Annotated in this window: 96 protein-coding genes, 3 tRNA genes and 1 pseudogene (1 of these 100 running past the window's edge); 86 read left to right on the plus strand and 14 right to left on the minus strand. The window is 61.4% G+C overall.

Annotated elements, in window-relative coordinates; translation table 11 throughout:
- Nucleotides 1–231: 231 nt before the first annotated feature.
- The gene (locus JFN93_RS00005; RefSeq protein ID WP_199381932.1) at nt 232–1,194 is read left to right on the plus strand and encodes an acetyl-CoA carboxylase carboxyltransferase subunit alpha; all 963 of its coding nucleotides are present in this window, start codon (nt 232–234) and stop codon (nt 1,192–1,194) included.
- 176 nt (nt 1,195–1,370) lie between these two features.
- Here JFN93_RS00005 and JFN93_RS00010 read toward each other — a convergent pair whose 3' ends face one another.
- Entirely contained in the window at nt 1,371–2,006 is a 636-nt protein-coding gene (locus JFN93_RS00010; RefSeq protein ID WP_199381933.1) for a PEP-CTERM sorting domain-containing protein, read from the minus strand.
- Between the two features lie 486 nt (nt 2,007–2,492).
- Between JFN93_RS00010 and JFN93_RS00015 the strand changes: the two genes are divergently transcribed.
- Together JFN93_RS00015 and JFN93_RS26170 are read left to right on the plus strand one after the other, a co-directional pair.
- Nucleotides 2,493–2,996, plus strand: a complete 504-nt coding sequence (locus tag JFN93_RS00015) for a hypothetical protein (RefSeq protein WP_199381934.1) — start codon at nt 2,493–2,495, stop codon at nt 2,994–2,996.
- A gap of 369 nt (nt 2,997–3,365) precedes the next feature.
- Nucleotides 3,366–4,541 (plus strand): pseudouridine synthase, encoded by a 1,176-nt coding sequence (locus tag JFN93_RS26170; protein ID WP_456237424.1) that lies wholly within the window; start codon nt 3,366–3,368, stop codon nt 4,539–4,541.
- A gap of 33 nt (nt 4,542–4,574) precedes the next feature.
- On the opposite strand, the gene JFN93_RS00025 is transcribed toward JFN93_RS26170, so the two are convergent.
- Nucleotides 4,575–5,060, minus strand: coding sequence for a MucR family transcriptional regulator (locus JFN93_RS00025; RefSeq protein WP_199381935.1), 486 nt, complete (start codon nt 5,058–5,060; stop codon nt 4,575–4,577).
- 478 nt (nt 5,061–5,538) lie between these two features.
- Here JFN93_RS00025 and JFN93_RS00030 point away from each other — a divergent pair.
- The 6 genes from JFN93_RS00030 (at nt 5,539) to JFN93_RS00055 (ending at nt 12,479) form a co-directional block, all read left to right on the plus strand.
- Nucleotides 5,539–5,613, plus strand: a tRNA-Gln gene (locus JFN93_RS00030).
- Nucleotides 5,614–5,672: 59 nt separating this feature from the next.
- Nucleotides 5,673–5,747, plus strand: a tRNA-Glu gene (locus JFN93_RS00035).
- 328 nt (nt 5,748–6,075) lie between these two features.
- On the plus strand, nt 6,076–6,870 hold the full coding sequence (locus JFN93_RS00040) for a phosphatase PAP2 family protein (RefSeq protein WP_328753121.1): 795 nt from the start codon (nt 6,076–6,078) through the stop codon (nt 6,868–6,870).
- A 146-nt stretch (nt 6,871–7,016) separates the two neighbouring features.
- On the plus strand, nt 7,017–7,694 hold the full coding sequence (locus tag JFN93_RS00045) for an HAD family hydrolase (RefSeq protein ID WP_199381936.1): 678 nt from the start codon (nt 7,017–7,019) through the stop codon (nt 7,692–7,694).
- Nucleotides 7,688–10,174 (plus strand): ATP-dependent helicase HrpB, encoded by a 2,487-nt coding sequence (gene hrpB / locus JFN93_RS00050; protein ID WP_236021457.1) that lies wholly within the window; start codon nt 7,688–7,690, stop codon nt 10,172–10,174. The genes JFN93_RS00045 and hrpB overlap by 7 nt, the downstream gene beginning before the upstream one ends.
- Nucleotides 10,175–10,397: 223 nt before the next feature.
- Nucleotides 10,398–12,479 carry a glutamine synthetase III family protein gene (locus tag JFN93_RS00055; protein WP_215907645.1) on the plus strand — a complete coding sequence of 694 codons (2,082 nt, stop codon included), beginning with the start codon at nt 10,398–10,400 and terminating at the stop codon, nt 12,477–12,479.
- A 119-nt stretch (nt 12,480–12,598) separates the two neighbouring features.
- On the opposite strand, the gene JFN93_RS00060 is transcribed toward JFN93_RS00055, so the two are convergent.
- The gene (locus JFN93_RS00060) at nt 12,599–13,288 is read right to left on the minus strand and encodes a M23 family metallopeptidase (RefSeq protein WP_199381938.1); all 690 of its coding nucleotides are present in this window, start codon (nt 13,286–13,288) and stop codon (nt 12,599–12,601) included.
- A 629-nt stretch (nt 13,289–13,917) separates the two neighbouring features.
- Here JFN93_RS00060 and JFN93_RS00065 point away from each other — a divergent pair.
- The 5 genes from JFN93_RS00065 (at nt 13,918) to gluQRS (ending at nt 17,858) form a co-directional block, all read left to right on the plus strand.
- Nucleotides 13,918–14,256: a P-II family nitrogen regulator gene (locus tag JFN93_RS00065; protein ID WP_129126904.1), complete on the plus strand. Its 339-nt coding sequence runs from the start codon at nt 13,918–13,920 to the stop codon at nt 14,254–14,256.
- A gap of 38 nt (nt 14,257–14,294) precedes the next feature.
- Nucleotides 14,295–15,707 (plus strand): type I glutamate--ammonia ligase, encoded by a 1,413-nt coding sequence (gene glnA / locus JFN93_RS00070; RefSeq protein WP_199381939.1) that lies wholly within the window; start codon nt 14,295–14,297, stop codon nt 15,705–15,707.
- 307 nt (nt 15,708–16,014) lie between these two features.
- On the plus strand, nt 16,015–16,362 hold the full coding sequence (locus tag JFN93_RS00075) for a hypothetical protein (RefSeq protein ID WP_199381940.1): 348 nt from the start codon (nt 16,015–16,017) through the stop codon (nt 16,360–16,362).
- Between the two features lie 98 nt (nt 16,363–16,460).
- Nucleotides 16,461–16,772, plus strand: a complete 312-nt coding sequence (gene ppnP / locus JFN93_RS00080) for a pyrimidine/purine nucleoside phosphorylase (RefSeq protein ID WP_199381941.1) — start codon at nt 16,461–16,463, stop codon at nt 16,770–16,772.
- Between the two features lie 138 nt (nt 16,773–16,910).
- Nucleotides 16,911–17,858, plus strand: coding sequence for a tRNA glutamyl-Q(34) synthetase GluQRS (gene gluQRS, locus JFN93_RS00085; RefSeq protein ID WP_199381942.1), 948 nt, complete (start codon nt 16,911–16,913; stop codon nt 17,856–17,858).
- Nucleotides 17,859–17,876: 18 nt separating this feature from the next.
- Here the strand turns inward: gluQRS and JFN93_RS00090 are convergent, their stop codons facing one another.
- Together JFN93_RS00090 and JFN93_RS00095 are read right to left on the minus strand one after the other, a co-directional pair.
- Complete coding sequence (locus JFN93_RS00090; RefSeq protein WP_199381943.1) at nt 17,877–18,089, minus strand: hypothetical protein; 213 nt, start codon at nt 18,087–18,089, stop codon at nt 17,877–17,879.
- Nucleotides 18,086–18,517 carry an acyl-CoA thioesterase gene (locus tag JFN93_RS00095; RefSeq protein ID WP_199381944.1) on the minus strand — a complete coding sequence of 144 codons (432 nt, stop codon included), beginning with the start codon at nt 18,515–18,517 and terminating at the stop codon, nt 18,086–18,088. The genes JFN93_RS00090 and JFN93_RS00095 overlap by 4 nt, the downstream gene beginning before the upstream one ends.
- 677 nt (nt 18,518–19,194) lie before the next feature.
- On the opposite strand from JFN93_RS00095, the gene JFN93_RS00100 reads away from it, so the two are divergent.
- Both JFN93_RS00100 and JFN93_RS00105 read left to right on the plus strand, forming a co-directional pair.
- Nucleotides 19,195–19,269 (plus strand) — tRNA-Gly (locus JFN93_RS00100).
- Nucleotides 19,270–19,514: 245 nt separating this feature from the next.
- The gene (locus tag JFN93_RS00105; protein WP_199381945.1) at nt 19,515–21,143 is read left to right on the plus strand and encodes an NAD(P)/FAD-dependent oxidoreductase; all 1,629 of its coding nucleotides are present in this window, start codon (nt 19,515–19,517) and stop codon (nt 21,141–21,143) included.
- A 54-nt stretch (nt 21,144–21,197) separates the two neighbouring features.
- Here JFN93_RS00105 and JFN93_RS00110 read toward each other — a convergent pair whose 3' ends face one another.
- Nucleotides 21,198–22,205, minus strand: coding sequence for a GlxA family transcriptional regulator (locus JFN93_RS00110; protein WP_199381946.1), 1,008 nt, complete (start codon nt 22,203–22,205; stop codon nt 21,198–21,200).
- A 127-nt stretch (nt 22,206–22,332) separates the two neighbouring features.
- On the opposite strand from JFN93_RS00110, the gene JFN93_RS00115 reads away from it, so the two are divergent.
- Together JFN93_RS00115 and JFN93_RS00120 are read left to right on the plus strand one after the other, a co-directional pair.
- Nucleotides 22,333–22,809 (plus strand): GNAT family N-acetyltransferase, encoded by a 477-nt coding sequence (locus JFN93_RS00115; protein WP_199381947.1) that lies wholly within the window; start codon nt 22,333–22,335, stop codon nt 22,807–22,809.
- 152 nt (nt 22,810–22,961) lie between these two features.
- Nucleotides 22,962–23,582 carry a cysteine hydrolase family protein gene (locus tag JFN93_RS00120; protein ID WP_199381948.1) on the plus strand — a complete coding sequence of 207 codons (621 nt, stop codon included), beginning with the start codon at nt 22,962–22,964 and terminating at the stop codon, nt 23,580–23,582.
- A 114-nt stretch (nt 23,583–23,696) separates the two neighbouring features.
- Here JFN93_RS00120 and ric read toward each other — a convergent pair whose 3' ends face one another.
- Both ric and JFN93_RS00130 read right to left on the minus strand, forming a co-directional pair.
- The gene (gene ric, locus JFN93_RS00125; protein WP_236021458.1) at nt 23,697–24,422 is read right to left on the minus strand and encodes an iron-sulfur cluster repair di-iron protein; all 726 of its coding nucleotides are present in this window, start codon (nt 24,420–24,422) and stop codon (nt 23,697–23,699) included.
- On the minus strand, nt 24,397–25,596 hold the full coding sequence (locus JFN93_RS00130) for a sensor histidine kinase (RefSeq protein ID WP_199381949.1): 1,200 nt from the start codon (nt 25,594–25,596) through the stop codon (nt 24,397–24,399). Before JFN93_RS00130 ends, ric begins: the two co-directional genes overlap by 26 nt.
- Before the next feature lie 617 nt (nt 25,597–26,213).
- On the opposite strand from JFN93_RS00130, the gene JFN93_RS00135 reads away from it, so the two are divergent.
- On the plus strand, nt 26,214–27,830 hold the full coding sequence (locus JFN93_RS00135) for a methyl-accepting chemotaxis protein (protein WP_328753136.1): 1,617 nt from the start codon (nt 26,214–26,216) through the stop codon (nt 27,828–27,830).
- Between the two features lie 863 nt (nt 27,831–28,693).
- Nucleotides 28,694–29,935: a sensor histidine kinase gene (locus JFN93_RS00140; RefSeq protein ID WP_199381950.1), complete on the plus strand. Its 1,242-nt coding sequence runs from the start codon at nt 28,694–28,696 to the stop codon at nt 29,933–29,935.
- Between the two features lie 73 nt (nt 29,936–30,008).
- On the opposite strand, the gene JFN93_RS00145 is transcribed toward JFN93_RS00140, so the two are convergent.
- Nucleotides 30,009–31,040 carry a coiled-coil domain-containing protein gene (locus tag JFN93_RS00145; RefSeq protein ID WP_199381951.1) on the minus strand — a complete coding sequence of 344 codons (1,032 nt, stop codon included), beginning with the start codon at nt 31,038–31,040 and terminating at the stop codon, nt 30,009–30,011.
- A 201-nt stretch (nt 31,041–31,241) separates the two neighbouring features.
- Between JFN93_RS00145 and JFN93_RS00150 the strand changes: the two genes are divergently transcribed.
- The 18 genes from JFN93_RS00150 (at nt 31,242) to JFN93_RS00230 (ending at nt 62,577) form a co-directional block, all read left to right on the plus strand.
- Entirely contained in the window at nt 31,242–32,075 is an 834-nt protein-coding gene (locus JFN93_RS00150) for a formate/nitrite transporter family protein (RefSeq protein WP_199381952.1), read from the plus strand.
- A 216-nt stretch (nt 32,076–32,291) separates the two neighbouring features.
- Entirely contained in the window at nt 32,292–33,365 is a 1,074-nt protein-coding gene (locus JFN93_RS00155; protein ID WP_199381953.1) for an NADH-quinone oxidoreductase subunit B family protein, read from the plus strand.
- Nucleotides 33,352–35,142, plus strand: coding sequence for a nickel-dependent hydrogenase large subunit (locus JFN93_RS00160; protein ID WP_199381954.1), 1,791 nt, complete (start codon nt 33,352–33,354; stop codon nt 35,140–35,142). Before JFN93_RS00155 ends, JFN93_RS00160 begins: the two co-directional genes overlap by 14 nt.
- Nucleotides 35,143–35,301: 159 nt before the next feature.
- Nucleotides 35,302–35,532 carry a hypothetical protein gene (locus tag JFN93_RS00165; protein ID WP_199381955.1) on the plus strand — a complete coding sequence of 77 codons (231 nt, stop codon included), beginning with the start codon at nt 35,302–35,304 and terminating at the stop codon, nt 35,530–35,532.
- Between the two features lie 11 nt (nt 35,533–35,543).
- A complete protein-coding gene (locus JFN93_RS00170) occupies nt 35,544–36,350 on the plus strand; it encodes a hydrogenase maturation protease (protein ID WP_199381956.1) in 807 nt (268 codons plus the stop codon).
- Nucleotides 36,351–36,374: 24 nt separating this feature from the next.
- Nucleotides 36,375–36,500: a hypothetical protein gene (locus JFN93_RS25715; protein WP_268898767.1), complete on the plus strand. Its 126-nt coding sequence runs from the start codon at nt 36,375–36,377 to the stop codon at nt 36,498–36,500.
- A 138-nt stretch (nt 36,501–36,638) separates the two neighbouring features.
- Entirely contained in the window at nt 36,639–36,962 is a 324-nt protein-coding gene (locus tag JFN93_RS00175; protein ID WP_199381957.1) for a hypothetical protein, read from the plus strand.
- A gap of 141 nt (nt 36,963–37,103) precedes the next feature.
- Nucleotides 37,104–37,304: a cold-shock protein gene (locus JFN93_RS00180; protein ID WP_199381958.1), complete on the plus strand. Its 201-nt coding sequence runs from the start codon at nt 37,104–37,106 to the stop codon at nt 37,302–37,304.
- Nucleotides 37,305–38,395: 1,091 nt separating this feature from the next.
- Entirely contained in the window at nt 38,396–41,854 is a 3,459-nt protein-coding gene (locus JFN93_RS00185) for a CxxxxCH/CxxCH domain c-type cytochrome (protein WP_199381959.1), read from the plus strand.
- 59 nt (nt 41,855–41,913) lie between these two features.
- The gene (locus tag JFN93_RS00190) at nt 41,914–47,382 is read left to right on the plus strand and encodes a CxxxxCH/CxxCH domain c-type cytochrome (protein WP_199381960.1); all 5,469 of its coding nucleotides are present in this window, start codon (nt 41,914–41,916) and stop codon (nt 47,380–47,382) included.
- An 82-nt stretch (nt 47,383–47,464) separates the two neighbouring features.
- Entirely contained in the window at nt 47,465–51,883 is a 4,419-nt protein-coding gene (locus tag JFN93_RS00195; RefSeq protein WP_199381961.1) for a CxxxxCH/CxxCH domain c-type cytochrome, read from the plus strand.
- Nucleotides 51,884–51,959: 76 nt separating this feature from the next.
- Nucleotides 51,960–55,748 carry a cytochrome c3 family protein gene (locus tag JFN93_RS00200; protein ID WP_199381962.1) on the plus strand — a complete coding sequence of 1,263 codons (3,789 nt, stop codon included), beginning with the start codon at nt 51,960–51,962 and terminating at the stop codon, nt 55,746–55,748.
- A 170-nt stretch (nt 55,749–55,918) separates the two neighbouring features.
- Nucleotides 55,919–57,271, plus strand: coding sequence for a cytochrome c biogenesis protein ResB (locus JFN93_RS00205; RefSeq protein WP_199381963.1), 1,353 nt, complete (start codon nt 55,919–55,921; stop codon nt 57,269–57,271).
- A gap of 125 nt (nt 57,272–57,396) precedes the next feature.
- Nucleotides 57,397–58,209: a cytochrome c biogenesis protein CcsA gene (gene ccsA / locus JFN93_RS00210; protein WP_199381964.1), complete on the plus strand. Its 813-nt coding sequence runs from the start codon at nt 57,397–57,399 to the stop codon at nt 58,207–58,209.
- A gap of 56 nt (nt 58,210–58,265) precedes the next feature.
- Entirely contained in the window at nt 58,266–58,718 is a 453-nt protein-coding gene (locus JFN93_RS00215) for a hypothetical protein (protein ID WP_199381965.1), read from the plus strand.
- Entirely contained in the window at nt 58,715–59,128 is a 414-nt protein-coding gene (locus tag JFN93_RS00220) for a tetratricopeptide repeat protein (RefSeq protein ID WP_199381966.1), read from the plus strand. The genes JFN93_RS00215 and JFN93_RS00220 overlap by 4 nt, the downstream gene beginning before the upstream one ends.
- 102 nt (nt 59,129–59,230) lie before the next feature.
- On the plus strand, nt 59,231–60,010 hold the full coding sequence (locus JFN93_RS00225) for a DNA-formamidopyrimidine glycosylase family protein (RefSeq protein WP_199381967.1): 780 nt from the start codon (nt 59,231–59,233) through the stop codon (nt 60,008–60,010).
- A 242-nt stretch (nt 60,011–60,252) separates the two neighbouring features.
- Complete coding sequence (locus JFN93_RS00230) at nt 60,253–62,577, plus strand: cache domain-containing protein (RefSeq protein WP_199381968.1); 2,325 nt, start codon at nt 60,253–60,255, stop codon at nt 62,575–62,577.
- 97 nt (nt 62,578–62,674) lie between these two features.
- Here JFN93_RS00230 and JFN93_RS00235 read toward each other — a convergent pair whose 3' ends face one another.
- Entirely contained in the window at nt 62,675–63,037 is a 363-nt protein-coding gene (locus JFN93_RS00235; RefSeq protein WP_199381969.1) for a hypothetical protein, read from the minus strand.
- Nucleotides 63,038–63,252: 215 nt separating this feature from the next.
- On the opposite strand from JFN93_RS00235, the gene JFN93_RS00240 reads away from it, so the two are divergent.
- Nucleotides 63,253–63,942 carry a CDP-diacylglycerol diphosphatase gene (locus JFN93_RS00240; protein ID WP_199381970.1) on the plus strand — a complete coding sequence of 230 codons (690 nt, stop codon included), beginning with the start codon at nt 63,253–63,255 and terminating at the stop codon, nt 63,940–63,942.
- Here the strand turns inward: JFN93_RS00240 and JFN93_RS00245 are convergent, their stop codons facing one another.
- The 4 genes from JFN93_RS00245 to JFN93_RS00260 all read right to left on the minus strand — a co-directional run bounded on the left by JFN93_RS00245 (nt 63,943) and on the right by JFN93_RS00260 (nt 66,389).
- Nucleotides 63,943–64,905, minus strand: coding sequence for a hypothetical protein (locus tag JFN93_RS00245; RefSeq protein ID WP_199381971.1), 963 nt, complete (start codon nt 64,903–64,905; stop codon nt 63,943–63,945).
- Nucleotides 64,906–65,019: 114 nt separating this feature from the next.
- Nucleotides 65,020–65,208, minus strand: a complete 189-nt coding sequence (locus tag JFN93_RS00250) for a hypothetical protein (RefSeq protein ID WP_199381972.1) — start codon at nt 65,206–65,208, stop codon at nt 65,020–65,022.
- Nucleotides 65,209–65,521: 313 nt separating this feature from the next.
- Nucleotides 65,522–65,914 carry an Hsp20/alpha crystallin family protein gene (locus JFN93_RS00255; RefSeq protein ID WP_199381973.1) on the minus strand — a complete coding sequence of 131 codons (393 nt, stop codon included), beginning with the start codon at nt 65,912–65,914 and terminating at the stop codon, nt 65,522–65,524.
- Nucleotides 65,915–65,945: 31 nt separating this feature from the next.
- Nucleotides 65,946–66,389, minus strand: a complete 444-nt coding sequence (locus JFN93_RS00260; RefSeq protein WP_199381974.1) for an Hsp20/alpha crystallin family protein — start codon at nt 66,387–66,389, stop codon at nt 65,946–65,948.
- 349 nt (nt 66,390–66,738) lie between these two features.
- Here JFN93_RS00260 and JFN93_RS00265 point away from each other — a divergent pair, with 349 nt between their 5' ends.
- From JFN93_RS00265 to JFN93_RS00490, 47 genes and pseudogenes are all read left to right on the plus strand, one after another.
- Nucleotides 66,739–67,026, plus strand: coding sequence for a hypothetical protein (locus JFN93_RS00265; RefSeq protein ID WP_199381975.1), 288 nt, complete (start codon nt 66,739–66,741; stop codon nt 67,024–67,026).
- Complete coding sequence (locus JFN93_RS00270) at nt 67,004–67,507, plus strand: DUF3106 domain-containing protein (RefSeq protein WP_199381976.1); 504 nt, start codon at nt 67,004–67,006, stop codon at nt 67,505–67,507. Before JFN93_RS00265 ends, JFN93_RS00270 begins: the two co-directional genes overlap by 23 nt.
- A 95-nt stretch (nt 67,508–67,602) precedes the next feature.
- The gene (locus JFN93_RS00275) at nt 67,603–68,442 is read left to right on the plus strand and encodes a transporter (RefSeq protein WP_199381977.1); all 840 of its coding nucleotides are present in this window, start codon (nt 67,603–67,605) and stop codon (nt 68,440–68,442) included.
- Nucleotides 68,443–68,502: 60 nt separating this feature from the next.
- Nucleotides 68,503–69,024, plus strand: coding sequence for an RNA polymerase sigma factor (locus tag JFN93_RS00280; RefSeq protein ID WP_268898768.1), 522 nt, complete (start codon nt 68,503–68,505; stop codon nt 69,022–69,024).
- Nucleotides 69,024–69,416 (plus strand): DUF3619 family protein, encoded by a 393-nt coding sequence (locus JFN93_RS00285; RefSeq protein ID WP_199381978.1) that lies wholly within the window; start codon nt 69,024–69,026, stop codon nt 69,414–69,416. Before JFN93_RS00280 ends, JFN93_RS00285 begins: the two co-directional genes overlap by 1 nt.
- A gap of 370 nt (nt 69,417–69,786) precedes the next feature.
- Nucleotides 69,787–71,463 carry a DUF4382 domain-containing protein gene (locus JFN93_RS00290; RefSeq protein ID WP_199381979.1) on the plus strand — a complete coding sequence of 559 codons (1,677 nt, stop codon included), beginning with the start codon at nt 69,787–69,789 and terminating at the stop codon, nt 71,461–71,463.
- A gap of 232 nt (nt 71,464–71,695) precedes the next feature.
- Nucleotides 71,696–72,418, plus strand: coding sequence for a peptidoglycan recognition protein family protein (locus JFN93_RS00295; RefSeq protein ID WP_199381980.1), 723 nt, complete (start codon nt 71,696–71,698; stop codon nt 72,416–72,418).
- A 76-nt stretch (nt 72,419–72,494) separates the two neighbouring features.
- Entirely contained in the window at nt 72,495–72,926 is a 432-nt protein-coding gene (locus JFN93_RS00300; RefSeq protein WP_199381981.1) for a Fur family transcriptional regulator, read from the plus strand.
- A 74-nt stretch (nt 72,927–73,000) separates the two neighbouring features.
- Nucleotides 73,001–74,995, plus strand: a complete 1,995-nt coding sequence (feoB, locus tag JFN93_RS00305) for a ferrous iron transport protein B (protein WP_199381982.1) — start codon at nt 73,001–73,003, stop codon at nt 74,993–74,995.
- A 64-nt stretch (nt 74,996–75,059) separates the two neighbouring features.
- Nucleotides 75,060–75,239, plus strand: a complete 180-nt coding sequence (locus JFN93_RS00310) for a hypothetical protein (protein ID WP_199381983.1) — start codon at nt 75,060–75,062, stop codon at nt 75,237–75,239.
- Between the two features lie 53 nt (nt 75,240–75,292).
- Nucleotides 75,293–75,937, plus strand: a complete 645-nt coding sequence (locus JFN93_RS00315; protein ID WP_199381984.1) for a metal-dependent transcriptional regulator — start codon at nt 75,293–75,295, stop codon at nt 75,935–75,937.
- A gap of 304 nt (nt 75,938–76,241) precedes the next feature.
- Nucleotides 76,242–78,023 carry a methyl-accepting chemotaxis protein gene (locus JFN93_RS00320; RefSeq protein WP_199381985.1) on the plus strand — a complete coding sequence of 594 codons (1,782 nt, stop codon included), beginning with the start codon at nt 76,242–76,244 and terminating at the stop codon, nt 78,021–78,023.
- A gap of 13 nt (nt 78,024–78,036) precedes the next feature.
- Nucleotides 78,037–78,396, plus strand: a complete 360-nt coding sequence (locus JFN93_RS00325) for an STAS domain-containing protein (RefSeq protein WP_199381986.1) — start codon at nt 78,037–78,039, stop codon at nt 78,394–78,396.
- Nucleotides 78,396–78,761 carry a response regulator gene (locus tag JFN93_RS00330; RefSeq protein ID WP_199381987.1) on the plus strand — a complete coding sequence of 122 codons (366 nt, stop codon included), beginning with the start codon at nt 78,396–78,398 and terminating at the stop codon, nt 78,759–78,761. Before JFN93_RS00325 ends, JFN93_RS00330 begins: the two co-directional genes overlap by 1 nt.
- Nucleotides 78,758–80,842 (plus strand): chemotaxis protein CheA, encoded by a 2,085-nt coding sequence (locus JFN93_RS00335; RefSeq protein ID WP_199381988.1) that lies wholly within the window; start codon nt 78,758–78,760, stop codon nt 80,840–80,842. Before JFN93_RS00330 ends, JFN93_RS00335 begins: the two co-directional genes overlap by 4 nt.
- Nucleotides 80,843–80,952: 110 nt before the next feature.
- Nucleotides 80,953–81,804, plus strand: a complete 852-nt coding sequence (locus JFN93_RS00340; protein ID WP_199381989.1) for a CheR family methyltransferase — start codon at nt 80,953–80,955, stop codon at nt 81,802–81,804.
- The gene (locus tag JFN93_RS00345) at nt 81,801–82,289 is read left to right on the plus strand and encodes a chemotaxis protein CheD (RefSeq protein WP_199381990.1); all 489 of its coding nucleotides are present in this window, start codon (nt 81,801–81,803) and stop codon (nt 82,287–82,289) included. Before JFN93_RS00340 ends, JFN93_RS00345 begins: the two co-directional genes overlap by 4 nt.
- Before the next feature lie 9 nt (nt 82,290–82,298).
- Nucleotides 82,299–83,366, plus strand: a complete 1,068-nt coding sequence (locus JFN93_RS00350) for a protein-glutamate methylesterase/protein-glutamine glutaminase (protein WP_199381991.1) — start codon at nt 82,299–82,301, stop codon at nt 83,364–83,366.
- Nucleotides 83,367–83,543: 177 nt separating this feature from the next.
- Nucleotides 83,544–84,776, plus strand: coding sequence for an EAL and HDOD domain-containing protein (locus JFN93_RS00355; protein WP_199381992.1), 1,233 nt, complete (start codon nt 83,544–83,546; stop codon nt 84,774–84,776).
- A 212-nt stretch (nt 84,777–84,988) separates the two neighbouring features.
- Complete coding sequence (gene kdsB / locus JFN93_RS00360) at nt 84,989–85,744, plus strand: 3-deoxy-manno-octulosonate cytidylyltransferase (RefSeq protein ID WP_199381993.1); 756 nt, start codon at nt 84,989–84,991, stop codon at nt 85,742–85,744.
- Between the two features lie 195 nt (nt 85,745–85,939).
- A complete protein-coding gene (locus JFN93_RS00365) occupies nt 85,940–87,541 on the plus strand; it encodes a CTP synthase (RefSeq protein ID WP_199381994.1) in 1,602 nt (533 codons plus the stop codon).
- Between the two features lie 54 nt (nt 87,542–87,595).
- Nucleotides 87,596–87,961, plus strand: coding sequence for a four helix bundle protein (locus tag JFN93_RS00370; RefSeq protein WP_199381995.1), 366 nt, complete (start codon nt 87,596–87,598; stop codon nt 87,959–87,961).
- Between the two features lie 82 nt (nt 87,962–88,043).
- The gene (kdsA, locus tag JFN93_RS00375) at nt 88,044–88,862 is read left to right on the plus strand and encodes a 3-deoxy-8-phosphooctulonate synthase (protein WP_199381996.1); all 819 of its coding nucleotides are present in this window, start codon (nt 88,044–88,046) and stop codon (nt 88,860–88,862) included.
- An 81-nt stretch (nt 88,863–88,943) separates the two neighbouring features.
- A complete protein-coding gene (locus JFN93_RS00380) occupies nt 88,944–89,909 on the plus strand; it encodes a KpsF/GutQ family sugar-phosphate isomerase (protein WP_199381997.1) in 966 nt (321 codons plus the stop codon).
- Between the two features lie 100 nt (nt 89,910–90,009).
- Entirely contained in the window at nt 90,010–90,525 is a 516-nt protein-coding gene (locus JFN93_RS00385) for a KdsC family phosphatase (RefSeq protein WP_199381998.1), read from the plus strand.
- A 1,248-nt stretch (nt 90,526–91,773) separates the two neighbouring features.
- Nucleotides 91,774–92,319, plus strand: coding sequence for a dTDP-4-dehydrorhamnose 3,5-epimerase (gene rfbC / locus JFN93_RS00390; protein ID WP_199381999.1), 546 nt, complete (start codon nt 91,774–91,776; stop codon nt 92,317–92,319).
- 826 nt (nt 92,320–93,145) lie between these two features.
- Nucleotides 93,146–93,265, plus strand: a pseudogene (locus JFN93_RS25400) (hypothetical protein); the annotation flags it as partial.
- A 6-nt stretch (nt 93,266–93,271) separates the two neighbouring features.
- Complete coding sequence (locus JFN93_RS00395) at nt 93,272–95,203, plus strand: polysaccharide biosynthesis/export family protein (protein WP_236021486.1); 1,932 nt, start codon at nt 93,272–93,274, stop codon at nt 95,201–95,203.
- A 130-nt stretch (nt 95,204–95,333) separates the two neighbouring features.
- Nucleotides 95,334–96,521, plus strand: coding sequence for a GumC family protein (locus JFN93_RS00400; protein WP_199382001.1), 1,188 nt, complete (start codon nt 95,334–95,336; stop codon nt 96,519–96,521).
- 59 nt (nt 96,522–96,580) lie between these two features.
- Nucleotides 96,581–97,591, plus strand: coding sequence for an NAD-dependent 4,6-dehydratase LegB (locus tag JFN93_RS00405; protein WP_199382002.1), 1,011 nt, complete (start codon nt 96,581–96,583; stop codon nt 97,589–97,591).
- Nucleotides 97,592–97,662: 71 nt separating this feature from the next.
- Complete coding sequence (locus JFN93_RS00410) at nt 97,663–98,760, plus strand: LegC family aminotransferase (RefSeq protein ID WP_236021461.1); 1,098 nt, start codon at nt 97,663–97,665, stop codon at nt 98,758–98,760.
- A gap of 156 nt (nt 98,761–98,916) precedes the next feature.
- Nucleotides 98,917–99,840, plus strand: a complete 924-nt coding sequence (locus tag JFN93_RS00415) for a methionyl-tRNA formyltransferase (protein WP_199382004.1) — start codon at nt 98,917–98,919, stop codon at nt 99,838–99,840.
- Nucleotides 99,841–99,890: 50 nt separating this feature from the next.
- The gene (gene neuC, locus JFN93_RS00420) at nt 99,891–101,045 is read left to right on the plus strand and encodes a UDP-N-acetylglucosamine 2-epimerase (protein ID WP_199382005.1); all 1,155 of its coding nucleotides are present in this window, start codon (nt 99,891–99,893) and stop codon (nt 101,043–101,045) included.
- The gene (gene neuB / locus JFN93_RS00425; RefSeq protein ID WP_328753172.1) at nt 101,042–102,130 is read left to right on the plus strand and encodes an N-acetylneuraminate synthase; all 1,089 of its coding nucleotides are present in this window, start codon (nt 101,042–101,044) and stop codon (nt 102,128–102,130) included. Before neuC ends, neuB begins: the two co-directional genes overlap by 4 nt.
- Before the next feature lies 1 nt (nt 102,131).
- Nucleotides 102,132–103,130, plus strand: a complete 999-nt coding sequence (locus JFN93_RS00430) for a GNAT family N-acetyltransferase (RefSeq protein ID WP_199382006.1) — start codon at nt 102,132–102,134, stop codon at nt 103,128–103,130.
- A gap of 12 nt (nt 103,131–103,142) precedes the next feature.
- Nucleotides 103,143–103,808, plus strand: a complete 666-nt coding sequence (locus JFN93_RS00435) for a class I SAM-dependent methyltransferase (protein WP_199382007.1) — start codon at nt 103,143–103,145, stop codon at nt 103,806–103,808.
- Nucleotides 103,809–103,928: 120 nt separating this feature from the next.
- Nucleotides 103,929–104,978, plus strand: a complete 1,050-nt coding sequence (locus JFN93_RS00440; RefSeq protein ID WP_199382008.1) for a nucleotidyltransferase family protein — start codon at nt 103,929–103,931, stop codon at nt 104,976–104,978.
- Between the two features lie 14 nt (nt 104,979–104,992).
- On the plus strand, nt 104,993–105,673 hold the full coding sequence (locus JFN93_RS00445) for an acylneuraminate cytidylyltransferase family protein (protein WP_328753176.1): 681 nt from the start codon (nt 104,993–104,995) through the stop codon (nt 105,671–105,673).
- A 39-nt stretch (nt 105,674–105,712) separates the two neighbouring features.
- A complete protein-coding gene (locus JFN93_RS00450; RefSeq protein ID WP_199382010.1) occupies nt 105,713–107,026 on the plus strand; it encodes a lipopolysaccharide biosynthesis protein in 1,314 nt (437 codons plus the stop codon).
- A 39-nt stretch (nt 107,027–107,065) separates the two neighbouring features.
- Entirely contained in the window at nt 107,066–108,388 is a 1,323-nt protein-coding gene (locus tag JFN93_RS00455; protein WP_199382011.1) for an oligosaccharide repeat unit polymerase, read from the plus strand.
- Complete coding sequence (locus tag JFN93_RS00460; RefSeq protein WP_199382012.1) at nt 108,375–109,034, plus strand: class I SAM-dependent methyltransferase; 660 nt, start codon at nt 108,375–108,377, stop codon at nt 109,032–109,034. The genes JFN93_RS00455 and JFN93_RS00460 overlap by 14 nt, the downstream gene beginning before the upstream one ends.
- A gap of 6 nt (nt 109,035–109,040) precedes the next feature.
- Nucleotides 109,041–109,838, plus strand: a complete 798-nt coding sequence (locus JFN93_RS00465) for an FkbM family methyltransferase (protein ID WP_199382013.1) — start codon at nt 109,041–109,043, stop codon at nt 109,836–109,838.
- Between the two features lie 138 nt (nt 109,839–109,976).
- Nucleotides 109,977–111,416 (plus strand): MBOAT family O-acyltransferase, encoded by a 1,440-nt coding sequence (locus tag JFN93_RS00470; RefSeq protein ID WP_199382014.1) that lies wholly within the window; start codon nt 109,977–109,979, stop codon nt 111,414–111,416.
- On the plus strand, nt 111,417–112,412 hold the full coding sequence (locus JFN93_RS00475; RefSeq protein WP_199382015.1) for an SGNH/GDSL hydrolase family protein: 996 nt from the start codon (nt 111,417–111,419) through the stop codon (nt 112,410–112,412).
- Nucleotides 112,413–112,416: 4 nt separating this feature from the next.
- Nucleotides 112,417–113,952 (plus strand): capsular polysaccharide export protein, LipB/KpsS family, encoded by a 1,536-nt coding sequence (locus JFN93_RS00480; protein ID WP_199382016.1) that lies wholly within the window; start codon nt 112,417–112,419, stop codon nt 113,950–113,952.
- A 28-nt stretch (nt 113,953–113,980) separates the two neighbouring features.
- Nucleotides 113,981–115,123, plus strand: a complete 1,143-nt coding sequence (locus JFN93_RS00485) for a glycosyltransferase family 4 protein (RefSeq protein WP_199382017.1) — start codon at nt 113,981–113,983, stop codon at nt 115,121–115,123.
- Between the two features lie 55 nt (nt 115,124–115,178).
- Nucleotides 115,179–115,343: the start of a glycosyltransferase gene (locus JFN93_RS00490; protein ID WP_199382018.1), read on the plus strand. 1,014 nt of this gene lie beyond the right edge of the window; the window shows 165 of its 1,179 coding nt (coding positions 1–165); it begins with the start codon at nt 115,179–115,181; the stop codon falls past the right edge of the window.

The raw sequence follows: 115,343 nt of genomic DNA on the forward strand, positions 1-115,343 counted from the left end.
CTTCTACGCAGACGTCAAGAAAAAAATGACTGTACTGAACAACTTTTTTAAAGCAAAAAGCTAACCGGACAACACTGGGATTTAGGGGGATTTGCCTCTCCCCACCAGCCCCCCTTTGGGGGAAGATAAGTCTTTGTGACGAATCCATTCTTCCGTGTGATCCACGGACGAATTTTTTTATCCCGTCGCGATCCCGACGGTCATCACCTGCAATATAAGGAGTGAAGATATATGGCGCAAAACAACCAGAGTTACCTGGAGTTTGAGAAGCCGATTGCCGAGCTGGAGAAAAAGATCCAGGAACTCCTCTCGTTCTCGACCGACGGGGTCGACCTGAAAAACGAGGTGAGCAAGCTTGAGAAGAAAGCGGAGCAGATGCGCGCCGAGCTCTTTTCCAACCTGAATCGCTGGCAGACCGCCCAGGTCGCGCGCCACATCAACCGTCCCTTCACCCTCGACTACATTCAGCACATCTTCACCGATTTCGTCGAGCTGCACGGCGACCGAAACTTCGGCGACGACCACGCGATCGTCGGCGGCCTCGCCCGCATGGACGGCGAGCCGGTGATGGTGATCGGCCACCAGAAGGGGCGCGACACCAAGGAGAAGGTATTCCGCAACTTCGGCATGCCCAACCCGGAAGGGTATCGCAAGGCGCTGCGCCTCATGGAGATGGCCGAGCGCTTCAAGCTCCCGATCATCACCTTCGTCGACACTCCGGGCGCGTTCCCGGGAATCGGCGCCGAGGAGCGGGGCCAGGCCGAGGCGATCGCCCGCAACTTGCGCGAGATGGCGCGGCTGACCGTGCCCATCATCGTGGTCATCACCGGTGAAGGCGGCTCCGGCGGGGCGCTCGCCATCGCCGTCGGCGACCGCGTCCTGATGCTCGAGCACTCCGTCTACGCCGTCATCTCTCCGGAAGGGTGCGCCGCGATCCTCTGGTCCGACGGGACCAAGGGAGCCCAGGCCGCCGAGGCGCTGAAGTTGACCGCAACCGACATCAAGGAGCTCGAAGTCATCGACGAGATCGTGCCCGAGCCGGTCGGCGGCGCCCACCGGGACCACAAGGCGATGGCCGACAACCTGCACGAGGCCCTGGCGAGGAACCTGAAAGAGCTGAAGAAGCTCAGCGAGCCGGACCTCATCGAGGCCCGCTACCAGAAATTCCGGAAGATGTCGCGGTTCATCGAGTAGTCGTGGTTTCCATAACAGGAAAAAAAGAAGGCCATGGAGCAGCCAACTCCATGGCCTTCTTCCTTAGTATCTTCTCGTTCCCAACGGTCCACTTTGAGAACAGCTCCGCCTCCGAAGCTCCAGTTTCGTCAAATCCTGCGGAGGTGTCGAGAATTAGTACACTGCCGCCCCTTGAATCACTTTACCCGATGCCGGCGACTCATGAGCAACCCGACCAGGCCCGCCCCGACCAGAAGAAAGCTCCCCGGCTCCGGAACCGGCACGACCGGTATGGCGCCGGTTCCGTTGGGGGAGGTTCCCTGCTTGGTAAAGGTGAAGTCGTCCATGACGAACTGATGCCGGGGGAGGTTTCCGCTGTCGAAGCTGAGGGTGTCGATGCCCAGAAACTCAAGATCGAAGTGGGCGGGACTTTCGGTGGTCAGGGTGATGGTCCGGTCGTACAGAATTTGTCCCGCCTTCAGACCTTTGATGTCTAAGGTCAGCCCATCGATTCTCGCCGCGGTAAAAGATGCTCCCATGAAGTCAAAAAGGCCGCCTGCCATGGACGCCGACATGCCAAACCCGTTGTACACAGCATTGGTCCCGCTGACCACGCCACGTTCGTAACCGGTATCTGCATAGGATTTGGAGTCCTTGGTGAAGACATAGAGGTTGTCCCAGTTGAATCCACCATATCCCACCGCTAATGGTGCGTAGCTTGAGGCGGGCGGTGGGGCGTCCGGATTCAGGTAAATATCGTCGAAGTTCAACGTGGTGGCGTTTGCTGTTCCGATAGATGTCATCAGTAGAATTATTGCCAGAAGCTTCTTCATATAAACCTCATCATTTGGAGTATAAACTTTGAGCTTTTGTGGCAAATACAGTGCCACTTGGTAAGTTCGCGGTTTTTAAGTTGTTGACATCATTGTAACAATCCAGTTTGTAATGTTTCTCGACAGGCGGTATAAGCCTGACGGCTGGTCGGCGAGGCCGCAATATGTTGATTCGGTCTTTTCCAGTCCTCTTGCCATCGTCCAGAGGCTGGAAAAGGTCGAGGTCGACCAGGTGGCACCGTCTCCTGGTTGGAGCTTGAACAGAAGAATGATGGATGCACCAAAGGAGGGAAATGCCTGTCGGTTTTCCTTACAGGTCGACCATCGTGGCAAAGTAGTGGTAGGTCACGTTGAAAAAAGCCGCGAGGATCCCGTGACCTCCGGAACCGTTCCGCCTATCGGGGAAGCCGTTCAACGTAACGTACCATGTTGTACCCAAACTACTCATGGAGATACTGGCAGCCTGTCCCGCGCGAGGAAGCGTGCATGAACAAGAAAATCATCGTAAACGACATGATGCAGCAGGGCTACGTGTACTCCCTGAGCGAGCCGGCGGGCCAGAACTTCGATCCGGAGTTCAAGCCGGAGCTGACGCCGAAAGAGATGCTGAAGCTCGGGATCTTTGGCGGGAAGTACCTGACCGACTGCCGGGACGAATTTCCTGAGGACTGGTTCACCGAGGCGAAGCTCTGTCACGAGCGTCACGTCCCGGAGCTGAATTTTTTCGGGGTGAACGCATCGAAGCCGCTTTCTTATTGGATAGCGAAGGGCTGGATCTACCACGAGGACCCGCGCGGTTGGTTCCAATGGTACTGCCGCTATTACCTGGGAAGACGGTGCGCCGACGACCAGCGCCAGATCAAGAGATGGAAGGCGATGCGCCGTCACATCGCGCAGCTGAAAAAGAATTGCCCTAAAGGCGACCTCTCCTGCCGCCGGAAACAAAGACAGGCCCTGCTCCACTGGGCCTACGACAGCAGGAAGATATAGATCGTACCGCTGAGAGCGCCTTTTTCTGTGGGAGCGCATTTCCTGGCGCGATTCGCCGCAGGCGGTGACCGCGGTTGCGGTTATTGGCGCCGGGAAAGGCGCTCCCACAGGGGATGCAGCCTACCTTGCCTTAAGAGACCCGATCGCGACAGGAATGTCGCTCCTACTGTGTTAGCCCTCCTCATTCGCGTGTTCTTGCCCCTGTGAAACGGCGCCGGCCCGAGGCTCAGGCAGTCATTTGTTGCGGCTTGACTGATCGCTGTGTTATGACTGAGTGTTGCCGGCAGATCCTGCTGGCGTCACCAAGCCAATCAACCTTTAACAAAAAACGCCGAACGTCCTACGACGGACGGTTTCTAGGAGTCTCTCGTGCAGGAACGTTTGCAGAAAATACTCTCCCAGGCGGGGATCTCGTCGCGCCGCGAAGCGGAAGGGATCATCTTGGACGGCCGGGTGGCGGTCAACGGTATGGTGGTGACCGAACTGGGCACCAAGGCTGACCCCGATAACGACATGATCACCGTCGACGGCAAGGCGGTCACCATCGCCGAGCACCGGGTCTACATCCTTCTTTACAAGCCGGTCGGCTACATGACGACGCTGAAGGACCCGGAGGGGCGCCCCATCGTGACCGACCTGCTCAAGAACAAGGTCCGGGAGCGAATCTATCCGGTGGGACGGCTGGACTACAACACGGAAGGGCTGCTGCTGCTCACCAACGACGGCGATTTTGCCAACGCCATGATGCATCCGAGCCATGAGGTCGACAAGGGATACCTGGTGCGGGTGAGCGGCAAGGTATCCGACCAGCAGATACAACAGCTTACCGACGGGGTCGAGCTCGACGACGGCAAGACCGCCCCGGCGAAGGTCTTCCCGGTGAAGGAGAGCGAGAACAATTCGTGGATCTCCATCACCATCCACGAGGGACGCTACCGCCAGGTGCGTCGGATGTGCGAGGCGGTGGGGCTGAGCGTGGTCCGGCTCAAGCGCTCCCGCTACGATTTCCTGGAGATCGGGGAGCTGAAGCCGGGTGAGTTTCGCTACCTCTCCCCCGCCGAGGTGTTGCGGCTCAAACGGCAGACGCCGCCTCCGGCCCCGGTTCAGAAGAGACCGTTCGCGGACCGCGAAGGTGCAAAGGCAAAGCCCTCCCGCCCCTCCGTTGCCAAAGGGGGAACTCGACCGGATTCACGGGGGGAACGCACCTCCAAAGCCAAGACTTTCGGTAAGGGAGAGGCTCCGGTCCGGCAGGGCGGCCACCCTCGCCAGGCCGAGAGATTCGAGCCGAGTGAGCCGAGCGAGCAACGTGCCGCCGAGGCGCCGCGGAGTGGGAAGCGGTACCTGGTGGGAGAGCGGGACAAGGCCCCGGCGAGCGGTCGTCAGGAGCGCCGGACGGAAGGAAAGGCTCCGTTTGCTGCCGGGCCTGCGGCTCGCCCCCAGCGCCCCGCCACGGGTCATGACCAAGGACCTGGCAGCGGACCGCGTGGCACCGGCGCCCCCGGTTCCGGTTACGGACAAAAAAAGAAGCCGCCCCGCTCGAAGTAGGACGGCTTCATCACCCGTTGTCGCCGCTGAGCACTACATGTGTACGGTGCGTGCCCCCTTGACCCGTTTCTCCCCGCCGCCGCGGGCGAGCAGTTTCTCCGCCCGTACTGCCCGTGCTTTGGCAAGATTGTCGGCGAGACCTTTCTCCTGGGCCATCCGGCGGCGCGCCTCGGAGAAGTTCTTGGCGGTGAGGGCCTGGTTGCTGGGGATCCCGAATTGTTTCCGGTACGCCCCCGGCTTCATGCCGTGCACCTGGGCCAGGTGGCGGGCAAGGGTTTTCATGCCGCTTTTGCCGCAGATCATGCACATGACCTGGTCCGGCTGGAAAGCCTTCTTGAGAGGGATGGCCGGCCGGCTTCCGCCTTCTGTCACCTCGACACCCTCACCCAATTCCCCTTCCAGTTTCTGTAATGCCAAGTGTACTTTCTGCAGTTCCTGGAGCAGATCCTCGCCGGACATCGCCGAGACCGATGCATGCGAGGAGACAATGTTGGCGGTGAGCTCAATAAGAGATGCCATGGTCACTCCTCCTTTTAGGCGTTGGTTGTTAAGCGAATTCTAATTTGTAGTATTTAACGTGAAGTGTCCACAAAAGCAAGCGATAAATGTGCGACTAGCTCGAAAAAAATTATGAGGGAAGCGGGCGCTTTTGAGTGACAAACCAATGAACGGCTAAGACAGGGAGCCGGATTTGTGACGGCAGGTAGGGTGATACAGCCGCATCCGGTGAGCATCCCGGCGGTCGCGGTAGCAGTCAGAGGCATGGAGATTGTGTGGTGCAGAGCTGCAGGAGGAGCGGCACTCCTGCCGCGATCAACGCCGCAGCTCGCCCGTTGGAAAGAATTGCTGGGGCGCCGATACTTAGTCGTTGCCTTTCTGCTTCGAGGTAGATACATCTTCCCCGACCGTCAGCTCCGTCTCCAGTTTTTTTCACCGGATTAAAAAAGAAGCTTGACTTGGCGTTCCGGCTTCTGCTATAAGGTGGATCTACCCTTGATGGGGTGTCGCCAAGCGGTAAGGCTACGGACTCTGACTCCGTCATCCCGAGGTTCGAATCCTCGCACCCCAGCCATTTACCTCTTAGTCATGGCAGGATGAGCCGCTCACCCATCCAGTCATGCAACCAGTTTCGGTCCCATCGTCTAGTGGTTAGGACACCGGCCTTTCACGTCGGTAACAGGGGTTCAAGTCCCCTTGGGATCACCAAACGGCAGTGCCTCGCATGAGGTGCTGCCTTTTTTTATTTCCGCAGTTTCCCGGCCTCTAATTTCGGTTGCCGAAATCCACTCATTAGCATTATCATGTGGGGCTTCCGCCTTCGCTAAAGCTACGGCGGACGAGTCCACACCTTCATCGAAAATACGGCGGACGAGTCTACGCCTTCAACGAAAGCTACGGCGGGATTCGAAGTCCCCCTTAAACAAAGGGGAGATTTGTCTTTGAGTTTCCGGCCGGCTAACACCTCAAAAGCAAATCCCCCCCAGCCCCCCGTTGTTATAGGGGGGAGTTGGCGATCTTAAAGGAGTCGGCGTTGGTGCGTTCCGCAGCAGTTACTCTTCTCATTCTCAGTTGGTTCTGTTGTTCCGCTGCCTTTGCAGCCGAAACCATCTTCAACAGCACCACCGCCTGGTCCACCGAATTCTCCCGCCTGGGCGGGGAAGCAAAGACGATGGCGGCCTCCCCGGTGCAGACCTACCCGGTGGAAAGCCTCCTGGTCCTCGGGGCCGCCGGACTCACGTTTGCCTTTGACCGGGATATCCGTTCCGACCTCGTCTCGACCCGCGGGCACACCCTGGACCGGGCCACCGACGTCGGGAGCTTCGTCGGAAACCCGTACCTTCACCTCGGGGTAACCGCGGTCGCCTACGGGGCCGGTGCGCTTACCGATTCGCCGCGGGTCCTTGATCTTTCCACCAAGGTGGGGGAGGCGCTGGTCCTTACCGACGGCTCCGCCTTCATCCTGAAGGAGGCCGTGGGGCGCGGGCGCCCCGGCACCGGGAGCACCAACGACCGGTTCCGCCCCTTTTCCTTCAAGACCGACTATGATTCGCTGCCGTCCTTGCACACGGCGAGCTCCTTCGCCATCGCCCACGTCCTGTCCCGGGAAACCGACAATCTTCCCGCGCAAATCGGGTACTATACTGCGGCCACCTTCGTCGGATTTTCCCGGCTGTACCAGGACAAGCACTGGGCGAGCGACGTGATCCTCGGGGCGGCCCTGGGCGAGCTGGCCGGCTGCGCGGTGACGAGCTTCCACGGCAAGAAGGTCGCCGTAGCGCCGACCGTCTCCGGCGGGGCGCCCGGGGTGGCGGTGATCGGGCAATTCTAGGGCAGGGTGAGCGCACTATGCTGTGGGAGCACCATCGCAGGCGGGATTGAACCTGCCGTTACTAAGACCTTACCGGCAAATCCCCCCTGGCCCCCCTTTGTCAAAGGGGGGATGAGCGGGGCTATCGTGATACAGAAGGAGCCTACATGCTAACCGCAGTCATCTTCGATTTCGACGGCATCATCGTGGACACCGAACCCCTCCATTACAAAGCGTTCCAGGAAATCCTGGTCCCGCTCGGGCTGGGGTATTCCTGGGAAGAGTACCTGGAGACCTACATGGGCTTCGATGACCGCGATGCGTTCAAGGAGGCCTTCCGGGCCGGCGGCCAGTCGCTCTCTCCCGAGCGGTTGCAGGAGGTGATGGCGGCCAAGGCCGGGGCGTTTTTGAACATCGTGTCGAGCGGGGTGGAGCCGTATCCCGGTGTGGTGGAGCTGATCCGCAGCATCTCGGGCAACCTTCCGCTCGCCCTTTGCAGCGGCGCACTTTTGAGCGACATCGAGCCGATCCTGAAGCAGTTCGGCCTTACCGATGCCTTCGACACGCTGGTGACCGCGGACCAGGTGAGCGTGAGCAAGCCCGATCCGGAAAGCTACCGCGTGGCGCTCTCCCGGCTGCAGTCGATCTACCCCGGGCGCGTCGTCCCCGCCCAGTCCCTTGCCATCGAGGACACCCCGGCCGGCATCGCCTCCGCCACCGGCGCGGGAATGCAGGTCCTGGCCGTCACCAACAGTTATCCCGCGGAACGGCTGACAGGCGCCCTCCGCGTGGTGGAATCCCTCGTCGGCCTCGACCTGGAGGGGCTTCGCCTGCTGGTTTGCTGAAGTTTCCCACCCCCACTCCCATCGACGCGATCCTTCCGGAACTCCTGGAGGCGCTGAAGGCTCACCCCTCGGCGGTGCTCCAGGCGCCTCCCGGCGCGGGTAAAACGACCCGCGTCCCGCTCGCTCTCCTTGATCTCCCGTGCCTTTCCGGCCAGCGTATCGTCATGCTGGAGCCGCGCCGGCTCGCCGCCGTCAATGCCGCCCGGTTCATGGCCAGGATGCTGGGGGAGGAGGTCGGCGGCACCGTCGGCTACAGCATCCGTTTCGAACGGAAGGTCTCCCGCGCCACCCGGATCGAGGTGGTGACCGAGGGGATCCTGGCGCGTCGCCTGCAGAGCGATCCGCTCCTGGAGGGGGTGGGCGCAGTCATCTTCGACGAGTTCCACGAACGGAACCTGGCGAGCGACCTTTCCCTGGCCTTGGTCCGCGACGTCCAGGGCGGGCTGCGCGACGACCTGCGCATCCTGGTGATGTCGGCAACCCTCGATGCCGAGCCGGTAGCCCGGCTTCTGGGCGACGCACCGATGCTGACCAGCGAGGGACGGCGTTTCCCGGTCGAAATCCGTTACCAGAAGCACGAGCCGGCCGGGCGGCTCCCGGAGCTCGCCACCCGCGCGGTGAAAACCGCCCTTGCCGAATCCTCCGGCGATATCCTGGTGTTTCTCCCCGGCGCCGGGGAGATCCGCCGCTGCGAGCGCCAGCTCAAGGACGACCTCGGCGATTCCCTCATCATCGCGCCCCTTTACGGCGACCTCCCTTTTGCCGCCCAGGAACTGGCCATCATGCCGGGCCCCAAACGCAAGGTGGTCCTGGCGACCAACATCGCCGAGACGAGCCTCACCATCGAAGGGGTGCGGGTGGTGGTGGACACCGGCTACTCGCGCCAGCTCCGCTACGACCCGGGGACCGGTTTGAACCGGCTCGAGGTGATGCGCATTTCGGCCGCCTCGGCGGAGCAGCGTGCCGGACGCGCCGGACGGGTCGCTCCCGGCACCTGCTACCGGCTCTGGACCGAGCACACCCAGCGTACCCTGCTCCCCTATACTCCGCCCGAGATCCTGGTTTCCGATTTGGCGCCGCTCGCGCTCGATCTCGCCCTTTGGGGGGTGAACGATCCCGCCTCCTTGAGCTGGCTCGATGCGCCGCCGCCGGCGCACCTTGCCGAGGCGAAGGCGCTCCTCACCCAGCTGGGGGCGCTGGAGCCGCGCGGCGCACTCACCCCGCTCGGCAAGCGGATGGCCGCCCTGCCGATGCACCCGCGCCTGGCGGCGCTTCTCGTTGCCGGCGAGGCGATCGAGGAGGGGAGTCTCGCCTGCACCCTGGCGGCGCTTCTTTCCGAGCGCGACCTGGTCCCTGCCGGCGGCGGAGCGTTAAGTGACAGCGATCTCGTGGACCGCATGGAAGCGCTGGCCCGGAAGGCGGAGGGGAGCAAGGCGGTGGAACGGGCCGCGACCTATTTCCGGCGCGCCCTGGGGATGACCGGGGGCAGCCCGGCGACGGCCGATCCCGCCGTGGTCGGCGAGCTTTTGCTGAAGGGATATCCGGATCGCATCGCCAAGCAGCGTGCCCCCGGCTCGGACCGGTATCTTCTGGCCAACGGGTTCGGCGGCAAGCTCTCCGGGCGTACCGCGCTGCGCGACCAGCCCTTCCTGGTGGCGATCGAGGTTGCCGGCGGTGGAACCGAGGCGGAGATCCACCTGGCGAGCGCGGTTTCCCTCGACGCGATCCGGCGCTCTTTTGCGCGGAGCATTACCCGCGGCCGGCGCGTCTTTTGGGATGAACGCGAGGCGAGGGTGGTGACGCGGGAGGAGGAGCGGCTCGGCGCGCTGGTCCTGTCCGAGCGCCAGGCCAATCCGAGCCCCGAAGAGGCGGCGCTTGCCCTGACCGAAGGGATCCTTGCCGGGCCGGGGATCGCCGGGCTCCCCTGGAGCGAAACGGCGCGGCAGTACCGCAACCGGGTACGTTTCGTGGCGGAGGCCCTTCCCGAAGAGGAGTTGCCCGACCTGTCGGACCAGGCGCTGGCGGAGCGGATCGGGGAGTGGCTGGCGCCGCACCTTTCCGGGGTGAGAAGCCTGGCCCAGCTTTCCCGGGTGGACCTGCTCGGGGCGTTGAAGGGGATGCTGACCTGGAAGGAGCAGAAGCTCGTGGACGATGCGGCGCCGACCCATATCGCGGTGCCGAGCGGGTCCCGGATCGCGGTGGAGTATCCGGAGCACGGTGCACCGTTTTTGGCGGTGAAGTTGCAAGAGATGTTCGGTCTCGCCGAGACGCCGCGCCTGGCGCGGGGGAGGGTGCCGGTGGTGATCCACCTGCTGTCGCCGGCCCGGCGGCCGATCCAGGTGACCGCCGATCTGAAAAGTTTCTGGAACAGCGGGTACCTCGAGGTGAAGAAGGAGCTCAAGGGGAGGTATCCGAAGCATCCCTGGCCCGACGATCCCTGGGCGGCGCAGGCGACGCGGCAGCTCAAGAAACGTAGGTAGCGGCCGGCCGGCAGTGTATCGGATTTACCCGCGAGCGGCGCCCCCTCGGTGGTGCCGCCGTCTGGACCGGCCGGCCGGCTGGCGTGGAGTCTGGCACACATATTGCTGAATTTCAGGGATTTATCCTAATGAGCTGGTAACCTATTGAAGCGTCGTTTCACCCAATAAGCATTGTGCTTATTTTTTACGCAACGCTGATTAAAAAGGAGGCTGTATCGTGGAGATGTTCGGGCAAAACGTGTTCAACCAGGCGGTCATGAGAGAGAGACTGCCTAAAGCTGTGTTCAAAAACCTGAAAAAAACCATCGACGAAGGTCTGCCGCTGGATCCGACCATCGCCGATGTTGTCGCGACCGCAATGAAAGAGTGGGCCATTGAAAAAGGCGCCACCCATTTCACCCACTGGTTCCAGCCGATGACCGGTATCACGGCGGAGAAACACGACTCCTTCATCTCGCCGTCCGAAGGCGGCGCACTGATGGAATTCTCCGGCAAAGAGCTCATCAAGGGCGAGCCGGATGCTTCCTCCTTCCCGAGCGGCGGCCTGAGGGCGACCTTCGAAGCCCGGGGCTACACCGCCTGGGACTGCACTTCCCCGGCCTTCGTCCGCGAAGAGGGTGAGGTCATCACGCTCTGCATCCCGACCGCATTCTGCTCGTACACCGGCGAAGCGCTCGACAAGAAGACCCCGCTGCTCCGTTCCATGGAGGCGCTGTCCAAGCAGGCACTGCGCGTGCTCAAGCTGTTCGGCAACACCACCGCTACCCGCGTTACCTCGACGGTCGGCGCCGAGCAGGAGTACTTCCTGGTCGACAAGGGGTTCTACCTGGAAAGACCCGACCTGATGATGGCCGGCAGAACCCTTTTCGGCGCCATGTCCTCCAAAGGGCAGGAGCTGGAAGACCACTACTTCGGCAGCATCAAGGAAAGAGTGCTGGCGTACATGAAGGAAGTGAACGAAGAGCTGTGGAAGCTCGGCGTCACCGCCAAGACCCAGCACAACGAAGTGGCCCCGGGACAGTTCGAGATCGCCCCGATCTTCGAGAACACCAACATCGCCACCGACCACAACCAGATGATCATGGACGTCCTCAAGCGGATCGCCCTCCGGCACGACCTGGTTTGCCTGCTGCACGAAAAACCGTTCGCCGGCGTGAACGGTTCCGGCAAGCACAACAACTGGTCCATGAGCTCCAACGACGGCCAGAACCTGCTCGAGCCGGGGAACACCCCGCATGAGAACGCCCAGTTCCTGACCTTCCTCATGGCAACCATCAAGGCCGTGGATACCCATGCCGGGCTGCTGCGCTGCTCCTGCGCCAACGCCGGTAACGACCACCGTCTGGGCGCCAACGAAGCGCCGCCGGCGATCATCTCGATCTTCCTGGGTGAGCAGCTTGCCGACATCCTCGACCAGATCGTGGCCGGCGCGACGAAATCCTCTTCCAAGAACGCCGACATGAAGATCGGGGTCAAGACCCTTCCGGCGCTGCCCAAGGACGCCACCGACCGCAACCGGACCTCTCCGTTCGCCTTCACCGGCAACAAGTTCGAGTTCCGTATGCTCGGTTCTTCCTTCTCGATTTCCGGCCCGAACATCATCATCAACACCATCATCGCCGACGCGCTGAAGGAGTTCGCCGACAAGCTCGAGAAATCGAAGAACTTCGACGCCGACCTGGAGAAACTGCTTCAGGAAACCGCCAAGAAGCACAAGCGCGTGGTGTTCAACGGCAACAACTACGCCGACGAGTGGGTCAAGGAAGCCAAGAAGCGCGGCCTCTTGAACATCCCCAGCACCCCGGAGGCCCTCAAGGAGCTGGTGAAGAAAGAAGCCGTCGAGCTGTTCGTGGCTCACGGCGTGTTCAACGATAAAGAGCTGCACGCACGTTATGAGATCATGCTCGAGCAGTACGTCAAAACCTTGAACATCGAGGCGCTGACCATGATCGACATGGCCAAGCAGAGCATCATCCCGGCTGCCGCGGATTATGCAACGACGCTGGCTGCCTCCATCACCGCCGTCACCGCGGTCTCCGGCAAGCTGAATGTCTCGGCCCAGAAAGAGACCCTGGAAGAGCTCTGCGACAAGCTGGGCGCCATGAACAACAACGTCAAGGCGCTTGAGAAAGCCCTCGAAAAGGCTCTCGACATCTCCGACGTCGTAAAGCAGGCTGCCGCATTCCGCGAGAAAGTGTTCTCCGCCATGCTGGAGCTGCGTGCCAATGGCGATGCGCTGGAGAAGATCGTGGCTGCCAACATCTGGCCGCTGCCGACTTACCGGGAAATGCTGTTCATCCTGTAATCCCGGCTTTTACCCGTTGCACAAAAAAAGGAGCCCTCCCGATGGGGGGCTCCTTTTTTTATTGCCATTTCCGCCGGGACAGATCAGTCGGACCGGACGGATCTAACCCGGCGGGCGGCCTAGTGGATGTTGGTGAAGACCAGCGAACCGTCCTTGTGGATGTAGCTTCTGATGCTGCCGGTCATCGCCACTTCGGGGACGCCGCTGCCGTTTTTCAAGTAGGCCTCGGTCATGTTGGCGCCGTTTTTCCAGAGCTCGAAATGGAGATGGGGGCCGGTCGACCGCCCGGTCGATCCGGAGAGGGCAACCACCTCTCCCGCCGCGACCTTTTCCCCGACGTGGACGTTCAACTCCGAGTTGTGCCCGTACAGCGACTGGGTTCCGTCACCGTGGTCGATGACGACGAGGTTACCGTAACCGCCGCGCGCCCCGCTGAATACCACCTTCCCGCCGGCAATCGCCTTCACCGGAGTCCCGGACGGGACCGCGATGTCGACCCCGCTGTGGTGGCGGATGCCGCCGTCGATCGGGTCGTGGCGCCAGCCGTAACCGGAGGTGATGTTCCCCTTTACCGGCAGGACCGGGTCCCCCTCGACCGCCGCGCTCTCCGCCGGTTCCGGTTTGGGCTTCGCCTTTTTCCCCTCGCGCATGATCTTCACCGCGCGCGGCTGGGTCGGGGTGTTGGTAAAGGTCTCCACGCCGTCCTCGGAGAGGTAGCGGTAGAAATCAGCCCGGGCCGGTACCGGTTGCATCAGCAAAGCTGTCGCCAGGGCGGCCGCCGGGGCGGCTATGTAAATACTTTTCATCATGAGGTCTCGCGGAGGCCGGTGCTTATTAACGGCGGCCCGTTTCTGACAGTGGAGGCAACTATAGACGGTTGCGCCTGGGAAGGCAAGGTAACCGATCACCACGCGGGCGCGGTGGCGGAAAATGCCGGGCCACCGATTTCCCCTGTAGGAGCGACATTCCTGTCGCGATCGGTATCGATGACAAACAAGGTTGGCCGGAAACGTGTAGGCCTAGGCTTGTGGGCGATCAACCGCCTCCGTCGTTGCCGCCTGCGGCGGTCCGCACCAGGAACGGCGCTCCCACACCAGTGCTGTTTTCCGTGCTGCCAGATCGGCAGCCGTTAGCTACCCGCTGAGGGGGTGCTCGTTTTTGTGCTCATCTTTTTTGCAAATGCCTTCCATTTAGGCAGATACTGTCCGGGTTTGCATCTTTTTTGGGCTTATCGGCTGCTGAGTAACAGGACTTGAGGGTTAGCTTTTTCTACTAACCTCCCAGCTCCACTGGATTTATTTTTGCGACTACCTGTCTGGCGAATGATTTGCATGTAGATGGTCTGCAACTGTGAAGCTCTGGTAATTAGCTTGCTTTTTGGGGGCAAGGTCACTATAATTCGGCGGCGCTGCCAATGCCCTATCTGGAGGTTTGAGCCTTGAAAAAAGTTGAAGCAATCATAAAACCTTTCAAACTCGACGAAGTCAAAGAAGCCCTCAACGAGATCGGAATCCAGGGCATCACCATCGGCGAAGTAAAGGGATTCGGTCGGCAGAAAGGCCACACCGAACTCTACCGTGGTGCCGAGTATGTTGTCGATTTCATCCCCAAGATCAAGATGGAAATCATCGTGTCGGACGAAGTTGTCTCCAAGGTTGTCGACGCCATCGAGCAGGCGGCAAAGACCGGCCGTATCGGCGACGGGAAAATCTTTGTGACCCCCGTGGAAGAAGTAGTTCGGATCAGAACCGGCGAGCGCGGCGAAGACGCGCTTTAGTCGCTGATCTTACTCATCTAGTCAAAGGAGAATCGTAGATGACACCTAAACAAGTAGTGGAGTTTGCCAAAGAAAATGGCGTGCTGATGGTCGATTTCAAGTTCATGGACTTTGTCGGCATCTGGCAGCACTTCACCGTACCCATCAGCGAGTTCGGTGAGGATACCTTCGAGGAAGGCCAGGGCTTCGACGGCTCCTCCATCCGTGGCTGGCAGCCGATTCACGCTTCCGACATGATCATCATTCCGGACCCGGCTACCGCGAAGCTCGATCCGTTCACCGCGATTCCGACGCTCTCCCTCATCTGCAACATCTTTGATCCGATCACCAAGGAAGACTACAGCCGCGACCCGCGTAACATCGCCCGCAAGGCTGAGGCCTACCTGAAATCGACCGGCATTGCCGACACCGCCTACTTCGGACCGGAAGCCGAATTCTTCATCTTCGACGACGTCCGTTACGACTCCTCCGCCAACCAGTCTTTCTACGCTGTCGACTCCGTCGAAGGCGCCTGGAACACCGGCCGCGAAGAGTTCCCGAACCTGGGCTACAAGCCGCGCCACAAAGAAGGCTACTTCCCGGTTGCCCCGACCGACTCCCAGAACGATCTCCGTAACGAGATGGTTCTCGAGCTCCAGAAAGTCGGCATCCGCGTCGAGTGCCAGCACCACGAAGTCGCCACCGGCGGCCAGGCCGAAATCGACATGCGTTTCTCCTCGCTGGTCGACATGGCTGACCAGCTCCAGTGGTTCAAATACGTCATCAAAAACGTTGCCAACCGCAACGGCAAGACGGCTACCTTCATGCCGAAGCCGCTTTACGGCGACAACGGTTCCGGTATGCACTGCCACCAGTCCCTGTGGAAAGACAACACCAACCTCTTCGCCGGCGACAAATACGGCGGGCTTTCCCAGATGGCTCTCTACTACATCGGCGGCATCATCAAGCACGCCCGTGCCCTGTGCGCCTTCACCAACCCGACCACCAACTCCTACAAGCGCCTGGTGCCGGGCTTCGAAGCTCCGGTGAACATGGCTTACTCCAGCCGTAACCGTTCCGCTTCGCTGCGTATCCCGATGTTCTCCTCCAACCCGAAAGCCAAGCGCATCGAGTACCGTACTCCGGACCCGTCCTGCAACGGCTACCTCGCCTTCGCCGCCATGCTGATGGCCGGCCTGGACGGCGTAGAGAACAAGATCGATCCGGGCCAGCCGCTGGACAAGGACATCTACGGTCTTTCTCCGGAAGAGCTCGCCACCATTCCGTCCGCTCCGGGCACCCTGGAAGAAGCGCTCAACGCCCTCAAAGAGGACCACGACTTCCTCCTCAAAGGCGATGTCTTCACCCCGGACGTCATCGAGAAGTGGATCGAGTACAAAACCGAAGCCGAAGTCAACCCGGTCCGTATGCGTCCGGTACCGCTCGAATTCGCCCTGTACTTCGACATCTAATCGTCGAGGCGGCGATAGCAGCAGGAAAAGGCGGGGGGGAAATCCTCCGCCTTTTCTTTTGTCCGGCTGAAGGGAGGTCCCCCTTAACGGAACAGGGGGGCGCCATGGCTGTGGGCGCGCCATTTCTGGCGCGCATGGCCACCGCTGATCGCGCCGGGAATGGCGCGCCCAACGGGTTGGCGCTTCCCCGGTCCATGCCCCGATGCCCTCGGTTTTCCTTCTTGAAGCACCGCCGACAATCGTGCTAACGTCTGTGTTTGGTGCCGGCCCTTGGTGGAGACCGGCCGGTTTCCGGGGAGGGGGCGCGATGCAGCCAATAGAAAGACAGGAAAAACTCGTCCAGTGGTTCGCCAAGGCGTCTCTCGCCCACGCGCAGGCGATCGAAGAGATGGCGGAGTTCGAGGCGGCGGCCCAGGTCACGGATCTGAACCGGTACTTTGCCGCCCTCAAGAAGGAAGGGGGGATCGATCGCTTGCTTGCCCTGCTCGACCACCCGGATCCGGCGGTTTCCGGCATGGTAGCGGTCTATTGCATGCGTCTGGAACCGAAGCGTTGCAGCGCCCAGCTCAAAAAGCTGTCCACGTTGCCGGGGATGATCGGCTTTCGCGCCGAGGCCGCGCTCAAACGCTGGGAAGCGGGGGAGTGGTCGCTGTAGCTCACCAACATCCCCCCTTTATCAAAGGGGGACTTAAACCCCTGTCTCGCGAAAGAACATCGGCGGTTTTGGCCGCCTATTTATAACCGGAGGGAATCATGTCTGAATTCAACAACGTAACCGTAGTAAGAGAAGCCAACGTCTACTTCGACGGCAAATGCACCAGCCGCACCGTGATCTTTCCGGATGGCACCAAAAAAACTCTGGGGATCCTGCTGCCGGGCGACTATAAATTCAACACCGGCGCTCCCGAAATCATGGAGATCCTTGCCGGCGAGATGACCGTTCGCATCGCGGACGCCACCGAGTGGGTTCCGGTCAAGGGGGGGGAGTCCTTCCAGATTCCCGGCAACTCCAGCTTCGAGATGAAAGTCACCGTTCTTGCCGACTACGTCTGCTCGTTCGGGTAATAGGTTCCATCCCCGTAGGAGCGACATTCCCGTCGCGATCCTCCGCCCTTCGCCAACGCTTCGGCGGCAGCTCCGGCAAAAAATCGCGACCAGAATGTCGCTCCTACCGTATCTGGCTCCGGTTGATTCAGGAAGAAAATGAAATCGCAGGAAAGATCACCTTCTACATCCCGCAATACTCCGGTCGTCGGGCGTTTTGCCCCTTCGCCGACCGGGCCTTTGCATGTGGGGTCGCTGGTCGCGGCGCTGGGGAGCTACCTCCTCGCGAAACATTCCGGCGGGAAGTGGCTCATCCGCATGGAGGACCTGGACCTGCCGCGCGTGGTTCCCGGCATTGCGGATGATATGCTGCGGACCTTGGAGTCGCTGGGGTTTCAGTGGGATGGGGAGATCTGGTACCAAAGCCGCCGCAACGAGATCTATCGGGCGGCGGTCGAGGAGCTGTCGCGGAAGGGTTTTGCCTATCCTTGTGGCTGCACCCGGGCCGAAATCGCCCGGATCGCATCGGCCCCCCACGAGGACGGCCTGGTCTACCCCGGGCTCTGTCGGGGCGGGCTTGCCCCCGGGAAGGTGCCGCGCGCGCTGCGCCTGCTGGTCCCCGATGAGATCGTGACGTTTCGGGACCAGATCATGGGGAACTACTCCCAGCATCTCGGCGCGGCGTGCGGGGATTTCGTCATTCAACGTGCCGACGGTCCCTATGCCTACCACTTGGCGGTCGTGATCGACGACGCCCTCTCCGGCGTCAACCAGATCGTGCGGGGCGCCGATCTTTTGAGCTCCACGCCCCGGCAGATTCACCTGCAGGGGCTGCTCGGCCATGCGACGCCGGTCTACGCCCACCTCCCCCTGGTCACCGGAGCGGAGGGTGGGAAACTCAGCAAGCGCGACAACTCGGTCTCCCTCTCCGAGGGGCGCGACCTGTCTCGCGCAGGGGGGCAACTTCTCTGCGCCGCCCTCAACTTCCTGGGCCAGCAGCCGCCCACCGAAATCAGTAACGCCCCGGCTTCCGAAATCCTCGCCTGGGGCGTCCAATACCTCGACGTTTCCGCCATTCCGGCCGATTCCGGCCCCTTCACCCTTTAAAGTACCCTCTCCCGGCAACTATCCCTGGTCCAGGGACTGCGGGGCAATCCGCCGCGGCGCCAGGTTGGCCGGGGGCGGCGCGGCCATCTTCCGCTCCAGCTCCTCCCTGATGTAGGTCCCGTACTGGTCGCTCATCCCCTGATCCAGGAAATATTGCCGCACCAGCGAATCCTGCACCGACTCGCAGCCGGCGAGCAGTGCCGCCGCCAGAAAGATCGCGACCAGTCTCACCCGCGTCTCCTCCGCTCCACTTCGTGCCATTTTGCCTTCTCTGCCTCGGTTTCCGGGTGCCAGGCCGGGACCGGCGTCGGCTTGCCGGTCTCGTCGATGGCGACCATGGTAAAACTGCCGGTTGCCGCAAGGCGCTTGACCCCTACCATGACCTCTTCGGCTTCCACCTCGACCTCGACCTCCATCGAACAGCGCCCGACGTGAACGATGCTGGCGCGGCAGTAAACGACCTCGCCGACGTTGATCGGGGTGTGGAAGCTGATGCGCTGGGCGCAGGCGGTGACGACCCGACTTTTGGAATAGCGCCAGCAGACGACGCCGGCCGATTTGTCCATGATGCTCATGATGACGCCGCCGAAGATGCTCCCGTAGCTGTTGGTGTCCTTGGGCAGGAGGGTTTCGATGAGCATCGCCTGTCTTTCGTTCATGTAATGTCTCCGTCTCGCTATGCTATCGGTGCGTGCGCCGACTGAACCTGCAGGGTACGCCCCAGTATAGCCCAGGCGGCCGTCAGTCAGGAAGCATTTCCCGCACGATAGAACCGGGGGGCTTTGCCGCCGGTGTTTGTCTTGATTGAGCCGCCGTTTCCCGCTATGATCTGCCGCGGCAGCTTCGAGGGGGAATATGACAGCAGCACGTTGTGGTGAGATGAAATTGCGGGAGATCTTACAGGGAGCGCATTGCGATCGAAGACGCTTTCAGCTTGCCTCCGAGATGGCAGAGCGTGTGCCGGGCCTGGTGCCGTGTCCGATCTGCGGGGTGGAGGTGGAGGAGCTGGTGCAGGCGGCTTCGGAGGGCGTGCATTCAGAGATGATCAGTTTGATTCAGTCCGAGTTTCCAGGGTGGAGTGCTGAGGATGGGATGTGTGAGATGTGCTGGGAAAGGTATCAAAGAAGACCCCCATCCTCGCCCTGTCTTGCAAGCTGTGCTTACGCACCCAGCCCCGTTGAAGGGGAGGGGACTTCCAGGGAAGTGCCCCCACAAGAATAAGCGATTTTCTCTGCGGAACTCTGCGTACGCCGCGGTGAGCTTTCTGATTGCTCCAATGTGAAATCAAAAAACTGTTGACTCACGAAAATCGATTTGCTATAAGAAGAGGCTCTGAGCGGGAATAACTCAGTGGTAGAGTGCAACCTTGCCAAGGTTGAAGTCGCGGGTTCGAACCCCGTTTCCCGCTCCAAATAACAATTCCAAAGCCTAGCTTTTTAAGATCGAGCCCGAGCATCCATTGATGCCTCGGGCTTTGTCGTTTCTGCTGGGAGCGTGCGGCCGACCGGCTCCCGGCGATCTTCCTTCCCTGAGGGTACGGGCCGATGGATTGCCTTGCCGTCCTCCCCGATTTTATGGTACAGGCAGTCATCAGCGCATTATGAAGGTCTGGTCCTGTCGACAGGCAATAACCACCACGGTACACGCTAGGACATCATGTCGAAGAACAAAGCAGATGCCAAGTCAGCAATCATAATTGGCGCCGGCCCTGCCGGTTTGACTGCCGCCTATGAGCTGCTGGACCGAACCAGTATCGTCCCGCTGGTCTTTGAAGCGACCAATGACATCGGCGGTATCTCGAAAACGGTCGTCTACAAAGGAAACCGGATCGATATCGGTGGGCACCGTTTTTTCTCGAAGTCGAGCCGGGTCATGGCCTGGTGGCAAAACCTTTTTCCGCTTCAGGGCGCGCCGGCCAGGGACGACCGAATCCTCGGCCGGCAGGTTCCCCTCGCGACGAGCTGCCGACAAAGAGCGATCGGTGCCGTTGCGCCCGAAACCGTTCCCGCCCCGGACCCGGAAACCGATGACGTCGTGATGTTGGTCCGGAGTCGTCTCTCCCGCATTTTCTTTTTGCGCAAATTCTTCAACTACCCCATCAGCCTCACCTGGGACACCATCGCCAACCTCGGGGCGCTTCGCATCCTGAAGATCGGTCTGAGTTATTTGCGGGTGCAATTGGCTCCCCGGCGCACCGAGGCGTCACTGGAGGATTTCTTCGTCAATCGCTTCGGGAGGGAGCTCTACGGTACCTTTTTCCAGGACTACACGGAGAAGGTATGGGGGGTTCCCTGCCGCGAGATCAAGCCGGAATGGGGGGCTCAGCGGATCAAGGGACTGTCCGTAACGAAGACGGTGCTGCATGCGTTGCAGAAACTCCTTCCGTCTCCCGGCGACGCCGGCCCGAAAAAGGTGGAAACGAGCCTCATCGAAGAGTTCCACTATCCAAAACTCGGGCCGGGCCAGATGTGGGAAACGGCGGCGGAACGGATCCGCGCCAACGGCGGCAGCGTGGTGCTCAATCGGCAGGTGGTTGGAATCGAGACGGACCGGACCCGGGTGACCGCCGTGCTGGTCCGGAACGAGGAAACCGGGGAGATATCCCGGCACGGGGCCGATTACTTCTTTTCCACCATGCCGGTGCGGGAGCTGATCACCGCGATGGGCGATTGCAACGAAGAAGAGGTCAAAAAGGTTGCCGCTGGACTGGTCTACCGGGATTTCATCACCGTCGGTCTGCTGCTGAAGAAACTGGCGATCAAAAACGAGACCAAGCTGAAGACCGTCAATGACCTGGTGCCGGACAACTGGATCTACATTCAGGAAAGGGACGTGAAGCTGGGCCGGCTCCAGGTATTCAACAACTGGAGCCCCTACCTGGTTCAGGACCCGGACACCGTCTGGATCGGGTTGGAATACTTCTGCAACGAAGGCGACGAGCTCTGGACCATGTCCGATGAAGATTTCTCCCGGTTTGCCATCGATGAGCTCGCCAGTATCGACATCATCGACCACCGGGACGTTCTGGATTGGACGGTCTTGAGGATGCCTAAAGCCTATCCCGCCTACTTTGGCAGCTATGACGACTTCGATGTGGTCCGGGGCTATGTCGACCGTTTCGAGAACCTTTTCCTGATCGGGCGCAACGGCATGCATCGCTACAATAACGCCGACCACTCCATGCTTACCGCTATGACTGCCGTGGATAACATCATTGCGGGAAAAACGGACAAGGGGAATATCTGGGCGGTCAACGCCGAAGAGGATTATCACGAATCAAAGTAGCGACTTTCGGCCCATGGTCCTACCGTCGTGCCGGCGTTCGGGACCCGGTCCCGGTCAAAGCCTTTCCTGCTCGGCTACCTGGCGTTCCTCATCCTGTTCCTGCCGTAGGTGCCCCCGGAACTCCTTGCGGTAACGCACCGGCGAGATCAGCAGCGTCTTGCTGAAGTACTGGCGCAAGGTCACCTCCGAGCCGAACCCCGCCTCCTGAGCCACCACGTCGATCCGCTTGTCCGTTGTCTCCAAAAGCCGCTGGGCCAGGGCGAGCCGTTGCGCCGTCAGCCACTCGGATAACGTGGTCCCCAGGCGTTGCCGGAAATGCCGGGTGAAGGTCCGCCGGCTCATGGCACAACGCTCCGCCAGCGCATCGATGGTATGCGGCTGGTCCAGGTGCTGCTGTACCCATTCCAGGTGCCGGGAAAACCCGTCCCGGTTTTGCTCCTTGGGGACCGGGGTCTCGATGTACTGCGCCTGTCCCCCTTGCCGATGCGGCGGCACGACCATCCGCCGTGCCACGTGCGCCGCCGCCTCCGCCCCCCGCAGTCTCCGCAGCAGGTGCAGGCAGCAGTCGATTCCCGCCGCGACGCCCGCCGAAGTTATCACGTCCCCGTCATCCACATACAACACGTCCGGCCGCACCGCGACGTCCGGGTAGCGCCGGGCCAATTCCCCGGTCCAGCCCCAGTGCGTCGTCGCCGGGCGGTGTTGCAACAGCCCGGCCGCTGCCAGCACGAATGCCCCCAGGCAGAGCCCGACTACGACAGCGCCGCGCCGGTGCGCCGCGCGGAGTGCCTCCAGAAGCACCTCCGGCGGCTCCTCGTCGGTGTCGCGCCAACTCGGGACGATGACGACGCCGGCCCGCGCCACGTCGTCCAGGGTGTGCCCGGCCACGATTCCGATCCCGGCGTCGCTGCGCAGGAGACCGGCTTCGGCGGCGCAGACGATGACGTCGAAGGGGGGCGTGATCCCGACGCGCCGGACGGTGCCGAAGACCGCGCACGGCACCGAAAGGTGAAAGGCGCTGATGGAATCAAAGGCGATGACGGCGATGGTCTCGTTGGTCATAGTTCCTCCGGAATGACCCAATCATATCACATAATGGCATTCAGGCCACTGTTTTTCCCGCGGCCGCTGGCTCATAATCCACTTACTGATGAACGAGAACCGGAAACATGACTGTTGGAGGTGGGAGATGATCGCGCTCAAGCCGCTGGCCCCGGAAAGCATTCCGTTGATCGCCCAATGGCCGCCGTACCCGGGCGATATGGAGCAGATGGATTACGCCCTGCGCGAGCAGGGGTGGCTGGCCGAGTACGCCGGCCGACCGGAGGCGCATCTGTACGGGGCGCACCTGGAAGGGGAACTGGTCGCCTTTTCGATGCTGATCGAGACGGCGCCCAAGGAGGCGGAGTTCCGCATTGCCCTGCGCGCGGACCGGACCGGAGCGGGATTGGGGGGAGAGGTCACCCGGCTGACCCTGGCGGAGGGATTCCGGGCGCAGGACATGACTCGGATCCACCTGGTGGTACGCACCAGCAACACCCGGGGGATCAACCTCTACCGCCGGCTCGGTTTCGTCGAGCGAGGCACGCTGCTAAAGACGGTGCAGGGGGCGGTGGTGGAATTCATTGCCATGGATCTGGACCGGGGAGCATTGGACGCAAAGTAAGGTGGGGCGGTGACTGAGGCCGCTTGATTACACGGTGGGAGCCCCTTTCCAGGCGCGAACCGACGAAGGCGGTAATCACTTTCGTGCGTATTCCCGCCGGGAACGGCGCTCCCCCAGGAAAGCCCATCGTTAATGGGAAAGGAGACCAAGCCATGAAAAACGAACGTGCTCTTATCGTGATTGACGTACAAAACGACTATGACGGTGGCAACCTGCCGATTGCCCATCCGCCGATAGCAGGCTCGCTGGCCAATATCGGCCGTGCCATGGATGCCGCGAAGAAGCGGGGTGTCCCGGTGGTGGCGGTGCAGAACATCAACGCACCGGACGCGCCGATCTTCGCCGAAGGGACTCCGGGCGCGGAGCTGCACCCGGTGGTTGCCTCGCGCGGCTGGGACCACTACTTCAGGAAAAACATGCCCAGCACCTTTTCCGCGCCGGGGTTTGAGGCGTGGCTGAGAGAGAACGGCATCACCACGATCACCATCGTCGGCTACATGAGCCACAACTGCGACCTGTCGACGGCGATCGAGGCGGTGCACCGCGGCTTCAAGGTGGAGTTCCTCTCGGACGCCACCGGTTCGCTCCCCTATGCCAACCGGGCCGGACGCGCCAGTGGCGAGGAAATCCACCGGGTGGTGTCGGTGGTGCTGCAGTCGCGCTTTGCCGCGGTGATGACCACCGAAGAATGGATCGAGGTGCTGGAGACCGGCCGTGAACCGGAGCGGGACAGTATCTACGCTTCGAGCCGGCGGGGGAGGGGGATTGAGTAATGGGGAAGGGGCAGGAACTTTTTTTGTCCCGCGCCGGGCTGATCGGACCGGTCGGTCGGATCGGACCGATCAGCCCGGCGCGGAGTTTCCTCCTGCATGGGGACGAGCAACCTCTTACAGCTTCTCCGCTTTCGGGAACAGGATGTTGTTTTCCAGATGCACGTGCAGGTGCAGGTCGTCTTCGAACTCCTCCAGCTTGCGGTAGGTCAGCGTGAACGTAGTGCAGGCATCGTCGGGAACGGCATAGTCGTGGGCGAGAGCGCGAATCTCATGGATCGCGGCGCCAACCTGGTCGTGCTCGTGGCGCAAGGTCCGCAACGAGCTGCGCAGGGCGTCCATTTCCGCCGCCGCGCCGGTTCCTTCCCGACCCGCCGCGGACAGACGCCGGACCGCCGGGAACAACGTCTCCTCCTCGTCATGCATGTGTTGTTTCAGCTCCGCGGCAATCCGGTCGAAGATGTCCGCAATCTGCAGCAGTTCCGGGTGCCGTCCGCCGTGGACCTCGGCGATCTTCCGGGCGTATCCGGCAATGGTTCCGGACTCCTCCCGGACATAGGTATGGTGGGTGTTGACGATATAGTCGGCCAGAAACCCGAGCTCCCAGGTGGCGAAATTCTGCCCCCGCTCCAGGGGCTGGGCGGTCGCTTCGGTGACCTCCCGCAAAAGTTGCGTAGGCTCGACCCCTTTCTCCTGGCACGCCTCGTCGAGGGTGACGTTCCCGCCACAGCAAAAATCGATGCCGTGTCTTTCAAAAACAGCGGCGGTACGGTAATCCCCTGCGACAAACTCGCCGACGGTTTGTTGCATCATATCCTCAAACGATTTCTCTTCTCGATGCATCGTTATTCTCCCTGTTTGCTTTCGTTTCCCCATGGCTCAAGCGGCCACGGGCATTGGTGGTGCTGGTGCCGGCGCGGTTTGGTGCCGGCGCCCCTGCGGCCACTCTCGGCAGCGACAACCAGAAGGTGGCCCCGCCGTCGACACTCCCTTCGGCCCAGATTCGGCCGCCGTGGCGTTCGATGATCCGGCGCACGTGAGCCAGGCCGATGCCGGTCCCTTCGAACCCTTCCCCCGGGTGCAGGCGCTGGAACATGCCGAAGAGCTTGTTCCGGTAGCGCATGTCGAAGCCTACCCCGTTGTCTTTTACGTAGATGACGGTCTCGGCGGGATCCTCCACGGTCCCGATCGCTATGGTGGCGCGGGGGCGGGAGCGGGTGAACTTCACCGCGTTGGCAATGAGGTTGTAAAAGGCCATGCGCAGCATGTCGGGGTCGCCGACCACGTCCGGCAACGGCGCGATCTCCCAGGCAATCGCGCGTCCGGGCTCCCTTTCGCTCAGTTGCTCGACGATCCGGTGCACCGTGGCGTCAAGATCGGTGCGCTGCAGCAGCAGTTCGGTGCGCCCCAGTTGGGAAAAGGCCAGCAGGCCGTCGATCTGGTTCCCCATCTTGGTCGCCGACTGCGCGATGACCTTCAGGTAGTGCCGGCTTTTCGGGTCGAGGTCGCGGTTCCGCGCCGCCAAAAGTTCCACAAATCCCAGGATGTGGCGGATCGGCGCCCGCAAGTCGTGGGAGATCGTGTAGCTTACCTCGGCATTCTCCCGATTGGCCTCCGTGAGCCGCTCCACCTGCCTTTGCAGCGACATGTTGAGCTCGGTGATCCGGGCGATGTTCTGCTTTTGTTGCAGCAGGTGCATCTGCCGGATCCGCCCCAGCCCGAGACCGAAAAGGACGAGCAAGGTGACCTTCACCACGGCGTCCCAGTACCAGAAGAAGAGATGGGCATAGAGGTGCTTGGTGAGGAAAACCTTCAGGATGATGACCATCCCTGCCAGCAGCGAAACGGAAACGATCTCTGCCATGCGGCGCTGCCAGGCCACGATGGCCAGGGGGACCAGGTAGAGGGGGAAGAGGTTGAACCCGAAGCCGAGACGATAGTCGAGGGAACCGATGACGCCGATCAGGATGATCGGCAGTACGAGGGTAAACAGGCTGGATTGGGCTCTCGTCGTCATGGGACTCTCGCGATAGATAGTCGTTTCACCGCATCCGGTGCTGCTCGGCGTCTCTAAGCTGATGGCGCCGCCCGGAGGCCGCGTCCTACCGCCCGGCCGGCCCCTGTCGACAAAAGAGCGGGGGTGGAACCATGGAATGCATTGTAATTATAACGTTTGCGTAAGGATGAGCGCAATGGAAATGATAGTCGCTTTCAGGCATCTTTCGGCGCCCTTTTTAAAGCAACCGGTAAGACCGCGAACTGGGCCCGGGAGTCGGGACAGGCGGCCAAGAGGCTGTCGACCCTGAGTGAAGAGCTGCGCGGCCTGATGGGGCAGTTCCGGCTGGCCTGAAGCTGGCGGCACATGGATAGGGCGAGGGGGTTGGCTTTTTGAGCCAACCCCCTCTTTTTTTGTAGTAACCGGACCTGCAGAAAAAAAGGCGCAAGTAATGTATACGCGGCATATTTGTTGTATACGCTGAGAAGGCTAAAGTGTACTGAATACGTGACGATAGTGTTAGAGCTTAATTACGAAGATCTGTAAGTATGCTAATTACAACTGCTGTAACATTTTGACGCACACCTTGCCAAAATGATTCACATATAAAATTGTATTAATTGTAATCGGGGTGAAACGTGAAAATTTCAACGAAAATCTCTGCTGGCGTTGTATTGACGGTATTTATTGCTATTGCCACTACGTCCTTTCTTTGTCTCTACCAGATGCAGAAGGAATTGAGCAGCAAGGCAGAGGCTGCATTGCAATCAAGAATGAAAACAATGCAGTACCTGTTGCAAAGCAAAGGCTCGGAGATGCACATCGCGGATGGCAAGTTGCTTGCCGGTGATTATCCCATCAACGGCAACTTCGAGATTCCGGACCGGATCAAAGAACTCTTCGGCGGCGCCGCGACCATATTCATGCAGGACGAACGGATCTCGACCAATGTCTTGAAGCCGGACGGCAGCCGGGCAGTGGGGACCAAGCTGAAGGGACCGGCCTACGACGCGGTCATCGGGCAGGGAAAACCGTTTAGCGGCATCGTGGAGATCCTCGGGGTTCCCTACTTCACCGCCTACCAGCCGGTCGTCGACCGCGACGGCAAGGTGATCGGGGCACTGTACGTAGGAGAAAAGGTGAGCGAGTACCTGGCGGTCTACGAAAGGCTCAAGTACGTGGTGGCGGGAATCGCCGTGGTGCTGGCGGCGGGACTTTCCTTCGTGACGCTGTTGCTGGTAAAGCAATCGCTGCTGCCGCTGGGGCGGATGTGCGAGATGATCGAGGACATCGCCCACGGGGAGGGCGATCTGACCAAGCGCCTCGACGACAGCAGCCACGATGAGATCGGCGAGGTGGCGAAGTGGCTCAATGTCTTCATGGAGAAACTCCACCTGATCATCGACCGGACCGCACAGACCACGCACCGGGTGGCGGCCGCTTCGGCGCATCTGCATACCACCGCGGAGCGGATGGCGCTGGGGACCGACCGGGTTGCCGAGCAGGCCGGTTCGGTCGCGACCGCGGGGGAGCAGATGTCGGTGACCTCCGGAGACATAGCGCAAAACTGCGCCCGCGCCGCGGAGGGGTCCCGCCAGACCTCGGAGGCCGCCGCTTCCGGGGCGCGGGTGGTCGATGAGACCATCGTGCTCATGAACAACATCGCCAGCCGCGTCAAGGAGAGCGCCCAGACCGTCGAGAGCCTCGGGACCCGCTCCGAGCAGATCGGGGAGATTGTCGGCACCATCGAGGACATCGCCGACCAGACCAACCTCCTGGCGCTGAACGCGGCGATCGAGGCGGCTCGGGCCGGGGACCAGGGGCGCGGCTTCGCCGTCGTCGCCGACGAGGTCCGGGCGCTCGCCGAGCGGACCAGCAAAGCGACCCGGGAGATCTCCGACATGATCCGGGGGATCCAGCAGGAAATCGGGACTGCGGTGCAGGCGATGCACCAGGGGGTGCACGAGGTATCGAAGGGGAGCGACAAGGCGGCCGAATCCGGCCAGGCGCTGCAGGAGATCCTGGTGATGATCAACGACGTGACCGGGCAGATCCACCAGGTGGCGACCGCCGCCGAGGAGCAGACGGCGACCACCACCGAGATCAGCGGCAACATCCACCAGATCAACACCGTCCTCGCCCAGACCTCCCAAGGGGTGCAGGAGTCGGCCCAGGCGGCGAACCAGCTCTCCTCGCTCTCAGAAGATCTGCGCCAGATCGTCTCCCAGTTCAAGCTGCTGGAGAAGGCGGCCTAGGGACCGGAGGGGGAAACGTCGGGGCTGGGGGCTAGGGGCTGGGGGCTAGTCAGTTCGGCCCAGGAAGCAGGAGCGGCATTGCCGTCGCGATCAGGTGCAGACGATCGCGGCGGCAATGCCGCTCTTTTTTCGTGGCGGCTCCAACAGCCTGATACCTTTGATCGGTTTCTTTGCCGCAGTGGCTTCATGGGCACCTCTCGACCCCCGATCCCCGCAACAGCAGTTGCCGGAGCGCCTCCGCTGCTCGTCCTGTGCTTTGCCTGTTGTCTTGTGCCGGGACGGGGGAACTCTTTCATCGTATTCCCTCCGGTTTCCAGTCACCTGCTTCATTCCTGACCGTATCTTGTGTTGCATTACTTTCATAAATTGCTTACAATCTGCCGCCATTGGCCTCTCCTGCAGGGTGAGCGCTGTATTTTCAAGGAGTTAATGGCAGTAATGCTGGATGAAAGCCACCCATTACATCCCTTGCTGTCACGCGAGGTAGGAATTTGCCTGCAAAACTGCCGTGCCGATGGGAACTTTATTCAAAGGTACGTTGATTCATGCCAAACGCCACGTCACCTCTGCCTTGCGGCACTAAAGGTGCCCAGCCGGTCCATCATCGGGATCGGTGTCTCCGCAGGAGGGATCCAGCCGTTAGAGCGCTTTCCTGGAACGGAAACCGTCGGAAAGCGGCCTGGCCTTCATGGCCGCATCTGGATTCCGATTCTTCCGACGGGTTGATCCTGGTGCAGGATGCGGCGCAGGCTGCCTACATGAGCTTCGGTCCGCCAACGAAGATCTGATGAGTGCGGTGCGGGAGGAAGCTACGACCGGGGTGCGCGAGGCTTGGGCCTAACGGGGCAAAGGACACCGGAGGGATGATGCAGGATCAGTCGCTTTTAAGTGATGAGATACGAAAAGGGGGCCGCGCGCTCAGTGTCGAAGAGTCGCAGCGGCTGCTCCACGAACTGCAGGTCCACCAGATCAAGCTGGAGATGCAGAACCAGGAGATCGTCAACGCGCGGCTGGAGGTCGAAGCGGCCCTGGAGCGCTATGCCGATTTCTACGACTTTGCCCCGGTCGGCTTCCTTACCCTGGATTACGACGGCGTGATCCGGGCCGCCAACCTGACCGCCGCCGCCATGCTGGGTACCCCGCGCTCCTGCCTCATCGGACGTCATCTCGAGATGCTGGTGACCGAGGGGCGTCCTGCGGTCCGCGCCACGGTGCAGCAGGTATTCGGTGCCAGCGGGAAATCGGTATGTGACGCGACGGTGCTGCAGGGGGAGGAGCCGCTCTACCTGAGGATCGAGGCAACTACCTCCCGTTCCGGCAACGACTGCCGTGCCGTCCTGATCGATCTCACCGAGCGGCGCCGGCTGGAAACGGAATTGACCCAGCTCAACGAGGAGTTGGAGCGCCGGGTTCAGGCTCGAACCGCCGAGATGGAAGCGGCCCTGCGGGAGCAGGAATCGTTCAGCTACACCGTCTCCCACGATCTCCGGTCGCCCCTGCGGCATATCAACGGGTACCTTTCCATTCTCAAGGAGGACTTCGGGGGGGAAGTGCCGGAAGAGGCGATCCGCTACATCGACCGGGCCTGCGAGGTGACTTCGCACATGGGAAGCCTGATCGATAACCTCCTTAACCTCTCCCGCATCGCGCGCTCCGAGGTGGTACGGGAACGCGTGTACCTGAGTGAGTTCGCCGAGGGGATCCTGACCCAGTTCCAGGAGGCCGAGCCGCAACGCCGGGTGGAATGCGTGATCCAAAAGAACATCGTGCTGCAAGCCGATCGGATGCTCATGTGGGCGCTGCTGCGAAACCTGTTGGAAAATGCCTGGAAGTACACTTCGCAGCGGGAGACGGCGCGGATCGAGCTCGCCAGCCGGGAAGTGGGGGGGCGGACCGTGGTGGAGGTGGTCGACAACGGGGTGGGGTTCGATATGGCCTACGGGGACCAGCTTTTCGGCGTGTTTCAGCGCTTGCACGGCAAGGAATTCGGGGGACTGGGGATCGGGCTGGCTACGGTGAAGCGGATCGTGGAGCGCCACGGCGGCGAGATCTGGGCGGAGTCGCAGGTGGACGGCGGGGCGAGGTTCTCGTTCACGGTGGGGTGAGGGGAGAGCGCGCGGTCCGATCGGACCGATCCGTCTGATCTTGCCCGCGCCGGTGCGCCTAGGCGCTTCTCGGTTACTGCGGGGAGAGGCCGACGCGGACCGCGTCGTGGTTGAGGCTTACCTGGAAAGTCACCTTGCGGTAGTACAGCTGGTATTGACCCGGGGCCGGGACCAGCGACCACGCTTTCCGGTCTTCGAGAAGTTGTTGCAGTCCTTCGTTGTCGGCGGTCACCGTGATCCGCGACCCGGCGCCACCATCGTAACTCGCCTCGACCTTTGCCGTTCCGGCCGACTCTGCGAGCTCTCCCGCCGCAAGCTTTCCTTCCAGCATCTTCCGCACCGCCAGTGCCGCCACTTCGGCGTAGCTGCGGCTCCGGTACATCCCCTGCTGCATATACGCTGACCGGGCGAAGGCCTGGCTGACCACCGGTCGTCGTCCCCGCAGGATCACTGCCTTCACAAGCCGAAGAGCCCCCTTCACGAGCCGCTGAGCCCCCCCCTCAAGCTGGAGAGCCACCCTCCCAAGCCGCAGAGCCTCCCTCCCAAGCTGGAGAGCCCGCTTCTCAAGCCGCAGAGCCCCCCTCTCAAGCTGGAGAGCCCCCCTCTCAAGCTGGAGAGCCCCCCTCTCAAGCTGGAGAGCCCCCTTCTCAAGCCGCAGAGCTCCCCTCCCAAGCTGCAGAGCCCCCCCCCCAAGCTGCAGAGCCCCCCCCCGAAGCTGGAGAGGCCCCTTCTCAAGCCGCAGAGCCTCCCTCTCAAGTCGCAGAGCCTCCTTCCCAAGCCGCAGAGCCTCCCTCCCAAGCTGCAGAGCCCCCCTCCCAAGCTGGAGAGCCCCCTTCTCAAGCCGCAGAGCCCTCCTCCCAAGCTGGAGAGCCCCCTTCTCAAGCCGCAGAGCTCCCCTCCCAAGCTGCAGAGCCTCCCTCCCAAGTCGCAGAGCCCTCCTCCCAAGCTGGAGAGCCCCCTTCTCAAGCCGCAGAGCCTCCCTCTCAAGCCGCAGAGCCTCCCTCCCAAGCCGCAGAGCCTCCCTCCCAAGTCGCAGAGCCTCCCTCCCAAGCTGGAGAGCCCCCTTTTCAAGCTGGAGAGGCCCCTTCTCAAGCTGCAGAGCCACCCTCCCAAGCTGCAGAGCCCTTTCTTCCGCAGGAGTGCTCCGCTCACCGGCAGAAGAGCCCTCCGGTATCGGCCATGTGCAACCTCCTGCTTGTTGTCTCAACCCGCTGGCATGGTATAAGAACCCTCGTTCCTGACCTCACTTTTTGCTGCCGAAGCCCCGTGACCTGAGTCCATCTACGCAGGTCATAGGAGGTGAACCTTGGCGCCTTCCGATGGAAATGACCCTTTCGAGCCGACTCCCGAGGAACTGCACAAGGCTGAGGAAGCGACCAGCATCGCTGCCGTTGGGGTCCATGCCGCGGTCCGAAAGGAGGGGGAAGACGAGCTGAAACGTCCTTCCTCCGCCCTGGCCTGGTCCGGTCTTGCCGCCGGCCTTTCCATGGGCTTTTCGCTCTTGGGGGAGGGGCTTTTGCAGGCGCACCTCCCCGACCTGCCCTGGCGTCCCCTGATCACCAAGCTCGGTTACACCCTCGGCTTTCTCATCGTGATCCTGGGGCGCCAGCAGCTCTTCACCGAAAATACCCTCACCGTCGTCCTCCCCCTGCTGCACCACAAGGACCGGACCACCCTGTTCAACGTCGCCCGGCTCTGGATCGTAGTCCTGCTCGCCAACAGCCTGGGGGTATGGTTCTTCGCCCTGTCCCTGCGCCCCCCGGTCTTCGATCCCCAGGTACTGGAGAGCTTCCGCCAGATCGGGATGGAGGCGCTCGCTCCCGGGGCGGGAGTGGTGTTCTTAAAGGGGATCTTCGGCGGCTGGTTGATCGCACTCATGGTCTGGCTGTTGCCGGGCTCGGAATCCTCGCGGCTGGCCACCATCGTGATCATCACCTACCTGGTCGGTCTGGGAAAGATGTCGCACATCATCGCCGGCTCGGCCGAGGTGCTCTACCTCGCGGTGAACGGGGCCGCGGGCTACGCGGAATGCCTGGTGGGGTACATGCTGCCGGCCCTGGCGGGAAACATTTTGGGAGGGGTGGCACTGGTTGCGGCGCTGAACCACGCGCAGGTCGTGGCGGGGCGGAAAGGGCGGTGAGGGTAAGGGGTGGCACTTCGTGCCCCGCCGCGGCCAACGGATGTAGGGGAGGGGGGAGCCTCCCTTCGGGAATACTGGGGGGCAGGCACGCGGGGGAGGAAAAAAACTGCTTCGGGGAGTTGAATTCGTCAAGTATTGAATTAGATTCTTCCAATTCGCCGGTCTCAGTGCCGGCCTTTTTGTTTCCGCACCCATCAAGCGCAGCGGAGGTGGATCATGGCCCAAACGACCAAGAGCGGCATCGACGAGGTCCATATCCTCTGGACCTCGGAGGGGATGAGTTGCGACGGGGATTCGGTCTCGGTCACTGCAGCGACCCTTCCTGCCATCGAAAGCATCGTCCTGGGGCTCATCCCGGGGCTACCCAAGGTGCACCTGCATAACAAGGTACTCGCCCGGCAGACCGGGGACGAGTTCATGGCTCCCTTCCATGCCGCCGCCCGCGGCGAACTGGGGCCCTTCGTTTTCGTGGTGGAAGGCTCCATCCCCAACGAGGAGATCCATCCCGAGGGGTACTTCACCTCGATGGGGAACGACCCGGTGACCGGGGAGCCGATCACCTTGAACGCCTGGATCGACCGCCTGGCGCCCAGGGCGCTCGCCGTAGTCGCTGCCGGGACCTGCGCCACCTACGGGGGCGTCCATGCCATAGCAGGAAACGCCACCGGTGCCATGGGGCTTGCCGACTACCTGGGCTGGGACTTCAAAAGTGCGGCCGGCATCCCCATCGTGAATGTCCCGGGCTGCCCGGTTCAGCCCGATAACTTCATGGAAACCCTGTTGTGGCTCCTCTACCAGATCGCCGGAGACGCTCCGATGATCCCCCTGGACGACAAGCTTCGTCCCACCTGGCTCTTCGGCAAGACGGTGCACGAGGGGTGCGACCGTGCGGCCTACTACGAGCAGGGTGACTTCGCCCACGACTACAACTCTCCCAAGTGCCAGGTGAAGATCGGCTGCTGGGGTCCGGTGGTGAACTGCAATGTCACCAAGCGCGGCTGGATGGACGGGGTGGGTGGTTGCCCCAACGTGGGGGGGATCTGCATCGGCTGCACCATGCCCGGTTTCCCGGACAAGTTCATGCCGTTCATGGACGAGCCGCCGGGGGCGAGCCTTTCCTCCACCATCACCATGACCTACGGGCCGATGATCCGCCGTTTGCGCGCGATCACCAACGCCACCGTCAACGAGGAGCCGAAATGGCGCCACCGGGGGCCGGTCCTGACCAGCGGCTACCGTCCGTGCAGCGGAACCTGCGCGGGGAAAGGAGGGAAACGTGGAGACGATTAAGGGGGGAAACGGCAATCTGGTGGACATGAACTGGGACCCGATCACCCGGATCATCGGCAACCTGGGGGTGTACACGAAGATCGACTTCGAGAACCGGCGGGTGGCGGAATGCCGGACCACCTCGTCGCTGTTCCGCGGCTACAGCGTCTTTTTGCGGGGGAAGGACCCGCGCGACGCCCATTTCATCACCAGCCGCATCTGCGGTATCTGCGGCGACAACCACGCGACCTGCTCGGTCTACGCCCAGAACATGGCCTACGGGGTCAACCCCCCGGCGCTTTCGGAGTGGATCGTCAACCTGGGGGAAGCGGCCGAATTCATCTTCGACCACACCATCTTCCAGGACAACCTGGTTCTGGTCGACTTCTGCGAACAGATGGTCAAGGAGACCAATCCGGGCCTGCTGGGGAAGGCGGAGGCCGCCGAGGCCCCGAACGCCGCCCTGCACGGGTTCAAGACCATCGCCGACATCATGCGGGCGTACAACCCCTTCGAAGGGAAGATGTATCAGGAGGCGCTCCGGATGGGTCGGGTCACCCGCGAGATGTGCTGCCTCATGGAGGGAAGGCACGTCCATCCCTCCACCCTGTACCCCGGCGGGGTGGGGACGGTGGCCTCGCCACAGCTTTTCACCGACTACCTCAACCGCCTGCTGAGCGTGCTCGATTTCGTGAAACGGGCGGTCCCGATGAACGACGACCTTTTCAACTTCTTCTACGAGGCGCTGCCGGGCTATGAGGAAGTGGGGCGGCGCCGCATCCAGCTTGCCTGCTGGGGATCGTTCCAGGACCCGGCGGTTAACGACTACCGCTATCAGACGATGGGGACCTGGGGGCGCGCCATGTTTGTCACCCCGGGGGTGGTCGTCGACGGCAAGCTCGTGACCAACGACCTGGTGGACATCAACCTGGGGCTGCGCATCCTGCTCGGGAGCTCCTACTACCAGGACTGGCAGCAGGAGGAGCGTTTCGTCACCCGCGATCCGCTGGGCAATCCGGTGGACCACCGCCACCCCTGGAACCAGACCACCATCCCGGCGCCCCAAAAGCGCAACTTCGAGGGGGGAAACTACAGCTGGGTGATGAGCCCGCGCTGGCAGGACCCCGCGACCGGAGAGATGTTCCCGCTGGAGACCGGCGGCGGGCCGCTGGCCCGGCTCTGGTCGACGGCCCTCTCCGGGCTGGTGGACACGCCGTACGTAAAGGCGACCGGGGAGAGCATCCGGATCTCGCTTCCCAAGAGCGCCGAGCTCCCGGAGGTCGTATTCGAGTGGAAGGTGCCCAAGTGGTGCAACACCATCGAGCGGGACCGGGCCCGGATCTACTTCATCGCCTACGCGGCCGGGATGGCGCTTTACTTCATCGACCAGGCGCTGGGCGAGATCCGCCAGGGGCGCACCCGGACCTTCGCCGATTTCCAGGTTCCGGAGGAGGCGGTAGGGGTGGGGTTCCACGAAGCGGTGCGCGGGGTGCTTTCCCACCACCTGGTGATCCGGGACAAGAAGATCGCCAACTACCACCCGTATCCCCCTACCTGCTGGAACGCGAGTCCTACCGACAGCAACGGTATTGCCGGCCCGATGGAGGACGCCATCGTCGACACCCCCATCTTCGAGGAGAACGGGCGCGACGGCTTCAAGGGGATCGACATTTTGCGAACGGTGCGCAGCCTGGACCCCTGCCTCCCCTGCGGCGTGCACATGTACCTGGGGAAGGGAAAGGTGATCGAGGAGTCCCACATCCCGACCCTTGGTCTGAACGGGAGGATGAAACGGTAGGGGCGCACCTCCCCGGCCGAATCCAGCTCGCCGGATGGAAAAAGGTCCTTATCTCCGGATAAGGGGGAGAAGAGCAAGGATGAAGGATAAACGAAAAGACCCTGCGCCCCTCCGCGCCCGCCGCGGTGGGCTTCCGTGCGGGTCTGAGGAGGACGGCCAATGAAAAAGCATCCAACCCTGGTGGCGGGGATCCGGACCGGTCCCGCCAAGGTAAGAAAGTCCCAGCCGACCCACATCCCGGGGGTGCGCTCCGGCAACGCCCCGGGCGGCTACGACAATTCTCCCGGGCACCTGCCCGACGGCACCTCGACGGCGCGCCGCTCCACCGGCATCAACGCCGAAAAACGGGACCCGATCCTGCCTGAGATGCCCAATCTCTCCCCGCCGTGAGGTAAACGACGATGCCAGTTGCCGACGAATTTCTTACCAGGATGTCCCTTGCCTCACCCCGGGAGCTGAATCTGGGCGGCCGCGTGCTGCGCCGGGGGAGCCGGGTGCGGCTCAATCCGAAACCCGGGGGCGATCTCCTGGACCGCACCCTCGCCGGGCGCTTTGCCGTGATCGAGGGGATCGACGAGGACGAGGCAGGGATCGCTCACGTCGCGGTGGTACTGGAGGACGACCCGGGGCGCGACATGGGGGAGCTGCGGCACCCGGCGCACCGCTTCTTCTTCACGACAGCCGAAATCGAGCCGATCGAGGCGCCGGCGGCAGCGCGGCGGGTGCTGGTGGCGGGAATCGGCAACGTCTTTTTCGGCGATGACGGTTTCGGGGTCGCGGTGGCACGGCGGCTGATCGGCCGTTCCATCGCGCCGGGAGTGAAAATCGGGGATTACGGCATCCGCGGCATGGACCTCGCGTATGCCCTGGAAGGGTACGACGCTGCGATCATCGTCGATGCGGTGCCGCAGGGGAAGCCGCCGGGGAGCGTACACCTCATCGTTCCGGACCCGGAGGACGGGGAAGAGGTGCCCCTGGACAGCCACCAGATGAACCCGCTTGCCGTTTTGGGGCTCGCCCGCAGGCTGGGCAAACTGCCTAAGGATCTCGTGATCGTCGGGTGTGAGCCGGACGTGTATCCGGCGCCGGAAGGCCCGATGTCCATGGGGCTCTCCCCGCCGGTCGCGGCGGCGGTCGATGGCGTGGCCGAGATCGTGAGCGAACTGGCGGTCCGGCTCTCCGCCGGTGCGGGGACGCCGGGAGGGTGAGTGCTCGGTGCGAAGGAGGACGCGATGAAGAAGGCACAGAAGAAGGTGGTAAAAGAGGCGATCCTGTATGCCGCGGCAGGTGCGGTGGCGCTGATGGTGCTGCGGGAGCTCCCCGCGATGATCCGCTACTACCGGATGACCCGGCTCTGAGCGCACGTGGTGGTCGCGCTTCGGCAACCCGACGAGGCAGGGAAGGTCCCTGCCTCTTTTTTTGCCTCCACTGGCTTGCTATTTGTGAAAGCGATGACGCGGCGCACCGGTACCGATAATATCAATTTGAGCTGCATCATGAGTTTTGAGCGGTTGCAGGGAGCGAAGGGCTCGGACGAGCCGTGCCTGAGAGGTTTCGAGCGGAGCTTCGAGCCGGTCGAGGTCACCATAGGTTACGGTAAGAGCGGCCGGATCCGCAAGATCGTTACCCGGAACCATGCCACCGCCATCTTCGGGATCCGTCCCGGAATGACTGCGGCTGAAGGGAAAAAACTGGCGCTCGGGGAGGGGCTGAAGGAAACCGGGACCGCCGACACGTATCGGGGCGATGGATTCTTGGTCACGTTGCTGGTAGATCGCACCGGCGCCGTTTTCGGGGTCGTGGTCGAGGCTACTGACTGAAGGCGATGCGGCGGTGTGGAAAAAATATTTGAGGCCTTCGCTTAATTACGTTGCTTTATCGGAATAGAACTGTTAGGGTGACGAAACTCCGGGGTATCCCCGGTAAAAACAAGCAGTAGGATTTCAGGAGAAAGACACAAGATGGTAAACGGTACGGTTAAATGGTTCAACGACAGCAAGGGGTTTGGTTTTATCGCGCAGGACGGTGGTGAGGATGTTTTCTGCCATTTCTCTGCGATTTCTGGCGACGGCTTCAAGTCCCTTGCTGAAGGCGATAGCGTCTCGTTCGAGATCGTAAAGGGACCGAAAGGTCTCCAGGCGGCTAACGTCACCAGGATCTAAGCGCAGCGCACACTGCCCATAAGAAGAGCCCGGAGCAAAACTCCGGGCTCTTTTTTTTGTCCGGGGCCCAGCGACCCCGCGGACCTGATGGACTGAGCAACGGGAATGTGCCCAGTCCACCAGCTACCAGCTACCAGGGCACCCCATTCACTCGGTCCGTCGTAAGCTTGCGCTCTCGCGCACGACCCGTGAAGGAGATGTGACGCCTTCCTCCTCGACTCTCGCCCCTGCCCCCTGACCCCCGACGTTCGACGTTCGACGTTCGACGTTCGCCCGCCGGATCGCGGGATTCGTTCCAGCTTGGTAATCCCCGCTGCACCGGTAACCGGCTCTTTGCCGCGATATCGCAAGATCCCGGTGCGCCTCCCGTGGCAATCCACCCCTCGCCGACAGCCTTTCCCGGCACCGGTCAGATCCCGAGGCGGTCCTGGGCCGGCCGGGTATTTTCGTCGTAGATCCGGAAGGATCTACAGCTAATGAGGTGAAAATACACGGTATCTTTCCCCTCACTCCGGCCCCGCCTGCCAGTCCGAACCCCTCCGATCTCCCGCTTCCCCCGCAATCCGCTCCCATCTTGTCTTCCCGCTATTTGACCGTTACCGAATCAGATGCCCAATCCGGCTATATCACGTACTGTTTTCCCGCCCTTTCGCGAAGGATGCGACAGCGCGGGCTTCTGTTTTTGTGCGGTTGCGGTTAATTCGTCCAAATTAATCAAGGCGGAACTGCCGCGTTTTTACCGGAAAGTTCCCATGCTGTTTACATTAAAACCCGCTGGGGCATGACGTTACCTTTGGGGGCGCGGTAAGGGGGGATGGTGCGGGTATTTGCGCTCTGCAGCACGACCGAATGCAACGGTGGATATCGGTATGGTTCGTGCACCGGGTGCCGGACACGATTTCCCCCAGGCTGCGCCGATCCAGCCGCCAAACCGCTCCAAATGCGGCACCGGCGGACCGGTTCCGCCCGGTGGGGGTACGGTTTCGACCGTTATCGAATGAAATGGCTGAGTCCGTGGTTGAGCTCACGGTGATTCAGTCCCTGCCGTAAAAGGAGAGACCCCTATGCCGAAAAGGATGCGAGCTATAGCTATGGTAGTGCTGGCATGCGCCTTGCCTCTGGCTGCACACGCCGCAACCTGGTTCTTCAGTACCCAGGCCAAGTCCAACGGCGGGACCATCACCTCCCCGAACATGACCGGCCAGAGAGTCGTTAACGGCCCGATCTACCATTCCTATACGACCAGCACGGCTCTTCCGGTAACCATTACCGCCGACCCCGGTTTCTCCATCAGGGACGTCGTCGTGAACAACGTCAGCATGGGAGCCCAGGGGAGCTCCTACTCCACCTTCGTCAAAGGTGATGCCGATTCCTCCTCCCAGTCGGTTACCGCCTCGTTCGCCCCGGCTCTGCTGTCTGTTGGCGCCCAATCCAGCGGGTATGGCGGCTCCATCTCTCCCTCATACTTTGGCAACATAACTTACGGCACCACGCTCACCGAGGCACGCACCTTCTACATCACCCCCCAGAGCGGGTTCTACGTGCAAAGTGTCACCGGGGTCCCCTCCGGAGCCACGGTTTCCCCTTCGGTTCCCGCCGGAGCCTCGCAGCGGGTCACGGTGACCTTTCCCAAGGGTTATGTTTTCACGACTTCCATCGCCATCAACGCGACCTTTGTCAGCGACAAGCCGGTGATCAAAGTGTCGTTGCCCCAATCGGCCCTGGTCGGGGTGCCGGTCACCCTTTCCGCCACCCACGTCGGTGGGCCTGCCCCGACCACCTATACCTGGACCCAGTGGTCCGGACCGGCTCGTGCCCAGTTGGTCCCGGCGCAGAGCCAGGCGACGGTAGTGGCTCCCGCTTCGGGATATTACGTCTTCCGGGTTGCCGTGGACGGCGGGTCCTATGGGCTCATCGCGCTCACGGTCACCGATTCAACGGGGAAAGCGGCCCGCACCCTGTGCGAGTTCTGCCACCAGGCGATTGGAATCGGCACCCCGGGTCTCTTTAGAAACTGGTCCGCCTCAGCGCACCGTGTCAACAGCGTCAGCTGTGAGAAGTGCCACTCCACCCATCCCGCCAAACCGGACACCAGCGTTTGCAGCGGCTGCCACTCGGACATGAACTCGCACCCGTTCGCTACCGGCGGGTCCGCCTGTACCGTCTGCCACAACTCCCACTCGCTGAAAGCGGTGATCCCCGGGATGCCGGCGGTCCATTTCAACAACTCCACCTCGGTCGGGTATCCGGCCAGCTACGTCACCTCCCGCTCCGACTGCATGGACTGCCACCGCGGCAACGATCAAAACGCTGCCATCCGGCAGCAGTGGAAAGTCTCCGCCCACGGCGCCACCACCGATGCCGCCTGGCGCGGCCGTGACTTCAAGACCATGTCCGGCTGCGTGCAGTGCCACACCACCACCGGCTTCATCGCCTACTCGACCGGCAAGGTGACCGCCGCGTGGGGGACCGCCTCCGATAAAAGCAAGGAAGTCCTCGCCTGCAACGCCTGCCACAGCGATATCGGCACCGGTGCGATCCGCGCCTTCACCCCGGTCAAGCCTTACAAAGACGATAGCTACGTGAACCGCAACGCGGGCGAGTCCAACATCTGCTTCGACTGCCACAGCGGCACCAAGAACGGCAAGAGCGTCACCGCGCTGGCGAACTTCGGCAACGCCGCGTTCCCGGACCCGCACTTCCTCGCCGCCGGGGGAACGCTGCACGCCCAGGGGGGCTACCAGTTTGCCGGGCGCAGCTACGCCGGCTACTCCAGCAACTCGCACCGCCGGGTCGGGCTCGGCGTCAACACGACCGCCGGCCCCTGCATTGCCTGCCACAAGAGCTCGGCCAGCGGGCACACCTTCACCGCTTCGGTGAACGAGGCCTGCGCCGGCTGTCACAAGGACTCCCTCACCACGGGGCTTCTGTCCGCCGAAAAGGGCGACTTCCAAAACGCGCTGCAGATCCTCAGGGCCCAGCTCGATGCCAAGGGCTTTGCCTACTACTCCTCGGCCTCGCCGCGCTTTGCCGCCACCAACTGGGGGAGCGGCCAGTCCGGAGCGGACAGGATGGGGGCCGCCTTCAACTACGCCTTCCTACGGTCGGAGCCGGGCGCCTACGCCCACAACTCCGCCTATACCAAGCAGCTCATCTTCGACTCGATCGACGTTTTGCACAACGGCTCGGTGACCGGCTCCATCGACACCGCCCTCACCGACCTGGTCAGCGCCGGCAAGATCACCCAGCAGGCCGCCGACCAGGTAGCCACCTACAAAAACGCCAAGACGAGCTGCACCACCTGCCACGATCCGGCCGGGGCGGTGAGCGGGACCGGGACCGGCAGCCACGTGAAGCACGCAAGCGACGGGGTCGGCTGCGCCGACTGCCACAGCCAGACGGCGACGGGCGCCACCGCTTTGGTCCCGGGCACGGTGACCCACATCAACGGACAGGTCGACGTGAACGTCGCGGCCATCGACGTCAAGGGGAGCTTCAGCTACGGCGCGGCCGCCAAGAGCTGCTCCAACGTCACCTGCCACGGTAACGGCGCCGTCACCATGACCTGGGGACAGGGGCCGGCCAGCTGCGAAAGCTGCCACGTCACCAACATCTCGGTGGTGGACGGGGTGAAGGCCACCGACCGCTCCCTCTTCCCGACCAGCGGCCACGGCCAGTCCGGGGTCGGCCAGACCTGCCTCAGCTGCCACGACAGCACGAAGCAGCACATCGGCGGCGGGAACATGCTGCTCCCGGCCCACATCGGGGCCCAGAACATCGAGTGCAACGTCTGCCACAACGACACCGATCTCATCCCGTACCCGGCGCGCAACAACATGAAGACGCACATCAACGCGGACGGCACGGCATCCAACTGCACCGACTGCCACGATCCGCACGGGACCACCAACCTCTCGATGATCAAGACCAACATCCTGGGGCGGACCATCACCTATACCAACGACAACACCGGGCTCACCGATCCGGTGACCAACCAGGGGCTCTGCCAGGTCTGCCATACCCAGACCAAGTACTACCGCGCCGGGGTCGTCGAAACCAACCACGACACCACCGGCTGCCTCGGCTGCCACCAGCACAACGCCGCGGCGGGAGCCTTCATGGTCACCGAGAAGAAGCAGTGCGACTCCTGTCACGGCTATCCGCCGGCGCCGCGGGTCACCTCCTACCCGGTGGTGTTCGGGACCATGTCCAACTGGTCCAGCGCCACCTTCGAGGACTACTCCGGAGGCGGCGGGGCGCACCTGGTCGGGGCGCACGTGCCGCAAAACGCCCGGCGCGCCGACGGCTGGGCCAACTGCGTCATGTGCCACGAGACCCGCTACCATCCGGTGGAGACCTCGGACATCACGGTCCCGATCCTGCCGAGCAAGTCGCACATCACCGTCGCACCGCAGTACCGGCTCGACAACAGCTTCACCATTTACTCCGGCGCTAAACTTTTCGATCCGCCGGCCCGAAACGTTACCGGTAGCTGCATGAACGTGAGCTGCCACATGGGGCCGTCCCCGCGCTGGAGCATCGAAAGATAGATTGAATTGATTGATTTCCCCGGCGCGGCGGGACGCGCACTGGGGTCTGGGGGGAGTTTATGCAGAAACATGGATACCGGTATACGGGGGAGCTCCTGCTCCTGGCGCTGACCGCGTTTGGGCTTGTGATGGGGCAGCCGGGAGAGGTGCAAGCCTACCCGCAGTACACCCTGGATTGCGGCAGCTGTCACAAGATGCCGCCCTTGGATTCGGGGCGCGCCACCAAGGACAAGCTCACCGGCGCGGTACCGGGGAACCACCAGACCCACGCCAGCGCCGCGAAGAACTCCTGCATCGAGTGCCACGGCAGCGCGGTGACCACCTACACCAACTCCCACGGTAACAAGAAGATCGAGCTGGAGCCGGGCATCGGCTACGGCCAGCCCTTCGTGAACCAGACCTCGCTCCCCATGCTGGCGACCTGCGCCACCGCCCGCTGCCATTCCGACGGCAAGGGAACCCGTCTCGCCACCCCGGCTTGGGGCGGAACCCCCTTTGCCACCCCCGCCGACTGCAGCCAGTGCCACGGCGTGGCGCCGGCATCCGGCAACCACCCCTCCGTCTCCGGCGCCGGCAAGAAGCACGGCGTCTACTACGGGACCGGGACCTCCTCCTGCGACAAATGCCACCCGAACCACCTGGCCGAGGGAAAACCGTTTTCCCACGCCACCTCGGCGGACCATCGCGCCGTGGCGGTCGGCTTCGGTGCGGCCCCCAACAGCGGCGGAAGCTATAACGGGACCAGCTGCTCGGTTATCTACTGCCACAGTAACGGCAAAGGGGTGTACGCCCCGGCAGCGTGGGGAGGAACCCTTCCCGCGGACTGCAGCGGCTGCCACGGCACCGCCGCCTCGGGGACCCTCTCCGGCAAGCACGGCCGGCACGCGACTGCAAACGCCCTGGTGGGCAGCGGTTACGGCTGCGTCGAGTGCCACGCGAGCACCGTCTCGGACAACACGACCGTCGCCACCCCCGCCAACCACGTGAACGGCCTGATCAACTACTCCGGCGCCCGCGCCGGACGCCTGGCCGCCGGAAGCTGCTCCAGCGTCTACTGCCATTCCGACGGCAAGGGTAAGTACCGGGTGCTCGCGGCCAGCGACTGGGTCGCCGGGGGAGCGCTCAGCTGCAGCTCCTGCCACGGCTCCGACCCCGCTCCCGCCTTCGCCAGTGTCGCCGGCGAGCCGAACTATCCCAACGCCGGCGCCGGCCTGGCCGGCGCGAACACCCACCAGAAACACGTAGGCGGCCCCGCCGACTGCGCCGCCTGCCATGGCACCACGACCGCCGACGGCACCACCATCCTTCCCGGTGCCGCCCACGCCAACGGGGTGATCGACGTCGTCGCCGGCAGCGGGAAAAGCTTCTCCTACGCCGGGAAGACCTGCTCCAACGCGAGCTGCCACGGTGGCAACGGCATCGTCGCCAACGTCCCCGCCGCCACCTGGGGGGCGACCCTGGACTGCTCGGGGTGCCACGGCACCGCGACCTCCAATACCCTCTCCGGGGTCCACGGCAAGCACGTGAACAACGCCGCGCTTATCGGGACCAACTACGGCTGCGTCGCCTGCCACGCCAAGACGGTCAGCTCCGACACCACCGTTGCCAACCGGGCGAACCACCTGAACGCCATGGTGGACTACTCCGGCGTGCACGCCGGCAAGTACAGCGCCGGGAACTGCTCCACCGTCTACTGCCACTCCGACGGCAAGGGAAGGATGAAGAGCTTCGCCGCGGGCGCCTGGCGGACCGGCGGGGCGCTCTCCTGCAACGGTTGCCACGGCTCCGACGCCGCTCCGGCCTTCACGAGCGTCGCCGGCGAGCCGAACTACGCCAACGCCGGGGCGAGCGCCGCGCTGGCCAACAGCCACAAAAAGCACGTCTCCATGGCCGGCGACTGCCAGTCCTGCCACGCCACCACGACCGTGGACGGGCTCACCATCAAGCCGGGGAGCGCGCACACCGACGGGACCATCGACGTGGTCGCCGGTAACGGCAAGAGCTTCTCCTACGCCGGCAAGACCTGCTCCAACGTAAGCTGCCACAGCGGCAACGGCATCGTCGGGAACGTCGCCCCGGCCGCCTGGGGCGCCACCTTCGACTGCTCCGGCTGCCACGGCACCGCGACGTCCAACACCCTCTCCGGGGTCCACGGCAAGCACCTGAACAACGCCGCGCTTTTGGGGAGCAACTACGGCTGCGCCGACTGCCACGCATCCACCGTCTCCGACAACGTGACCATCGCCAAACCGGCAAACCACGGCAACTCGCTCTTGAACTACTCCGGCGCCAAGGCCGGCCAGTGGAACGGGAGCAGCTGCGCCAACGTCTACTGCCACTCTGACGGCAAGGGGGCGGTGAAAACCCTCGCCGCCAACAGCTGGACCACCGGCGGGGCCATCGGTTGCAACGGCTGCCACGGCTCCGCTGCCGCGCCGGCCTTCACCGCGGTCGCCGGCGAGCCGAACTACGTGAACGCCGGGGCCGGGCTGGCCGGGGCGAACACCCACCAAAAACATGTCGCCTCTGCCGCGGACTGCGTCTCCTGCCACGCGACCACGACCGCCGACGGGCTTTCCCTCAAAGCGGGCGGGGCCCATACCAACGGTGCGATCGACGTGGTCGCCGGTGGCGGCAAGAGCTTCTCCTACGCGGGCAAGACCTGCTCCGCCGCAAGCTGCCACAGCGGCAACGGGATCGTCGCCAACGTCGTTCCCGCGACCTGGGGGGCGACGCTCGACTGCTCCGGCTGCCACGGCACCGCGACCAGCAACACCCTTTCCGGCAAGCACGGAAAGCACGTGAACAACGCGGCCTACCTCGGCACCAACTACGGCTGCGCCGCCTGCCACGCCAAGACGGTCAGCTCGGACACGACCGTGTCCAATCGCGCCAACCACCTGAACGCCCTGATGGATTACTCCGGCGCCAAGGCCGGCAGCTGGAGCGCCGGCAACTGCGCCAACGTCTACTGCCACTCGGACGGCAAGGGAACGGTGAAAGCCCTTTCCGCCAACGCCTGGATCTCCGGCGCACCCCTTTCCTGCAACGGCTGCCACGGCTCCGACGCCGCACCGGCCTTCGCCGCGGTTGCCGGCGAGCCGAACTACGTAAACGCCGGGGCCAACCAGGCCAAGGCGAACAGCCACCAGAAACACGTGGCCGCGGCCGCCGACTGCCAATCCTGCCACGCCACGACGACCGTCGACGGGATCTCCCTGAAACCGGGGAGCACCCACACCGACGGGGTCATCGACGTCGTCGCCGGAAACGGCAAGAGCTTCGCCTACGTGGGCAAGACCTGCTCCAACGCGAGCTGCCACAGCGGTAACGGCATCATCACCAACGTCGGCGCCGCGACCTGGGGGGCGACGCTCGACTGCTCCGGCTGCCACGGCACCGCGACCAGCAACACCCTCTCCGGGATGCACGGAAAGCACGTGAACAACGCCGCGCTGGGGAGCAACTACGGCTGCGTCGACTGCCACGCGAACACCGTCTCCAACAACACGACCATCGCCAAGCCGGCCAACCACGCCAACTCGCTCGTCAACTACTCGGGCGCCCGCGCCGGCCGGCTCAACGCCGGAACCTGCTCCAACGTCTACTGCCACTCCGACGGCAAGGGGAGCGCCAAGGTCCTGGCCGCCAACGCCTGGACCGCCGGGACCCCGATCGGCTGTAACGGATGCCACGGCTCCGACGCCGCGCCGGCCTTCACCTCGGTCGCCGGGGAGCCGAACTACGCCAACGCCGGCACCGGGCTGCCGGGCGCCAACACCCACCAAAAGCACGTCGCGTCCGCCGCGGACTGCCAGTCCTGCCATGCCACCACCACCGTGGACGGGGTGAGCCTCAAGGCGGGGGCGCCGCACGCCAACGGCGCCATCGACGTCGTCGCCGGCAACGGCAAGAGCTTTACCTACGCCGGGAAGACCTGCTCCAACGTGAGCTGTCACAGCGGCAACGGCATCCTCGCCGCGACCAACGCGTCGACCTGGGGGGGCGTGCTCGGCTGCGCCGGCTGCCACGGCGACGCCGCGACCCTTACCACCAACGCCCACGCCAAGCACACCGCCGCGATGGGATATGCCTGCGCCGTCTGCCACAGCGCCACCGTCTCCGGAAACAGCACCATCGTGAACGCCTCGCTGCACGGCGACGGCGTGATCGAGGTGGCCGGCTCCTTCACCTTCAGCTCCGCCGACAAGAGCTGCGCGACCTCCTGCCACGGCACCGGGACCCCGAAGTGGAACGTCGCCGCTTCCGGCGCCTGCGGGTCCTGCCACGCCGCCCTCTCCACCACCGGCGGGATCATCGCCACCGGGGGGCACGCCGGCCACTACAGCGCCTACGGCCCCGGGCTGGACGGCGCCAGCGGCAACTCCTGCGCCGCCTGCCACTCCTACACCGGCGAGACCGCGTCGACCCACGCCGACGGCAGCGTGGAGCTCGCCTCGGGCTTCAACAAGAGCGGCACCTGCGGCAGCTGCCACCGCCAGAGCACCAACTGGACCGGCGGACGGGTCAGCTGCGAAAGCTGCCACACCACGGTCGGCGGCGACAAGGCCACCCTTTCCGTCATCGCCGGGGTGACCGCACCGGACGTCTCCCAGGCGGCGGTGAGCGGCCACGGCAAAGCGGGCATCGCCCTTGGCTGCGCCTCCTGCCACAACGACAGCGGAGCCCACATCGACGGGATCGCGGGGAGCAACAAGCGGCTTCTGAACGCGCTCACCGGGAGCGTCAACACCGAGTGCCGTTACTGCCACGACGACGCGACCAAGGTGGCCACCGCCTCCTTCCGCAACATGAGCACCCACGTCACCGTCAAGGGGGGGAACCAGGACATGGCCTGCGCCCAGTGCCACGATCCGCACGGGAGCACCAACCTGGCGCAGATCAAGACCCTCATCAACGGCAAGACGATCACCTTCACCGACGCTTCGGCCGGCTACGTCGACACGACGACCAACCAGGGGCTGTGCCAGGTCTGCCATACCCAGACCAACCACTTCAAGGCGGGAGTGGCCGAAGGGAATCACCCGACCAAGGACTGCCTCACCTGCCACAAGCACAACGCGGCCGGCGGCGCCTTCAAGCTGACCAGCTCCTGCGACGCCTGCCACGGTTATCCGCCGGCACCGCGCAACGTGGCGGGGCTCAGCTTCGGGACCATGGGTAACTGGTCGTCCGCCCGCTTCGAGGAGTACTCCGGCGGCGGGGGCGCCCACCTGATCGCCGCGCACGTCTCCCCCAACGCGAAGCCCTCGGAAGGGTGGGTGAACTGCGCCGGCTGCCACAACGGCGGCAAGACCGCGAACGCCCCCTACCACCTGATGGCCACGCCGATCGCCTCCCACGTGGAGAACGTCCACATGGAGATCGATCCGCAGCTTCGCTTCAGCAACGACAGCTTCCCGATCTACACCGGGGCCCGGCTGTCCAGCGGCAACAACCAGACCGGGAGCTGCTTCAACGTAAGCTGCCACTTCAAGCTCTCGCCGCGCTGGAGCACGGAGAAGTAGTCCGGGAAGACCGGACCCGCCGGCGCCCGGCGCCGGCTGCTGTACGCAAAGCCCTTATTGGTTATATAGAAGGAGCCGACACATGAAGAGCTACCCCATCCCGACCTCCCGCAACACGATGGCGATACTCGCAAGGCTGTTGCTGGTGATGGCGATAATCTCCGGAGGAGTCGCGCAGGCCGCCTCGCAGTACACCCTGCGCTGCGACGATTGCCATACCATGCCGCCGCTCGATTCGGCCAACGGCAAGCGGGACCCTCAGACCGGGGCCTTCAAGGGTAACCACCAGGGGCACTCCACCTCCACCGCAACCTCCTGCACCCGGTGCCACGGCGCCGGCGTCACCAGCTACGGCTCCGGACACGCCACGTCCAAAGAGATCAAGGTAGACGGCAACATCAACAACTCCCCGGCCGGCGGGACCTACACCCGAAGCTTCGTCAACCAGACCTCGCTCCCCCCCAATCCGCTGGGGAGCTGCTCCAACGTCAACTGCCACTTCGAGGCGCTGAGCCAGCCGTGGGGGAGCGCCCCCTATGCGACCGCCGCCTCCTGCGCCGACTGCCACGGCAATGCGCCCGCCGACGGGAGCCACCCCGCCCTTTCCGGCTCCGGGAAGAAGCACGGCGACTACTACGGGACCGGCGCCGCCTCCTGCGTCAAATGCCACCCGGACCACCTGGCCGAGGGGAAACCCTTTGCCCACGCCACCTCCGCCGGCCACCGCCCGCTGGCCCTTTCCTTCACCGCCCCGGTGGCGGGGGGAAGCTACTCCTTGACCGCAAACCTCGCCTATCCCAACTATCTGCCGAGCCAGACCGCCGCGGCGGCCAGAAACGGCAACTGCGACAACCTCTACTGCCACAGCGACGGACGGGGCGGCTACCGCCAGGCCCGGTGGGGCGGCACCCTTCCCGCCGACTGCACCGGCTGCCACGGCGGCAACGCCAGCTCCGCGGCGATCCTCGCCACCGGCAGCCACAGCCAGCACGTGAACAACGCCAATGCCACCGGTAACGGCACCAACCTTGGGAGCAACTACGCCTGCGGGCGCTGCCACAGCGCCACCGTGGCGGTCACCAGCGACCGGGCGGTCACCGGCCTGGGCTTTCACGTGAACAACAGCCGCGACGTCTCCTTCCCGGAAGGGGGGAGCTACGCGGGAGGTGCCTGTGCCACCGTCTGCCACTCGGCCGGCAAAAGCGCCGCGCCGCAGCCCGCCGCACCGACCTGGGGGGGCGGGGCGATCTCCTGCAAGGGGTGCCACGGCGCCAACGGCGGGGACGGCGGCTTCGTGAGCCAGTTCGGGGAACCGAACTACGCGAACGGCGGGGTAGGGAGCCCGCTGGCCAACAGCCACTCGGCAAGCCACATGGTGGGTAGCGCTGCTTCCTGTCAAAACTGCCACGCGGCCACCACGGCGGACGGGGTCTCCATCCTCAACGGCTCGACCGCCCACACCGACGGGGCCATCACGGTCGCCTTCGCCCCGGCCTACGACCTGGGGGGGGCCGCCTACGCCGCGGCCGACAAGAGCTGCTCGGCCACCTACTGCCACTCCGACGGTAACGGCGGCGCCGCACTTGCCAGCGCCAAGTGGGGCGGGACCATGACCTGCCGCAGCTGCCACGGCGGGGACGCGGCCAGCGCCGCGCCGATCGCGACCTTCCGCCACGGCGCCCACATGAACAACTACTCGACCCTCGGGCGGGGGAACAACCTCCTCTGCGCCGAGTGCCACGCGAAGACGGTCGGCTTTGGCGACAACACCACCCTCACCAACCCGGCGAACCACGTGAACCGCTTCAAGGATTACTCCGGGCCGCGCGCCGGCGGGAGCGCCGGATACGCCGCCGGCGTCTGCTCCAACGTCTACTGCCACTCCTCGGGCCAGGCGGTTCCGGTGTTCAGGAACCTGACCGGGAGCAAGAACTGGAAAGGGAGCGCCAAGCTCGACTGCTCCGGCTGCCACGGCTACGGCCCGGGCGAATTCGTACCGGTCGCCGGGGAGCCGAACTACCCGAGCGCGCCCGGGGCGGAGAACAGCCACTTAAAGCACACCGTCGGGGCCGGCATGGCCGACTCGCGCGGCTGCGCCGCCTGCCACCGGACCACGGTCGACGCTGGCGTCGCCGGCAAGCTCCGCGACTACTCCTCGGCGCATCTGAACGGAAGCCGCGACGTCACCTTCAAGGTGATCGGGAACTACTCCGGGCACTACGTATCCCAAGAGAAGAGCTGCGCCAACACCTACTGCCACGGCGCCGGCAAGTCGGTCGCCTGGGGTACTCCGGGGCCGCTTTCCTGCACCTCCTGCCACCGGGCCGACGCGACGCTGGCCGGCCGCCACGGCAGCCACTGGGAGTCCACCTCTCCGGCCTTAAGCTACACCGCGACCACCGGGAACCGGACCGGCACCGCCTCCGCTTACGCCTTCGAGTGCTCTTCCTGCCACGCCGGAACGCATGCCGGAGGGCCGGTTGCCGGGGGGAACGCCGCCGAGGTCTTCTTCACCTACACCGCCCGCGGCCTCAAGGGGAGCTACAGCTACGGCGCGAGCACCGCGGTGGACGGCACGCTGCAGTGGTCCAACGGTTCCTGCAGCACCACCTATTGCCACAGCAAGGGGGACGGCACCGAAGGTTTCGGCTCCGCCGCCATGACCTGGGCCTCCCCGGCCAAGACGCTGCGCTGCAACGGCTGCCACGGCGGCGACGCCTCCAAGCCGAACATGATCGACACCGGGTTGCATCGAAACCATATCGATCCGTCCAGCAACAGCTCGCTGGGGGCCGGTAACGGCCGGATGTGCGCCGAGTGCCACGGCAAGACCGCCGCCTTTAACAACAACACGACGCTCGCCGACAAGCGCAACCACATCAACAAGTTCAAGGACTACACCGGCATCTACGCCGGCGGCAACGCAAACTACAACCAGGCCACCAAGAGCTGCGCCACCGTCTACTGCCACTCGAACGGCAAAAGGGGAACGGCCGTCAGCCAGTACCGCGACCCGGCCGCCTGGAACAGCTCGGCAACCCTGGGCTGCAACGGCTGCCACGGCCAGGCGGCGGCTCCGGACTTCCCGTCGGACGCCAACCTGGGGACCCCGAACTACGCCTCCGGCCCGGTCGGGAGCAACACCGCCAACTCGCACAAGCTCCACGTGCAGAAGATGGGAATCACCACGGCCAACGCCTGCTACGTCTGCCATGCGAAGACCATGGACAAGTACGCATTAAAGTTCCGCCCCTACTCGACGATGCATATAACGGGCGGGACCAACATCGTCTTCGGCTCGATGCAGGCGACCGGCTTCGAACTGATCAGCTCGGTGGCCAAGGCGAACTACGCCAAGACGACCCGCACCTGCTCCACGGTCACCTGCCACAGTAACGGCAAGGGGGGCTACACCGACGTGCAGTGGGGGGCGAGCACCAACTGCGCCCTGTGCCACCCGATGAACAAGCTTTCCCGCGGGCACAGCTTCCACGTCTACACCGGGGCAGCGAACACCCCGACGGTCTACAACAACTTCACGGCGAACCGCTCCAACAGCGGCGTCGCCCCGGGGAGATACAACTACGGCTGCGCCAACTGCCACCCGATCAACAACCCGAACCACATGAAGGGTAAGGTCCTCATCGACCTCACCCCGGGGAGCGCCGCTTCGGTCGGGACGCTGCGGGCCAAAAACGGCGCCGGGATCACCGTTGGAGGGGTCGCTGCCGGCACCGCCGGTTCCGGCACCACCGTGGTCGGCAACGCGCTCACCTGCGACAACGTCTACTGCCACTCCAACGGCTACGCGACGAACCCCGTCTACGCGACCACCCCGGACTGGTATGCGGGGAGCTTCACCGGCGACCGCTGCGCCGCCTGCCACGGCAACTGGCCCAACGCCACCATCGCCGGCTCGCCGACCCACTACAACACGAGCTGGGGCGGAACCGGCCAGCCGGGCGGTCACCTGATGGGGATCCACCCGAACTGGATCGCCAACGGCGCGAACTTCACCGGGATCGCCGCCCCCGGTACCGGCGACATGAACAGCCACGGCAACGGCAGCTACTCGACGACCATCGGCTGCAACACCTGCCACTGGTCGACGGTCCAAAGCGCCGCCAACGGCGGCTCGGCGCAGTGCGCGGCGGCCTGCCACAACCAGAGCGCCAACAAAGCCAGCGCCGTCATCTTCGACCGCGCCAAGCACGTGAACGGCAGCGTGGAGGTCGCCTTCCAGACCGGCGTGACGGTCAAGTCCAAGGCGCAGCTTAGGCCCTCCAGCTTCGCCACCGTCTCCTCCGCGACGCTGTGGCATAGAAACGGCACCTACAAGACTGCCGGCACCAGCAGCTTCGATGCCTCCAAGCAGCTTTTGGCCGCGGGAAGCTACGCGGGCGGGACCTGCAGCACCGTGATCTGCCACTTCAACAAGCCGGTCACCTGGAGCATCCCGGCGGGGAGCATCACCTGCCAGAGCTGCCACCAGTCCATGTAAAAGGGTACGAACCGATATGCAGAGAGAACCGGATTCCATGAGATATACACGTACGGTCAGCAGGGGAGTTAAGCCAGTGAACAAGGTGAAGACGAGACGACAGAAAGCGCTGGGCCTTTTCCGCGGCATCGCGGGAACCCTGGCGGTCGCCGCAGCGGCGACGCTGTTCGGCGGGACCCCCGCCCACGCGGTGAACCCCATCATGCACAACAGCTCGAGTACCCAGTCCAAGTACTGGGGGGGGAGCTGGGGAAACACCCCCTTGAGCCAGTACGGGCAGTTCACCTGCAACACCTGCCATACCGCCGGAGCGCCGAGCGGCAATGCCAAGGGGATCCGCAGCACGATCACCATCGGCGTGAACCAGCGCAGCGTCGTCTTCGGCTCCTACACCGCGTTCGGTGACGACAGCGGGCACACTTCGTCCAACCACGTCTGCGACGTCTGCCACACCAAGACCTCGCACCATCGTTACGACAACTCGGCCAACGGCGCAAACCACAAGGGGAACGTCGACTGCACCTCCTGCCACCTGCATTCCAACGGCTTCCGCTCCGGTGAGTCCCCGGGCGGTAGCTCCTGCGACGGCTGCCACAGCGATCTCTACCTGAACGCCTCCGGCTACGGGATGCACAGCAATACCCCGGGGGTGAGCTACAAGCACTACCTGGACAACGCGAAGACCACGAGCGATGCCACCCTCACCGGCGGTACCTTCGGGACCAGCTGGTACGCCACCAACGTCCCCAACTCGACCAACGTCGCCCCCGCGGCGCGGCGCTGCCTCATGTGCCACGTGGACCACGACCAGTTCAAGGGGAACCGGGCCTTCAACCTCCGCCCCAACGTCTCCACGGTGCCGAACCGCGGCATGAACCGGGACGACAACCTCTGCCTGAGCTGCCACGATACCGAGAAGACCAAGGCGGTCATCGGACCCAACGGCGAGACCAAGACCATGCCGATCCCGTATCCGAACCTCGCCTACGGTAACGCCACCACGGTCCTGAACAACTCCACCCACGGCTATTCGGTGACGAGCACCTACGGGGACGGCACCACCTTCAACGCGGTCTGCGTCAAATGCCACAACGACTCCATCGGGCGAAACGGCGAGGGACCCAAGAGCTCTTACGCCGCGCAGAAGGGGACCAACAAGTTCGGCGAGCACAACTCGACGGTACCGGCCCGCTTCGCCATCTTCGGCAACGATTTCTACCAGCGGCCGGCCTCCGGGACCAGCCTGACCCTGAACAGCACCAATAAGACGGTCCAGGTGGTGCCGAGCCCGAACTGGGATACCGATGTCTACCAGGGGTTCTATGTCGTGATCACCAACGGCAGCGGCGCCAACAGCCGGGCGGTCATTACCACGAACACCGGCGACACCCTCACCCTGGGGAGCTGGCCGACCGGCATGGACAATACCTCCATGTTCGACGTCGCCGACGACAACCTCCCCATCGAGAACGTCTGCTTCAGCTGCCACAGCAAGAGCGGCGAGGAGAAATCGAGCGGGGCGAACCTCGACTGGTACGGTCAAAAGAGCATGACCAGCTCTCTGGAGGGGATCTACGATATCTTCGTGGGGGATTCGGGGCGGCTGAACGCTGCCATCAGCCGGAGGACCTCGGTAACCGTCTACCTGACCAGCAACACCTGGACTTCCACCTCCATCAAGGGATACCGGCTCTGGACCCCCGGCGGGGCGCGGATCATCAATGCGATAACCGCCGGTCCTACTTCCAGCGGCAACGCCTCCTATCCGTACAGCTACACCCTCACCCTCGCCTCCAGCCTTACCTCGGCGGCGGGCAGCGTGCAGGTGGTGAAACCGGCAGCTCATCCGCTGGACGGCTTCGCCCGCCACGAGAGCGACGAGCGGGTAAGTGCCGGCCCCGGGTGGAACAAGGGGGACACCGGTGTCTCCGTGACGGCGAACTCCGCGACCGCCGCCACCCAGATTACCGATACCACCAAGACCTGGTCCGGCTCCGAGTTCAACGGACTGACCATCACCTTCCCCGGGGTCTTCGATGCCAACGGCAAATGGGTGACCTCCACCGTCAACGGCGGCGCCGCGGGCACGATCACCTTCAATCCCTCGGTTAGTGGCCTCTCCACCACCGGCGGCGACAACTACTTCATCGGCACCCGGCACGTCTCCTGCGCCGACTGCCACAACCCGCACGCATCGTTCAAGAACCCGGAGGGGACGGTCTCCTCGGCGACCGCCACCACGCTTACCGACAGCTCGCTGGTAAACGTCAACGGGTGGACCGACAACATCTGGGCCAGCCGGCTGATCAAGGCACGCAGTTCGGCAGGTTACGAGCAGCTCCGTTTTGTAACCGCCTTCAACAAGGCGACCGGGACCTACACCGTTTCCATACCCTGGACCACCATCCCGGACACCACCTACAGCTACGAAATCCAGATGGGCGACGTCTGGACCAGCGTCGGCCAAAGCGGCGGCCGCGCCGGCTCCGGCTCCTCCGGGGTCTGGGGTGTGGTTCCCACCGGCTGGAGAAAGCCGACCACCTACGGCAACATGACCGGCGTGGTCGGGCTGCGCAAGATCCAGAACGTCTTTGACAACCTGAGCACCACCGGCCTGGGCGGTTCCACGGTTGCCGGCCAGCGCGACCTCTGCGTCAGGTGCCACAGCTCGTATGCCTTCGGCAACGTCACGCCGATGCTCCCCTCCGGCGGCCCGGCGGCGAACTCCAACGCCCGCGGCACCGACGTCCTCGACGAGTTCAACCCGAACAACCCGGCTCACCACGCCGTCTACACCCGAGGCCGGAACCAGCCGATCATCGCCACCGGCGACGTCGCCGGCGGCAAGAGCGCCTACAACGGCCACTGGCCGGCCTTTGGCTCGGCCACCTCGTCATCCTACAACTACCACAAGCCGGCACTGGGGGGGGGGAACGACACTACCAAGACGGTCTCGATCAACACTTCCGGGGTGGTTACCTTCAACGCCTCCATCCCGAGCACGGTCCGTCCCGGCTGGATGATCTACATCAACGGGGCTAACGGCGGCGCCGCCCTGTCCCAGGGCGCAACCAAGGGGTGGTTCGAGGTGGCCACGGTCGACTCATCGACCCAGGTGACCGTACGGCCCAAGCCGACCGCGAGCTACAGTAACTCCTATTTCAAACTGACCGCGGGACTGGGGAACAACTTCGTGCCGCCGGTAGGTCCTTGGGCCATCCTGCGCTGTACCGACTGCCACGGCTCGACCAAGACCGATCCGGTCGGCCCCCACGCCTCGATCAACAGTTGGCTGATCAAGTCGCTGGACACCTCGCTGAGCTTCGACTGGTTCAACGGCTCCTCGGTGGTCTCCGTCACCCCGAACACCGGGGCGGTCAGCACGATCTTCTGCTTCAACTGCCACCGCCGCGACGTTTACGGCGATGCCAACTCCTACAACGACAACACCGCCATCGGGACCAACAAGATCCCCTACCGCAGCTTCACCCGGCTCGCGCACTCCGGGGGGACCGGCCATCCGGACGGGACGAGCCTGACCGGCTTTTTCACCCAGGACACCCGCCTGGTGTCGACCAGTGCGCTGACCTGGAAGGACGTGACCTGCCGGCACTGCCACGTGGGCGACAAGATTGGCGGGATCCACGGGACCAACGCCGTGGCGAGCAACGCCACCGCACCGAACAACAGCAAGGGGCAGGGGAAGCGCTTCCTGAACGGAGCGAGCTGGAACGGCTACAACATGCCGGCCACCGGGTCGGCGACCTGCTACACGGTCAACACGAACTCGGTCTCCACCTGCGGTCGCACCACCTACAACACGACGACCTCCGGGGTCCTCTACAACTACACGAGCGCCCGGTAGCAAGCGCTTCACACCTGTTTTGAACCGCAAGGGGGGCTTGGCGACAGGCCCCCCTTTCCGTATCGAGCCGTTTAGCTTCCGCCTCGTGGAAAAAACAATTGCGCAAAGCGGCCCGGGCAAGGATAATGGCGGGCCTTCTTTTTCATAGGCGGGGGGAGTTCCCAGGGCGGATGCTGAAGCTGTTGATATCCAGAAAGATTGCGCTGTACCTCTTGGCCGCGGTCCTCGTCGCGCTGCTGATCTCCGCCTTTCTTCCCAACACCTACACCCTCTCGCCGGAGCGCTGGCACGATCTGCAGCTGCACGATCCCGACCGCTTCTGGATCTACAGCCACTTCTCCACACCATATCTGGTCCGGACCCCGCTCTTTCTGGGCGTTTCCTTCCTGCTCTGTCTCTCCACCCTGGCCTGCACGGTGGACCGGCTGGTCAAGGTGGGAAAGGCACGAGCGGTACCGTTCGAAACGGAAAAGGTCTTCTCCTTTTCGGTAACCCGCTGTGCCGCTGAGGACCTGGAGACTCTCCGGGAAAAGGTCCAGCGCTTCCTGGCCCATGGGAAATGGGAGGTGGGGTGCGAGGAAACGGCCGAAGGTGTGATCCTGTCCGGGCAGAAAGGGCGCTCCGGTTTGTGGGGATCGATCCTCTTTCATGCCGGCCTCATCGCTTGCTTTGTTGCCGGGCCGGTGACCGTGCTGGGCGGCTTCCGGGGCGAGCTGATCGTCACCGGAGACACCCCGGTCTCTCTGCGCTCCACCGTCGTTGCGCTCGAAGGATACGACGCCGCACGGGTCCCCGACCTGCAGGTCGAGGTGAAGCGGCTGCGGGGTGAATACTACCGGGGGGAGTACCGGTACGATTTTGGTGGCATCCTCGCGGTGACCGATCCGAAGGGGAGTCGGGAGCTTCCCTTTTCGGTGAACCGGGCGGCAAACTACGAGGGATACCAGTTCAGTCTCAGCGAATACGGCAGTGCGCCCCGGCTCGTCCTGGAGCGTGACGGCCGCCCGTTCTTCGATTACTACCTGAACCTCAGGCATCCGGAGGAGGGGGACTACTTCGACTTGGACGGCGGGGTCCGGGCCATGGTCATGTTCTTTCCGGACTTCGTGCAACAGGGGGAACGGATCGGGACCAAGTCGAAGCGTCCCGACCATCCGGTAACCCTGGTACGGCTTTTCCGGGGGGACCGGCAGGTTTTCCAGGGACTGTTCCAGCCCGGGGATGAGGCGCTCTGGGAAGGGGTCCGGATCCGGGTCCCGGACTTCCGGCACTGGGTGAGCCTCACCGTCACCAGCGAGCGAGGGGTACTCCTGGTGATGCTCGGCTCCCTGCTCGGGGTGGTGGGGCTTTTCATCCGTTTCTTGAGCAACGAGCGCCGGATCGAGTTCACCCTGGCCCCGGCAGGGGAGGATGCTGCGGAATATCGGAGCACCTGTACCATCCGTGGCTACAGCAGGTACTATCCGGCCTTTCTGGAGAAGGAAGTGCTGGCCATTGATGAAGCAATGGACAATGAACAATGAACTATTCTCGTTCCCAAGCTCCAGCTTGGGAACGGCTGGCCGGGCGAAGCTCCAGCTTCGCTAGGGATTGGTCATAGAAATACGCGGAGGCGATCATTGATCTTTGATCATTGATCATTGAATAAATGGCTTTTTGGGAAGAGATATTCCTCTGGATCGCGGTCGCTGGGTACGCGGTTTCGTTTCTGCTGTTTCTGAACGCGCTCGTGTTCCGGAAGGAGCGGCTGCAGGTGTTCGGTTTCAACCTCACCGTCGCCGCGTTCGCGGCCCAGACGGTGGCCATCGCCGTGCGCTGGTACGTTACCGGCCACATCCCGGCGATGTATACCTACGAGAATTCCCTGGCCGGGACCTGGATCATCATCCTGACCTACCTGGTGCTGCGGCGGTTCTTTCCGCCGGCACGCCCCTTCGCGGTCGCGGTGACCCCGCTGGTCCTGCTCATTCTGGGCAACGGGATGCTCTCCGGCGGCGAGCTCCGCCCGCTGGAGCCGGCCTTCCGGAGCAACTGGATCTTCGTCCATGTCCTTTTTGCCTGGTTCTCGTTCGGCTCCTACCTCACCGCCTTCTGCTCGGGCGGCATGTACCTCCTCAAGGAGAAGTCGCACACCGGTTTTCTGATCCGGCTGCCGGAACTCAAACTTTTGGACGAACTCTCCCTGCGGCTCATCCTGTTCGGGTTTTTCGCCCAGTCGGTCATGATCGCCAGCGGCGCCATCTGGGCCCACGGGCTCTGGGGGCGGTACTGGGGGTGGGACCCCGTCGAGACCTGGTCGCTCATCTCCTGGCTGGTCTACGGTGCGAACCTGCACCTGCGGGTGACGTTGGGATGGACCGGACGCCGGGCCGCCTGGCTCGCGGTGCTTTCTCTTTTCGCCGTCATCTTTCTCTATTTCGGGTTCGGCCACGGGTCGAGCGTTCACACCGTCGTTTTCTGAGCCGGTCGCAGCCGCCGCGCTCGTTGCCATGAAGCTTCACCATCAAGGAGAGCGCCATGATTAACCGTCTGACACGTCTGTACGCCTTACTCTGTATCGGAGCGCTGCTGGTCCTCGGCTGCAGCGATAAGAAGGAGGAGGAAGTCAAAGCGTTCGTCGCGAACTACTGCAGCGTCCTGCAGGATACCTATGCCAAGGCGGACATGAAGCAGCTGGTGCCGCTTGCTACCGAGAAGGAGCTGAAGAAGATCTTCCCCCTGATCCAGGCGCTCAATGCCACCAACAACTCGATGCGCACCGAAATCGTCGACTACAAGATCGTCCGGACCAAAGTCGCCGACAACGAGGCGACGGTCCGGACCGACGAGAAGTGGCGTTACTGGTGGGTGGACCGCACCTCCGGGCTGATTACCAAGCAGAAGCAGGAGGAAAGCTACCAACTCCAGTACAACCTCATCAAGGTGGACGGCCGGTGGCGGGTCGACTCGGTCCAGAATCTGAAAGAATGAACCGGCGCTTTTTGATCCTGCTCCTCACGGTCCTGCTGGCCTGGCCCCTTTCCGGTTGGGGAGAGGACCGGGCCGACCTCTACCTGAAGACCGCAGACAAGATGCAGGCGCGGGGCTATCCAGAGGCGGCGCTTGACTACCTGGACCGGGCCATCGAGATCCGCCCGGATCACGTCCGCGCCCTGTTGAGCCGCGGCTTTCTGCACCTGGGCCGGGGCGAGGTCGACGCGGCGCTGGCCGATTTCAGCCGGGTAATCGAGATCGAGCCCGGGGAGCCGGCCCATTACGTGACCCGGGGGCTGGCACTGAACCAGAGCGGAAAACGGGAGCCGGCCGCGGGGGACTTCCGGAAGGGGTGCGAGCTCGGCGACCAAAGCGCCTGTGACCTCTTGCATGAGATGAACCGCTGATTCGGGCCGCATCGGTGGTGGCGCGAGGGGCGGTTGTATATTAAAGTTTCCGGATCGTTTTCCCGCCCGGAGGCTCGCTCCCGGCGGACAAGGAGCCGGAACATGCCCGAGTTGCCCGATCTCACCGTTTTTGCCCAATCCCTCCAAAAGCTCGTCCTTAACCGTGGCATCGTCGATGCCGCGTACCTGCGCCCGAAACGGCTCAACGTCCCCCCGGAAACCTTCCGCAAGGCCCTGGTCGGGCACCGGTTGACCGAGGTCCGGCGCGTCGGGAAGGAGATTCTCTTCGTCCTCGACGACGGCGCCTGCCTCACGGTCATGCTCATGCTCGCCGGCGGCTTTGCCTGGAGCCGCGACAATGAGCTCCCCCGGTCCCCCATCCTCACCATCCGCTTCGACTCTCAAGACATCCTCTCGGTCACCGATCCGCAGTCGCTGGTCATGGTGAACCTGAATCCCGACCTTTCCGGGCGGGCGCCGGACGCCCTGGAGATCACTCCGGCCCTGCTCGCCAAGATCTGCCGCAGCAAGCCCCGCTCTTTGGTGAAGGCGCTTTTGATCGATCAGAAGCTGATCGGCGGGATCGGCAACGCCTACTCCGACGAGATCCTCTGGCGGGCGCGGATCGCTCCCCACTCCCTGGCCGGCAAGCTCCCCGATGCCGCGGTCGAGGAACTCGCCCACTGCATCGTCTCCGTGCTCACCGATGCGACCAAATACCTGGAGCAGCACCATCCCGGCATCCTGGCCGGCGAGGTCCGCGACTTCCTCTCGGTGCACGGCCGATCCATCAAGAGCTCGCCGACCGGCCGTCCGGTCATCGTCGAGCAGATCGCCTCGAAACGGACCTACTACACCGACGAACAGATCCTCTATCGCTGACCCAGCGCACGTTTCCCCCCCCGAAAAAACGAAAGCCGCCGGTCCTCCCGCTGCCCGAGAAACGCCGGCGGCTTTCGTTTGCATGCAATCTAAAAAAAATCTTGTTAACGTGCTTTGATTGGCGTACTTTATTGCTCCGCCTCCCGTGACCGGCGGGGGGATGATCGATGACCGGCGAAAAACTGCATCGCGCGGTGCCGGCCCGCTCGGGGCCGACCGCAAGGTGCAGCCAGGGAACGTGCATGTCTGGTATTCAATATCCCAAGAGCATGAGTCTGAAGGCGAAGATGGTATTGGCCGTTGCCGCCATGTTCGGGCTCTTTTTCTTTGGTGCGCTCTATCTCGCCTTCACCTATTTCGAGCGGATCGAGAAGGAATCCATCGCGGTCCAGCAGCAGACCCTGGTCTCGACCCTGGCCGACAATATCGAGTCAAAACTCAGCATCGCTCAAAAAGCGCTCCTCGCGGCGGCTCCCGGGATCCCGCCCGGGGCCTGGCACGACCCGGTGGCCGCCCAGCGCTTTCTCGACGAGCGGATCTCCCTCAAATCGATCTTCGACAACAACCTGCTCTTGATCTCCCCGCAAGGGCGCATCATCGCCGAACAGCGCTACCTCCCGGGGCGCCGGGGCAAGGACCTCTCCTATCGTCCGTGGTTCCGCAAGACCATGGAAACCGGCCTCCCCTACATATCCGACCCGTACTTCTCCACCCACCTCCCCAAACACCCGGCGGTCATGGTCACTGCGCCGATCTACGCCCCCGACGGGAAGATCAACGGCCTGTTCGTCGGGAGCTTCGACCTTTTAAGCGAGAACTTCCTCGCCGATCTCGCCAAAGTGAGCATCGGCCGGGACGGGTACCTCTACCTCACCGACAGTTCCGGGATCATGATCGTGCATCCGGAGAGCAGTCGCATCATGAAGCCGGCGGCGTCCGGCGCGAACACGCTTTTCCTGCGCGCCCTGAAGGGGTTCGAGGGGAGCGGTGAAACGGTGAACTCCCAGGGGGTCCGGGTACTGAGCACCTTCAAGCGGCTGCGCTCGACCTCCTGGATCCTCTCGGCCAATTTCCCGGTGTCCGAGGCCTACGCCCCCTTGCAGCGCGCCAAGGCGTACTTCCTGCTGATGGCGCTTCCGGTCACCGGTCTTTTGATGGTGGTGACCTGGCTCATCATGAAACGTCTCATGGCCCCGCTGGCGGCCTTTACGCGCCACGTGCGCAATCTCCCGCAAAAGTCCGGGGAGGAGCGGCACACCCCGATAGCATCCTCGGAGGAAATCGGGGTGCTCGCTTCCGCCTTCAACGCCATGATCGACACCCTCGACATCCAGCGCGAGGAGTTGAAGCGGCAGAACCGGACCATCGAGGACGAACGCGCCTTCCTGCGCTCGCTCATCGATGCCATCCCGGACATGATCTTCTTCAAGGATCGCGACAGCGTGTACCGCGGCTGCAACGAGTCCTTCGCCCGCCACTTTGCCGGGGTGCCCAAGGAGGAGGTGATCGGGCGCAGCGACTACGATTTCGCGCCGGCGGCGGTCGCCGAGCATTATCGCCGCTGGGATCGCCGCACCTTGGAGTCGGGGGAGCTCAGCCGGCTGGAACAGTCGGTTGAACTGCTGCAGGGACGCCGGATCCTGGTGGAGACCATCAAGGCGCCGTTTCGCGACGCGGCCGGCGTTATCGTCGGGGTGATCGGCATCTCGCACGACATCACGGTACTGCACGAGCAGAAGGTGCTTTTGGAGCAGGAAGTGGCGGAACGCAAGGCGGCCCAGGACGAACTGGCGCTGCGGCAGTTGGAGCTCAAGGAGCTGAACCGCTCCCTTGAGGAACGGATCATGTCCACGGTGATGGACCTGCGCCAGAAAGACCAGGCCCTGGTATTGCAAAGCCGGCTCGCGGTGATGGGGGAGATGATCAACAACATCGCCCACCAGTGGCGCCAGCCGCTCAACAACCTCGGCCTGATCGCCCAGTACCTCGGCGAGGAGGCGAAGACGGAGACCCTCGATCCCACCGACGTGCGCGAGCAGGTCACCGCGATCATGAATACCATCGACTACATGTCGCGCACCATCGACGATTTCCGGAATTTCTTCCGTCAGGACAAGGAGAAGCGGATCTTCAACGTGAGCAGCGTGGTGACGAGCGTCCTGGAGCTGATCAATGCGAACCTCAGGTGCCACGACATCAAGGTGGACGTGCAGCTGGACCAAAACATCACCGTCGAGGGGTACCGCAACGAATACGCCCAGGTGCTGCTGAACCTGCTGGCGAATGCGCGCGACGTGCTCGTCGAGCGCAAGGTCAAGGGGCCGCGCATCTCCATCTTCCTCGGGGCCGACGGCGACCGGTCGGTGCTGCGGGTGACCGACAACGCAGGCGGGGTTGCCGAGGAGATCCTGCCGCGGATCTACGACCTTTACTTCTCCGGGAAGGAGTCCGGGACCGGCAGCGGTATCGGCCTCTACATGTCGAAGGTGATCATCGAGCAGAATATGGGGGGGGCCTTGAGTGCCCGCAATGTGGGGCAGGGCGCGGAATTCACCGTCTTGGTGTGAAGGGAGATCCAGCGACGTGCGGATTGGGACCGGGGCGGGTTGAAGAGAGAAGGGTGGAGGGGACGTTGCTTGCGTGCAAGATGGATTGCGTTACCGGTCAAGCCCGCTGCTTTTCCCGGATCATGTTGACGATTTCCCGGACGAAGGCGGCGTCGCAATTCTCGCTGCAGCGTTCCAGGTCGTCCTGGTCCATGCAATGGCGCGGGCAGTCGGGACTCGTGTCCATGCGCTCGGTAAAGCGGGGTCCCTGGTAGAGGTCGACGAAGTCGCGCGCCTCGAAAACGATGCTGGAGATGCAGTTCTCCTTCTTGTGGGTGAAGAAGAAAAGCCCGAATTCCAGCTCCTTGAAGTCGACCTTGTAACCGTTGAGCTGGACATCGGGGTCGCAGAGAAATTCGTCCCTGGTTCGCCAGATGGTAAGGCACGTCGGGCACTGCTTGAAGATCTGAATGGAAGTCATCGTATCCCCCTGCCTTTTCCGTTTTACTACCGCCCCCAGTTTACCTTAATCACTTAACTTTTACAAAACAGACCCGATTGGTCCGGGTGCCCCCCGATCGGGGAACACCGCGGGTGCCGCGGCGGCGCGCTTTACCTTGGCGCGTAAATGATGTACAAGGTCAGGTCCGTATCGGTTCGCCTCTCCCCGTGGCGTGCCGTCTGAAGGAGGGATTCATGAAATCTGTTGCCATGCGCCGCGCCGGTGCCGTTTTGATACTGATGCTGACCTTTGCGGGGACCCTGCCGACCGGCGCTTGGGCCGGCTCCCGCGACTTTCTCTGGAAAACGGTCAGCACCTGCCTCGATCCTTCCGCCGTCGATTACTGCGGGCAATGCTCGACGCCGCGCGCCGAGAAAGGGTGCGCCGGGCATGCGGCCTGCGGGGAGACGCTCCAGGTGCTGGCGGAGGCGAACAACTACGTGGCTTTTGCCGACCGCAAGATGTGCGGCTGCCCGGAGGGGTACTTCCACGCCCTGGCGATTCCCCGGGCGAAGGTGACCGGGGTGGAAGACCCGCACCGCCCGGAGGGGATCTGGTGCTTTGCGTGGGAGCTGGGGCGCCGGCGCATCGGTGACGAGACGGTCATGGCGCTGGTGGTGAATCCCCGTCTTTATCGCAGCCAGGACCAGTTGCATGTCCACGTCGTGAGGCTCAAGCCGGACGCGCGCCAGCGTTTTACCAAGCTGCCCCAGGCGCGGGTCCCCAATCTCGATCAGGTCTGGCGTACCGCCCGGGAAAAAGCAGAGGCGGCCAAGTTCACCGACTACGGTGTCCTGGTCGCCTCGTCCCCCGATGGGGGGTACCTGGTGGTGGTCGACCCGGTGAGTCCGGAAAAGGAATTCACCGAGGCGTACTGCCGGTAGTCATTGAATGCTGATCACCACCGCCGGGCACATCACCTCGAAGTCCCCGCTGGTGAAATCGGCCTCGATGAAGCCGCCGTTGGTCCAGTGGCGGATCGACAGCGTCACCTCGAAAACCGCCACCCCCTGGGGCGGGACCAGGAAGTCCCGGTACCTCACGTCGAAGGAACCGCCCACCCCGGTCGATTCGTAATCCCCCACCCCGAAGATCCCCCCTCCGTCTGCCGATAGAAACGCCACGTAATCGAACTGCGCCCGCTGTCCGGTCGGCGAGGTCGGCGGGTTGTTCCAGTATTCCAGGATTCCCAGCTCGGCGAGCATGCTGAGCATGCTGTTGTTGTCTCCGGCCTCGGCCAGGACGTCGCAGTAGCCGTTCAGGGAGAGGTACGACTCCACGTTGAGCACCACCGCGTGCTCGTTGGGGTTTTCCCAGACGAAGATGAAGCTCAGGTCGTCGTTGCCGTCATTGGCCATCGGGGTGTTCCACTCCCCGCTGATCTTGGCCACGTTGTTCCAGGGGGCAAAGAGGGAACTCGTCATGGTGATGCCGTCGGAAGGAAAGATGAACAGGGGGCGGTCCAGGACCACGAAGCTGAGATTCGGGCTCTCCTGGCTCTGGTTCTTCACTGCCGCAAGGTGCTCGACGGCGCGGCGCCGGCTGGTGATCCCGTAGGCCAGGGTGTCGCTTTGGGTTTCCGACTGCTTGACCATCGCCGCCCGCTGCTTTTCCAGAAAACGGCGCATCTCGGTCTGGTTCTGCTCCAGGATGCCGTCCAGCTCGCTGCTGCGTCCGAGGCTGTTCAGGCACGGCTCGAGGAGCTTGGCATCGAACCTGCCGCGGTGGGCGAGCAGGCGGGTACGTTCGTAGAAATTGGCCTGGCTGAGCAGCGTCGAGCAGCGCCGCCTTTTGTCCTTTGCCAGCGCCAGCGCCCCCTTCAGTTCCTCCTGCGTGAACTGTCTCATGGCCGGTCCTCCTTCCTTGAAGTTCCGGCCATTCTATCAGATGTTAAGTGATAGTTAATTCGTGCCGGGTGGCGAAGTTGCGGTCCGGAGGGGCCGGGGCTGACCTTGCCGCCGCTAGGTTGCCGTTTGGGAATGGTAATCGCTGAGATTGGACCGGATGAACTGCCGGACCTGCATCATGATTTTCAGGCGCTTGTGCAGGACCTCGCGTTCACCGGGATCGCTGCTCGCGGTGAGCCGCTGCAGCAGGTCGCGAAGATGGTGGTTGATGACGTCAAGTGGGTTGAGATGGCTTTTCTTCATAACATCCTCCTTGGGGGCAGGAAAAATCGAAAACCCAAATCGACCGATAGGGCGGGTTGTCGAGAAAGGGAAGGGCCGCGCTGCATTTACCTGTAGATGTCGGACTGGCGATGCCGGCAGCTAATCTTGTCGCAAGCGCGTCCTTTTCAAGCAAGCAGAAAGCTGCCTACCCGGTGGGAGCGCCTTTCCAGGCGCGAATATCGGCAACCGATACAACCGCCTCCGGCGGTTCGCGCCAGGAATGGCGCTCCCACAGAATGTTCGGCAGGTTCGTGTCGGTTGTACAAGAAGGTCGGGTCGGTCCTGCCTGCGGTCAAGAGACCTTGACTTCGATCTTGCGCGGTTTGGCAGCCTCGGCCACCGGGATCCTCAGGGTGAGGACGCCGTTGACGAAATCCGCCCGCGCCTTGGCATGATCCAACTCGTCGCTGATCCGGAACTGCCGGCGGTACCGGGCGAGTTCGAACTCGGTAAAGAGCGTGCGCCCCGGCATCGCTTCCGGTGCCTCCGCAGCGATGGTGAGCACCCCCTGGTCCACGCTCACCTCCAGGGACTCTTTCCCGGCGCCCGGCAGATCGGCGACCAGCATCAGCCCCTCTTCGTATTCGACGATGTCGACCGCCGGCGCCACGACGTGCCGGTAGCTCCGGGTTTCCTCGCCCCGCGCGGGGGAAGGTGCGTTGTTTACCATGACGTTTCCAGCCATCGTGATGACCTCCTTTCCTTAGGTTTTTGCCTTACGCTGCGGCAATTTCGATCCGGCGCGGTTTTTCGTGCGCTGCCTTGGGCATGGTGATGCGCATGATCCCGTCCTTGCACACCGCCGAGATCCTCTCGGCATCGACCTCGACCGGGAGCTCGATCGCCCGGGAAAAACGGCCCCTCCAAAGCTCCTGGCGGTGCGGAATCTGGCCCCGCTGCTCGAGAGCCGGTTTCCTTTCTCCGGATACGGTGACGGTGTTCCTGAGTACGGTTACCTCGGCCGACTTCGGGTCGACACCGGGAATCATGACGTCGAGGTAGAGGTTGTTTTCGTCCTCGCCGAGATTGGCGGGGGGGGAACGGTGTGCGGAAAAAAGGGGGGACATGGCCGCGGAGCGGGGGGACCCGGTGCCCCGGAAAGCCTCATCCATTTCCCTGCGCAGATTGTCCAGCTCCCGGTACAAATCAAAACTAGCCATGGTTGCTACCTCCTTTGCATTGCTTTTCTGCGCATAAAATAAGAAGCGCTTTTCCAAAATCAAGGGGGGCGCCGATAAAAAGTGCGACGGGTAAATCTGACGGTGATTCGGCCGGTTACGGCGGTGTTTGCGTGGAGGCGTCTCCGGCCGGATCCTTAAAACAGCAGTCGCCGCGGAGAGGCGAGCCGGCCGTGCCGCAAACGATCGAAGGTTCGTCAGTGGGTAAGGTGGGAGCGTGCCAATCTCAAATGCGTTGCCGAAAGGAGCGGATTCAGTTAGATTATTGCCGTTTCGCCGTCTTCGCCTGTCAACCGCTTCAAAATCGAAGCGTTATAGGGATCAAAAGCTCATGATGTCACCGTCCAAGATACTCCCCCTCCTGATGCTTCTCGTGCTGCTCCACTTGGTGGCGGCGCGTGAGGGGCGGGCGGCGGAGGAGTCACTATCCCCGGAATTTCTCGAATACCTGGGAACGGTGGAGTCTTCCGGCATCAAGGGGCTTGAGAATATGACCCTGGAGGAGCTCTACTCGATGCTCAAGAAGATGATCGGGGGAGAGTCCTCGAAAACGGGAAAGCAGAAAGACGGCAGCGCGCACCAGAAGGAAAACGAGCATGGCAATGTCCCCAAAAAATAGCCTGGTCCTCATCTTGCTCCTGGCGATTTCTCTCCTGGCCCCCGCCTGGGCCGGGGCGGAAACGACGGGTATCCGGTGGGAGAGCCTGTCGCCGGCGCAGCAGCATGTGCTCAAACAACTGCATGCGCGGTGGCACAAGCTTTCCGTGGAGCGCCAGGAACAATACCTGCGCGGCGCGGAAAAATGGCTCTCCCTCGGAGACAAGGAGCGCCAGAGGGCGCGGGAGCGGTTTGCCCAGTGGCAAAAACTCTCGCCCGACAAGCGGGAGATGATCCGGCGCAACCTGGCCACCTTCCGGTCCATGCCGGCGGCGGACCAGGACCGGATCCGCCAGCAGTTTCGGGACTTCAACAACATGCCGGACGCCGACCGCCAGCAGTTGCGCGAGCAATGGCGTTCGATGTCGCCTCAGGAGCGGCACGAGTTTCTGCACGACCAGCGGCGGGGTCCCCCCATTCCGCGACCGATGATGCGGAGGTAATCAAGCGGGGGAAGAGCTGGTGGTCGGGTAAAGGTGTGAACAAAGACGACAGGGACGCTACGGCGGGACATAGTATTGGAAAAACAGGGATCTTGGTGCTGGGCGCCCTGATCCTGTTCGTGTTGGGGCAACCGGCCCGAAGCCAGGCCGGGAGCGGGGCGGACGCCGAAAAAAAATCCCGCGTTGCCGCCGAAGTCGGGTTCGATGTCGCTACCGGCAGCTACGGCAATCCGACCTCGACCACCACGGTCGCGGTGCCGTTCTCGCTGAGCTACCTGGTCACGCCGCGCTTCGATCTGGGGCTTTCCATCCCGTATCTTTGGCAGAGCAACGAGGAAGTCGTCGGGGGGAAACCGGTCCGTTCCGGAAAACTCGTGGCGGCGCGCGGAGCCGCTCCGGCGGCCCCCCCGATGATGGGGGGAGGGAGCTCCACCGTTTCGGCGAGCCGGACCCGCGCGGTCAGCGGTCTCGGCGACCTGCTCCTTTCCGCCGGATACACCCTGCTCCCCGAGACCGATGGGGTCCCGGAACTGCGCGCCGTGGCGGGGCTTAAGGTGCCGACGGCCGACTCGGGGCTGGGGACCGGAGCCGTCGACGGCGTGGCCGGGTTCACCTCGAGCAAGTGGCTGGGGAACTGGTACCTCTACCTCGACGGCGACTACACCGTCCAGGGGAGGACCTCCCTCTACAACGCCCGCAACTATTTCGGTTATGACCTGGGGGTGGGATACGAGGTGCTCCCGGGGCTCAGGACCGACTTCGGGATCAAGGGTATGACCGCCACCGAGGAGGGGACCGGGGCGGGGCTGCAGCTGGAAGCAAAGGTTCTCTACGTCCTCAGCCGCCGGGTCTTTCTCAAGACCTATCTGGACCGCGGCCTCACCACCTGGTCGCCCGACTGGCAAGGGGGCGGCGCGGTCAGTATCAGTTTCTAGGGTATCCGGATTGCGGGTACCCCCGGCTGCACGGAGTTTCGTCTGTACGACAACGCCCAACTGAATACTTTCCTCGCGGCGGTGGAGAGAAAGGCCTTTCGAATGGCCGCCGTGGCTTGCAGCAACGACGACGAGGCCCTCGACATCGTGCAGGACTCGATGCTGGCCTTTGTCCGCAAGTACCGGACCCATCCCGCCGGCGAGTGGAGCCCCCTCTTTTACCGGGTGCTGCAGAGCCGGATCACCGACTGGCACCGCCGCTCCACGGTACGGAACCGGGTGCGGAGCTGGCTTGGGTTTGGCAACGACGACAACGACGACAGCGATCCTTTGGAAAACGTCCCGGACCGGGAGACCCTGCATCCCGACCGCCTCTTCGAAGATGGCCAGTTGGCCGCGGCGCTGGAAAAGGCGCTCCGGACCCTTCCGCTGCGGCAGCAGCAGGCATTCTTGATGCGGGCCTGGGAAGGGCTCGACACCCGGGAGACGGCAGTAGCGATGGGATGTTCGGAAGGAAGCGTAAAAACGCACTATTTCAGGGCGTTGCAGGCCCTGAGGGGACACTTGGAGGAGTACCGGTGATGAAAAAGGCCATTTTGAACGACGAAGAACTGGTCGGTACCATCCGGGAGCAGCTGGATGCAAGTGTGGACCGCCTCGATCCGAAGGTGGCCGACCGGCTCTACCGCGCGCGGATGCAGGCCCTGGCCGCGGCGCCGGAAGGCAAGGGTTGGTATGGCTTCTTCCCGGCCTGGCTGTCGCCGGCGCGGCTTTCCCTGGGGGCGGTCGGGCTGCTGGCGGTTTCCCTGTTCGCCTTTAATCCCTCGCACGGCACCCGCGGCATGGCGCCGGAGGACCTGGAGGTGGTCACCTCCCAGGAGAACATGACCATGATCCAGGACCTCGACTTCTACCGCTGGCTCGCCACCAACCCGCAATTGGTAAAGCAAAAGATGAAGGCGGAAAAACGCTGACGCCCGAGTAAAACCGCATTACCTCCCCCTGCCTCTAGGGGCGCAGCGTGCTGCGCCCGTCCGACCTTTTGCCCCTGATTGACCACTGACTACTGTTGACTGGACGAACCCCATCCTCGCCCTCCCCGTCGCAAGCCATGCTGGCGCACGCGTCCTTGAAAGAGAGGGGACGCTACGTTCGCCTCCCCCCCCATTTCACCCCATCGTCTACGCCTGCGAACCCCCGCAACCGGTTCACACGGTTTCATCCGCGTTCATCTGCGGCTCAAAATAATTTTGTAAAGCCGTCAACCGTAGCGGAACCCTCGCGTTTGGAAGGGTACCAACGCGGCAATCCCGCCGCGGCCATTTCCTTTCCAAGGAGCCGGATATGAACAGAATCGGCAAATCGATCATCGTCGGCCTGGCCATGCTTGCCATGGCCACCCTCCTCGCGGCCTGCGGCTCGTCGGGGACGTCAGCCTCCACCTCAACCGCGGCCAAAGGGGTCGTCAAACTCGACGTCACCGACGCGCCGTCTCTGGACTACGCGCACGTCTACATCACCGTCACGGGGATCGGGTTCCACACCAGCTCGACCACCGGCTTCTCGGACTACAGCAGCGGCCGGCGCGCCGGATGGCAGACGGTCACCCTGCCGGCGCCCAAGACCATCGACCTCGCGCAACTGGCCAACGGAACCATGTACGCCGATCTGACCGGGAGCTCCCTCTTCGACGGCATCACGCTCCCCGTCGGGCGTTACCAGCAGCTGCGCATCTTCCTCGCCTCGACCGAGGACACCCTCACCGATTCGGCCAGTGCGCTCGGCCTCACCTACAACAACGAGGTGCAGCTCAACGGCGACACGGCGCACTACCCGCTGCGGGTGCCGTCCGCCAACACCAGCGGCATCAAGGTGATTCCGGAGTCTCCGGTGGTCGTTACCGAGGGGAGCACGGTGAGCCTCGCTCTGGACTTCAACTTAAGCGACGACGTCGTGGAGGTTTCGCCGAACGGGACGGTGGAGTTCATGCTCAAGCCGCGGCTGGGGTACTTCGACATGGGGAGCGTCGGCGCCATCAAGGGTGCGGTCAGCTTCTCCAACCTCTCCACCTCCCGGATCGAGGTCAAGGCGGAACAGGTGAGAACCGGCGCCAGGCGGATGGTGCGCCGGACGGCGGCGGTGGATCGCACCACCGGCGCGTTCACTCTGTACCCGCTCCCGATCTTCGGCAACGCGACCACCGCGGTGTACGACGTGGTCATCCGCGGCAGGCAGGTGGAGACCGCCATCGTCAAGGGGATCACGGTCCACAAGGGGACCACTCCGGCCACCGGCATCGATCTCGGCACCATCGCCCTGCAGGCCGGGACCGATTTCACCACCCAGCTGAGCGGCAGCTTGCATCCCACCGGTTCCTGGATGAACTTCTACCAGAACGTGGGGGGGGACCTGTACGAGATCCGCAACCAGCACCTCGACCCCTATACCGGCAAGTTCCATAGCGGCGTCGACCTCTCTTCCGGTTACGTCGAGGTTGCCACCTACGTCCCGGGTAGTTCGCTCACCTTCACCACCTACAGCTCCACGCGCGGCCAGTACTCCATGGTCGCCAACGCCTTCGGCAATTACACGAGCGGCTCCCCCACCATGCTGAACGGCCGGGGCCGGATGAGTGTCAGCGTTACCGGCAACGCGCCGCACAGCAAGGACGGCAGCGGGAGCTCCTCGATCACCGGCGTCTTCGACGACGCGCTCCTGGGAACCGGTATGGGGCACGGCATGGGCGGCATGATGGGCGGCCGCAAGGCGCAGGCGAGCTCGGGGCAACTGTTCGTGGTACAGGACGGCATGATCGTCGACAGCACCGGGACCTTGACCGGCGACAGCTCCGTGGCGACCGCGATGAACGCGACCAACGGGTCGGTATCGGTAGGAAATCTCCCCTCCGGCATGTACAGCATGTACGCGATCGGCTGGGGCAACGGAGTGGTCGAAGCCGGGAACGCCGGCAGCGTCAACGTGGGCGGCGGCAACGCGCGAGCCACCATCAAGATGAAGTAACAAGCGCGCACCAACAAGCCCGAAGCAGCAACAGAGCATGCTTCCTCCCTGGGATAGGCCCCCCGACCGCAAGGTCGGGGGGCCATTTTTTTACCCTGCTGCGGTCTCCCCTCCCGCAAGGGGGGCTTGCCACTAAAGTGGTGAACCTAGCTCGCTGCCGGGTTGACAGCAGCTGTGGCACGGGTCTACATTGGCATGTCTGCCAATTCCCCTGCCGGATCAGGAGTTTTCGATGAGAAAAGAGCGGAGGTCATGCCTGGACCGCCCGGTTCTAGCGCTGTTTGCCGCCGTTGCGTTGCTGGTTGTCTGCTGCGCCGCCACCGCCGCCCTCGCCGCGCCGCCGGGGTTCGACCCGGAGGCGAAGGTCCTGAACATCTTCACCCCGCTGCGCCTGAAGCTGACGGCGGAGTACAGCCAGGAGCACTACGGCACCTATACCGCCGACCTCAAACAGCCGAAGATGATCGTGCTCCATTACACGGCGTTTCATACCTTCGACGACTCCTACAAGTTCTTTCTCCCTCCCTATCTCGACACCGAGGAGCGGGCCGACATCAGCTCCGGCGGGCTGGTAAACGTCTCGGCCCATTACCTCGTGGACCGGGACGGCACCATCTATCAGCTCGCCTCGGAAGACGTCATCTGCCGCCACGTGATCGGTTTCAACTACACCGCCATCGGGATCGAAAATGTGGGGGACGGGGCCGACGACCTCACCCCGGCCCAGGCGCGCGCCAACGCCGCGCTGGTCAACCGGATCGTCAAGCGTCACCCCTCCATCGAATACCTGATCGGACACCAGCAGTACCAGAACTCCAACCTCCCCCACTTCAAGCTCTACCTGGAAAAGGACCGCTCCTACCAGTTCACCCCGAAGCAGGACCCGGGATTCATCTTCCTGAAACGGGTCCGCAAGCTGCTTCGAGAGTCCTACGGGATCGTGCTGAAAAACTGATCCTCAAGGCGAAAAAGGGTTGACATCGCGGCCTCCGAGCCGTTAAAGTGAATTCCACTTTCAATTGGAGCCTCTCATGAAACGTGCAAAGAAGAAAATCTTCGCCGATTTCATTGCCCAGCGCGGCCTGAAGTCCACCAAGCAGCGGGACATCATTTTGGATAGCTTCCTCTCCTCGGACCGCCACCTGAGCATCGAGGAACTCTACCTGAAGCTGCGCGCCAAGCACTCGAACATCGGCTATGCCACGGTCTACCGGACCCTGAAGCTCTTCGCCGAGGCCGGCATCGCCCGGGAGATGGAGTTCGGCGACGGTCAGACCCGCTACGAGCACGTGGTCGAGGGGGAGCACCACGACCACCTCGTCTGCACCCGCTGCGGCAGCATCGAGGAGTTCGAAAACCAGACCATCGAGGATCTGCAGACCCAAGTCGCCGCCGATCGCGGCTTCCTCATCGAGCGCCATCGCCTGGAACTCTACGGGGTTTGCGGCAAATGCCGGAGCTGACCCGGCATTTTTTATGCCGCAGACCTGAAAGTGATATTCATTGGCATTACATAAGGTAAAGGGGTAGTCGCATCATGGCATTTTGGAAAAAGAAGGGGTCTTGTCACGAGGTTCCGACGGTGGAAAGTGCCGGCGCCCGCAAGGTCGCTCTGGTCGGAAATCCCAACGTGGGCAAGAGCGTTCTTTTCAACGCGCTGACCGGCGCGTACGTCACCGTTTCCAACTATCCGGGTACCTCGGTGGAGGTTTCCCGCGGCAACGCCGTCATCGACGGGGAGACCTTCGAGATCGTCGACACCCCGGGGATGTACTCGATTCTCCCGATCACCGAGGAGGAGCGGGTGGCGCGGGAGATCCTTTTGAACGAGCGCCCCTACCTGGTGCTGCACGTCCTGGATGCCCGCAACCTGGAGCGGATGCTCCCGATGACCCTGCAGCTGATCGAGGCGGAACTCCCGGTGGTCCTGGTGGTGAACATCATGGACGAGGCGGCCCGGATGGGGCTGGAGATCGACATCGCCGAGCTCTCCCGGCGCCTGGGGATTCCGGTCATCGGTGCGGCGACCGCGAAGAAGGTGGGGCTCCCCGAGATCCGCGCCGCCATCGCCAAGGGGCATCCGGGGCAGGACAGCGCTTCCTTCCGGTACTCACGTCTTATGGAGTCCGACATCGCCGAGGTGGCCGACCTCTTGCGCGGCGAGTACATCCTCTCCCGCAAGGCGGTCGCACTGCTCCTTTTGCAAGGCGACGAGGAGGTGGCGGCGCTGGTGCGCGACGTGGAGGGGGAAAACTGGGGCGTGGTCGAGCCCGGCGTCCGGGAGAAGCGCTTCGAGCGGCGCGAGTCCCTGCACCTCGATCTCTCCATGGAAAGAAAAACCATCGTGAAAAAGGTGCTCGACGGCACCTTCAGCGCCCCCTCCAAACGGGTGGTCACCCTGGCCGAGCGGATCTCCCGGCTGACGGTGCGCCCGGCGACCGGGGTGCCGCTCTTGTTGATCGTTCTTTACTTCGGCCTGTACAAGTTCGTCGGTGATTTCGGTGCCGGAACGCTCGTCGACGTCCTGGAAGGGACCGTCTTCGAGAAGTGGTTCAACCCCTGGATCACCGGGGTCGTGAACGGCATCATTCCCTGGGGGCCGGTCCGCGATCTCTTCGTCGGCGAGTACGGCATCATCACCCTGGGGATCCGCTACGCGGTCGGGATCATCCTCCCGATCGTGGCCACCTTCTTCCTTTTCTTCTCCATGCTGGAGGACAGCGGCTACTTCCCGCGCCTGGCCTTCCTGGTGGACCGGATCTTCAAGAGCATCGGGCTCACCGGCCGGGCGGTCATCCCGATGGTCTTGGGCTTTGGCTGCGACACCATGGCGACCATGGTGACCCGGACCCTGGAGACGGTGCGGGAGCGGGTCCTGGCGACGCTCCTTCTCGCCCTGGCCATTCCCTGCTCGGCGCAGCTCGGCGTGATCCTCTCGCTTTTGTCCAAGTCCCCCGGGGCGCTTTTGGTCTGGTCGCTCTGCCTGCTCGGGATCTTCCTGCTGGTCGGGCTGATCGCCGCCAAGGTGGTGCCCGGCGAGACCCCGATGTTCTACATGGAGATCCCGCCGATGCGGCTTCCCCAGTGGTCCAACGTCCTCACCAAGACCTACACCCGGATGCAGTGGTACTTCATGGAGATCCTCCCGCTCTTCGTGGTGGCCTCGGTGCTTTTGTGGCTGGGCAAGATCACCCACTTCTTCGAGAAGATGGTCGATGCCATGACCCCGGTGATGGGGGCCCTGGGGCTTCCCCGGGAGACGGCGGTCGCGTTCATCTTCGGCTTTTTCCGGCGCGATTACGGCGCCGCCGGTCTGTACGACCTGCAGACCAAGGGGCTGATGAACCCCCGGCAGCTCACCGTGGCGGCGGTGACCCTGACCCTGTTCATCCCCTGCGTGGCCCAGTTTCTGATCATGAAGAAGGAGCGGGGGATGAAGGTGGCCCTGGGGATCGGGCTCTTCGTCTCCAGCTTCGCCTTCGGCAGCGGCTGGGTGCTGAACAAGTTCCTCTTGGCTACCGGCATCCTGTAGCAGGGGGGGGCGATCGGTCGGATCAGCCGGATCGGTCCGAGCAGATCCCCAAGGAGTAAAGAAGATGCGCTGCGGATTCTGCGGACTTGAGTTCCCCGAGGAACAGGGGCACACCGGCTGCAAGAACTGCCCGATGTCCGGCGGGTGCAAGATGGTCAAATGCCCTCGTTGCAACTACGAGAACCCTCCGGAGCCGGCGGTGATCAAGGGGTTGAAAAAACTTTTCGGACGCCCCCAAAAATAAGAAAGCGTGGTTAGACTTCTAATTATTTTTTCGGACTGAAGAAGGAGTAGTTTATGAAACTGACGGATAAAGCGGAAGAGATCCTGGAAGCACTCTGGATTGAGTCCGAGGAAAACGGGAAGGGGTACGCGGAGCTGGACCGGATGGAAATCCACCCCTCCGACGCCGCCTACCAGGAACTCGCGTCGCAGGCGCTGGTGGAGATCAAGGGGGGGCGCATCTACTTCCGTCCCGAGGGGAAGGAGGAAGGGCGCAAGACGATCCGGCGCCACCGTCTGGCCGAGCGGCTCATGATGGACGTCCTCAACATCCGGGGCGAAAACGGCGACATGAAGGCCTGCCAGTTCGAGCACCTGCTCAACGAGGGGGTCGACGTCAAGGTCTGCACCATGCTGAACCATCCCGCCACCTGCCCCCACGGCAAACCGATCCCCGCCGGGGAGTGCTGCGAAGAGGCCCGGCGGATCGGCGATCTCGGCGTGGTCCCTTTGACCGAGCTGAAAAGCGGAGACGAGGGTGACATCGCCTACATCCTGACCGAGGACGGCAAGAAGATGCAGAAGCTGATGGCGATGGGGGTGCTCCCGGGGAACCGGATCACCCTGCTGCAGGCGTTTCCCTCCTACATCTTCCGCGTCGGCTTCTCCGAGTTCGCCATCGACAGTGCCATGGCGCGCGAGATCTTCGTCCGGAGGTAGCATTTCTGTCATAGCCGCCGGCTGGCGCGGCTGCTGACTGACTCAGCTTCCTTTGAGCTGTGTTTGAAATTACTAATTAATTGGTCTCCTGTTTTACTTGAAAGGCGCCCGGCATCTTGCCGAGGCGCCTTTTTCTTTTGGCCGCAGCCGGCAAGATGCCGTGATAGTTCAAAAAACGCTGAAACAGCGAAAAAAAACCTTCAAGATATCGGCGACCCTGTCGATAGATACTTCATCCCGCTCCGAAGCGCCCCGCGGCGCCACGCGGGCGGGGACGGGACGGAAAACCAACTGAGAGGGTTCGATGCTATCTGACAACAAAGACGGAATCCTTGCTTCCGAGGCCGAAGTGAAACGGGCGACCGCCGCGTGGGCGGCGAGCCTCGGCAGCGTCGCGGCGGAACTTAAGGTCGTCTCCGGTACCACCGAGAACGAGTTCCTCTCCATTGGCGGCAGACTGCAGGAGTTCTACCAGCGGGCCGGCGGCATCTCATCGGTCGCCACCGAGCTGGTGGGGGAGGTGGCCGGCCCTCAGGTCGGTACCGCCATGAACGAGCTGCAGAACATCCTGGACGAGATGGCCCAGTACGTAAACCACGCCCAGAAGGAGACCGACCTTTCCGCCGAGACCTTGAACGAGGTGATCGCCCTGCTGGAGCAGGTATCCGCGCCGCTGGCGGGTTTCAAGAAGATCAACAAGGTGCTGCGGATGCTCGGGATCTCCACCAAGATCGAGAGCGCCCGCCTTGGACAGAGCGCGGCCGGGTTCGACACCCTGGCCAGCGACGTCGGCCAGCTCTCCATCCAGGTGCACGAGAAGGCGGCCATCGTCCTCGCGCGCAAGCTGGACCTCGAGGGGGCGATCCGGCAGACCCTCTCCGGCGTCCTCACCGCCGGGGCCCAGCAGCACGACCTGGTGCTCGGGATCCTGGACCGGACCCGCACCAGCCTCGCTGCCCTCACCGAAGTCAACTCCCGCTGCGGCACCGCCGCGACCGGGATCTCCTCCTCTTCCGACGAGGTCTCCCGCAACATCGGCGAGGTGGTCATGTCGATGCAGGCGCACGACATCGTCCGGCAGCAGGTGGAGCACGTCGAGGAGGCGCTGCGCGGGCTGCAGTCCGGCTTGAACGGCGGCGCCCCCGACCTGGACGAGATCGCGAGCGTCTGCCGGCTGCAGATCGCCCAGCTCAAGCACGCCTCCTCCGAGTTCGGTGCCGCGGTAAGCACCATCGTCGGCAGCCTGCACGAGATCGCCCGCAAGGAGTCGGGGCTGACCCGGGAGACCGGCTGCATGGCCGGGATCGCCGACGAGGCGGGAAGCGGCTTTTTCTCCGCAATGCAGAAGGACCTCTCCATCGTCACCTCCGCGCTCACCGAAAGCTCCCAGGCCAACCGACGGCTCTGCGAGGCGATGGGGAGCGTCGCCGAGACGGTCCGGGAGATCGGCACCCTGGTCGCCGACATCGAGACGCTCGGTGAGGAAATCAAGCTCATCGCCCTGAACGCACAGATCAAGAGCGCCTACACCGGTGACGAAGGCGCGGCCCTGGGGGTCCTCGCCGAGGCGATCCAGCGCCTCTCCGTGGACGCCATCGACCATACCGGCGCGGTCTCCAACGCCCTGGGCGGAATCCGGACCGTGACCGAGCGGCTGAACCACGGCATGACCGAGGAGACCTCGGCCCTGGACGAGGAAGTGCAGCGGATGGTCGACACCCTCCTCGCGCTTTTGGGTACCCTGCGCCAGGTGAACGAGACCCTGCGCGACTCCCTTTCCCGGATGGATACCGAGGTCCAGGACCTCTCCGAGGAGATCGAACAGGTCACCGCCGGGATCACGGTGCACGAGACCACGACCCGGGTCCTCGGCGAGGCGATCCGGCGCCTGGAGGAGATCGTCGCCGACGCGCAGCGCATCCAGCCGGGTGCGGGGCAGGGGGTGAACCTGGACGAACTGGCCTCCCGTTACACCATGCACAGCGAGCGCTCCATCCACAGCTCGGTCTTGGGCGGGGGGATGCCGGCCGAGGCCGGACCGGCCTCCGGCGGCGGCGAATTCGACGACAACATCGAGTTATTCTGAGGGGGTAGATCCTATGGCTGATATCGACATCCGGCGTGAGCCGGCCGCGGCTGGCGGGCAGGAGCAGGTGAAGCTTTCCGGAAGTCTCACCATCGCCCACGCCGATCTTTTGAAAAAGGAACTCCTGGAGGCCCTGGAGACCGCCAACGAGGTGGTGGTCGACTTAAGCGCCGTGGACGAGGTGGACCTGACCGGCCTCCAGCTCCTCTGCGCCGCGCACCAGAGCGCGCGCAACCGCGACAAGGTGTTCCGGGTCGTGGACCAGGGCAACAAAAACTATCGGGACGTCGTCGCCAATGCCGGCTTCGAGCGGCATGTCGGATGTGCCCGGGACAATTCGAGCAGCTGCATTTGGGTCGGAGGAGACAACTGATGGCAAAAACGATTATGACGGCGGACGATTCGGCGAGCGTGAGGCAGATGGTCACCTTCACGCTCAAACAGGGTGGCTACGACGTGGTTGAGGCCGTCGACGGCAAGGATGCCCTGCAGAAGCTCTCCCAGTGCAAGGTGGACATGCTGATCACCGACCTCAACATGCCCAACCTGGACGGGATCGGGCTGATCAAGGGGGCCCGGGCGCTGCCGGCCTGCAAGTTCATCCCGATCATCATGCTCACCACCGAATCCCAGGATTCCAAGAAGGCGGAAGGCAAAGCGGCAGGGGCCACCGGCTGGATCGTGAAACCTTTCAAGCCGGAACAACTCATGGCAGTCGTCAAAAAGGTGCTGGGATGACAGACGTCCATCGACAGGCATTCAGAGAAGAGGCATACGAGCTCCTGGCCGAGCTGGAAAACTCGCTGCTGGAACTCGAGGAGCGGCCTGACGACCTGGACCTCATCAGCCGCGTCTTCCGGGCCATGCACACCATCAAGGGGTCGGGCTCCATGTTCGGCTTCGACGAGATCGCGCGCTTCACCCACGAGGTGGAGACGGTGTTCGACATGGTCCGAAACGGCAAGCTCGCCGTCACCAAGACCCTGGTGAACCTGACCCTGGCGGCCCGCGACCAGATCAAGGCCATGCTCGACGCCGACGGCGGCGACTTCGACGCCGGGCAGAGCTCGCAGATCATCGCCGGACTGCGCGAGCTGGCCCCGCACGATGATGCGGCGGCTCCGGCCCCGGTCGCCGAAGCGTCCGCGCCGGTCGAGGCCTCCGAGACGGTCACCTACCGCATCCGGTTCACGCCGGTGCGGGAAATCTTCGGCTTCGGGGTGAACCCCTTGAACCTCCTGGGTGAGCTCCGCGAGCTCGGCCCCTGCAACGTCATCGCCCACACCACCGGGTTCCCCACCCTGGAGGAGATGGACCCGGAACAGTGCTACGTCTACTGGGACGTGATCCTCACCACCGACCAGGGGATCAACGCGATCAAGGACGTCTTCATCTTCGTCGAGGACGACTGTACCCTTACCATCGACGAAATCGCGGTGCACGACGACCTGGACCACGAGGAGCACCACAAGAAGGTCGGCGAGATCCTCATCGAGCGCGGCGACATCACCATGGACGAGATGAACGGGCTCCTCTCCAAGCAAAAGCGCTTCGGCGAACTCGCCGTGGAGAGCGGCATCGTTCCCCCCACCAAGGTGGCCTCGGCCCTCGTCGAGCAGCAGCACGTAAAAGAGGTGCGCCAGGAGAAACAGACCCAGGAGGCTGCGACCAGCATCCGCGTTCCGGCGGACCGGCTCGACCTTCTGGTGAACCTGGTCGGGGAGCTGGTGACGGTGCAGGCGCGGCTTTCCTCGACCGCCGCCGAGCGAAGCGACGCCGAGCTTTCCGCCATCGCCGAGGAGGTGGAACGGCTCACTTCCGAGCTGCGCGACTCCGCCCTCAACATCCGGATGCTCCCCATCGGGAGCACCTTCAGCAAGTTCAAGCGCCTGGTCCGCGACCTCTCCGCCGAGCTCGGCAAGGAGATCGAGATGACCACCGACGGCGCCGACACCGAGCTGGACAAGACGGTCATCGAGAAGCTCAACGATCCGTTGGTGCACCTGATCCGGAACTCGCTGGACCACGGCATCGAGCTTCCCGAGGTGCGCGTGGCGGCCGGCAAGCCGCGCCACGGCACCGTGCATCTTTCCGCGGTCCACTCCGGGGACTCGGTGCTCCTCACCATCAACGACGACGGCGCCGGTCTGGACGCCGAGGCGATCCGGGCCAAGGCGATCGAGAAGGGGATCATCTCCCCCACCGCCGAGCTTTCCGAGAAGGAGCTCTTCAACCTCATCTTCGCCCCCGGCTTCTCCACCGCCAAGAAGCTCTCCAGCGTCTCCGGGCGCGGGGTCGGGATGGACGTGGTCAAAAAGGCGATCGAGGCTCTGCGCGGCGCCATCGACATCACCAGCGTGAAGGGGAAGGGGGCCAAGATCACGGTCCGCATCCCGCTCACCCTGGCGATCATCGAGAGCCTTTTGGTGAAGATCGGGACCGACTATTTCATGCTGCCCCTCTCCCTGGTGGACGAGTGCGTGGAGCTCACCCGGGACGATGTTTCCCGCTCCCACGGCAGGAACCTGGCCAACGTGCGGGAACACCTGGTCCCCTACATACCACTGCGGCAGCGCTTCCAGATCACCGGCGAGCCCCCGGAGATCGAGCAGATCGTGATCACCGAGGTGGACGGGATGCGGGTCGGCTTCGTGGTCGACCACGTGATCGGCGAGCACCAGACGGTGATCAAGTCGCTGGGGCGCGCCTACAAGAACATCGAGGGGATCTCCGGCGCGACCATCCTCGGCGATGGCAACGTCGCGCTCATCCTCGACATCCCGCAACTGGTGCAGTCGGTGGAGAGCGAGGCGCTCTGACCCGCTGCCGCGCCGCTTATGGTCGCAAGCGGAAAAGGACCTGCGACTTCGGCTAACCCCGGCGTTGCAGGTCTTTTTTTTGATTACCCTACCCCATCAGGGAGTTTGCTATGGAAGAATCGGTACACCTGGACCATGCCACCCTCTCCGCCAAGGACTTCAACCGGCTGAGCCGCTTCATCTACGAGCAGTGCGGCATCAAGATGCCCGAGGTGAAAAAGACCATGCTGGAGGCGAGGCTGCAAAAGCGGCTGCGCAGCCTCGGGATCCACCATTTCTCGGAGTACGTCGAGTACCTCTTCTCCCCGGACGGGCTCGCCAACGAGATGGTCCCGATGATCGACATGGTCACCACCAACAAGACCGACTTTTTCCGGGAGCCGGACCACTTCGATTACCTGACCCAGCGGGTCCTCCCCGACTGGGTCAGGCGCCACGGGTCGATGCGCTTCAACATCTGGAGCGCGGGATGCTCCACCGGCGAGGAGCCGTACACCATGGCGATGGTGCTGTCCGAGTTCGCCGATGCCAATCCCGGCTTCGACTTCCAGATCCTCGCCACCGACATCTCGACCCGGGTCCTGGACAAGGCGAAAAACGGCATCTACTCGGAATCGCTGGTCGATCCGGTCCCGCAGCATTTGAAGAAGAAGTACCTGCTGCGGAGCAAGGACCGCTCCTCCGGCCTGGTACGCATCGTCCCCGAGCTGCGCGAGAAGATCCGCTTCCGGCGCCTCAACTTCATGGATGACGACTTCGGCATGCGCGACCAGCTCGACGTCATCTTCTGCAGAAACGTGATCATCTACTTCGACCGCCCCACCCAGGAGGGGCTGTTGCAGCGGTTCCACCGGCAGCTCAAGCCGGGAGGCTTCATCTTCATGGGGCACTCCGAAACCCTGAGCGGCCTCGACGTGGCGCTTACCAGTGTCTACCCGACCGTGTACCGGAAAATGAAATGAGTCGTCCCCCGCTCACGGTCTTTTTAAAGCCCGGTGAGCTGTACTTTTCCGCGCAGCCGGCGGTGGTTTCCACCCTGCTCGGCTCCTGCGTCGCGGTCACCATGTTTAGCCGGAGAAAGCGCATCGGCGCCATCTGCCATGCGCTGCTCCCCTCCTGCCGCGGCGAGGAGCGCTGCGGGGAGCGCGACGAGCTCGGCGGAAAGTACGTGGAGTGCTGTGTCCCGATGATGCTCCAGGAGTTGGAGACGCGGGGGGTGACGCGCCGCGAGATCGAGGCGAAGGTGTTCGGCGGCGCGGACATGTTCAGCGTTTCGGTGGGGGGGCGCGCCGGGGTGGGAACCCAGAACGCCGACATCGCGCTCAAGCTTCTGCAGGAGGCCGGGATCCGGGTGGTGAGCCAGGACCTGGGGGGGACCAGCGGCAGGAAACTCTTTTTTCACACCCACACCGGCGAGGTCTTCCTGAAGACCCTGTCCAAGACGTAGAGGTAGGCAATGCCCAAGAAGATACGCGTGCTCATCGTGGACGATTCGGCGGTGGTCCGGCAGACCATGTCCGACATCCTCGCCTCGGACCCTCATATCGAAGTCATGGCGACCGCGGGCGACCCTTTCATCGCCGCCGAGAGGATCCGGCACGAGGTCCCCGACGTGATCACCCTGGACGTGGAGATGCCCCGGATGGACGGGCTCACCTTTCTCCAGAAGATCATGAGCCAGCACCCGATTCCGGTCGTGATGTGTTCGAGCCTGACCGAGCAGGGGTCGGAGACCTGCCTGAGGGCCCTGGAGTACGGGGCGGTGGAGATCATCCAGAAGCCGCGGATGGGGACCAAGGAGTTTTTGGAAGAGTCCCGGGTGCGGATCTGCGACGCAGTGAAGGCGGCCAGCCACGCCCGGGTGCACAAGATCAGCAATTTCAGCCGGACCGTCGCCCCCAAGCTGACCGCCGACGTCATCATGGAAAAGCCCAAAAGCCACGCCATGATCCAGACCACCGAAAAGGTGGTGGTGGTCGGGGCCTCCACCGGGGGGACCGAGGCGCTGCGGGTCTTTTTGCAGGCGCTTCCCGCCGACTCCCCCGGGATCGTGATCGTGCAGCACATGCCGGAGGGGTTCACCCGGGCCTTCTCGCAGCGGCTGGACGGGCTGTGCAAGATCTCGGTGAAGGAGGCGGCCAACAACGACACCGTGGTGCGCGGCCGGGCGCTGATCGCCCCGGGGAACCACCACACGCTCTTGAAGCGCAGCGGGGCCCGCTACTACGTCGAGATCAAGGACGGGCCGCTGGTGTCGCGCCACCGTCCGTCGGTGGACGTCCTGTTCCGGTCCGCGGCCCGCTATGCCGGGAAAAACGTGGTCGGCGTGATCATGACCGGGATGGGGGACGACGGGGCGCGCGGCATGCTGGAGATGAAGGAGGCCGGCGCGATCACCATCGCCCAGGACGAGGCGAGCTGCATCGTTTTCGGCATGCCCAACGAGGCGATCAAGCTGGGGGGGGTCGACTACGTCCGTCCGCTGGACGCTATCTCCCGCGAGGTGATCCGGCTGTGCGATTAGGCAATTGACAATTTACCAGGGACAATTGACAATGGTCCTCGACGTGACTGGATCAGCGCTGCCCGATCCCCTCCCTGTGGTATCCCGAGAGATTGGGCTGGCTCCTTAACTCCACACTGTCGTCATTTCGCCTTTTCGTTGTCAATTGTCAATCATCCATTGTCAATTGGGGTCCCCATGGTTGAGGAAAAGTTCTTTCTCGGGCGGCAGCCGATACTGAACCGGGCGCAGCAGATCGTCGGGTTCGAGCTGCTCTTCCGGTCCGCGCAGAGCCTCGACCGCGCCTCCTTCGACTCGGTGCAGCAGGCGAGCGCGAGCGTCATGGTGAACGTCCTCGCCGACTTCGGTCTGGAGGACGTGCTCGGGCGTCACCGCGGCTTTTTCAACTTGAACCGCGACATGCTTTTGAGCGACGCCGTGGAACTGCTCCCTAAAAGCCAGGTGGTCCTGGAGCTTCTGGAAAGCATCATGGCCGACGAGGAGGTCGTGGAGCGCTGCCGCAAGCTCAAGAAGTTAGGCTTCACCATCGCCCTGGACGATCACGTCTATTCCCCCGAATTCCACTCCGTCTACGACCTCGTGCACATCATCAAGGTCGACGTCCTGGAAACCCCCTCCGAAGCTCTGCCTCAGGTGGTCCAGACCCTGCGCCGCTGGCCGGTCACCCTGCTGGCCGAAAAGGTGGAGAGCGCCGAGCAGTACGAGCTTTGCTCCCAGCTCGGGTTCGACCTCTTCCAGGGCTACTATTTCGCCCGCCCGGTGATCCTGGAGCAAAACCGGGTGGACGTGGGAAAGCTCACCATGATGCAGCTCATGGAGCAGGTGATGGCGGAGCCGGAGATCACCGAGATCGAGGAGACCTTCAAGAAGAACCCGGGGCTCACCTATAACCTGCTCCGCCTGGTCAATTCGGTCGCCATCGGGCTCCGGGTCCGTATCAAGACCCTGCGCCACGCGCTCACCGTCCTTGGGCTGGAGCAGTTGAAACGGTGGATCACCCTGGCGCTCTACGCAAGCAAGGGGGGCGGGGTCAATACGCCGCTTTTGGAGATGGCGGCCTCCCGGGGCAAGCTGATGGAGCTTCTGGTCAAGCAGCAGGCCCCGAGGCAGGAGCGCGAATATGCCGACCGCGCCTTCATGGCGGGGGTCCTTTCCCTGATCGACGTCCTGTTCGAGGTTTCCATGGAGGAGCTGGTGCAAAAGCTCAACCTGGTGGACGATGTGCGGGCCGCGCTTTTGTATCGTTCCGGGAGCCTGGGGAGCCTGCTCTCTTTGGCCGAGCGGCTGGAAAACGCCGATTTCGAGGAGGTACAACGGCACCTGGAACTGCAAACGCTCTCTTCGGAGCAGCTGCTGAGCGCACAGTTGGAAACCATTAACTGGACTAACCGGCTCTCCATCCCCCTCTGATTCATTCCCGCCTGACTCTGATTCCTTCCTTGACAGCAAGGATTCTTTCGATGTAACTTGTTACGTCCCGCCAGACAGGGACGAGCGTGGGCTCTGCCCCCTGCTTCAACCGGCTTAAATCCAGCCAAAAAACACACTCCTGCAGACAGTTAGACGGACGTTTCACAGTGAAGGCGCCGCGCTCCGCGCCGTCTTTTCATCGAGACTTTTTTATGAAAATTACGGCAGTGATTCCGGCCCGCTATGCCTCCACCCGTTTCGAGGGGAAGGCGCTGGCCGACATCATGGGGAAACCTATGGTGCAGCATGTCTATGAGCGCGCGTCGCGCGCCGGTCTGGTCTCCGAGGTGATCGTCGCCACCGACGACGAGCGTATCGCGGCTGCCGTGCGCGGTTTCGGCGGGCGGGTGGAAATGACCTCTGTCGCCCACGAGACCGGGACCGACCGTCTCGCCGAGGTGGCGCAGCGTCTCGATGCGGATCTCGTGGTGAACGTCCAGGGGGACGAACCGCTGATCGACCCCGCCATGATCGACCAGGCGATCGCGCCGCTTCTGGAGGACAGCACCCTCCCGATGGGGACGCTCAAGAGCCGGATCAAGACCCTGCACGATTTTCTCTCCCCGAACGTCGTCAAGGTGGTGGCGGATCTCAAGGGGGACGTCCTCTACTTCTCGCGGTCGCCGCTCCCGAACTTCCGGGACAAGTGGAACGACCTCAAAGACGAGGCGTTCGTCTCCGGGAAGCTCCTCTGTTACAAGCACGTCGGCCTCTACGTCTACCGGCGCGAGTTCCTCCCGGTGTACGCAGGGTTGAAGCCGACCTACCTGGAGATGGCCGAGAAGCTGGAGCAGCTGCGCGTTTTGGAGAACGGTTACCGGATCCGCGTGGTCGAGACCGAGTTCGACTCGATCGGGGTGGACACCCCGGCCGACCTGGAGAAGGTGCTGGCCAAGCTGAAAGGGTAAAAGCCGTTCAAGGTTCAACGTTCGAGGTTCAACGTTGAACCGAACGGATTGAAGGGATTAGTTAACGGCCGGTTCCGGCCTTTCAGACACAAGTTCAACACTCGACGCTCGAGGTTAGACGTTGTTCGCTCCGCTGAAAACGTTGAACCTTGAACCTTGAACGTTGAACTTCGTTTTGTTCGGAGGTTTTTTTACGTGAAGACAAAATTCATCTTTGTGACCGGCGGCGTAGTCTCCTCGATTGGCAAGGGACTCGCCGCCGCTTCTTTGGGGGCTCTCCTCGAGGCGAGGGGCCTTCGGGTTACCATCCAGAAGCTCGATCCGTACATCAACGTCGACCCGGGCACCATGTCGCCGTTCCAGCACGGTGAGGTCTTCGTCACCGACGACGGCGCCGAAACCGACCTCGACCTCGGGCACTACGAGCGCTACACCAGCGCCAAGCTCTCCAAAAAGAGCAACTTCACCACCGGCCAGGTCTATTTCTCGGTCATCGAGAAGGAACGGCGCGGCGACTACCTGGGGGGGACCGTCCAGGTCATCCCGCACATCACCGACCAGATCAAGGCGAACATGCTGGAGAACGCCAAGGGCTCCGACATCGCCATCGTCGAGATCGGCGGGACGGTCGGCGACATCGAGTCGCTGCCGTTTCTGGAGGCGATCCGCCAGATGAAGAGCGACCGCGGGGCGGGGAACGTCCTGTACCTCCACGTCACCCTGGTCCCCTACATCAAGACCGCCGGCGAGCTGAAGACCAAGCCGACCCAGCACTCGGTCAAGGAGCTGCGCGAAATCGGTATCCAGCCGGACATCCTCCTCTGCCGCTGCGAGCAGGAACTCCCCCAGGAGATGAAGGCGAAGATCGCCCTTTTCTGCAACGTCGAGGAGAAGGCGGTCATCACCTCCCGCGATGCCGAGCACATCTACGCGGTCCCCATGGCGCTGAACCTCGAAGGGCTCGACGAGCAGGTGGTCGAAAAGCTCAACATCTGGACCAAGGCCCCGGACCTCACCCACTGGCAGCAGGTGGTGGCGAAGCTCACCCACCCCGAGGAGGGGGAGGTGAAGATCGCGGTGGTCGGCAAGTACGTCGACCTGAAGGAGTCCTACAAGTCCCTTTCCGAGGCGCTCACCCACGGCGGGATCGCCAACGACTGCAAGGTCAGCCTCTTCTATCTCGATTCCGAGAAGCTCGAAGAGGAGGGGACCGCCCAGGCCCTGGCCGGGATGGACGGCATCCTGGTCCCCGGCGGCTTCGGGGAGCGCGGCACCGAAGGGAAGATCCAGGCGATCCAGTACGCCCGGGAGAACAAGGTTCCCTTCTTCGGGATCTGCCTCGGGATGCAGATGGCGGCGGTCGAATTCGCCCGCAACGTCTGCAACTTCGACGAGGCCTTCTCCAGCGAGTTCAAACCCGAGTGTGCGAACCCGGTCATCCACCTGATGGAAGAGCAGAAAGGGGTCGAGCGCAAGGGGGGGACCATGCGGCTGGGCGCCTATCCCTGCTCGCTCGTCAAGGGGACCTTCGCCCAGAAGGCCTACGGCGCCACCGAGATCTCCGAGCGGCATCGGCACCGGTACGAATTCAACAACCGCTTCCGCGATGCCATCGTCGAGAAGGGGATGGTGATCTCCGGCATCTACCGCCAGGGCGACCTGGTGGAGATCATCGAGATCCCGGACCACCCGTGGTTTCTGGGGTGCCAGTTCCATCCCGAGTTCAAGTCCAAGCCGCTCAATCCGCACCCGCTGTTCAAGGCGTTCATCGGCGCCGCGAAGACGGCGAGGAAGTAACACCGGTTCAACGTTCAAGGTTCAAGGTTCAACGTTAACACCATAGAGGTGGCGATGAAGATTGAACACTTCGAACAGATTGACAGTTGGAAGGAAGCCCGGCTCCTGGTGCAAGCAATCTATGCCGCCCTGCATGATTGCAGGGACTGGGGGTACAAGGACCAGATCCAGCGTGCTGCCATTTCGGTCATGTCCAACATCGCTGAAGGATTCGACCGTGGATCCAACAAGGAATTCGTTCAGTTTCTGGTAATAGCGAGAGGCTCGGTATCCGAGGTAAAGAGTCTGGCGTATGCTGGAATGGATGTCGGTCATCTCTCGGCGGACTCCTTCGAGTCCATAAAGACGAAATGCACGAAGATAAGCAACACGATCAACGGCTTCATCAGATACTTGAACGGCGCAGATCGGAAACGGTAACAGTTAAGTAGTCTTTCAATACCCTTTGGCTTTTAACGTTGAACCTTGAACGTTGAACGTTGAACGGTCTTTCGAGGTGTTTATGGTTCGTGAAATCGCCATTGGAGAAGTAAAGATCGGTGGGGGAAGACCCTTGGGGCTTATCGCCGGGCCGTGCGTCATCGAGAACGAGGCGGCCACGCTGCGCTGCGCCGAGCGGCTGATGACCATCTGCAACGGGGTCGGCATGTCGCTGGTCTTCAAGGCATCCTACGACAAGGCCAACCGTACCTCGGTCACCGCCTTCCGCGGCCCGGGGATGACGGAGGGGCTCCGGATCCTGGCCAAGGTGAAGGAGGCGCTCGGGGTGCCGGTCCTCTCCGACATCCACTCCATCGAGCAGGTGGCCCCGGCGGCGGACGTCCTCGACGTCCTGCAGATCCCGGCCTTTCTCTGCCGCCAGACCGATCTTCTGGTCGCCGCGGCAAAGACCGGCAGGGTGATCAACGTCAAGAAGGGGCAGTTCCTGGCCCCCTGGGACATGAAGAACGTGGTCGGCAAGATCCGCGCCTGCGAGAACGAGAACATCATCCTCACCGAGCGCGGGGCGAGCTTCGGCTACAACAACCTCGTGGTCGACATGCGGAGCTTTCCGGTAATGCGGGCGATGGGATTCCCGGTGGTCTTCGACGCCACCCATTCGGTCCAGCTTCCCGGCGGGGCCGGGACCTCCTCCGGCGGCCAGCGCGAGTACGTCGAGTACCTCTCCCGTGCGGCGGTTGCCGCCGGCGTCGACGGCGTCTTCCTTGAGGTCCACGAAGATCCGGAGCAGGCCCTCTGCGACGGGCCGAATTCCGTGAAACTCAACGACCTTCCGGAATTGCTGAAGAAACTCAAGGCGATTGACGCCATCGTGAAATGAAACACGTTCTGCGTTCGACGTTCGACGTTGGCAGTAACTGCACGTCGCACGCCGAACGTCGAACGGACTTTAGGAGTTTTTGTGATAGTTGCTGAAGCAAAGCGGGTGATCCGCGTCGAGGCGGAGGCGTTGGCCTCGCTCGCCGAATCGATCGATGGTGCCTTTGAAAAGGCCGTGCAGATGATCCTTGAGGCCAAGGGGCGGGTCATCGTGACCGGGATGGGCAAATCCGGGCTGATCGGGCAGAAAATCGCCTCGACCATGGCCTCTACCGGGACCCCGGCGTTCTTTCTCCACCCGGCGGAAGGGATCCACGGCGATCTTGGGATGATCACCCGCGGCGACGTCGTGATTGCCATCTCCAACTCCGGCGAGACCGACGAGGTGGTCCGGATTCTCCCGATCGTCAAAAGGCTCGGTGCCTCGCTCATTGCCCTCGCCGGAAACCCCAACTCCTCGTTGGCGAAAAGCGGCGACATCTTCCTCGATATTTCAGTCAAGGAAGAGGCCTGCCCCTTGGGCCTTGCCCCCACCGCGTCGACCACCGTCACCCTCGCCATGGGGGACGCTCTTGCCGTGGCCCTTTTGGTCCAGCGCGGCTTCAAGGCGGAGGACTTCGCCCTGTTCCACCCCGGTGGCGCACTGGGCAGAAAGCTTTTGCTCAAAGTCGAAGACATGATGCATGGCGGTGCGGAGATGCCGCTGGTTGCCCAGGACACCCTGATGCGCGAGGCGCTTTTCACCATCACCTCGAAGAAGCTCGGGATTACCGGGGTCACCGATGCCGCCGGTGCGCTGGTCGGTGTGATCACCGACGGCGACCTGCGCCGGGCCCTGGAAAAGGGACTCGACATCATCAACCTCCCTGCATCGGCGCTGATGAAGGGCAACCCCAAACGGATCAAACGCAGCGAACTCGCCGCCCGTGCCCTGCAGCAGATGGAGCAGTACTCCATCACCTCGCTTTTCGTCTTTGACGATGACGACGCCAGCCGTCCGGTCGGCATCGTCCATCTGCACGACCTTCTCAAGGCCGGCATCGCGTAAAAGACAGTTCAGAGTTCCAAGTTCAGAGTTCAAAGTTGAAAACCAAAACCTGCGAACTAAGAACTCAGAACTCAGAACTCAGAACCTCACCGGAGGGGCCGTGGAAGACCGACTCACCAAAATCAAGCTGCTGATCCTCGACGTTGACGGCGTCATGACTGACGGCCGCATCATCTTTGACTCCAACGGGGTGGAGAGCAAGTTCTTCAACGTGAAGGACGGCCACGGGATCAAGATGCTGCAGCGCTCTGGCATCGAGGTTGGGATCATCTCCGGGCGGCAGTCCCGCGTGGTGGAAAACCGTGCCGTGGAGCTCGGGATCAACCTGGTCTACCAGAAATCGCTCGACAAGCTGGTCCCGTACCGGCAGATGCTGGAGACCACCGGCCTTCTGGACGAACAGGTCGCCTTCATGGGCGACGATGTCATCGACATCCCCCTTTTGCGGCGGGTCGGCTTTGCCGCCGCCCCCGCCGATGCCATCGCCGAGGTGCTCCCCTTCGCCCATTTTGTCTCCAGCAAGCGCGGCGGCTGGGGGGCGGTCCGCGAGGTCTGCGACCTGATCCTCAAGGCCCAGGGCAACTGGGAGACCATCACCTCCCGTTACTACGTCTGAAGGGACCGCTTCCCCTCGGGCGGAGCCGTCGAAGGCGAGCCGAGAGGAGCCTGCCGGAAAAAACGCCGGCTTCCGGAAAATATCCGGGAGCCGGCGTTTCTTTTCGGTGCCACATCGGCGTGTCTGCGCGCTGGGATCCCTTCCGCCGTCATCTCCGTCCGTAGTTTCGGCCGCAGATTGAATAGCGTCGAGATCAGTCGGATATTTAGGAATTCAAAAAAGATAGTTTCGGCTGCACCGAGGATAGTTTCGGCGGGTCCATTTCCGACCGGTCACGGCAAGTTTTAACTGCCGGCGGAGCCAATGCTCGCTCCGGTCGGCTGTCGCTTTCATGAGATTGCCAAAAAAATGGTGTGAAAATACGCCAACCGTGCGGCGACGAGGAAACGGATCGTGGGATATAAAGAATTCTTATCGGTGTGATCCCGTTCATAACCTGCGTGGGGGGGGCAGGTCATCGAAGAAGCAGCCTCGTCACGATAATTAGCTCATTCAATTCCTAAATCTCATCTGTCCCCACCCGTTCCACGTCATTTCCATTCCCGAGTTGATCAGCCGAAACTAAGAAATCATCAGCCGAAACTAAGAATTCATCAGCCGAAACTAAGAATTCATCTTTCCAAGTTATCCTGGCTCTTTTCCACGTAATCCCACCCGCGGCGCTGCTTGGCGTTGGACCTCCGAAAGGGCTCCTCGCATCGTACGGGACGGGTTTCCAATCAATCCTGATCGGGCGTTTGCGGACCGAGACCTGAAAGCCGCCTTTGAGAAGGTGGAGGAGTTTTCGAGCTTGACACCGGTTCGCTATCGAATCGAAACATGACTTCCCGAGAATGGCTTCACCACGCTACAGCAAGGCGCTGATCAGCTTGGTGCCGAACAATGGCAGAGGTTTGCTGCCAAGTATCGGGTAACTGGACCCTTGGGCATGCCTCAGAGTTATACGGCGAAGGGATGGTGAGTTCTAATTGATTTTGCAGCGTCCATCACGCCATCTGGAGTTATTTTTCTTTAGTGATACCGGACACGACCGTTCTGTTCGCTACGCGATGCCATATCAGATCGACATGATTGGCATATTGCTAATACACAGGATTCACATTAATAGATTCCTTATTCATCTCAACCACTTTCGGATTTACATTAGGTATACGGCGTGCTATAACACATGACTCTGTGATAAGCGTTTGTTCATCTAACGCGGATGCGGTTCCGGACTGCCATAGGAGCTGACTGCGAGGGCCTAAAATGAATGTGATACCGACCGAGATCCCCGAGGTTCTCATTATAGAACCCAAGGTCTTCGGTGATGCCCGCGGATTTTTCTTTGAGAGTTTCAATCAGAAGGTGTGGGAAGAGAAGACCGGAGTAACCCGTCCGTTTGTCCAGGATAACCATTCCCGCTCCGCGCGTAATGTCTTGCGCGGGCTCCACTACCAGATCCGGCAGCCTCAGGGCAAACTGGTCCGCGTCGTTTTAGGTGAGGTTTTCGACGTCGCGGTCGACATCCGCCGGAACTCCCCCACCTTCGGCAAATGGGTCGGCAGGCACCTTTCGGCGGAGAACAAGCGGCAGATGTGGGTCCCCGAGGGATTCGCCCACGGTTTCGTCGTGATTTCCGAAGTGGCTGAATTTCTGTACAAGACCACCGACTACTGGGCTCCCGAATACGAACGCTGCATCGCCTGGAACGACCCGGATTTGGGTATATTGTGGCCGATCCAAGGAGAGCCCTTACTGGCGGTGAAAGACGCAAACGGCGTGAAATTCAGCCAGTCGGAGTGCTTCAACTGATAGGATTTTTGGGCCATCATCATAGTTATTGGAAAGTGGGAAGCCTTAAAACATGAAGTTTAAAGTTATCGTTCTGCTGGCAGTAGTTCTTCTTTCCTTTTCCACCGCAATCGCAGCGCCGGTGACGAGGGATCCATCTGCCCCTTCCACTGATTTCTCTTTGACCGGTTCAGGGGGTAATTATCTCCCGGGGAGTCGTCCGGACAATGGTGCTGACGCTACCTCCGATACGTACTATCCAACCGATCAGCAATATCCGCTTGCTCAGCCTTCTGCCAACTCGGACCAATTCGGGCAAAACGAACAACCGATGCAATCGGGGCAATTCGGTCAACCCGGCCAACCCGGGCAGGTTGGCCAGGGAGGATCGTTCGGCCAACCCAGCCAGTTCGGCCAACCCAGCCAGTTCGGGGGGGCAACGCAGTACCAGCCGCCGGGACAATACCTCTCGGAGCCGAACGTGCCCGGTGCTGCAGGAAAGCCGTCGTCGGAGCTGAAGAGACGGCAAATCCAGGATGGAGAGGCAACTCCCTCGGAGGAAGGTGAAGCTAGGGGAGTCGATGGGAACCTCCCCGGCAAAAAAGAAAGTAGTGCTGGCCGGAAAGGCGAGGCAGGCAAGGAACGGGACCGGGAACTTTCTCCCTTGGAACGGACCCTGCGGGAGCGGCCGGTAACGGCGGAGAGCCTCAAATCCCAACCCTACAAGGTTGCCCCTTTACGGCAGTTCGGTTACAGCTTCTTCAAGCCCGACGCTGTTGGCTTCGGAGTCCAGACGGACGTTCCGGTCGGTCCCGACTATGTCGTTGGCGCAGGGGACCGGCTTGTTATGACGGTATGGGGAAGCATCGATGGCACTTTTAATCTCGATGTCAATCGCAGTGGTGAAGTGGTGCTTCCGAAGGTTGGGAACGTCAAGGTCGCCGATCAAAAGTTCAGCCAAGTACCTGCCCTCTTGAAAGTTGCCCTCGGGAGGGTTTACAAAAACTTCAGTTTAAACGTCAACATGGGGAAATTGCGGCTCATCAAGGTGTATGTAGTCGGCGAGGTGACTGCGCCGGGCGACTATAACGTAAATTCCCTCTCCACCGTCATCAACGCCCTTTCTGCCGCCGGTGGCCCGACCAAAAACGGTAGTCTCAGGAACATCCAGATCAACCGGAACGGCAAGGTCGTCGAAACCGTTGACCTCTACGATTTCTTCCTGAAGGGGGACAAAGGGAAGGACATCCGGCTGCAGCCGGGCGACACCATCCTCGTCCCGGTTATCGGCCCGGTAGCCGGCGTTTCGGGGAACGTCCGGCGTCCCGGGATTTACGAGCTCAAGGGAGAGCACACCCTTAAAGACCTCCTAGCCCTTGCCGATGGGATCAACCCCTCTGGCTATCTGCAACGGGTGCAGGTTTACCGTGTCCAGGCCCACGACAAGAAGATGGTCACCGATTTCAACCTGGATCTGAATGGCGACAAGCGGGTTGACGAGGTGGCCGCTGGGATCGCGGTCCAGGACCTCGACCTGGTCAAAGTGCTCCCGATCGACAGCGTTCTGCACGGGTACGTGCGGCTGGAGGGGCATGTACTCCGGCCCGGAGATTATGCCCTGAAGCCCGGCATGCGAGTGAGTGCCCTGCTCGGTGGGGACAGTCTTCTCCCCGAATACTACCGCGGCACGGGGCAGATCATCCGTCTGCTTCCCCCGGACCTGCATCCGGAGATCGTCCTCTTTAATGTGGCATCTGCTCTCAAGGGAGAGCCCACATCCGATCTGGAGCTCAAGGAGTTCGACCGGGTACGCATCTTTGCCCGTAAGGAGATGGAGGAAACTCCGTTCGTGAAGGTCAGCGGCGAGGTCCAAAGGCCTGGCCAGATCCGCTACTTCGAAAACATGACCGTGCGGGACGTCCTAATCCAGGCCGGAAATCCGAAAATGACCGCCTACCTGAAGCATGCCGAGATCTCCCGTGTCAAGAAAGTAGGCGATGTCGTCACCTACTTCCCGATTCAGGTAGACCTTGAGAGCGCAATGAATGGGGGAAACGGGAACTTGAAGCTCGAACCCTTCGATGAGCTCAACGTGCGGCGCCTGCCGAACTGGGCTGAATCAACTGAGCGCTACGTAAACCTCTCCGGTGAGTTTGTCTTTCCCGGAATCTACCCCATTTACAAGGGGGAGCGCTTGAGTTCTGTAATTGAGCGCGCCGGCGGGTTCACTGATCGCGCCTACGTCAAGGCCGCCCGTTTCACCCGTGAAAATGCCCGTAAACTGCAACAACAGCGGATGGACGAAGCGCTTGCCAAGGCCGAACAGGACATCACCAACCTCCAGGCCAAGATGGCGCAGACCGCCGCATCGCCGGAGGATGTCGCCAGCTCCAAGACCACTTTGGAAGGGCTCCTGCGCAGTGTCGAGGTGCTGAAGAGCAAAAAGGCCGAGGGACGGATGCTGATTGAAGTCACTTCCTTACGTGAGCTCAAAGGGAGCATCTATGATCTGGAGTTGCAAGGAGGCGATCAGTTGTCGGTTCCCAGCGACCCTGGTGGGGTCAACGTCATCGGTGACGTCTACAACCAAAACACCGTGGTCACCCAGCAGGGACAGAACCTGGACTGGTACCTGAAACAGGTCGGTGGGCCGACCAAGGATGCCGACACCGATGAGATCTACGTGGTAAAGGCTGATGGAACCGTAGTGAGCCAGAAAAATTCGGGCAGCTTTCTCTGGTACAACACCTTCTGGCACAAGGGGCTCGACTCCGGGGACACCATCATCGTCCCGCATCAGTACGAAAAGACTGCGTGGTTGAAAGACATTAAGGATATCGCCCAAGTCTTGGGGAATATTGCCGTTACTGCAGGGGTTTTAGTGGCCGCGGGGCTTAAGTTTTAGTCTCCGGAATGCCTACCGGACTCCTTTTTCGGAATCGCCCTTGCGTTGAATGATGACTGACCCAATGGCGTATCTGGAGACGCTTTCCAGAAGGAACATTTAGCTATCAGGTCGTTTTAAGGATTACTCAATGGCAGAAACGCAAGAAATGATGGTTGAACAGGAAACAAAACTTTTGCACCTCGTGCACGTGATCGTGAAACGCAAGATGTTCATCATCAAGACCTGCAGCCTGGTGATCCTGCTTTCCGTCGTCTACAGTCTCACTCGTCCCAATATTTATTCGGCTACCGCGAAGGTGCTACCTCCGCCTAAGGACACCGGCCCGGGACTCTCCGCACTTCTTGGGCAGGCTGGCGGTATGTCAGGTTTAATGACCGGGGCTCTTGGGGGGGGGGGGGAACTTTACGTCAGCATCGCCAAGAGCCGTTCGGTGAGCGATGCGGTCATCCAGCGTCTGAATCTGGTCAAGGCCTACGAAATGCCGACGGTGGAGCAGACACGGCGCGTTCTGGATGACGCGGTTCGGGTTCAGGCGGGTAAAGATGGTTTAGTCACGATCACCGCTGAGGACAAAAATCCACAACTTGCCGCCCAGTTAGCTAATACACTGGTTGAGGAATTAGGAAAGGCTACGGTTCGCATGAACCTTTCCAAAGCGGGAACCGAAAGACTCTTTCTGGAAAAGCGCCTCGACGTTGTGAAAAAAGACTTGAAGCTTGCCGAGGAGGATCTGAAAAATTACGCCCAAGAACACAAGGTTGTGCAGGTGGAATCACAGGCACGGGCATCCATCGAGGGCATAGCACGCCTTAAGGCCGAACTGGCGAGCAAAGAGGTACAACTCTCCGTGTTGCGTGCGTCTCGCACCAACCAGAGCCCGGAGGTAAAAGCCCTGGAAACCGGCATTTTGCGTCTTAAACGTGAGGTCGCACAGATGGCCGGAACTTCTGACGATGGCGAGGGGATCCCCGCGGTTGGCAATGTGCCGGGAGTCGGGCTGGAGTATTCGCGCAGGTTACGCGTGTTAAAAACGCAGGAGGCGGTCTACGAGCAGTTAACCAAGCAGTACGAGATGGCTAAGCTCAATGAGGCAAAAGACTCCTCTTCGATCCAGGTGCTCGATGAGGCCGTGGTTCCTCTCAAGAAATGCAAGCCAGCCCGCGCTCAGATGGTCATCTACTCGACGGTTATGTCGTTCTTGTTTTCCATCCTCATGGCCTTTGTAATGGAGCACCTTGAAAATATGCCGATTGAGGATCGTGAATTGCTGGCATCTATCAAAAGGCAGATGCTGGTGTTCAAACGGGCATTATGACATAGATGCTTTCTTGATTGGCTGACCATACTGTTTGGCTTTAACGGGACCTTTCTTCTATGAACCTTAGCAATAAAAAGATACTGGTTACTGGCGCCGATGGCTTCATCGGATCACATCTGGTCGAAGAGCTGGTGCGACGCGGGCATGACGTCCGGGCTTTCGTCCTCTACAACTCCTTTAACTCCTGGGGGTGGCTCGACTGTGCCGAGCCGGAGATTCTTAAATCGCTGGACGTTTTCAGCGGAGATATCAGGGATCCTCACGGGGTGAAGCAGGCCATGAAGGGATGCGACGTCGTGCTGCATCTTGCGGCCCTGATTGCCATCCCATACTCCTATCATTCGCCGGATACCTACGTTGATACCAATGTGAAGGGAACCCTGAACGTCGTCCAGGCCGCCCGCGAGTTAGGCGTTCAAAAGGTGGTGCATACCTCTACGAGTGAGGTTTACGGAACCGCCCGTTTCGTTCCGATTACCGAGGAACATCCGTTGCAGGGCCAATCCCCTTACTCCGCATCCAAAATTGGCGCTGACCAGATGGCTATGTCGTTTTATTCCTCCTTTAACACCCCCGTGTCCATCGCCAGGCCATTTAACACCTACGGACCCCGCCAGTCCGCCAGGGCAATTATTCCCACAGTGATAACCCAGATCGCCAACGGCCAGCGTTCCCTGAAGTTAGGGGCATTGCATCCGACCCGTGATTTCAACTATGTCAAGGACACCGTCCGCGGGTTCATTTCCGTAGCCGAGTCGGATCACTCCGTCGGGGAAGTCATCAACCTCGGGAGCAACTACGAGGTTTCCATTGGGGATACCGTCGAGATGATTGCTGAGGTTATGGACGCAACGGTCGAGATCGTCACGGATCAGATTCGGCTACGCCCTGATAAAAGCGAGGTGGAGCGGCTTTGGGCTGAAAACAGCAAAGCGAAGGCGTTGATCGGGTGGAGCCCTGAATTTGCAGGGAAAGAGGGGCTACGCAAGGGACTTGCTGAGACCGTAGCGTGGTTTCGCAGACCAGAGAACCTTAAGGCCTACAAGGCCAACATCTACAACATATGACAGCCGACGGATTTTCACAAGGGGTGCTTCGGACCCTGCGACAGGTTTTGCCTGCGGACCACTCCATCAGTATGCACGAGCCGTCCTTCGCAGGGAACGAGTGGGCCTACGTCAAGGAATGTCTGGATACCGGGTGGGTCTCTTCGGTCGGGGCTTTCGTCGATCGCTTGGAAGCTGATCTTGCGAACTTCACTGGTGTCAAAAGGGCCATCGCGGTGGTCAACGGTACCGCTGCCCTTCATATCTGCCTGATATTGGCTGGTGTGGAGGCTGGCGACGAGGTGCTGATTCCTGCCCTTACGTTCGTTGCCACCGCCAATGCCGTTTCGTATTGCGGTGGCGTGCCCCATTTCGTCGATTCGGAGCTGCACACGCTGGGGGTCGACCCCAAACGTCTGGCAGTATACCTGACTGAGACCGCCGAGGTTCGGGATTCGGGGTGCTACAACCGGCACACTGGACGCCGGATCAAGGCTGTAGTGCCGATGCATACCTTCGGACATCCGGTTGACCTGGATGAATTGGCTGCGGTTTGCCGGCAGTTCCGACTTGAGTTGATCGAGGATGCGGCGGAATCACTCGGGTCGTACTACAAGGGCTCCCATACCGGAAATATCGGCCGCCTTGCCGCGTTGAGCTTTAATGGCAACAAGATCGTCACCACCGGTGGTGGCGGGGCTATCCTGACCAACGACGAAGCACTGGCTGCACGTGCCAAGCACCTCACCACTACTGCCAAAGTGCCTCACCGCTGGGAGTTCAACCATGACCGTATCGGCTACAACTATCGTCTTCCGAATCTCAACGCCGCATTAGGGTGTGCCCAATTGGAGCAGCTGCCCGGATTCCTAGCGAACAAACGTCGTCTGGCGCAAAGCTACGCGGCGGCATTCGCGGGAGCCGAGGGGATCAGGTTCATCTCGGAACCGGGTTTTGCCCGGAGCAATTACTGGCTAAACGCCCTGCTGCTCGACGAGGAGCATTCTGGTCAGCGTGACGCCCTGCTTGCCCTCACCAACGACGGGGGAGTAATGACTCGACCGGCCTGGAACCTTATGCACCGGTTGCCGATGTTCGCGGGCTGCCCCAGGATGGAGCTGCCCGTCGCCGAGAGTCTTGAACGGCGTCTGATCAACATCCCCAGCAGCGCAAGACTCGCTGAAGGGTAATGAGCGGGGGGGCTCGGATAAACATGCAGACGGCGTCGGAACCTTCCGTTTCCCTACCAGCACGTCTGGAAACCACCTTTTGACACATCCCGAAGCAAGACCCGCGCCCTTTTTCTCCCCGGCGCCCGTCAACTTCATCTTTGAAACGGGACAATTATGAAACTAGGATACTTTGCCGACGGCCTTTGGGCCCATAAGGCGCTCGATAGGCTACTTCAGAGTGAAGATTTAACGGTTGCTTTCATCGTAGCCCGGTTCGACCAGCCGGATCCGATCCTGCGGGAGTATGCCTGCCGGATGAAGATCCCCTTTTATACACAGACTAACGTAAACGATCCCGGGTTCATCCGTCTGGTACACGATCATCAATGCGACATCCACGTTTCGATGTCCTTCGACCAGATTTTCAAAAAGACGCTCATTGAGTCGGCACCGAAAGGGTTCATCAATTGCCATGCCGGTGCCCTGCCTTTCTATCGGGGGCGCAACGTGGTGAACTGGGCCCTGATCAACGGTGAAACACAGTTGGGGATCACGGTTCACTACGTTGACGAGGGGATCGACACGGGCGACATAATCTTGCAGCGTTTCGTGCCGATCGACGCGGGCGACGACTACGGGACCCTGCTGACCAAGGCGGTGGACTACTGCGCCGAGATCCTGTCCTCGGCACTGCTCTCCATCGCCCATGGTACGGTTACGAGGATCCCGCAAAGCAGCATACACCCGGTTGGCTTTTACTGCTCGCAAAGGAAATCCGGTGACGAATGGATCGATTGGACCTGGCCCAGCACCAGAATCCACAATTTCGTTCGGGGGATCGCCACCCCTGGTCCTTGCGCCCGGACCTGTGCCGAGAGCAAGGAGCTTGCTGTTTTGAAAACGGAATTGGTCGAACATGCCCCGGGATACCTTGATCGACCCGGCACCGTGGTAGGTCTCGACGGGCACGGCTCTATCGTCAAGACAGGAGACACGGTGTTGAGAGTCACCAAAGTTGCCGACGTCGCCCCGTTGCAGGTGCTCGAAAACGAAAGGGTCCCCAGGTTGAAGATCGGTACTCAATTGAAGGGAGAATGACCCCCCAGGGGCGGAACCTCATCAACCCAGTTTTTTCACTAGGGAAACCAATGGCAAAACGCATCTGTGTAGTCACCGGCAGTAGGGCGGAATATGGCCTGCTCTATTGGTTAATGAAGGGCATCCAGGAGGACGGCGAACTCCAGCTTCAAGTCGTTGCGACCGGTATGCATCTCTCTCCCGAATTCGGTTTGACCTACCAGGTGATCGAGAACGACGGTTTCACCATCGATGCCAAAATAGACATGCTCTTGTCCAGTGACACCCCGGTGGGGATCGCGAAATCCATCGGGCTGGGTGTTCTCGGAAGCGCGGACGTTTTGTATCGTTTGCATCCCGACATTTTGGTCCTTTTGGGCGATCGCTTCGAGATTCTCGCCGTGGCCCAGGCAGCGTTGGTGGCCCGAATTCCGATCGCTCATATAGGGGGGGGGGATACCACGGAAGGTGCTTTCGACGAGGCGATTCGACACAGCATAACCAAGATGTCCCAGCTTCATTTCGTCACCAACGAGCTCTCCGCACGGCGTGTGCTGCAGATGGGGGAGCCTCCCGAGCACGTCTATAACGTGGGGAGCCCCGGTCTCGACCAGATCACCCGGCTGCAGCTTTTGAGCCGGGATGAGCTGCAACGGGAACTCGACTTCGAGCTGCGGGCACGCAATGTTGTGGTTACCTTCCATCCGGTGACTCTCGAAATGCAGCCGGCCCACCTCCAGTTCAAGGAACTGCTGTCCGCGTTAGTTGCCCTCGGGCCTGACGTGGGGATCATTTTCACCAAACCGAACGCGGACACCGGAGGCAAGGCCCTGATCCGGATGATCGACGAATTCTGCACCCGGCACCCCAATGCCAAAGGGTACACCTCGCTGGGGCAGCTGCGCTACCTGAGCGCTCTTTCCCATGCAGATGCCGCCGTGGGGAATTCCTCGAGCGGTCTGTATGAGGCTCCCTCTTTGAAAATACCGACGGTCAATATCGGGGACCGGCAGAAGGGGCGCCTGCAACCCTCCTCCGTCCTAAACTGCGAGCCGGTCGCCGAAGAGATCCTGCAGACGATCCGCGCCTCCTTTGAACTGGACTGCCGCTATGTGATCAATCCCTACGGCGACGGAAACAGCTCTCAGCGTATCGTAGAGGTTTTGAAGTCGGTTTCTGACCCGCAGCAGCTGTTGAAGAAACACTTCCATGAGGTGCCTGCATGACCCTACCTATGAAAAATCGGATCTATGTCATCGCCGAAGCCGGGGTGAACCACAACGGATCGCTCGATATGGGCCTGGAACTGGTTGATATCGCCGCTGAAGCTGGCGCGGATGCGGTCAAGTTTCAGACCTTCAAGACGGAAAACGAGATCAGCCGGAAGGCTCCGAAGGCCGGATACCAGGTGGAAACGACCGGTGATCAGGAATCCCAGTTTGAAATGGTCAAGAAGCTCGAACTAAGCGAGGCTGCTCACCGAACCTTGATAGAACAGAGCCGGAAGAAGGGAATCCAGTTTCTTTCCACCCCCTTTGATCTGGACAGTCTGCACCTGCTGGCCCGGACTTTCGACCTGCCGGTTCTGAAGATCCCTTCTGGCGAGATCACGAACCCCTTGCTGCTGCTTGCTGCAGCAAGGACCCAGAAACCGGTGATCCTCTCCACCGGAATGAGCACCTTGGCCGAAATTGAGACCGCTTTGGGGGTCCTGGCGTTCGGATATTTGGCGGAGGGAAAAAGCCCCGGCCTGTCGGCTTTTAAGGATGCGTTTTGCTCTGCAGCCGGTCAACGCGCCCTCAAGAGTAAGGTCACCCTGCTGCATTGCACCACCGAATATCCTGCACCTTTTGATGAAGTTAATCTTCGGGTAATGGCAACCATGGAAGCGGCATTTGGCCTGCCGGTTGGGTACTCGGATCACACCCCCGGGATCGCCGTTCCTATCGCTGCGGCGGCCCTGGGCGCGGTCATGGTGGAGAAGCATTTCACCCTGGATCGTACCCTCCCGGGACCGGATCACCGGGCTTCTTTGGAGCCAGATGAACTGCGGGCGATGGTCGCAGGAATCCGCCAGGTCGAGCAAGCTTTAGGGGGACGAGCCAAAATCCCGGTACCTGCCGAGGAGAAAAATGCTCCCATCGCCCGAAAAAGCCTCATTGCTGCGGTGGCGATCAGCAAAGGCGAATCATTCACCGAGAGGAATCTTACCGCCAAACGGCCTGGGACCGGAATCAGTCCGATGCGCTACTGGGAACTGCTGGGAACTACGGCGCAGCAGGATTATCAAGAGGATGAGGTGATTGGGTAACATGCACGTACCCTTTGAAAAAGCCGTAGAGGTTTTTTCGAGCCTCCCTGCGGAAAAGAGGTTTGCCTCGAACCATCCCTGCTATGTCGTCACCGATGCCTTTCGGGAGGATTTCCTGCGGCCGGTCTTCTTCGTATACACCGAAGGCGAGGAAACCTACTATCACGGATTCCACCTTGCGCCGGTCTTGGGTACGGAGCTGAACGACATCCAATCCCCTTATGGGTACGGTGGACCGGTGGCCACCACTGCCGAACGTGGTTTCCTGGAGCGCGCGTGGTCCAGCCATGTCACCTGGTGTAAAAAAAACAACGTCTTGGCCGAATTTATCAGGTTCCACCCCTTACTGGAAAATTGGCAATACTACCAGGGTGATGTGGTGAACGACCGGGAGACAGTATGGATCGATCTGGCCAGTCCGGATATCCTGATGAGTTACCAGGTGCGGGCCCGAACCGCCGTAAAAAAGGCGGTGAAAAACGGCCTCTACGTCGAGTGGCACCAAGGCGAACATATGGCGGAGCTCTTCTCTGATTGCTATTTGGAAGCAATGTGTGCGATCGGTGCCGACACGTCGTACTTCTTCAACCTGGATTATTTCCGGAAGCTGCTTCAATGGGAGGGGGCCCGGCTTGCCGTGTGCAAACTGCAGGACCAACTGCTTGCCGTGGCAATCTTCCTCGTTGAGGAGGCTTCCATGGAATACCATCTATCTGGAGCTACGTCCTGCGGTAAGAAGCTTGCCGCAACCAACCTGATCTTGCATGAAGCTGCGCTGCTGGGACAACGGATCGGCTGTCGCTCTCTTCATCTGGGCGGGGGCAACGATTGCCATCCAGACAACCCGTTGCTCTTCTTCAAAAGTGGCTTTTCCGAGAAGAGGAGTCTGTACAAGATCGGACTTCGGGTACATCTGGAGGGACATTACGCCTCCTTGAAATCCGATTGGCTCGAAAAGGGCAAAGAAATTCCCAAAAAGTTTCTTTTTTATCGATTCTAAGGAGGGCTTTGTATGGCATGGGATCCGTGCTGGGAGGAACTTTTCAGTCAACAGGCCTGGGCCAAATACCCAGGAGAGGACCTGATCCGTTTCGTTGCCAGGAATTTCTACCGGACGTCCTCCCGGAACAAGGTTCGGCTGCTTGAGGTCGGGTGCGGGCCGGGCGCGAATCTGTGGTACATGGCGCGCGAGGGGTTCAGCGTCTATGGCGTTGACGGATCAGAGACCGCGGTGCTTCATGCGCGAGGCCGTCTGGACGCGGAATGCCCCGGGTGGACCGGTGCCATTACCGTTGGGGACATCTCCCGACTCCCTTTTGAAGACGGTTTTTTCGATGCGGTGATCGACAACGAAGCGCTCTACTGTAATTCGTTCGAGGAAACCCAGCATATGTGTCAGGAGATGGCCCGGGTGACCCGAAGCAAGGGAAAACTCTTCTCCCGTACTTTTGCTACCGGGAGTTGGGGGGACCGAACCGGGGAGAGGGTCGGCCATAACGCGTGGCTGGTGGCCGAGGGGCCCTGCCAGAACAAGGGTTTTTCCCGCTTCACCGAACACGAGGAGATTGGGCGCTTGTACCGCGGTTTTACCGTCACCGATACCGTCCTTTTGACTCGAACCGCGGATCATCGGCAGCACGAAATCCGGGAATGGATCGTTGAAGGGGAAAAGCCGTAAGAGCGTGCCGCACTGCCGGGCTTTTTGCTTGGTGCTCGGGCACCCAAAGGCTCCGACCCGATTCCCAAGTACCGCATACCAAGAGCAGGCCTGGTGTTGACGCCTGCTCCCTGGGGCTATATGAAGAGCTGGAAAAACATTCTCATTGAACCGGATACGCCCGTGGTAAAGGCGATGGAGATTATCGACGCCAGTGCCCTGCAGATCGCGTTGGTGGTCGATGCGGCCAACCGCTTGCTCGGGACGGTCACCGATGGCGACATCCGGCGCGGCATTCTCAACAACGTCGGGCTTAACGAGCCGGTCCGTAAAGTGATGTTCAACAAGCCGTCCACTGCCCGCATCGAGGACGGCCGCGAATCCATCCTGTCGATCATGAAGGCCAGGATGTTGCGGCAGATTCCCGTTCTGGACCGGAACGGCTGCGTCGTCGGTCTGGAAATTTGGGATGATTTGATGGAGGTCAAGCAGCGCGACAATGCTGTGCTCCTGATGGCGGGAGGGCTGGGTTCCCGTTTGGGGGATCTGACCAAGGATTGCCCGAAGCCCCTGCTCAAGGTAGGGGACAAGCCGGTCTTGGAAATCATTCTGGAAAACTGTATCGAGTACGGGTTGCGCAAATTTTTCCTGTCGGTGAACTACAAGGCCCACATGGTCCAGGACTACTTCGGTGACGGGGCCCGGTGGGGGGTGGAGATTTCCTACGTTCAGGAAGAGAAGAGGCTGGGCACCGCCGGCGCGTTGGGGATTCTTCCCTTCGAACCGACGCTTCCTCTTCTGGTCATGAATGCCGATGTCCTGACCAAGATCAATCTGCAGCACCTCCTCGATTTCCACACGGCACATCAGGCAGTTGCGACCATGTGCGTCCGGGAGTACGACTTCCAGGTTCCCTACGGCGTCGTGAAGCTCGACCAGCACCGGCTGGTGGGAATCGAAGAAAAGCCGGTGCAAAGCTTTTTTGTCAGTGCCGGCATCTACGTGCTTGATGCCCTGGCATTTAAGTACATACCGCGCAACGAGTTTTACGATATGCCCACACTTTTCGAGAAGATCATCGCCGAGAATCACGCTACCGCTGCTTTCCCGGTCCACGAATACTGGCTCGACATCGGCAGGCTCGCTGATTATGAGAGGGCCAACGGGGAATATTCTGAGGTGTTCAAGTGATAGCGGGGAAAAGCGTGCTCGCCGTGATCCCGGCCCGGGGGGGGTCCAAGGGGGTCCCGCGCAAAAATATCCGCGCGGTGGCGGGCAAGCCCCTCATCGCATGGACCATCGAGGAGGCCAAGAGATCGAGGTTTATCGATCGGCTGGTTCTCTCATCGGAAGATCCCGAAATCATCGCGGTGGCTCGGGAGTGGGGGTGTGAAGTCCCCTTTGTGCGCCCCAGCGAATTGTCCAGGGACGATACCCCCGGGATCGCCCCCGTTCTTCATGCGATTGAGGCTCTGCCAGGGTACGACTACGTGGTGCTCTTGCAGCCTACCTCCCCCTTGCGGACCGCAGCGGATATCGACGCCTGCATTACGCTGTGCGTAACCGGGAAGTCGAGCACGTGCGTCTCGGTCACCGAGCCGGACAAAAGCCCTTACTGGATGTTCACCCGTGACCAAGAGGAGCGGTTGTGTCCGCTGATGGATAACGTGGAGCTAAAAGCGCGCCGGCAGGACTTGCCGACCGTTTTTGCCTTGAACGGCGCCGTGTACGTCGGCGATTGTGCCGCCCTGGTCCGCCAACGCTCCTTTATCGTCAGCGACACCGTGTCCTATGTCATGAACCGGAGGTCCAGTATCGACATCGATTCGGAGATGGACCTCCTGATATCAGAACTGTTTCTTCTCAACCCGGCTTTGGGCGCATAGGATGGCTCCCCAAGATCTGTTTTCAGGCAGGAAACCTTAATGCTTAGTGCGAAACAGCTTCTGAAGAGCCCGCTTCTCAAGTCGACCATGATTTACACCATGGGCGACAGCATCGGCAAGGCCATTCCCTTTATCTTGCTGCCGATCGTGGCTAAATATCTGTCGCCGGCAGATTTCGGAGTCTTCACCAACTTCGGGGTTGCGGTACAGATCTTCACGGCGATATGTGCGTTGAACACCTACTCGATGTTGTCGGTATCCTACTATTCGATCGACCCCGGTGGGCTACGCGATTATCTGTCGAACCTGATTTACCTGATCGTGGCCTTGGGGGCCTTCACCTGTTTGATGATCTTGCTTTTCGACGGCTTCGTCGAGCGCTATCTCGGCATTTCCGCAATGTGGCAGTACTTGGCGGTGCTCTCTTCGGTGGCTGCCAGCATCTTCATGCTGTACACCTCGCTGCTGAGGATGCAAAACCGCATCTACCTGTTTAACGCGGTTCAGATCCTGCAATCTCTGGTGACCGCCGTTTTGGCGATCGCCTTCGTGGTGGTTTTGCGCTGGAGCTGGCAGGGACGGGCCATCAGCATGGTGGCTGCGGCCGTTGTCTCCATGATGCTCAGCCTGTGGTTGATGGGGAGAAGCAGGTACCTTTTCGGTAAGGTCGATGCGGGAGAAATCAAGAGGGCTTTCCACTTTGGCTTGCCGTTGCTCCCGCACACGCTCTCCTTTTGGTTCAAATCGGGGATGGACAAGATCATCATCAGCAATTGTGTGAACATCGCAGCGAACGGTGTCTATTCGGTTGCCTTCAACCTTGGCGGGATCATCGGGGTTTTTACAGGCTCCTTCTTCAATGCCTACGCACCTCTCATGTACAAGGATCTAAGCCTTGTCGACACCCTGCCCGAGGACGAGGCGATGGTGATAAAGAAAAAGCTGGTGAAAATAACCTACCTGTTTGCAGCCCTGTTGCTCGGCATGTGTGTTGGCAGCTACTTCATCATGGTTTTCATCATCCCGCTTTTTTTCTCCGGGGATTACCTGGGAGCGATTCAGTACATGCCGCTGTTGATGACCACGCTGTATTTCCAGGGAATGTATTCCATGGTCTCGGGTTACATCTTTTACCGCAAGAAAACCAAGATCCTGGGCACCATAACCTTTCTTTCTTCGATGCTGCAAATCTGCTTGACCTACCTGTTCGTGAGGAGTTTCGGTTCGCTCGGGGCGGTGTATTCCAGCAGCCTGGTGTCTCTCATCACCTTTCTTGCCGTGTTGTTTTATGCTGACAGCCTCTACCGTCTCCCCTGGAACTTCAGGGCTAGATCCGTAGTTGCTATAGTCTGAAGGTCCTACATGAATTTTTATCGAAGGCTTTGCTTATAAATGCACTTACTCTTGTATCTCGTTCTCATCCTGTGCCTGTTGAAGGTCATCTACCCGGCTTCTCCGAGTCTGGTGCTGCTGTCCTTGTACATCCTTTCCTTGGGAGGCGGGTACCTGATCGGTTACGACCACCCTCTGGACACCTACCCTGCGATGTTCAATTTTCTCTTCGTCGCGCTGACCCTGACGGCATTCATCGCGCCTTGGAGCCGGTTCACGTACCGACTTGAGATAGACGAGCCTGATCCCCAAAAGCTAAAGTACTTCACCAACGTGCTTCTGGGGCTTAACGCGGTAATATTCTACAATTTTTCGAAGGTCATCTATTATGCCTTCACCAACGTAACCGATTATTCCGCCTATAAAAATCTCGGCGAGAGCAGCGCCTTGGTCGCGACCATGCCCATTAACGGCCAGTTGCTGATCAAGGCCATTTACCTGCACCCAACGGCGTATTTCTTGATACCCCTCCATTTCTACTACCTCAAGAAAAACAACTACCTTTACGCCGTCTTGACGATCACCCTGTCGCTGAACATAGTGCTCAACGGCCTGATGGTCTTCAGTCGGTCCGGGTTTATGACCTTTCTGGTAAGTTATGCGTTTTTCCTGCCGTTCTTCTACAGAAAACTCAGTCGGCGGGCCCGCACCACCATCAATGTCATGGCGCTTTTGGTTCTGGTCGTGTTGGGGACCTTTTTCTACGTGATTTCGGTGAACCGTTTTACCGAGGTCCTTGCCTATCAACGGGCGGTGGCTTCCCAGTCATTAATAACGAACCCGGTGGTATTCAGCCTCTTCGATTACTTTTCGCAATGGTACCGAAACGGTTTTGAGGTGATGAAGCTTTATTCGTTCGAGCCGCTAAACGGCAGGCTTTCCTTTCCCATCGTCCTTTTGTTTGCAGGGAAGCTTCACCTCATCGACTATAATCCCGACAGCATTGTTCCGCTGTTGTTTTCCTTGTGGGGGAATTACTCCAGCCTTTTTAATGGACTGATAACCAACCTTCTATTTGACTTTGGGTATTCAGGAACGCTTTTATTCATCGCTGTCTATTGGTTGATTTTGAAGAAGATTAGTCCGATAAATGGAAAATTGCCGTTTAACCATTTTCTGGTTCTAGGGGTCGCCTTCGTTCTGCCGGCCATGGGGATTTTTGGATCGGAAATGAACAGCGGCTATTACAATCTGGCAATTATCTATTCTGTCCCGACGTATCTCTACATGAAGGCCCGGCGGAGGGGACGCCGCACCCAGCAGGATTCACGGGCCGATGTGACACACAATTTGCTCACAGGGGGCACCGATGGTGCGAGATGAGGTAACGACCTATTACGATGAGAACTATTTCGCCTTTCAACGTGACATGGGCGAATTCAGCGGATGGGCGGAGACGCCGAAATTCGCCCAGTACATCCCGGCAGGCGCAACGGTGATCGACTTTGGCTGTGGCGGAGGGTTCATTCTAAAAAACCTGAACTGTGCCCGAAAAATCGGCGTAGAAATCAACGACACCGCCCGCATGGTGGCAAAGCGAGAGAATGGGCTGGAAGTGGTGAAGTTTGCCCATGAGCTGAAAGATTCGGTAGCCGATGTGATCATTTCCAACCACGCCTTGGAGCATTGCTTTTCTCCGCACGCGGAGCTCAGCACTCTTCTCGACAAACTCAAACCGGGCGGCCGTATCGTCTTCTACGTCCCATGCGAAAGCATCGATTATCGCTGGAAGCCCGACAATGTACACATGCACCTTTACACCTGGAACCCGATGACCTTGGGGAACCTCTTCATTAGTGCCGGATACGAGGTGGAAGGAGTCGATTCCTACTTTTTCAAGTGGCCACCCCGGTACCGAACCGTGGCGAAGTTTGGCCGGCGTGCTTTTGATGCCGTCTGTCATTTTTATGGTCTGCTCACGAGAAACAATTCCCAAGTTAGGGTGGTCGCCCGGAAAAAGGCGATCTAGGCTGCCATGGAAAAAATCAGAAGATTAGCCCAACTATACGTTAAAACCAGCAGCCCCCTGTATCTGGCCTGTGCCTCCTTCCTGGACTTCCTGGCCGTTGCCCTGCGCTACGGCGTGAACAGGTACCTTGTTCTGCTGAGGTTGCAACAAGGTTCGCCCGAGGCGGAGAGTGCCGTGCCGATGAGCTTCGACAATCTCCGGCACCAAATATACCTGCGCCCCGGCACCGACGACGTTAAAACGGTCATCAACAACATTGTCCGTGAGGAGTGGGGGAAATTTTCCCCGGGGGCGGAACCGAAATGGATGATCGATGCCGGTGCGTATATCGGCGACACCTCGGCGTACTTCCTTTCCAGGTTCGCGGACCTAACGGTTGTGGCCTTGGAACCGGATTCGACAACCTTTAAAATGACCTCGAAGAACCTGGCTCCCTACGGAAACCGAGTAATGCTGCGAAATTGTGGCCTCTTTTCCTACGATGGGACGGTCCGTTTCAAGAGCGGGGAAACCGCCGCAGCTATTGACGATGACGGGCAAGAGTCGATTCCCGTTACCACCATCCCGACGCTGGTTGCTTGCTACGGAATCGACCGGATTGACATCCTCAAGATCGATATCGAAGGTGCAGAAGAATCGGTTTTCGCCGAGCACCCCGAAGGGTGGCTGGCGCTGGTCGACTGGTTGATCATCGAGTTCCATAGCATTTCGGGACAGCAATTCATCTCCCGGGTGCTCCAAGAGCACGGTTTCGTTCTCAGGCAGTATCGGTCGGTCTGGTACTGTCACCGTGCCGGGGTCTGATCGATACCGTTGCCATTAAACCCGCCCTGACCGGTGGCGCTCCCCTCCGGGGGCCGGAGCGCTTGCGAGCCTATTGCTGGTTCCGGCCGTATCCGCAAGGTCGTGTTTTCCTAATGGAGGTACTCCTGAGGTTGGTGCATGCTTTTTAATTCGATCAGCTACCTGCTGTTTTTGCCGGTTGCCTATCTGCTCTTCACCGTGACAGGGGAGCGGGGGCGCTGGTGCGCCTTGCTGGCGGCAAGCCTTGCCTTCTATGCGGCGCTTAATGCGCTGCATCTGCTGGAGGTACTGGGGCTGGTTACCGTGGTGACCTACGGGGCCGGTATCTGTATCGGTCAGTCGGCTTCCCCGACGCTGAAGCGGGCCTTGCTGTGGAGTGGTATTGCCGCGAATGCCTTGATCCTCGTGGTCATGAAATACCTTCCGTTTCTTATGGAAAATCTAAGGTCGCTGGCGTCGCTGCTCGCAGTTCCGATGAGCATTCCGCCGATGACCGCGCTGGTTTCCATTGGGGTTTCTTACTACATCTTTCAGGCCATGTCCTACCTGTTTGACGTCTATCTGGAACTTGAACCCCCAGAGCGCCACCTCGGCTATTTCGCCCTCTATCTGGCCTTCTTTCCCAAGCTGTTGCAGGGCCCCATCGAAAGGGGCGGGGATCTGTTGCCACAGCTTAAGGAACGTTACGAGTTCAACTACGCAAACGTGCGCCTGGGAATACTCCTTTTCGCATGGGGGCTGTTCAAGAAAGTGGTTATCGCTGACCGCCTCGGTATGTACGTTGACACCGTGTACAACAACGTTCACGGCTTCGGGGGCCTTTCGCTGCTGCTTGCGACCTACGGCTATGCCTTCCAGATCTATGCGGACTTCTCTTCCTATACCGATATGGCGCTTGGCTCCGCCCTGCTGTTCAACATCAGGCTGACCCAGAACTTTAACCGGCCCTATATGGCTACCTCGGTGGCCGATTTCTGGCGCCGGTGGCATATCTCGTTCTCCCGCTGGATTCTTGATTACATCTTCAAGCCGCTGCAGATGCAGTGGCGCGGCTGGAGCAATTGGGGGACTGCCGCGGCATTGTTGGTCGCCTTCCTGATCTCCGGGCTTTGGCACGGTGCCAGCTGGGGTTTTTTGGTCTGGGGAGGATTGCACGGCCTGTATATGGCCTGCTCGGTCTTTTACCGTCCCTACCAAAAAAAGCTGCACCGGGCGCTTGGGCTGGAGAAGAGTTGGGTGCTTAAAACCTGGCAGATTCTTGTGACCTTCAACCTGGTCTGTTTCGCCTGGATATTTTTCCGGGCCTCCAGCCTGGAGGACGCCATCTACGTGATCAGCCATGTTGCGAGCGATGTTCCCGGGGCGACTTCCAAGTTGCTCCTCTCCCAGGGGCGGTTGGAGTTGATGGCACTGGTGGTTCTCATTGCGCTCAGTTCAATTTTTGGTTTTCAGAGAAGTCTGGCTTTTCTCCAGAGCCGCAACAAGATCTTACGACACTCGGTGTACTATCTTTTTGTGGTTTCCATCGTGCTGTTCGGAATTTCTGAGAGCACTGGGTTCATTTACACCGGATTTTGAATGAAAAGTATCTTGAGTAAAATTGCTGTGCACCTGTTTCTTCTGCTTGTTACGCTGGTTGTAATTGAACGGTATGCGAGGTATATCGATACCTTTTCCCTCAACAATTACGAACAAGCCTACGGTAAATTGTTCAAAGGTCCCAAGGTAAAGAACATAATCATCGGCTCCTCCCATGCGGCCCAGGGCATTAATCCCAAATACCTTAGTCCCGAGTTCTATAACTTCGCTCTGGACGGTGCAGGATCCACATTTTTTTTGAAGTGGTATGAAAATTTTTTCCTCAAGTACCAGGGCCCTCCTTCCATCGTAGTCTATGAGGTCGATTGGTTCATGTTTTTGCCCAAGCATCTGACTCGACGGATCGAGGATGATTCCCGATACTATCCCAATGCTGTATTGGCCGCGCTTCTGAGCCGCGGGGAAGCGGACCGGGTGAGCCTGCTCCGCAACAAGTACCTTATATTGAATAGTGGCATTTTATTCAGAAAGGTCATCAGACTGCGCAACATGGAGGCGGATCAGAATACGAGATGCAACGGGTTCGTGGCGTTTGCCCATGACGGTTCGTTGAAACCTATCGACCCTCAGGCGTTCACCGGTTTCGATGACAGCAAAGTTAGGGCCTTCAAGTCTTTGATCCGCAAGATGCAAAGCGGAAACACCCGCGTGATTCTGGTGCAGGCGCCCGAGTATGTCCCCTCCTGGGGACCGGTGGCCGCCCCCCGGCACAACAAACTGCTGGAAGAAATAGCTGCGCAATGCCGCGTTCCGTTCCTTAACTACAATGGCGGCCTGATCTCTGGAATTAATTTCGATAGGTCCATGTTCGCCGATCCCGGCCACTTGAACCGCGACGGGAGTACGCGGTATTCTAAACAGCTCAACAAGGACATGGCGGCGGTTCTGGAGAGGTATCCAACCGCCTCGGGCCAGGACGGCTCCGCCAATAATGCCGATCGTGGCATCTCAACCGATCAAAAAAGGAAACGATAGCCTCATGAAGGTACTGTTCTACAATTTTTACCCGCTGGATTCGAACGGAATGCCGGGGCTACTGGATGAGGCCTTGGAATATCTCCAGGATCCTGAGAATGCCGTCCTCTTTGTCACCTGCAGCGGCGAGACAAAGCCCTGCGATTCCAATCCGGAAGAATCCAGGATCCGCTGCTGGGAGTGCATGCTCTCTTCCCGGCTGCTTCTTTCTAAGCTGAAACACCCCAACTTCACCCACAAGACACTAGGTGAATTTCTAAGTGATGAAGCGCGGCGCCGGGTGAAGTCCACCGTGTTCCAGTACGACGCCATTGAGGACGTGAAGGAGATCGCCTACCGCGACAACAACATCGGCCTGGGGGTCGTATCTTCCTACGTCTCCATGACCAGGAACCTGAATCCTGCATTGACCACGTTGAATCGCCGCTATTTCGACCACGCTTTGCGTGCCTCAGCGTATTTGACCGAGGCGACCCTGGAGATGGTCCACCGGTTTGCCCCCGATGTTGTCTGCCTGGTAAACGGCAGGTTCGGCGGAATGCGGCCGGTCATGGAGGTAAGCCTGAGCAAGAAAGTCAGCACCTCGATTCTCGAGTTCACTTTTTCCTCGTCGCGCCGTCAGCAGAACAAGATGAAGTACCTCGATGCCATGCCGCACGACATCGACAACACCGCGCGTATCATCGAGGATGCCTGGGACAATTGGTGCAAAAGTGTCGATAAGGAGAAGGTAGCGGCGAGCTTTTATGAAAAGCGCCGGAAAGGGGAGACTGCTTCGGATCATGTGTACATAAGCGGGCAGGACCGCGAGCTCCTTCCGGCGAATTGGGATAGTTCCAAAAGGAATTTCGTGATCTTCAACTCGTCGGAAGATGAATTCTTCTGTATCGGGGACGCCTTTGATAAGTACAAGATCTTTCCGAGCCAGATAGATGGGATCCTTCACTTGGTGCAGCAAGCGTCTCAAGATCCCTCAATTCATTTCTACCTGCGGATCCACCCCAATCTGAAGAGGATAAAGTTCAAGTACCATACGGGCCTAGCTGATCTTTTCAAGGACTATCCGAACATCACTGTTATCCCGGCGGCCTCGCCGGTTTCGACCTACAAACTGATTGACGCCTGCGAAAAGGTCTTCGTATTCGGTTCAACGGCCGGAGTGGAGGCCGCTTATTGGGGCAAACCGGTGGTTTTGCTGGGAGGCGCCTATTACCTCTATCTCGACGTTGCGTATTACCCCAAGCATCTCTCAGAGGTGGATGCCCTGATCCATCAACCGCTCGAACCTAAACCGCGGCTGGGGGCCTTGAAGTACGCCCTCTACATCTTTGGAGAGCTTGGTACCCCGTATCAGTACATGAACTACAATTGTAAAGAGATCAAGATTCGATCTAAAACGTTACTGCTGCCACTTTGTTACGAATACAAGGGATCGATGCTCCCCTACCTGTCGCTGGTCATCTTTTTCCGGTTGGTCAATTTGCTGCCGCACCTGTACTTCAAAAAGGTAACCATGCAGGCTCTTTGTGCTGAAAATTAAGAAATCTCCCACTCATGATCGGTCCAGGATGAACAACAAGTACATTTTTTTACAAAATATCTTTACACCTTACCGTATATCGTTATTCGACGACCTTCACAAAAAGGGATTCGATTTCGCCGTCTATTATATGCGTGCTTCGGAAGCGGACCGCAACTGGAAGATCGAGTTGGAAAAGATACGGCACCCGTACTATCTGGACCGCGGATTCTACCGGATGGTGGGGCGCTTTCATGTTCATTTCAATCCCCGCCTGATTCTCAAGCTTCTGAGGACCAAGGAGAGCGAGATCATTCTGGGCGGAAGCTGGAACGATCTCAATGTCTTGACCTTGGTCCTGCTGAAGCGCCTAGGGCTCCTAAAGAACCGGCTGCACTTTTGGTCTGAGGCCAACTATCTGACTATCGGAGCCCGAAACGACAACCGGTACAAGGCTGCGATGAGACGGGTAGTCTTCGACTCGGCCGAGGGCGCCCTGATTATCCCGGGAAAAATGTCGGAAATCACCTTCGCAAAATGGAAAACCGCCCCCAAAACCTTCATCCGGTTTCCCAATACCATCGAAGAGGAAAAGTTCACTATTTCGGAGATGGAGCTGCTGCGCCGGGAGGAGAACGACCTCCCCGTTCTCTTGATGCCGGTCCGATTGCAGGAGCAGGTAAAGGGGATCATGAACTTTCTCGCTTCAATTTGTGACGAGAACGTAAAGAAATGCCGTATCCTGATCGCCGGCGATGGCCCGGATAAGGGAGCTATCGCGCGGTATGTCCGGGACCATGGGATCGAGGACCACGTGACCCTGCTAGGTCACTGTGACACCGAAAAGATGGTTTCGCTTTACAGAAGCGCCAATGTTTTCGTGTTGCCGTCCTTTTCCGATCCGAGCCCGCTGACACTTGTCGAAGCGCTAATCATGAAACTGCCGGTGCTGGTGTCCCGAAGATGCGGCAACCATTTTGAGGCGGTCCTAGACGGGGCAAACGGGTACCTTTTTGACCCAGCAGAACAGGACTCGGTACGAAAGGCTTTCGATGCGCTGCTATCCCGGGCCGTCCAATGGAGGAACATGGGTGAGATCAGCTCCGGGCTGTATCGAGATAATTTTTCCCGGCAGGCAGTGATCGATGGGTTCGTCCAATGCCTGACACGGTTTACGGAGGCGGCTTCGTGAGCCTACCTGGGGAATTTGGCGGTGATTCATTCATGGCCTTGGTGAGGAGGCTGCCTTGAAAGTTGCCTTCCTTACCTTTTCCATCTCCCGCGACGCAGGTGGCCTTTTGGGGAGTATGCAGCCGCTGTCCCGCCATCTCGCCCGGTCGGGAGTTGACATGAGCGTGTTGGCGCTTGAAGATCGTTTTTCGGCCGCAGATGCCCCCCAGTGGCATCCGCTT

It is taken from the genome of Geomesophilobacter sediminis (assembly GCF_016458275.1).
Taxonomy (GTDB): Bacteria; Desulfobacterota; Desulfuromonadia; order Geobacterales; family Geobacteraceae; genus Geomesophilobacter; species Geomesophilobacter sediminis.

Bases quoted from the DNA above. Each gene is read 5' to 3' on its own strand.
- JFN93_RS00295 (WP_199381980.1), top strand. From the start codon at position 71,696: ATGAGAAAAGAGCGGAGGTCATGCCTGGACCGCCCGGTTCTAGCGCTG.
- glnA (WP_199381939.1), top strand. From the start codon at position 14,295: ATGACACCTAAACAAGTAGTGGAGTTTGCCAAAGAAAATGGCGTGCTG.
- neuC (WP_199382005.1), top strand. From the start codon at position 99,891: ATGGCAAAACGCATCTGTGTAGTCACCGGCAGTAGGGCGGAATATGGC.
- JFN93_RS00315 (WP_199381984.1), top strand. From the start codon at position 75,293: ATGAAACTGACGGATAAAGCGGAAGAGATCCTGGAAGCACTCTGGATT.
- JFN93_RS00060 (WP_199381938.1), bottom strand. From the start codon at position 13,288: ATGATGAAAAGTATTTACATAGCCGCCCCGGCGGCCGCCCTGGCGACA.
- JFN93_RS00195 (WP_199381961.1), top strand. From the start codon at position 47,465: ATGAAGAGCTACCCCATCCCGACCTCCCGCAACACGATGGCGATACTC.
- feoB (WP_199381982.1), top strand. From the start codon at position 73,001: ATGGCATTTTGGAAAAAGAAGGGGTCTTGTCACGAGGTTCCGACGGTG.
- JFN93_RS00405 (WP_199382002.1), top strand. From the start codon at position 96,581: ATGAACCTTAGCAATAAAAAGATACTGGTTACTGGCGCCGATGGCTTC.
- JFN93_RS00120 (WP_199381948.1), top strand. From the start codon at position 22,962: ATGAAAAACGAACGTGCTCTTATCGTGATTGACGTACAAAACGACTAT.
- JFN93_RS00240 (WP_199381970.1), top strand. From the start codon at position 63,253: ATGAAATCTGTTGCCATGCGCCGCGCCGGTGCCGTTTTGATACTGATG.
- JFN93_RS00250 (WP_199381972.1), bottom strand. From the start codon at position 65,208: ATGAAGAAAAGCCATCTCAACCCACTTGACGTCATCAACCACCATCTT.
- neuB (WP_328753172.1), top strand. From the start codon at position 101,042: ATGACCCTACCTATGAAAAATCGGATCTATGTCATCGCCGAAGCCGGG.
- JFN93_RS00345 (WP_199381990.1), top strand. From the start codon at position 81,801: ATGAGTCGTCCCCCGCTCACGGTCTTTTTAAAGCCCGGTGAGCTGTAC.
- rfbC (WP_199381999.1), top strand. From the start codon at position 91,774: ATGAATGTGATACCGACCGAGATCCCCGAGGTTCTCATTATAGAACCC.
- JFN93_RS00010 (WP_199381933.1), bottom strand. From the start codon at position 2,006: ATGAAGAAGCTTCTGGCAATAATTCTACTGATGACATCTATCGGAACA.
- JFN93_RS00470 (WP_199382014.1), top strand. From the start codon at position 109,977: ATGCTTTTTAATTCGATCAGCTACCTGCTGTTTTTGCCGGTTGCCTAT.
- gluQRS (WP_199381942.1), top strand. From the start codon at position 16,911: ATGAAATCGCAGGAAAGATCACCTTCTACATCCCGCAATACTCCGGTC.
- JFN93_RS00190 (WP_199381960.1), top strand. From the start codon at position 41,914: ATGCAGAAACATGGATACCGGTATACGGGGGAGCTCCTGCTCCTGGCG.
- JFN93_RS00005 (WP_199381932.1), top strand. From the start codon at position 232: ATGGCGCAAAACAACCAGAGTTACCTGGAGTTTGAGAAGCCGATTGCC.
- JFN93_RS00475 (WP_199382015.1), top strand. From the start codon at position 111,417: ATGAAAAGTATCTTGAGTAAAATTGCTGTGCACCTGTTTCTTCTGCTT.
- JFN93_RS00130 (WP_199381949.1), bottom strand. From the start codon at position 25,596: ATGACGACGAGAGCCCAATCCAGCCTGTTTACCCTCGTACTGCCGATC.
- JFN93_RS25715 (WP_268898767.1), top strand. From the start codon at position 36,375: ATGAAGAAGGCACAGAAGAAGGTGGTAAAAGAGGCGATCCTGTATGCC.
- JFN93_RS00430 (WP_199382006.1), top strand. From the start codon at position 102,132: ATGCACGTACCCTTTGAAAAAGCCGTAGAGGTTTTTTCGAGCCTCCCT.
- JFN93_RS00175 (WP_199381957.1), top strand. From the start codon at position 36,639: ATGAGTTTTGAGCGGTTGCAGGGAGCGAAGGGCTCGGACGAGCCGTGC.
- JFN93_RS00290 (WP_199381979.1), top strand. From the start codon at position 69,787: ATGAACAGAATCGGCAAATCGATCATCGTCGGCCTGGCCATGCTTGCC.
- JFN93_RS00025 (WP_199381935.1), bottom strand. From the start codon at position 5,060: ATGGCATCTCTTATTGAGCTCACCGCCAACATTGTCTCCTCGCATGCA.
- JFN93_RS00355 (WP_199381992.1), top strand. From the start codon at position 83,544: ATGGTTGAGGAAAAGTTCTTTCTCGGGCGGCAGCCGATACTGAACCGG.
- JFN93_RS00435 (WP_199382007.1), top strand. From the start codon at position 103,143: ATGGCATGGGATCCGTGCTGGGAGGAACTTTTCAGTCAACAGGCCTGG.
- JFN93_RS00400 (WP_199382001.1), top strand. From the start codon at position 95,334: ATGGCAGAAACGCAAGAAATGATGGTTGAACAGGAAACAAAACTTTTG.
- JFN93_RS00140 (WP_199381950.1), top strand. From the start codon at position 28,694: ATGATGCAGGATCAGTCGCTTTTAAGTGATGAGATACGAAAAGGGGGC.
- JFN93_RS00350 (WP_199381991.1), top strand. From the start codon at position 82,299: ATGCCCAAGAAGATACGCGTGCTCATCGTGGACGATTCGGCGGTGGTC.
- JFN93_RS00235 (WP_199381969.1), bottom strand. From the start codon at position 63,037: ATGACTTCCATTCAGATCTTCAAGCAGTGCCCGACGTGCCTTACCATC.
- JFN93_RS00205 (WP_199381963.1), top strand. From the start codon at position 55,919: ATGCTGAAGCTGTTGATATCCAGAAAGATTGCGCTGTACCTCTTGGCC.
- JFN93_RS00270 (WP_199381976.1), top strand. From the start codon at position 67,004: ATGGCAATGTCCCCAAAAAATAGCCTGGTCCTCATCTTGCTCCTGGCG.
- JFN93_RS00260 (WP_199381974.1), bottom strand. From the start codon at position 66,389: ATGGCTAGTTTTGATTTGTACCGGGAGCTGGACAATCTGCGCAGGGAA.
- JFN93_RS00340 (WP_199381989.1), top strand. From the start codon at position 80,953: ATGGAAGAATCGGTACACCTGGACCATGCCACCCTCTCCGCCAAGGAC.
- kdsA (WP_199381996.1), top strand. From the start codon at position 88,044: ATGGTTCGTGAAATCGCCATTGGAGAAGTAAAGATCGGTGGGGGAAGA.
- JFN93_RS00055 (WP_215907645.1), top strand. From the start codon at position 10,398: ATGTTCGGGCAAAACGTGTTCAACCAGGCGGTCATGAGAGAGAGACTG.
- JFN93_RS00015 (WP_199381934.1), top strand. From the start codon at position 2,493: ATGAACAAGAAAATCATCGTAAACGACATGATGCAGCAGGGCTACGTG.
- JFN93_RS00455 (WP_199382011.1), top strand. From the start codon at position 107,066: ATGCACTTACTCTTGTATCTCGTTCTCATCCTGTGCCTGTTGAAGGTC.
- JFN93_RS00310 (WP_199381983.1), top strand. From the start codon at position 75,060: ATGCGCTGCGGATTCTGCGGACTTGAGTTCCCCGAGGAACAGGGGCAC.
- JFN93_RS00485 (WP_199382017.1), top strand. From the start codon at position 113,981: ATGAACAACAAGTACATTTTTTTACAAAATATCTTTACACCTTACCGT.
- ric (WP_236021458.1), bottom strand. From the start codon at position 24,422: ATGCATCGAGAAGAGAAATCGTTTGAGGATATGATGCAACAAACCGTC.
- JFN93_RS00335 (WP_199381988.1), top strand. From the start codon at position 78,758: ATGACAGACGTCCATCGACAGGCATTCAGAGAAGAGGCATACGAGCTC.
- JFN93_RS00185 (WP_199381959.1), top strand. From the start codon at position 38,396: ATGGTAGTGCTGGCATGCGCCTTGCCTCTGGCTGCACACGCCGCAACC.
- JFN93_RS00325 (WP_199381986.1), top strand. From the start codon at position 78,037: ATGGCTGATATCGACATCCGGCGTGAGCCGGCCGCGGCTGGCGGGCAG.
- JFN93_RS00105 (WP_199381945.1), top strand. From the start codon at position 19,515: ATGTCGAAGAACAAAGCAGATGCCAAGTCAGCAATCATAATTGGCGCC.
- JFN93_RS00300 (WP_199381981.1), top strand. From the start codon at position 72,495: ATGAAACGTGCAAAGAAGAAAATCTTCGCCGATTTCATTGCCCAGCGC.
- JFN93_RS00245 (WP_199381971.1), bottom strand. From the start codon at position 64,905: ATGAGACAGTTCACGCAGGAGGAACTGAAGGGGGCGCTGGCGCTGGCA.
- JFN93_RS00170 (WP_199381956.1), top strand. From the start codon at position 35,544: ATGCCAGTTGCCGACGAATTTCTTACCAGGATGTCCCTTGCCTCACCC.
- kdsB (WP_199381993.1), top strand. From the start codon at position 84,989: ATGAAAATTACGGCAGTGATTCCGGCCCGCTATGCCTCCACCCGTTTC.
- JFN93_RS00180 (WP_199381958.1), top strand. From the start codon at position 37,104: ATGGTAAACGGTACGGTTAAATGGTTCAACGACAGCAAGGGGTTTGGT.
- JFN93_RS00265 (WP_199381975.1), top strand. From the start codon at position 66,739: ATGATGTCACCGTCCAAGATACTCCCCCTCCTGATGCTTCTCGTGCTG.
- JFN93_RS00155 (WP_199381953.1), top strand. From the start codon at position 32,292: ATGGCCCAAACGACCAAGAGCGGCATCGACGAGGTCCATATCCTCTGG.
- JFN93_RS00225 (WP_199381967.1), top strand. From the start codon at position 59,231: ATGCCCGAGTTGCCCGATCTCACCGTTTTTGCCCAATCCCTCCAAAAG.
- JFN93_RS00255 (WP_199381973.1), bottom strand. From the start codon at position 65,914: ATGGCTGGAAACGTCATGGTAAACAACGCACCTTCCCCCGCGCGGGGC.
- JFN93_RS00095 (WP_199381944.1), bottom strand. From the start codon at position 18,517: ATGAACGAAAGACAGGCGATGCTCATCGAAACCCTCCTGCCCAAGGAC.
- JFN93_RS00480 (WP_199382016.1), top strand. From the start codon at position 112,417: ATGAAGGTACTGTTCTACAATTTTTACCCGCTGGATTCGAACGGAATG.
- JFN93_RS00450 (WP_199382010.1), top strand. From the start codon at position 105,713: ATGCTTAGTGCGAAACAGCTTCTGAAGAGCCCGCTTCTCAAGTCGACC.
- JFN93_RS00370 (WP_199381995.1), top strand. From the start codon at position 87,596: ATGAAGATTGAACACTTCGAACAGATTGACAGTTGGAAGGAAGCCCGG.
- JFN93_RS00045 (WP_199381936.1), top strand. From the start codon at position 7,017: ATGCTAACCGCAGTCATCTTCGATTTCGACGGCATCATCGTGGACACC.
- JFN93_RS00115 (WP_199381947.1), top strand. From the start codon at position 22,333: ATGATCGCGCTCAAGCCGCTGGCCCCGGAAAGCATTCCGTTGATCGCC.
- JFN93_RS00465 (WP_199382013.1), top strand. From the start codon at position 109,041: ATGGAAAAAATCAGAAGATTAGCCCAACTATACGTTAAAACCAGCAGC.
- JFN93_RS00285 (WP_199381978.1), top strand. From the start codon at position 69,024: ATGAAAAAGGCCATTTTGAACGACGAAGAACTGGTCGGTACCATCCGG.
- JFN93_RS00410 (WP_236021461.1), top strand. From the start codon at position 97,663: ATGCACGAGCCGTCCTTCGCAGGGAACGAGTGGGCCTACGTCAAGGAA.
- JFN93_RS00220 (WP_199381966.1), top strand. From the start codon at position 58,715: ATGAACCGGCGCTTTTTGATCCTGCTCCTCACGGTCCTGCTGGCCTGG.
- JFN93_RS00440 (WP_199382008.1), top strand. From the start codon at position 103,929: ATGAAGAGCTGGAAAAACATTCTCATTGAACCGGATACGCCCGTGGTA.
- JFN93_RS00110 (WP_199381946.1), bottom strand. From the start codon at position 22,205: ATGACCAACGAGACCATCGCCGTCATCGCCTTTGATTCCATCAGCGCC.
- JFN93_RS00165 (WP_199381955.1), top strand. From the start codon at position 35,302: ATGAAAAAGCATCCAACCCTGGTGGCGGGGATCCGGACCGGTCCCGCC.
- JFN93_RS00415 (WP_199382004.1), top strand. From the start codon at position 98,917: ATGAAACTAGGATACTTTGCCGACGGCCTTTGGGCCCATAAGGCGCTC.
- JFN93_RS00230 (WP_199381968.1), top strand. From the start codon at position 60,253: ATGTCTGGTATTCAATATCCCAAGAGCATGAGTCTGAAGGCGAAGATG.
- JFN93_RS00215 (WP_199381965.1), top strand. From the start codon at position 58,266: ATGATTAACCGTCTGACACGTCTGTACGCCTTACTCTGTATCGGAGCG.
- JFN93_RS00460 (WP_199382012.1), top strand. From the start codon at position 108,375: ATGGTGCGAGATGAGGTAACGACCTATTACGATGAGAACTATTTCGCC.
- ppnP (WP_199381941.1), top strand. From the start codon at position 16,461: ATGTCTGAATTCAACAACGTAACCGTAGTAAGAGAAGCCAACGTCTAC.
- JFN93_RS00320 (WP_199381985.1), top strand. From the start codon at position 76,242: ATGCTATCTGACAACAAAGACGGAATCCTTGCTTCCGAGGCCGAAGTG.
- ccsA (WP_199381964.1), top strand. From the start codon at position 57,397: ATGGCTTTTTGGGAAGAGATATTCCTCTGGATCGCGGTCGCTGGGTAC.
- JFN93_RS00330 (WP_199381987.1), top strand. From the start codon at position 78,396: ATGGCAAAAACGATTATGACGGCGGACGATTCGGCGAGCGTGAGGCAG.
- JFN93_RS00075 (WP_199381940.1), top strand. From the start codon at position 16,015: ATGCAGCCAATAGAAAGACAGGAAAAACTCGTCCAGTGGTTCGCCAAG.